Annotated in this window: 110 protein-coding genes, 1 pseudogene and 1 other annotated feature (2 of these 112 running past the window's edge); of the genes and pseudogenes, 90 read left to right on the plus strand and 21 right to left on the minus strand. The window is 51.7% G+C overall.

Annotated elements, in window-relative coordinates; translation table 11 throughout:
- From ytpR to KNP77_RS03055, 4 genes are all read left to right on the plus strand, one after another.
- Positions 1–332: the 3' portion of a YtpR family tRNA-binding protein gene (gene ytpR, locus KNP77_RS03040; RefSeq protein WP_070329430.1), read on the plus strand. The gene continues 289 nt to the left of window position 1, outside the view; the window shows 332 of its 621 coding nt (coding positions 290–621); the start codon falls outside the window, past its left edge; the stop codon is at positions 330–332.
- Positions 333–386: 54 nt separating this feature from the next.
- Positions 387–1,271, plus strand: a complete 885-nt coding sequence (locus KNP77_RS03045; RefSeq protein WP_214888421.1) for a hypothetical protein — start codon at positions 387–389, stop codon at positions 1,269–1,271.
- Positions 1,272–1,357: 86 nt separating this feature from the next.
- Positions 1,358–2,665 carry a UDP-N-acetylmuramate--L-alanine ligase gene (gene murC, locus KNP77_RS03050; protein ID WP_070329432.1) on the plus strand — a complete coding sequence of 436 codons (1,308 nt, stop codon included), beginning with the start codon at positions 1,358–1,360 and terminating at the stop codon, positions 2,663–2,665.
- A gap of 102 nt (positions 2,666–2,767) precedes the next feature.
- On the plus strand, positions 2,768–3,220 hold the full coding sequence (locus KNP77_RS03055) for a Dps family protein (protein ID WP_016508447.1): 453 nt from the start codon (positions 2,768–2,770) through the stop codon (positions 3,218–3,220).
- A gap of 38 nt (positions 3,221–3,258) precedes the next feature.
- Here the strand turns inward: KNP77_RS03055 and KNP77_RS03060 are convergent, their stop codons facing one another.
- Entirely contained in the window at positions 3,259–4,371 is a 1,113-nt protein-coding gene (locus KNP77_RS03060) for an aminopeptidase (RefSeq protein ID WP_071397843.1), read from the minus strand.
- Between the two features lie 172 nt (positions 4,372–4,543).
- On the opposite strand from KNP77_RS03060, the gene KNP77_RS03065 reads away from it, so the two are divergent.
- The 4 genes from KNP77_RS03065 (at position 4,544) to ccpA (ending at position 8,134) form a co-directional block, all read left to right on the plus strand.
- A complete protein-coding gene (locus KNP77_RS03065; protein ID WP_070329435.1) occupies positions 4,544–5,062 on the plus strand; it encodes a DUF948 domain-containing protein in 519 nt (172 codons plus the stop codon).
- A 21-nt stretch (positions 5,063–5,083) separates the two neighbouring features.
- Positions 5,084–5,767: a YtxH domain-containing protein gene (locus KNP77_RS03070; RefSeq protein WP_214888436.1), complete on the plus strand. Its 684-nt coding sequence runs from the start codon at positions 5,084–5,086 to the stop codon at positions 5,765–5,767.
- A gap of 135 nt (positions 5,768–5,902) precedes the next feature.
- On the plus strand, positions 5,903–6,994 hold the full coding sequence (locus KNP77_RS03075; RefSeq protein ID WP_070329437.1) for a bifunctional 3-deoxy-7-phosphoheptulonate synthase/chorismate mutase: 1,092 nt from the start codon (positions 5,903–5,905) through the stop codon (positions 6,992–6,994).
- 126 nt (positions 6,995–7,120) lie between these two features.
- A complete protein-coding gene (gene ccpA, locus KNP77_RS03080; RefSeq protein WP_070329438.1) occupies positions 7,121–8,134 on the plus strand; it encodes a catabolite control protein A in 1,014 nt (337 codons plus the stop codon).
- Positions 8,135–8,183: 49 nt separating this feature from the next.
- Here ccpA and KNP77_RS03085 read toward each other — a convergent pair whose 3' ends face one another.
- Genes KNP77_RS03085 through KNP77_RS03095 form a run of 3 tightly spaced genes read right to left on the minus strand, consistent with a single transcriptional unit; the run spans position 8,184 to position 10,623 of the window.
- Positions 8,184–9,353 (minus strand): acetoin utilization protein AcuC, encoded by a 1,170-nt coding sequence (locus tag KNP77_RS03085; protein WP_131463848.1) that lies wholly within the window; start codon positions 9,351–9,353, stop codon positions 8,184–8,186.
- Entirely contained in the window at positions 9,350–9,982 is a 633-nt protein-coding gene (locus KNP77_RS03090; protein ID WP_070329481.1) for an acetoin utilization AcuB family protein, read from the minus strand. The genes KNP77_RS03085 and KNP77_RS03090 overlap by 4 nt, the downstream gene beginning before the upstream one ends.
- A gap of 11 nt (positions 9,983–9,993) precedes the next feature.
- Positions 9,994–10,623: a GNAT family N-acetyltransferase gene (locus tag KNP77_RS03095; protein WP_070329482.1), complete on the minus strand. Its 630-nt coding sequence runs from the start codon at positions 10,621–10,623 to the stop codon at positions 9,994–9,996.
- Between the two features lie 156 nt (positions 10,624–10,779).
- On the opposite strand from KNP77_RS03095, the gene acsA reads away from it, so the two are divergent.
- Positions 10,780–12,486, plus strand: a complete 1,707-nt coding sequence (gene acsA / locus KNP77_RS03100; RefSeq protein WP_214888646.1) for an acetate--CoA ligase — start codon at positions 10,780–10,782, stop codon at positions 12,484–12,486.
- A gap of 49 nt (positions 12,487–12,535) precedes the next feature.
- Here acsA and KNP77_RS03105 read toward each other — a convergent pair whose 3' ends face one another.
- Positions 12,536–15,022 carry a transglycosylase domain-containing protein gene (locus KNP77_RS03105; RefSeq protein WP_214888439.1) on the minus strand — a complete coding sequence of 829 codons (2,487 nt, stop codon included), beginning with the start codon at positions 15,020–15,022 and terminating at the stop codon, positions 12,536–12,538.
- Positions 15,023–15,189: 167 nt separating this feature from the next.
- Positions 15,190–15,386 (plus strand) — a binding site (T-box leader).
- A 47-nt stretch (positions 15,387–15,433) separates the two neighbouring features.
- Here KNP77_RS03105 and tyrS point away from each other — a divergent pair.
- Together tyrS and KNP77_RS03115 are read left to right on the plus strand one after the other, a co-directional pair.
- Positions 15,434–16,681 carry a tyrosine--tRNA ligase gene (gene tyrS / locus KNP77_RS03110; protein ID WP_070329484.1) on the plus strand — a complete coding sequence of 416 codons (1,248 nt, stop codon included), beginning with the start codon at positions 15,434–15,436 and terminating at the stop codon, positions 16,679–16,681.
- Positions 16,682–16,788: 107 nt separating this feature from the next.
- Positions 16,789–17,415: a GTP pyrophosphokinase gene (locus KNP77_RS03115; protein ID WP_131490408.1), complete on the plus strand. Its 627-nt coding sequence runs from the start codon at positions 16,789–16,791 to the stop codon at positions 17,413–17,415.
- Positions 17,416–17,458: 43 nt separating this feature from the next.
- Here the strand turns inward: KNP77_RS03115 and rpsD are convergent, their stop codons facing one another.
- Positions 17,459–18,058 (minus strand): 30S ribosomal protein S4, encoded by a 600-nt coding sequence (rpsD, locus tag KNP77_RS03120; protein WP_016508465.1) that lies wholly within the window; start codon positions 18,056–18,058, stop codon positions 17,459–17,461.
- A gap of 222 nt (positions 18,059–18,280) precedes the next feature.
- A complete protein-coding gene (locus tag KNP77_RS03125; protein ID WP_070329486.1) occupies positions 18,281–18,763 on the minus strand; it encodes a GAF domain-containing protein in 483 nt (160 codons plus the stop codon).
- A gap of 237 nt (positions 18,764–19,000) precedes the next feature.
- On the opposite strand from KNP77_RS03125, the gene ezrA reads away from it, so the two are divergent.
- Both ezrA and KNP77_RS03135 read left to right on the plus strand, forming a co-directional pair.
- Positions 19,001–20,731: a septation ring formation regulator EzrA gene (ezrA, locus tag KNP77_RS03130; protein WP_131443037.1), complete on the plus strand. Its 1,731-nt coding sequence runs from the start codon at positions 19,001–19,003 to the stop codon at positions 20,729–20,731.
- A 75-nt stretch (positions 20,732–20,806) separates the two neighbouring features.
- Positions 20,807–22,378, plus strand: a complete 1,572-nt coding sequence (locus KNP77_RS03135) for an amidohydrolase (protein ID WP_214888442.1) — start codon at positions 20,807–20,809, stop codon at positions 22,376–22,378.
- Positions 22,379–22,421: 43 nt separating this feature from the next.
- On the opposite strand, the gene KNP77_RS03140 is transcribed toward KNP77_RS03135, so the two are convergent.
- Positions 22,422–23,231, minus strand: a complete 810-nt coding sequence (locus tag KNP77_RS03140) for an NAD kinase (protein ID WP_214888445.1) — start codon at positions 23,229–23,231, stop codon at positions 22,422–22,424.
- A gap of 163 nt (positions 23,232–23,394) precedes the next feature.
- On the opposite strand from KNP77_RS03140, the gene tpx reads away from it, so the two are divergent.
- From tpx to KNP77_RS16055, 4 genes are all read left to right on the plus strand, one after another.
- Entirely contained in the window at positions 23,395–23,883 is a 489-nt protein-coding gene (gene tpx / locus KNP77_RS03145; RefSeq protein WP_071397833.1) for a thiol peroxidase, read from the plus strand.
- A gap of 100 nt (positions 23,884–23,983) precedes the next feature.
- Positions 23,984–24,871: a class I SAM-dependent methyltransferase gene (locus tag KNP77_RS03150; protein ID WP_071397832.1), complete on the plus strand. Its 888-nt coding sequence runs from the start codon at positions 23,984–23,986 to the stop codon at positions 24,869–24,871.
- A 126-nt stretch (positions 24,872–24,997) separates the two neighbouring features.
- On the plus strand, positions 24,998–26,209 hold the full coding sequence (locus KNP77_RS03155) for an acetate kinase (RefSeq protein WP_070329492.1): 1,212 nt from the start codon (positions 24,998–25,000) through the stop codon (positions 26,207–26,209).
- Between the two features lie 450 nt (positions 26,210–26,659).
- Positions 26,660–27,250 (plus strand): 3D domain-containing protein, encoded by a 591-nt coding sequence (locus KNP77_RS16055; protein WP_131463844.1) that lies wholly within the window; start codon positions 26,660–26,662, stop codon positions 27,248–27,250.
- Between the two features lie 49 nt (positions 27,251–27,299).
- Here the strand turns inward: KNP77_RS16055 and KNP77_RS03165 are convergent, their stop codons facing one another.
- The gene (locus KNP77_RS03165; protein ID WP_016508455.1) at positions 27,300–27,737 is read right to left on the minus strand and encodes a universal stress protein; all 438 of its coding nucleotides are present in this window, start codon (positions 27,735–27,737) and stop codon (positions 27,300–27,302) included.
- A gap of 183 nt (positions 27,738–27,920) precedes the next feature.
- Here KNP77_RS03165 and KNP77_RS03170 point away from each other — a divergent pair, with 183 nt between their 5' ends.
- Both KNP77_RS03170 and KNP77_RS03175 read left to right on the plus strand, forming a co-directional pair.
- A complete protein-coding gene (locus KNP77_RS03170) occupies positions 27,921–28,646 on the plus strand; it encodes an SDR family oxidoreductase (protein WP_214888448.1) in 726 nt (241 codons plus the stop codon).
- 12 nt (positions 28,647–28,658) lie between these two features.
- A complete protein-coding gene (locus KNP77_RS03175) occupies positions 28,659–29,381 on the plus strand; it encodes a metallophosphoesterase family protein (RefSeq protein ID WP_070329495.1) in 723 nt (240 codons plus the stop codon).
- A gap of 290 nt (positions 29,382–29,671) precedes the next feature.
- Here KNP77_RS03175 and KNP77_RS03180 read toward each other — a convergent pair whose 3' ends face one another.
- Positions 29,672–30,766 carry a M24 family metallopeptidase gene (locus KNP77_RS03180; protein ID WP_071397827.1) on the minus strand — a complete coding sequence of 365 codons (1,095 nt, stop codon included), beginning with the start codon at positions 30,764–30,766 and terminating at the stop codon, positions 29,672–29,674.
- Positions 30,767–30,927: 161 nt separating this feature from the next.
- On the opposite strand from KNP77_RS03180, the gene KNP77_RS03185 reads away from it, so the two are divergent.
- Positions 30,928–32,238: a DRTGG domain-containing protein gene (locus KNP77_RS03185; RefSeq protein ID WP_070329497.1), complete on the plus strand. Its 1,311-nt coding sequence runs from the start codon at positions 30,928–30,930 to the stop codon at positions 32,236–32,238.
- 40 nt (positions 32,239–32,278) lie between these two features.
- On the opposite strand, the gene KNP77_RS03190 is transcribed toward KNP77_RS03185, so the two are convergent.
- Positions 32,279–32,593, minus strand: coding sequence for a YtpI family protein (locus KNP77_RS03190; RefSeq protein ID WP_236633359.1), 315 nt, complete (start codon positions 32,591–32,593; stop codon positions 32,279–32,281).
- Between the two features lie 76 nt (positions 32,594–32,669).
- Between KNP77_RS03190 and KNP77_RS03195 the strand changes: the two genes are divergently transcribed.
- A complete protein-coding gene (locus KNP77_RS03195) occupies positions 32,670–33,635 on the plus strand; it encodes a DHH family phosphoesterase (RefSeq protein ID WP_070326931.1) in 966 nt (321 codons plus the stop codon).
- A 16-nt stretch (positions 33,636–33,651) separates the two neighbouring features.
- Here the strand turns inward: KNP77_RS03195 and KNP77_RS03200 are convergent, their stop codons facing one another.
- The gene (locus KNP77_RS03200; protein ID WP_016508471.1) at positions 33,652–33,843 is read right to left on the minus strand and encodes a YtzJ family protein; all 192 of its coding nucleotides are present in this window, start codon (positions 33,841–33,843) and stop codon (positions 33,652–33,654) included.
- Positions 33,844–33,944: 101 nt separating this feature from the next.
- On the opposite strand from KNP77_RS03200, the gene dnaE reads away from it, so the two are divergent.
- The 15 genes from dnaE to coaE all read left to right on the plus strand — a co-directional run bounded on the left by dnaE (position 33,945) and on the right by coaE (position 53,590).
- The gene (gene dnaE / locus KNP77_RS03205) at positions 33,945–37,112 is read left to right on the plus strand and encodes a DNA polymerase III subunit alpha (protein ID WP_353048805.1); all 3,168 of its coding nucleotides are present in this window, start codon (positions 33,945–33,947) and stop codon (positions 37,110–37,112) included.
- Positions 37,113–37,240: 128 nt separating this feature from the next.
- Entirely contained in the window at positions 37,241–37,741 is a 501-nt protein-coding gene (locus tag KNP77_RS03210; RefSeq protein ID WP_233589565.1) for a FadR/GntR family transcriptional regulator, read from the plus strand.
- 14 nt (positions 37,742–37,755) lie between these two features.
- On the plus strand, positions 37,756–38,610 hold the full coding sequence (accD, locus tag KNP77_RS03215) for an acetyl-CoA carboxylase, carboxyltransferase subunit beta (protein WP_071397830.1): 855 nt from the start codon (positions 37,756–37,758) through the stop codon (positions 38,608–38,610).
- Positions 38,603–39,538, plus strand: a complete 936-nt coding sequence (locus tag KNP77_RS03220; protein ID WP_214888453.1) for an acetyl-CoA carboxylase carboxyl transferase subunit alpha — start codon at positions 38,603–38,605, stop codon at positions 39,536–39,538. Before accD ends, KNP77_RS03220 begins: the two co-directional genes overlap by 8 nt.
- Before the next feature lie 160 nt (positions 39,539–39,698).
- Entirely contained in the window at positions 39,699–40,667 is a 969-nt protein-coding gene (gene pfkA / locus KNP77_RS03225) for a 6-phosphofructokinase (protein WP_214888456.1), read from the plus strand.
- Positions 40,668–40,762: 95 nt separating this feature from the next.
- Complete coding sequence (pyk, locus tag KNP77_RS03230) at positions 40,763–42,505, plus strand: pyruvate kinase (protein WP_131456070.1); 1,743 nt, start codon at positions 40,763–40,765, stop codon at positions 42,503–42,505.
- Between the two features lie 68 nt (positions 42,506–42,573).
- On the plus strand, positions 42,574–43,038 hold the full coding sequence (locus KNP77_RS03235) for a DUF441 domain-containing protein (RefSeq protein WP_016508479.1): 465 nt from the start codon (positions 42,574–42,576) through the stop codon (positions 43,036–43,038).
- A 184-nt stretch (positions 43,039–43,222) separates the two neighbouring features.
- Positions 43,223–44,335: a citrate synthase gene (gene citZ / locus KNP77_RS03240; protein WP_214888458.1), complete on the plus strand. Its 1,113-nt coding sequence runs from the start codon at positions 43,223–43,225 to the stop codon at positions 44,333–44,335.
- Positions 44,336–44,449: 114 nt separating this feature from the next.
- On the plus strand, positions 44,450–45,721 hold the full coding sequence (icd, locus tag KNP77_RS03245; protein ID WP_070326938.1) for an NADP-dependent isocitrate dehydrogenase: 1,272 nt from the start codon (positions 44,450–44,452) through the stop codon (positions 45,719–45,721).
- Between the two features lie 40 nt (positions 45,722–45,761).
- Complete coding sequence (gene mdh / locus KNP77_RS03250) at positions 45,762–46,697, plus strand: malate dehydrogenase (protein WP_070326939.1); 936 nt, start codon at positions 45,762–45,764, stop codon at positions 46,695–46,697.
- Positions 46,698–46,893: 196 nt separating this feature from the next.
- Entirely contained in the window at positions 46,894–47,598 is a 705-nt protein-coding gene (locus tag KNP77_RS03255; protein ID WP_070326940.1) for a response regulator transcription factor, read from the plus strand.
- Positions 47,595–49,322 (plus strand): two-component system histidine kinase PnpS, encoded by a 1,728-nt coding sequence (gene pnpS, locus KNP77_RS03260; RefSeq protein WP_070326941.1) that lies wholly within the window; start codon positions 47,595–47,597, stop codon positions 49,320–49,322. The genes KNP77_RS03255 and pnpS overlap by 4 nt, the downstream gene beginning before the upstream one ends.
- A gap of 207 nt (positions 49,323–49,529) precedes the next feature.
- Complete coding sequence (gene polA / locus KNP77_RS03265; RefSeq protein WP_214888460.1) at positions 49,530–52,127, plus strand: DNA polymerase I; 2,598 nt, start codon at positions 49,530–49,532, stop codon at positions 52,125–52,127.
- Positions 52,128–52,147: 20 nt separating this feature from the next.
- Positions 52,148–52,972, plus strand: coding sequence for a DNA-formamidopyrimidine glycosylase (mutM, locus tag KNP77_RS03270; protein ID WP_214888463.1), 825 nt, complete (start codon positions 52,148–52,150; stop codon positions 52,970–52,972).
- 12 nt (positions 52,973–52,984) lie between these two features.
- Positions 52,985–53,590, plus strand: a complete 606-nt coding sequence (coaE, locus tag KNP77_RS03275) for a dephospho-CoA kinase (protein WP_070326944.1) — start codon at positions 52,985–52,987, stop codon at positions 53,588–53,590.
- Positions 53,591–53,606: 16 nt separating this feature from the next.
- Here the strand turns inward: coaE and KNP77_RS03280 are convergent, their stop codons facing one another.
- Positions 53,607–54,089 (minus strand): site-2 protease family protein, encoded by a 483-nt coding sequence (locus KNP77_RS03280; protein ID WP_131490400.1) that lies wholly within the window; start codon positions 54,087–54,089, stop codon positions 53,607–53,609.
- 154 nt (positions 54,090–54,243) lie between these two features.
- On the opposite strand from KNP77_RS03280, the gene KNP77_RS03285 reads away from it, so the two are divergent.
- The 8 genes from KNP77_RS03285 (at position 54,244) to KNP77_RS03320 (ending at position 62,390) form a co-directional block, all read left to right on the plus strand.
- Complete coding sequence (locus KNP77_RS03285) at positions 54,244–55,275, plus strand: glyceraldehyde-3-phosphate dehydrogenase (RefSeq protein ID WP_131463835.1); 1,032 nt, start codon at positions 54,244–54,246, stop codon at positions 55,273–55,275.
- Positions 55,276–55,505: 230 nt separating this feature from the next.
- Entirely contained in the window at positions 55,506–55,892 is a 387-nt protein-coding gene (gene speD, locus KNP77_RS03290; protein WP_029595188.1) for an adenosylmethionine decarboxylase, read from the plus strand.
- Positions 55,893–56,003: 111 nt separating this feature from the next.
- Complete coding sequence (locus KNP77_RS03295; RefSeq protein WP_070326947.1) at positions 56,004–56,375, plus strand: hypothetical protein; 372 nt, start codon at positions 56,004–56,006, stop codon at positions 56,373–56,375.
- A gap of 12 nt (positions 56,376–56,387) precedes the next feature.
- A complete protein-coding gene (gene nrdR / locus KNP77_RS03300; RefSeq protein ID WP_035385865.1) occupies positions 56,388–56,855 on the plus strand; it encodes a transcriptional regulator NrdR in 468 nt (155 codons plus the stop codon).
- A 42-nt stretch (positions 56,856–56,897) separates the two neighbouring features.
- On the plus strand, positions 56,898–58,247 hold the full coding sequence (locus KNP77_RS03305; RefSeq protein WP_131463833.1) for a DnaD domain protein: 1,350 nt from the start codon (positions 56,898–56,900) through the stop codon (positions 58,245–58,247).
- A 5-nt stretch (positions 58,248–58,252) separates the two neighbouring features.
- The gene (gene dnaI, locus KNP77_RS03310; protein ID WP_070326949.1) at positions 58,253–59,167 is read left to right on the plus strand and encodes a primosomal protein DnaI; all 915 of its coding nucleotides are present in this window, start codon (positions 58,253–58,255) and stop codon (positions 59,165–59,167) included.
- 309 nt (positions 59,168–59,476) lie between these two features.
- The gene (gene thrS, locus KNP77_RS03315) at positions 59,477–61,414 is read left to right on the plus strand and encodes a threonine--tRNA ligase (protein ID WP_214888479.1); all 1,938 of its coding nucleotides are present in this window, start codon (positions 59,477–59,479) and stop codon (positions 61,412–61,414) included.
- Between the two features lie 112 nt (positions 61,415–61,526).
- The gene (locus KNP77_RS03320; RefSeq protein ID WP_070327894.1) at positions 61,527–62,390 is read left to right on the plus strand and encodes a DUF1002 domain-containing protein; all 864 of its coding nucleotides are present in this window, start codon (positions 61,527–61,529) and stop codon (positions 62,388–62,390) included.
- A gap of 29 nt (positions 62,391–62,419) precedes the next feature.
- Here KNP77_RS03320 and KNP77_RS03325 read toward each other — a convergent pair whose 3' ends face one another.
- The gene (locus KNP77_RS03325; protein ID WP_070326951.1) at positions 62,420–62,629 is read right to left on the minus strand and encodes a hypothetical protein; all 210 of its coding nucleotides are present in this window, start codon (positions 62,627–62,629) and stop codon (positions 62,420–62,422) included.
- 348 nt (positions 62,630–62,977) lie between these two features.
- On the opposite strand from KNP77_RS03325, the gene infC reads away from it, so the two are divergent.
- The 9 genes from infC to pheT all read left to right on the plus strand — a co-directional run bounded on the left by infC (position 62,978) and on the right by pheT (position 70,527).
- On the plus strand, positions 62,978–63,508 hold the full coding sequence (gene infC / locus KNP77_RS03330) for a translation initiation factor IF-3 (RefSeq protein WP_070326952.1): 531 nt from the start codon (positions 62,978–62,980) through the stop codon (positions 63,506–63,508).
- Positions 63,509–63,538: 30 nt separating this feature from the next.
- Positions 63,539–63,733: a 50S ribosomal protein L35 gene (gene rpmI / locus KNP77_RS03335; protein ID WP_016508031.1), complete on the plus strand. Its 195-nt coding sequence runs from the start codon at positions 63,539–63,541 to the stop codon at positions 63,731–63,733.
- Positions 63,734–63,761: 28 nt separating this feature from the next.
- Positions 63,762–64,121, plus strand: a complete 360-nt coding sequence (rplT, locus tag KNP77_RS03340; RefSeq protein ID WP_016508086.1) for a 50S ribosomal protein L20 — start codon at positions 63,762–63,764, stop codon at positions 64,119–64,121.
- An 86-nt stretch (positions 64,122–64,207) separates the two neighbouring features.
- The gene (locus tag KNP77_RS03345) at positions 64,208–64,462 is read left to right on the plus strand and encodes a hypothetical protein (protein ID WP_070326953.1); all 255 of its coding nucleotides are present in this window, start codon (positions 64,208–64,210) and stop codon (positions 64,460–64,462) included.
- 23 nt (positions 64,463–64,485) lie between these two features.
- Positions 64,486–64,968, plus strand: a complete 483-nt coding sequence (locus KNP77_RS03350; RefSeq protein WP_070326954.1) for a dUTP diphosphatase — start codon at positions 64,486–64,488, stop codon at positions 64,966–64,968.
- A 25-nt stretch (positions 64,969–64,993) separates the two neighbouring features.
- Positions 64,994–66,070: a M42 family metallopeptidase gene (locus KNP77_RS03355; RefSeq protein ID WP_131463831.1), complete on the plus strand. Its 1,077-nt coding sequence runs from the start codon at positions 64,994–64,996 to the stop codon at positions 66,068–66,070.
- Position 66,071: 1 nt separating this feature from the next.
- On the plus strand, positions 66,072–66,818 hold the full coding sequence (locus KNP77_RS03360) for a TrmH family RNA methyltransferase (RefSeq protein ID WP_214888482.1): 747 nt from the start codon (positions 66,072–66,074) through the stop codon (positions 66,816–66,818).
- Positions 66,819–67,116: 298 nt separating this feature from the next.
- Positions 67,117–68,139, plus strand: a complete 1,023-nt coding sequence (gene pheS / locus KNP77_RS03365; RefSeq protein ID WP_070326957.1) for a phenylalanine--tRNA ligase subunit alpha — start codon at positions 67,117–67,119, stop codon at positions 68,137–68,139.
- Between the two features lie 12 nt (positions 68,140–68,151).
- Positions 68,152–70,527 (plus strand): phenylalanine--tRNA ligase subunit beta, encoded by a 2,376-nt coding sequence (gene pheT / locus KNP77_RS03370; RefSeq protein WP_214888485.1) that lies wholly within the window; start codon positions 68,152–68,154, stop codon positions 70,525–70,527.
- A gap of 47 nt (positions 70,528–70,574) precedes the next feature.
- Here the strand turns inward: pheT and KNP77_RS03375 are convergent, their stop codons facing one another.
- The 3 genes from KNP77_RS03375 to rnhC all read right to left on the minus strand — a co-directional run bounded on the left by KNP77_RS03375 (position 70,575) and on the right by rnhC (position 73,739).
- Positions 70,575–71,597, minus strand: a complete 1,023-nt coding sequence (locus KNP77_RS03375) for a PTS sugar transporter subunit IIC (protein WP_070326959.1) — start codon at positions 71,595–71,597, stop codon at positions 70,575–70,577.
- 345 nt (positions 71,598–71,942) lie between these two features.
- A complete protein-coding gene (locus KNP77_RS03380; RefSeq protein ID WP_071397801.1) occupies positions 71,943–72,755 on the minus strand; it encodes an alpha/beta fold hydrolase in 813 nt (270 codons plus the stop codon).
- 72 nt (positions 72,756–72,827) lie between these two features.
- Positions 72,828–73,739 carry a ribonuclease HIII gene (gene rnhC / locus KNP77_RS03385; protein WP_214888488.1) on the minus strand — a complete coding sequence of 304 codons (912 nt, stop codon included), beginning with the start codon at positions 73,737–73,739 and terminating at the stop codon, positions 72,828–72,830.
- A gap of 123 nt (positions 73,740–73,862) precedes the next feature.
- Here rnhC and KNP77_RS03390 point away from each other — a divergent pair, with 123 nt between their 5' ends.
- From KNP77_RS03390 to KNP77_RS03420, 7 genes are all read left to right on the plus strand, one after another.
- Entirely contained in the window at positions 73,863–74,264 is a 402-nt protein-coding gene (locus KNP77_RS03390; RefSeq protein ID WP_070326962.1) for a hypothetical protein, read from the plus strand.
- Positions 74,264–74,785 carry an NfeD family membrane protein gene (locus KNP77_RS03395; RefSeq protein WP_083273931.1) on the plus strand — a complete coding sequence of 174 codons (522 nt, stop codon included), beginning with the start codon at positions 74,264–74,266 and terminating at the stop codon, positions 74,783–74,785. Before KNP77_RS03390 ends, KNP77_RS03395 begins: the two co-directional genes overlap by 1 nt.
- A 3-nt stretch (positions 74,786–74,788) precedes the next feature.
- Positions 74,789–76,309 (plus strand): flotillin lipid rafts scaffold protein FloT, encoded by a 1,521-nt coding sequence (locus KNP77_RS03400; RefSeq protein WP_070326964.1) that lies wholly within the window; start codon positions 74,789–74,791, stop codon positions 76,307–76,309.
- A 156-nt stretch (positions 76,310–76,465) separates the two neighbouring features.
- Positions 76,466–77,437 (plus strand): BMP family lipoprotein, encoded by a 972-nt coding sequence (locus KNP77_RS03405; protein WP_214888502.1) that lies wholly within the window; start codon positions 76,466–76,468, stop codon positions 77,435–77,437.
- Entirely contained in the window at positions 77,434–79,074 is a 1,641-nt protein-coding gene (locus tag KNP77_RS03410; RefSeq protein WP_214888506.1) for a methyl-accepting chemotaxis protein, read from the plus strand. Before KNP77_RS03405 ends, KNP77_RS03410 begins: the two co-directional genes overlap by 4 nt.
- Positions 79,075–79,254: 180 nt before the next feature.
- Positions 79,255–79,806 carry a helix-hairpin-helix domain-containing protein gene (locus KNP77_RS03415; RefSeq protein WP_070326967.1) on the plus strand — a complete coding sequence of 184 codons (552 nt, stop codon included), beginning with the start codon at positions 79,255–79,257 and terminating at the stop codon, positions 79,804–79,806.
- 1 nt (position 79,807) lies between these two features.
- Complete coding sequence (locus KNP77_RS03420; protein ID WP_214888520.1) at positions 79,808–81,940, plus strand: DNA internalization-related competence protein ComEC/Rec2; 2,133 nt, start codon at positions 79,808–79,810, stop codon at positions 81,938–81,940.
- 53 nt (positions 81,941–81,993) lie between these two features.
- On the opposite strand, the gene KNP77_RS03425 is transcribed toward KNP77_RS03420, so the two are convergent.
- A complete protein-coding gene (locus KNP77_RS03425) occupies positions 81,994–82,158 on the minus strand; it encodes a YqzM family protein (RefSeq protein WP_016508105.1) in 165 nt (54 codons plus the stop codon).
- A gap of 90 nt (positions 82,159–82,248) precedes the next feature.
- Here KNP77_RS03425 and holA point away from each other — a divergent pair, with 90 nt between their 5' ends.
- Together holA and KNP77_RS03435 are read left to right on the plus strand one after the other, a co-directional pair.
- On the plus strand, positions 82,249–83,259 hold the full coding sequence (gene holA / locus KNP77_RS03430; RefSeq protein ID WP_233589589.1) for a DNA polymerase III subunit delta: 1,011 nt from the start codon (positions 82,249–82,251) through the stop codon (positions 83,257–83,259).
- Positions 83,260–83,268: 9 nt separating this feature from the next.
- Positions 83,269–83,700, plus strand: coding sequence for a GNAT family N-acetyltransferase (locus KNP77_RS03435; RefSeq protein WP_214888523.1), 432 nt, complete (start codon positions 83,269–83,271; stop codon positions 83,698–83,700).
- A 30-nt stretch (positions 83,701–83,730) separates the two neighbouring features.
- On the opposite strand, the gene rpsT is transcribed toward KNP77_RS03435, so the two are convergent.
- Positions 83,731–83,991 (minus strand): 30S ribosomal protein S20, encoded by a 261-nt coding sequence (rpsT, locus tag KNP77_RS03440; protein WP_034778152.1) that lies wholly within the window; start codon positions 83,989–83,991, stop codon positions 83,731–83,733.
- A gap of 219 nt (positions 83,992–84,210) precedes the next feature.
- Here rpsT and lepA point away from each other — a divergent pair, with 219 nt between their 5' ends.
- The 5 genes and pseudogenes from lepA to hemW all read left to right on the plus strand — a co-directional run bounded on the left by lepA (position 84,211) and on the right by hemW (position 90,776).
- Positions 84,211–86,034, plus strand: a complete 1,824-nt coding sequence (gene lepA, locus KNP77_RS03445) for a translation elongation factor 4 (RefSeq protein ID WP_214888534.1) — start codon at positions 84,211–84,213, stop codon at positions 86,032–86,034.
- Positions 86,035–86,141: 107 nt separating this feature from the next.
- Positions 86,142–87,218 carry a 3-phosphoserine/phosphohydroxythreonine transaminase gene (gene serC, locus KNP77_RS03450; protein WP_214888537.1) on the plus strand — a complete coding sequence of 359 codons (1,077 nt, stop codon included), beginning with the start codon at positions 86,142–86,144 and terminating at the stop codon, positions 87,216–87,218.
- A pseudogene (locus tag KNP77_RS16200) lies at positions 87,196–88,358 on the plus strand (phosphoglycerate dehydrogenase). The gene serC and the pseudogene KNP77_RS16200 overlap by 23 nt, the downstream one beginning before the upstream one ends.
- Positions 88,359–88,370: 12 nt before the next feature.
- Positions 88,371–89,555 (plus strand): DUF1015 domain-containing protein, encoded by a 1,185-nt coding sequence (locus tag KNP77_RS03460; RefSeq protein WP_214888540.1) that lies wholly within the window; start codon positions 88,371–88,373, stop codon positions 89,553–89,555.
- Between the two features lie 66 nt (positions 89,556–89,621).
- Positions 89,622–90,776 (plus strand): radical SAM family heme chaperone HemW, encoded by a 1,155-nt coding sequence (gene hemW, locus KNP77_RS03465; RefSeq protein ID WP_070326976.1) that lies wholly within the window; start codon positions 89,622–89,624, stop codon positions 90,774–90,776.
- Between the two features lie 37 nt (positions 90,777–90,813).
- Here hemW and KNP77_RS03470 read toward each other — a convergent pair whose 3' ends face one another.
- Entirely contained in the window at positions 90,814–91,419 is a 606-nt protein-coding gene (locus tag KNP77_RS03470; protein WP_214888542.1) for a DUF1054 domain-containing protein, read from the minus strand.
- A 192-nt stretch (positions 91,420–91,611) separates the two neighbouring features.
- On the opposite strand from KNP77_RS03470, the gene hrcA reads away from it, so the two are divergent.
- The 6 genes from hrcA (at position 91,612) to KNP77_RS03500 (ending at position 98,003) form a co-directional block, all read left to right on the plus strand.
- Complete coding sequence (gene hrcA / locus KNP77_RS03475) at positions 91,612–92,634, plus strand: heat-inducible transcriptional repressor HrcA (RefSeq protein ID WP_070326978.1); 1,023 nt, start codon at positions 91,612–91,614, stop codon at positions 92,632–92,634.
- 17 nt (positions 92,635–92,651) lie between these two features.
- The gene (gene grpE / locus KNP77_RS03480; protein WP_214888545.1) at positions 92,652–93,227 is read left to right on the plus strand and encodes a nucleotide exchange factor GrpE; all 576 of its coding nucleotides are present in this window, start codon (positions 92,652–92,654) and stop codon (positions 93,225–93,227) included.
- Between the two features lie 29 nt (positions 93,228–93,256).
- Positions 93,257–95,080: a molecular chaperone DnaK gene (gene dnaK / locus KNP77_RS03485; RefSeq protein WP_071397788.1), complete on the plus strand. Its 1,824-nt coding sequence runs from the start codon at positions 93,257–93,259 to the stop codon at positions 95,078–95,080.
- 109 nt (positions 95,081–95,189) lie between these two features.
- Positions 95,190–96,296 carry a molecular chaperone DnaJ gene (dnaJ, locus tag KNP77_RS03490; protein ID WP_131439963.1) on the plus strand — a complete coding sequence of 369 codons (1,107 nt, stop codon included), beginning with the start codon at positions 95,190–95,192 and terminating at the stop codon, positions 96,294–96,296.
- Between the two features lie 18 nt (positions 96,297–96,314).
- Complete coding sequence (gene prmA / locus KNP77_RS03495) at positions 96,315–97,253, plus strand: 50S ribosomal protein L11 methyltransferase (protein ID WP_070326982.1); 939 nt, start codon at positions 96,315–96,317, stop codon at positions 97,251–97,253.
- A gap of 3 nt (positions 97,254–97,256) precedes the next feature.
- On the plus strand, positions 97,257–98,003 hold the full coding sequence (locus KNP77_RS03500) for a 16S rRNA (uracil(1498)-N(3))-methyltransferase (protein WP_214888548.1): 747 nt from the start codon (positions 97,257–97,259) through the stop codon (positions 98,001–98,003).
- Between the two features lie 99 nt (positions 98,004–98,102).
- On the opposite strand, the gene KNP77_RS03505 is transcribed toward KNP77_RS03500, so the two are convergent.
- On the minus strand, positions 98,103–101,771 hold the full coding sequence (locus KNP77_RS03505; RefSeq protein ID WP_214888551.1) for a S8 family serine peptidase: 3,669 nt from the start codon (positions 101,769–101,771) through the stop codon (positions 98,103–98,105).
- A 338-nt stretch (positions 101,772–102,109) separates the two neighbouring features.
- Here KNP77_RS03505 and KNP77_RS03510 point away from each other — a divergent pair, with 338 nt between their 5' ends.
- The 17 genes from KNP77_RS03510 to recO form a co-directional block, all read left to right on the plus strand.
- Positions 102,110–102,754, plus strand: a complete 645-nt coding sequence (locus KNP77_RS03510; protein WP_214888553.1) for a class I SAM-dependent methyltransferase — start codon at positions 102,110–102,112, stop codon at positions 102,752–102,754.
- A complete protein-coding gene (locus KNP77_RS03515; protein ID WP_131439956.1) occupies positions 102,751–103,218 on the plus strand; it encodes an S-ribosylhomocysteine lyase in 468 nt (155 codons plus the stop codon). The genes KNP77_RS03510 and KNP77_RS03515 overlap by 4 nt, the downstream gene beginning before the upstream one ends.
- Position 103,219: 1 nt before the next feature.
- On the plus strand, positions 103,220–104,158 hold the full coding sequence (locus tag KNP77_RS03520) for a PLP-dependent cysteine synthase family protein (protein ID WP_214888556.1): 939 nt from the start codon (positions 103,220–103,222) through the stop codon (positions 104,156–104,158).
- Positions 104,124–105,281 carry a bifunctional cystathionine gamma-lyase/homocysteine desulfhydrase gene (locus tag KNP77_RS03525; protein ID WP_131467819.1) on the plus strand — a complete coding sequence of 386 codons (1,158 nt, stop codon included), beginning with the start codon at positions 104,124–104,126 and terminating at the stop codon, positions 105,279–105,281. Before KNP77_RS03520 ends, KNP77_RS03525 begins: the two co-directional genes overlap by 35 nt.
- Positions 105,282–105,428: 147 nt before the next feature.
- Positions 105,429–106,292 carry an EamA family transporter RarD gene (gene rarD / locus KNP77_RS03530; RefSeq protein ID WP_251138897.1) on the plus strand — a complete coding sequence of 288 codons (864 nt, stop codon included), beginning with the start codon at positions 105,429–105,431 and terminating at the stop codon, positions 106,290–106,292.
- Positions 106,293–106,369: 77 nt separating this feature from the next.
- Positions 106,370–107,035 (plus strand): deoxyribose-phosphate aldolase, encoded by a 666-nt coding sequence (gene deoC / locus KNP77_RS03535; RefSeq protein ID WP_214888559.1) that lies wholly within the window; start codon positions 106,370–106,372, stop codon positions 107,033–107,035.
- 79 nt (positions 107,036–107,114) lie between these two features.
- Positions 107,115–107,309 (plus strand): 30S ribosomal protein S21, encoded by a 195-nt coding sequence (gene rpsU, locus KNP77_RS03540; protein WP_286203271.1) that lies wholly within the window; start codon positions 107,115–107,117, stop codon positions 107,307–107,309.
- A 33-nt stretch (positions 107,310–107,342) separates the two neighbouring features.
- The gene (locus tag KNP77_RS03545; RefSeq protein ID WP_070326991.1) at positions 107,343–107,792 is read left to right on the plus strand and encodes a GatB/YqeY domain-containing protein; all 450 of its coding nucleotides are present in this window, start codon (positions 107,343–107,345) and stop codon (positions 107,790–107,792) included.
- A 136-nt stretch (positions 107,793–107,928) separates the two neighbouring features.
- Positions 107,929–108,441: an NfeD family protein gene (locus KNP77_RS03550; protein WP_070326992.1), complete on the plus strand. Its 513-nt coding sequence runs from the start codon at positions 107,929–107,931 to the stop codon at positions 108,439–108,441.
- Positions 108,438–109,418 (plus strand): flotillin-like protein FloA, encoded by a 981-nt coding sequence (gene floA / locus KNP77_RS03555; protein WP_131463796.1) that lies wholly within the window; start codon positions 108,438–108,440, stop codon positions 109,416–109,418. The genes KNP77_RS03550 and floA overlap by 4 nt, the downstream gene beginning before the upstream one ends.
- 5 nt (positions 109,419–109,423) lie before the next feature.
- Positions 109,424–109,888 carry a hypothetical protein gene (locus KNP77_RS03560; RefSeq protein WP_214888562.1) on the plus strand — a complete coding sequence of 155 codons (465 nt, stop codon included), beginning with the start codon at positions 109,424–109,426 and terminating at the stop codon, positions 109,886–109,888.
- A 128-nt stretch (positions 109,889–110,016) separates the two neighbouring features.
- Positions 110,017–110,979, plus strand: a complete 963-nt coding sequence (locus KNP77_RS03565; protein ID WP_370251801.1) for a PhoH family protein — start codon at positions 110,017–110,019, stop codon at positions 110,977–110,979.
- 17 nt (positions 110,980–110,996) lie between these two features.
- Entirely contained in the window at positions 110,997–113,078 is a 2,082-nt protein-coding gene (locus KNP77_RS03570; protein WP_251138898.1) for an HD family phosphohydrolase, read from the plus strand.
- Positions 113,056–113,532 (plus strand): rRNA maturation RNase YbeY, encoded by a 477-nt coding sequence (gene ybeY, locus KNP77_RS03575; protein WP_070326995.1) that lies wholly within the window; start codon positions 113,056–113,058, stop codon positions 113,530–113,532. Before KNP77_RS03570 ends, ybeY begins: the two co-directional genes overlap by 23 nt.
- Positions 113,529–113,870, plus strand: a complete 342-nt coding sequence (locus KNP77_RS03580; RefSeq protein WP_214888577.1) for a diacylglycerol kinase family protein — start codon at positions 113,529–113,531, stop codon at positions 113,868–113,870. The genes ybeY and KNP77_RS03580 overlap by 4 nt, the downstream gene beginning before the upstream one ends.
- Before the next feature lie 34 nt (positions 113,871–113,904).
- The gene (era, locus tag KNP77_RS03585) at positions 113,905–114,813 is read left to right on the plus strand and encodes a GTPase Era (RefSeq protein WP_070326997.1); all 909 of its coding nucleotides are present in this window, start codon (positions 113,905–113,907) and stop codon (positions 114,811–114,813) included.
- A gap of 3 nt (positions 114,814–114,816) precedes the next feature.
- Positions 114,817–115,343: the 5' portion of a DNA repair protein RecO gene (recO, locus tag KNP77_RS03590; protein ID WP_071397773.1), read on the plus strand. Its footprint extends 223 nt past the window's final position; the window shows 527 of its 750 coding nt (coding positions 1–527); its start codon is at positions 114,817–114,819; its stop codon lies beyond the right edge, outside the window.

Consider the following 115,343-nt stretch of genomic DNA (forward strand, 5'->3'; position numbering starts at 1 on the left):
CGACGTTCGTTGTCGGTTATGTCGAATCGGCTGAGAAACATCCCGATGCGGATAAATTATCGATCTGCCAAGTCGAGATCGATCAAGGTACGGTTCAAATCGTTTGTGGAGCACCGAACGTTGCGGCCGGGCAGAAGGTCGTCGTCGCGAAACCAGGAGCGGTCATGCCGTCTGGTCTCATTATCCGGCCGTCTAAACTCCGTGGCGAGAGCTCGCACGGGATGATTTGTTCAGCACGCGAGTTGAACCTTCCTGATGCGCCGCAAGAAAAAGGGATTTTAGTGTTAGATGACGAATATGAAGTAGGGAAAGCATTTGAAATCGGTCGCTAAACTCGACCGATTTTTTGCTAAATGAGGATTGAGCGAAAAAGCGAGGAATCAAGTATGGATGCATATGAACGTTCATTAAAACAGCAAGCAGAGCGAATTCGGCGCGAACTATCCCAAGAAGGGAAGAAGAGTGCGCCTGCACCAAAACCTGAACCAACGGGCGAGTTTATTCCGTCTGACGTCCCATCTCCGATTTATGGATATGCGCGACCGAAACCAAAGATCAACTTACCGACCGAGCATTCGCCCGAGACGAGAGACGATCTGTCCATCAATCAAAGCGAGCCTGATATTGATCCAGAACCATCGACTGTAGTGCCTGCTAACGAGGAAATAGTCGTCGACGAACCTGTGCAAGTTACAGAATCTTTCGTTCCAGACGAGGTTGTCGTGGAAGTGAACGAGTCGATGGAGTCACCATTCGTGGTAGAGGAAACGGTCTCGGCAGAACATCAGACTGTTGCCGAGCCTTCTGAGCCAGAAGAGACGACTATTTCCCCGGAAACGTCTGACGTGAGCGCTGATGAGTCTTCTGTGTCGGAGGCCGACAACGCATCCGACTCGTTGAGTGATCTGAAACCGTTACTCGGAGACGTATCTATTTTAGAAGACGGTTTTGCCTCTGTGTTCATGGGTTCGACCCATTTGAAAACGTCAAAGATCGTCGTCCGTGAAGAAAAAGAAGAGGCAGCTTCAGCGGACGTTTCAATCGGAGTGACATCGGTCGAAGAAGTAGCTCCTGTCGTCGAGGATGTTGCAAAAACATTACAGACCGATACCGACGAGCCCTTTCACGCTCTTGACGAAGCCGAGTTGACACCTGCTGTCAACGTGTCTTACAAAGCGGATAGCCCTCCATTGAACGTCATGATGACTCCGCAAGACCGGATGGCGATGTACCGCAGCCGACGCCTTGCTCAAAAAAACAATAATCTGTAATAGCACGACTCCATGAGTTTTGCTATAATGACAAAGGTTTGTCGCTTTTTCTGCAAACCGCAATGAATTAGGGGGGCTATTTACAGATGAACCGTTATCACTTCGTCGGAATTAAAGGAACGGGCATGAGTCCTTTAGCTCAAATTTTAAATGATATGAACAATGAAGTCCGAGGTTCGGACGTTGACAAAACATTTTTTACAGAAGAAGCATTGAAACGGAAAGGTATCGAAATTCTTCCGTTTGATCCTGAAAATATTACTGAAGGTCAAATCGTCGTTCAAGGAAATGCGTTCACTGACGATCATCCTGAAATCTTGCGCGCGCGTGAGCTCGGTTTGACGATTTATAAATATTACGAGTTCCTTGGTGAACTAGCGGATCATTATACAAGTGTCGCCATCACAGGATCGCATGGAAAGACGTCTACTACGGGTCTGCTCGCTCATGTCATGCGTGGGATTGAGCCGACATCATTCTTGATCGGAGACGGTACGGGCGAAGGCGTGGAAGACTCGAAAAACTTCGTGTTTGAAGCGTGTGAGTATAAGCGTCACTTCCTTTACTATCGCCCAGACTATGCGATTATGACGAATGTCGATTTTGATCATTCAGATTATTTCTCTGGCTTAGACGATGTCATTGATGCGTTCCAAGAAATGGCGAAACAAGTGGAAAAAGGTATTATCGCTTGTGGTGACGATGAGAATCTTCAACAGATTCAAGCGAACGTGCCGATCGTCTATTACGGGTTTGGTGCCCATAACGATTTCCGTGCCGAAAACGTGAACTCGACGGATAACGGGACGACGTTTGACGTCTATTTGCGTGACGATTTCTATGGGACGTTCCGCATTCCGGGATATGGTAACCACAGCGTCTTGAACGCCCTTGCCGTCATCGCGACGTGCGACTACGAGAACTTATCGAAAGATCTTGTGAAAGAGCGCCTCGAGACGTTCAACGGCGTTAAACGCCGTTTCAGTGAATCGACGCTCGATGGGCAAGTCCTGATCGATGATTACGCGCATCACCCGCGCGAAATCAGTGCCACCGTCGAAGCGGCACGTAAAAAGTATGCCGGACGGGAAGTCGTCGCGATTTTCCAACCGCATACGTACACGCGTCTCAAGTCGTTTATGGATGACTTCGCGTCATCACTCGCCGAAGCGGACGCCGTTTATTTGTGCGACATCTTTGGTTCGGCCCGAGAACAAGAAGGAACGGTCACGATCGAAGACCTTCAATCGCGGATCGACGGTGCGAACGTATTGAAACGTCCTGATGTCGGCGTTCTCCGTCAACATCGCGATGCGGTCTTGTTGTTCATGGGAGCAGGAGATATTCAGACGTATCAACGCGAGTATGAGAACTTCGTCAAACTCGAAGCGTAAGTTGTGAGCGGATGGCCCGGGCCATTCGCTTTTTTTGTGTTTAAACTCGATTAAAGAAGGAAATAGTATTATCGACTGAACACAGAAAAGGAGATGTTAAGGATGGCAAGCCAAGGCTCATTGAATACGTTGAACAAAGAGGTGGCCAACTACGGCCTATTATTCGTCAAACTTCATAACTACCACTGGTATATTAGCGGACCTCACTTCTTCACATACCATGAAAAATTAGAGGAGCTTTACAACTTGGTCGCTGAGCTGTATGACGATGTCGCCGAGCGTTTACTCATGAATGACGGGGAACCGTATGCGACGATGAAAGAGTACTTAGAGCACTCGACACTACAAGAAGGTGATCGTCACGCCGATACAGAACAGATGATCAAAGACGTGATCAATGATTTCAAACAAATCCGTCAAGAGATGCAAGATGCGATGGAAAACTTTGAAGACGGGGACGAAGCGATCGAAGATACGTTCGTTTCCCACATCGAGCGTCTCGAAAAAGAAATTTGGATGATGTCTGCTGCTCTCGGCAGAAAGACGAAACTATAATGAAAAGGTGCGCCAATTGTAGGCGCACCTTTTTTCGTTCATTTTAAGTTTTCTGGATTCAACGGTTGTAACGTGTCGACGACGAAACGGCCGTCTTTCCGGATCAAGACGTCGTCAAACCAAATCTCACCGCCGCCATAGTCAGGACGTTGGATATTGACGAGGTCCCAATGGATGGAAGAGTTGTTGCCGTTATAGGCATCGTCATACGCTTGTCCCGGGGTAAAATGGAAACTGCCATCGATTTTCTCATCGAATAAAATATCTTTCATCGGGTGTTGGATGTAAGGGTTCACGCCGATCGCAAATTCGCCGACGTAACGAGCTCCTTCGTCCGTATCGAACACTTCATTGATGCGCTCGGTATCGTTCGCTGTCGCTTCGACGATTTTTCCGTCTTTAAATGTCAGCGTCACGTTCTCGAACGTAAAACCGTGGTACGGCGATGGGGTGTTGTACGTGATGACGCCGTTGATTGAATCTTTGACCGGTGCGGTGAACACTTCTCCGTCCGGGATGTTCATTTGACCTGAGCACTTGATGGCTGGGATGTCTTTGATTGAGAACGTGAGCTCCGTGCCTGGTCCTTTAATCGTGACACGGTCGGTTTGGTCCATGAGCGTGACGAGTGCGTCCATAGCCCGGTCCATCTTGCCGTAATCGAGTGTGCAGACGTTGAAATAGAAGTCTTCGAACGCCTCCGTCGATTTTCCGGCGAGTTGGGCCATCGACGGTGATGGATAACGTAAGACGACCCATTTCGTCCCTTTGACGCGATCTTCCGTATGCATTTTACCGATTGTGGCGCCGACAAGCTTTTGTTGCTCGGCGGGAACGTCCGACAGCTCGTTAATGTTATCACCCGCACGGAGACCGATATAGGCGTCCATTGCTTGCATTTGCTTGCGTTCGATGTCGGCCATCAACTCGAGTTGTTCCTTGCTTGCTTGCGTGTATAACTTCCGCAAGATACGGCTTTCTTTCAACAAGACGAACGGATGCCCCCCGGCTTCGTACGCTTTTTCGACCAGTGCCTCGACGAGCGACTCCTCGACGCCGAAATTCTCGATGAGAACGCGTTCGCCTGGCTTTAATTCGGTTGAATAATTGATCAATCCGTCTGCCAATTGTGTGATTCTTGGATCTCTCATACAAACACCCCTTAAACTTTTTTTAATTTATTTCTATTTTAGTGTAATCGAAAACATAAAAACGGGTAAAGGAATAATCAGACCGGATGGCGAAAACGGTAGTGACAAATCTTTTCAGTCATAATGGTGCTATAATGAAACCACCAGATAATCGAACAGGAGGAATGGACGAATGGAAATCACCTTAGGAGGCATTGCAGGGCTCATCGCAGCACTTGCATTTGTCGTACTCGTATTTTTCTTGGCTCGTGTCTTGTCGAACGTCAATCGCACACTCGGCAGCGTCGCGAATACGACAGAAAATTTAGAACGTCAGTTGGATGGCATTACAATGGAAGTGACGGCGCTCTTACATAAGACGAACCGTCTCGTAGATAACGTGGAAGAGAAGACAGAGTTGCTCGCACCGGTGGCACATGCCCTGGATGAGCTCGGCACATCGCTAAATGAAGTGACCGAGTCGGTACGAACAGTTTCTTCATCTGTTCACGTGGCAGCAGACGAAAATAAAGACCAAATTGCCCAAGCCGTACGTTGGGGCTCGGTCGCAGTAGAATTATTTAAGAAAAACAAAACAGAAACTTCTTCAGAAGAGCGCCCGTCACGCCGTCGTGGCCGCCGGGAGCGTAAACAAGACACGCCATCGGTCTCACCAGGATTAATCGCGACAGACGATACAATCAAATCATAACAAGCCCAAGGAGGATATATTATGACATACGTTAAAAAAGACCAAACAAATCAAGATCAGCAATCAAGCGGCGGGTTCCTAGCCGGCGTCGTCCTCGGCGGTATCATCGGTGCAGCCGTTGCCTTGCTAACCTCGCCAAAAAGTGGACGCGAAGTACGTACTTATCTCGATGAGAAAACATCGACTTCACGTGAACGCTTGACCGTCAAATCAAAAGAAGTACGTGAAAAAGCTGAGCCGGTCGTCGGGGAATGGATCAAAGTAGCGAGCGACAAGGCTGCTCCGGTCCTCAATCTCGTCAAAGATAAGGCACGCGAGGCTGCTGAACTGAAACAGCAAGTCGACGAAGATGAACTCTCAATCGAAGAAGCGATGGAAAAAGCGGATCAGCTCGTCGCGGAAGCGGAAGCCGAAGTGAAAGAACAGCTCGATCAAGCAGCAGAAGAGACGTCAAGCGAAGCAACAAAACAAGCTGACACGGACGCTAAGCCAGAATCGGCCCAATCAAAAGGCGAATCAAACTCGAAAGCGAACAAATCGAACACGAATAAGTCGAATGCGAGCAAGCAAGAGCCGAAGAATAGTCGCGACGAGTCGACGAACTATGAGTCGGATTTCGAGGCACCTGTCAAAGACTTGCTCGACGATGAATCAAAACAAGAGCTGAAAGAATTGAAGAACGACTTGAAGAACGGCAATAAATAATGCGTCAAGTGTCCGGACAATCCGGACACTTTTTTTGTGGATTTTGTGTCACAGCCCATTTGTCTATGACAAAGCGAATAAAGTTCGCTATAATTAAGATTCTGGAAAGAACGGATTAGGAATGAGAGGGAAATTATGAGTCCACAAGATCAATTGAATCGATTACGTCGTGAAATGGATGAGTTGAACCGTGAGATGCTCGACTTGATTAGTCGTCGTGGAACGCTCGCGGTCGAAATTGGAAAAGTGAAACGTCTTCAAGGTGTGGAGCGGTATGACCCGGTTCGAGAACGAGAAATGTTAGATTTCATCGCCGCCTCGAATCCCGGTCCTTTCGAGACGTCACGCCTTCAGCATTTGTTCAAAGAAATGTTTAAAGCGTCTGCCGAGTTGCAAGGAGAAGACCGAGATAAAACGTTGCTCGTGTCGCGCAAGCGTCAAGCCGAAGATACGATCGTCACATTGAAAGATGTAGTCATCGGTAACGGTCGGCCGCAATTGATTGCCGGTCCATGTGCGGTCGAATCGTTCGAGCAAGTGAATGCAGTGGCTGAGAAGTTAGCGTTGTCCGGCGTGAAAATCATGCGCGGCGGCGCCTATAAGCCGCGGACTTCACCGTACGACTTCCAAGGTCTCGGATTTGAAGGGCTCAAACTGTTGAAACAAGCGGCCGATCGCCACGACTTGCGTGTCATCTCAGAGATTATGACACCGGGTGCGGTCGAGTCAGCGCTGCCTTACGTCGATATCATTCAAGTCGGGGCGCGCAACATGCAAAACTTCGATTTGTTGAAAGAAGTCGGAAAGACGTCAAAACCGGTTCTACTGAAGCGGGGTCTTGCGGCGACGATCGAAGAATTCATCTATGCGGCAGAATACATCATGGCGAGCGGCAATAGCCAAGTCATTTTGTGCGAACGCGGCATCCGGACGTATGAGCGGGCGACACGTAACACGCTCGACATCACGGCCGTGCCGATTTTAAAACAAGAAACACATTTACCGGTCATGGTCGATGTCACCCACTCAACGGGACGACGCGATTTGTTGCTTCCTGCAGCGAAAGCGGCGCTCGCGGTCGGGGCCGACGGCGTCATGGTCGAAGTGCACCCGAATCCGGCAATCGCCTTGTCTGATGCCCAGCAGCAGCTTGATTTCGATCAATTTGATCAGTTCATCGATGGGCTCACAGCTCAGTTCCCTCAACTTGATTTGGTTAAAAAATAAGCTTTCCAATTGGAAACGTTTTATATAGCGTGAAGACAGGGTAAAATGATGACAGATACCTGTCTTCCTTTTTTGATACGTTTTTTGAAAATCGTTTGAAAATCATTGCTTGTAGGAGGAGTTTTAATGAATAGTAACAATATCACAATCTATGACGTCGCACGCGAAGCAGGGGTGTCGATGGCGACCGTCTCACGTGTCGTCAATGGAAACCCGAACGTGAAGCCGACAACCCGTAAAAAAGTACAGGAAGCAATCGATCGACTCGGCTATCGTCCGAACGCCGTCGCACGTGGTCTCGCGAGTAAAAAGACGACAACAGTCGGCGTCATCGTGCCAGACATCTCAAACATCTTCTTTGCTGATTTAGCACGCGGAATCGAGGACGTGGCGACGATGTATAAATACAACATCATCCTCGGCAACTCGGACTCGAACCGCGACAAGGAAATTCATTTGTTGAACACGTTACTCGGTAAACAAGTCGATGGGATCATCTTCATGGGCGGCCGTCTTCACGAAGACCTCGTTGATGAGTTCAAAAAATCACCGGTCCCGATCGTTCTTGCAGCGACGTTGAACCAAGGGTATGACCTCCCAGCGGTCAATATCGACTATGAGCAGGCTGCTTATGACGCAACCAAAATGTTGATCGGCCACGGCCATAAACAAGTCGGCTTCATCACGGGGCCGCTCGAGCAACAAATCAATGGCGAGAAGAAGTTCTCTGGCTACCGCCGTGCCCTTGAGGATGCGGGACTTCCGTTCCGTGAGAACGATGTCATCCTTGGGAACTATACGTATGCGTCTGGCCTCGAAGCGATGCAAAAGATGCTCGGACGCGATGACTGCCCGAAAGCAATCTTCGCCGGTACGGACGAGATGGCACTCGGCGTCATCCATGCGATCCAAGACGCTGGGTATTCTGTGCCGAACGACTTTGAAGTCGTCGGTCACGATAACACACGTCTCGCCACGATGATTCGTCCGAAGTTGACGACGGTCGTTCAACCGATGTATGACATCGGAGCTGTCGCTATGCGATTATTGACGAAAATCTTGAATGCTGAAGAAATCGAAGAGAAGAACGTCGTCTTGCCGCACCGGATCGAGCGTCGTGACTCGTTACGAAAAGACTGAATCAAAAAACCCGATGTGAGTTGGCAATTGCCAACTTACATCGGGTTTTTCATAAGTAAAGTGACTTGCGGTCGTTTGAGATGAACGGCCAAAATGCGCGTTTCGTCACTTCCCAGTTCTTCTCTTCGATTTGTTGCCGTCGCGGAATATGGTCGAACGTGTACGAATGGTCATCCCATGTCGTCGGCAACGGCTGGTCTGACTCTTTTTGCCACCGTTCAATCCAAGCGGACGGGATGTCGCCTGCGTACGGAGCTTCGCGTGTCAATCCGGCCCACACTTGCGACCAGGCGCGCGGGACAGCTCGGAACCAGTCGTACCCGCCGCCGCCTAGGGCGACGAGTCGTCCTTCTGTGTACTCGTCGGCAAGGCGAGAGGCGATTTGAGGGATTTGTTCGAACGTATGAATCGTCGAGGCGAGATGCGTCAACGGGTCGAACGCGTGCGCATCAGCCCCGTTCTGCGTCAAGATGATATCTGGTTTGAACCACTCACACGCTTCCCGGAGCACGGTCTCGTAACAGCGCAGGAACGATTCGTCTTGGGTGAAAGCATCAATCGGGACGTTCCAACTATAGCCGTAGCCGTTTCCGTTGCCGCGCTCTGTGACCGCGCCTGTGCCTGGGAAGAGGTAGCGGCCGGTCTCGTGAATCGATAGCGTCATCACATCAGCGTCATCATAGAACAGCCATTGGACACCGTCTCCGTGGTGAGCGTCTGTATCGACGTAGAGGACCCGCGTCCCGTATTGCTTGCGGACGTGAGCGATGGCGACGGCGGCATCATTATAGACGCAAAAGCCGGACGCTTTTCGTCTCATCCCGTGATGGAGCCCGCCACCGACGTGAAAAGCGCGTTCGACTTGACCGCTCGCGACGAGTTCAAGCGCATGCATCGTTCCGCCGACGAGCCGGGCAGCTCCTTCGTGAATAGCTGGGAAGATGGGCGTATCTTCCGTCCCGAGTCCGAATTTATTTGCTTTCAGCCCTGACAGTTTACCCGCGGCAGCTGCTTGGACGGCCTCGATGTAGTCGACGTCATGGACAAGCGCGAGCGACTCGACTGAAGCGATCGGTGAGGCGATCCACTCAGAGGCTGACAGTTTTCCGGAATCGACCAGGAGAGATGTCGTCAGCTCCAAACGGATCGGATTGAACGGATGATCCGCGTGGAAGCGGTACGAGTTCTCATTCTCCCCGAATATGTAGGCGGGTCTCATTGGAACATCTCCGGACCCAGTACGTCAAAACCTTCTCGCTTTAATCGATCGATGATGCGCAACGGGTTCATCGTTTGAACACGGAATGAGATGATTCGCTTATATGGATCGGGTGTCGGATGGACGAAGACGTTGATAATATTCACGTTCGTTTTTGCTAAGAGCCGCGTCACTTTTTCAAGTGCCCCGGTCGTATTCTCGACAAGGATCTCGATTTGCGAGCTCGGTTCGAGTGCGCCCGTCAATTGGACGAAATAACGAAGTAAATCGGTTTCGGTCAACACACCGACAAGTTTTCCTTGTTCGACGATCGGCAGGCACGTTAAACGATATTCATAGAACAGGGCGGCCGCGTCTTCAAAAAAATCGTACGGGTGGGCTGTCGTCACGTCTTGACGCATAATGCTCGAGACCGGGTTTTTGAAGTCGGCACGCTCACTCTCTGGATGAAATACACTTGTGGCGCCGCTCATCTCGAACTGACCGACAATCCCGACGACTTGCCGGGCCGGATTGGTGACGATCAAGTGGCGTACTTTATGGTCGCGCATGAGTTTTGCCGCGTGCGCAATCGTATTGGTCGGTTGAATCGTCACGACGTGGCGATTCATCATTTGCTCAATCAGCATCGTAACCCTCCTCAGTCATACATGAACCGGCGGCGAAGCCGGAGTGAATCGAAGTGATCGATCGATTCTTGCCGCACGTTTTTTCCGATGCGGGCCATCAGACAGTTGGCCGGGTGGGACGCGATTTCCGGGTCGTCCGTCGGATAGAAGACAAGACCGCCGTGGTTCATCATTTTCTCCATCACTTTGCGGTAGTCCCAAATCGACAGACCGCTTCCTTTTAAATCCCAGTGCCAATAGTATTCCGTCGTCAAGATTAAAAAATCATCCATATGTGGATCCAGCATCGACACTTCGAGTAGCTGTTTACCGATCCGTTGTCCCCGGAAGCGCGGGCTCACCTCGATGGCGCCGAGCTCGAGAATATACGGATCATTGCCCTCGCTCCAACGTTCATACGGGTCCGGATATAAATACGTGACGTAACCGATGACGAGGTCGTCAACGCGCGCGACGATGATCCGTCCTTCTTTCAATCCGGCAATTTCAACGAGCGCCTTATGTTGGTCTTCTGGCTCTCGAAACGCGGTCAAGCCTTCATCAAGCCGATACGTTGCGAGCACGTCGCTCCCGATTGGTCCATCGATGATTACGGCTCCGAGTGAGGTTTCCCACACTTTTGAATGATATTGTTTTTCCATGGAGTCACCACCTTCTTCACGTTCTATTATAGCGCTTTCATTGCACAACGTTCACACTGTTTTGGAGTTTTTGGAAATTCATTGATTTGTCATAATATTAACACTATACTGAAAGTGGATACACCATTCACTATAGGGGGAGGCGAATCTTTGACGATGGAAAAATTGAAAGCGTTATCAGGGGAACATCAATTAGCGTCGTATGAAGAGGCTTGTCAGTCGTTCGAGTGGACACAAGCAGAAGCGTTATTGTCTTGGAACTTGACTGGAAATGTCAACATGGCGTACGAGGCGATTGATCGTCACGCTGAAGGGGAGCTGGCGGACAAACTGGCACTGCTCTATTTCGATGGGGATCGGGAAGAGCGGTATACTTACGCGCAGATGAAACAGGAAAGCAATCGCGCTGGAAATGTTCTGAAATCGGTTGGGGTGGAGAAAGGCGATCGTGTCTTTGTCTTCATGCCGCGGAGTCCAGAACTTTATTTTATTTTACTCGGTGCGTTAAAGCTCGGTGCGATTGTCGGACCGCTATTTGAGGCGTTCATGGAACAGGCGGTACACGACCGGTTGCTCGACGCGGAAGCGAAAGTCATCGTGACGACAGAGGCGCTGTTGCCGCGTGTACCCGTCGATCAATTGCCACATCTTGAGACGATTTTGCTTGTTGGCGACGACGTCGACGAGTCAGGGAAAATCATCGATTACCGGAAACTGGCGCATGACGCATCGACCGATCTTGATATTACGTGGGTCGACCGGGAAGACGGCATGATCTTGCATTATACGTCGGGCTCGACCGGGAAACCGAAAGGCGTCTTGCACGTCCATAACGCCATGGTCCAGCACTTGATGACCGGGAAATGGGTGCTCGATTTGAAACCGGACGATATTTACTGGTGCACCGCCGACCCGGGCTGGGTGACGGGTACGAGTTACGGGATTTTTGCGCCGTTCTTGAACGGGGCGACGAACGTGATCGTCGGCGGACGGTTCAACCCTGAGTTTTGGTACTCGGTCATCGAGCGGTTCGGCGTCACCGTCTGGTACAGCGCGCCGACAGCGTTCCGGATGTTGATGGGCGCGGGGGAGGAAGCGTTCGAGAAGTACGACTTGTCATCACTGCGCCACATTCTATCGGTCGGCGAACCGCTCAACCCGGAAGTCATTCGCTGGGGCAACGAATCGTTCGGGCTACGCATTCATGACACGTGGTGGATGACGGAGACAGGAGCGATGATGATCTGTAACTATCCGACGATGGACATTAAACCGGGGTCGATGGGGAAAGCGATTCCTGGCTGTGAGGCGGCGATCTTAGACGACCGTGGCCAACCGCTACCACCGCATCGGATGGGCAACTTGGCATTGAAGACGCCTTGGCCGTCGATGATGCGTAAAATTTGGAAAAATGATGCGAAGTACGAGAGCTACTTCTGGGGTGACTGGTACGTATCTGGTGATTCGGCCTATATGGACGAGGACGGTTATTTCTGGTTCCAAGGCCGAGTGGATGACGTCATCATGACGGCAGGAGAGCGGGTCGGACCGTTCGAAGTCGAGAGCCGCCTCGTCGAGCATCCGGCTGTCGCCGAAGCCGGAGTCATCGGGAAACCGGATCCGATCCGCGGTGAGATCATCAAAGCGTTCATCGCGCTTCGCAAAGGCTATGAGCCATCGGACGAATTGAAAGCCGAAATCCAAAAATTCGTCAAAGAAGGTTTGGCGGCCCATGCGGCACCGCGTGAAATCGAGTTCAAAGACAAGCTTCCGAAAACGCGGAGCGGGAAAATTATGCGTCGCGTCCTCAAAGCGTGGGAGTTGAACCTTGAGGCCGGAGACTTATCGACGATGGAAGATTGAGCATAAAAAAGGTCGACACGCGATGTGTCGACCTTTCGTTTGGCTTGCGTTATGAAGCATCCGCCTCTTTCTCGGCTTCTTCTTTTGCTTTCGCTTCATCTTCAGCTTTCTTCTTTGCTTCTTCTTCGGCTTTTTTAGCAGCATCAGCTTTTTTCTTTGCTTCTTCTTCGGCTTTCTTTGCGGCCTCAGCTTTTTGTTTTGCTTCAGCTTCAGCGTTTGCTTTTGCATCAGCATCACGCTTTGCATCGGCATCTTGTTCTGCCTGTTCAGCTTCTTCTTTGGCTTCTTCGGCTTTTTGTTTTGCTTCTTCAGCTTTCTTCTTCGCTTCCTCTTCTTTCTTCTTCTCTTCGAGTTTCTTCTTCTCAGAGAACGTTCCAGAGTCTTTGAAGTCGTCTGGTTTTACGCTAGACGGTTGAGAGAAGCGTGCCCCAGTGTTGAAGATTTCAGGATTGTCGGCGTACACGCGGTTGGCCGTCTGTGACCAGATACGTTGCGTCCGTTGATAATACTGACCTACTTCATAACTGTTTTGCATTTCACCGAATTGTGAGTCAAAACCAGACCACACGGCGAGCGTGACGTTCGGATTCGAGCCAACCAAATACGAGTCGCGGCGATCGTTCGTCGTACCAGATTTACCCATCCAATCGCCAGGGACGTTCAAGAGTGATCGAGCGTACGTCGCTGTTCCTGACGTATAGACATCACGGAGCATGTCGATGACAAGGTAAGACGTACGATCGGTATAGATGCGCGTCTTTTTCGGTTGTTTCTCAAAAATGGTTTCACCGTTATACTCGATGCGCTCGATAAAGTATGGTTCGACATGTTCCCCATAGTTCGCGAGCATCGCGTACGACGCTGCTAGGTTGACCGGACTGACTTCTCCGACACCTAATGCCATCGATGAAGCGTTTCGGTTCGCTTCCGATACTTCAATGCCCATATCGATGAGTTTTTGCGTATCGGCAGTCTTTTGGTTCCGTTCTTCGTAAATCTTAACAGCCGGAACGTTGAGGGAACGTTTCAGCGCTTCACGGGCAGTGACTGGACCGTTGTGTGTTCTACTCTCGTTCAATACTTCTTTTTTCGGTTGTCCTGGACCGGTGAATTTATAGAAATATTTTTCATCTAAAATGACGGTTTCAGGTGTGATCATCCCAGCTTCAATCGCATTCGCGTAAACCAAGATTGGTTTTGCTGTCGATCCGATTTGTCGCTCCATGCGCATAGCTCGGTTCACTTCGTCGGTTTTTCCGTTAATATAGCGGCCGCCGACGAAACCTAGGATGCGTCCTGTCTTATTTTCAATCATGATAGACGCTGTCTGTTCAGGTAACGTGCGGTCTTCTTCTTTGATGTATTGATTTTTATCAAAGTTATTGGCATTTTTAGCCGGTTGTTGCATCGCCTCGTGAACTTCTTTATCAAGCGTCATATGAATCTTGAATCCGCCCTGGCGCAACATATTGTGGGCTCGTTTGGCGTAAGTCGTTCTAATTTCATTTTGTTCTTTCGTTTTTAAATCTGCTAAGACGATGCCGTCTTGTTCGAGCAAGTAATTTGTGACGATCTGTCTAGCTTGAAGCTCTGCTTCTTGCACAACATACGGATAACGATCGCGCGGCTTCGATTGTGTCTTCATGAAGTCTTGCGTGATGTCGTAGTTGTACGCGGCGTCATAGTCTTCTTTTGTGATTTTGCCGGCGACGTACATCCGGTTGAGTACCGTCTTCATCCGATTGATGGCCGGTGACACGTCCTCTTTGATGACACCGCCTTGATAGTAAGGCGTGTAAAGGAACGGGTTTTTCGGAATCCCGGCGAGGAAAGCGGCTTGCGGCAACGTCAGCTTCTCGGCCGACGTGTTGAAGACGCCGCGCGAGGCGGCCTCGATGCCTGAGATGTTGCGTCCCATCGAGTTACGGCCGAACGAGACGACGTTCAAGTAGGCGTTTAAAATCTCATCTTTGTCCATCGCTTTCTCTAAACGGAGGGCAAGCAGGATTTCTTTTGCTTTCCGTTCGAATGAGACCTCGTTCGTCAGCATTTGGTTTTTAATGAGCTGTTGGGTTAGTGTTGAACCACCTGTCCGCTCTTCCGAACCGGTCGCTTCTTGCAGGATGGCCCGAAGCGTCGCTTTCGGGACGACGCCGTCGTGTTCATAAAACTCGACGTCTTCGGTGGCGAGTAAGGCATCGACGACGAAAGGTGAAACTTTATCGACCGTGATCGGTACCCGAACTTCATCGGTCGTATAGTTCCCAATCCGTTCACCGCTTCCGAAGTAAATCTCGGACGTCGATGAGTACGTATTGATTTGTGACGTCATCGTTTTATAGGCTGGAGTCGGCATATCTTTAACGAGTGATGCGAAATATCCGGCCCCGATCCCGGCACCTAAGAAACCGATGAGGACGACAGAGATGATGGTGAGGAGCAAAACGTTCCACGACACATCATAAAATACATTGGCATAACGGCGGGCTTTCAACGACTTTGGTGTGTTCCATATGTCTCGAATCTTCTGCAGCATGACAGCCTCCTTAATATGGTGTAAAACTATTTTAGACAGTATTATATACGATTATAGCACAAGTCCTTGCCCACCTTATCGTGAATGAGCAGACTAATGCAAGTTTCAATCTTGCAGTTGACAACGAGGAAACGTAACTTATAAAATGAATAGCATAGTCAATAATAGTAGACGCGATGAAAAAAACGAAGTAGTCGGTTGACCGCTTGTCCAGAAAGCTAGTGGGTGCTGTGAACTAGCCAATGTCAACGATGAATTACACTTTTGGAGCGTGCCATTCGGCCGGGTTGGGACCGTTATCTCTCGTTTTAAGTGGCCACGGCTGTGGCAATTAGGGTGGTACCGCGGAATCTCCGTCCCTTCTCATTTGAGAAGGGGCGTTTTTTTATGTCAATTGAAGGAGTGGAAAACATGGAACTATTAAAAGATTTAGAATTTCGAGGGCTCGTCAACCAAATGACGGATGAGGCAGGATTGAAAGAGCAACTGAGCAAACCGACGACACTATACACAGGGTTCGACCCGACGGCGGACTCGCTCCATATCGGACACTTGCTACCGATCTTGACGTTGAAGCGTTTCCAAGAGGCGGGACACCACGTCATCGCGCTCGTCGGTGGCGCGACCGGGATGATTGGCGACCCGTCAGGACGGTCGGACGAACGCTCGCTCAACACGCTCGATACGGTCAAAGAGTTTTCGGACCGGATCAAAGATCAGTTGAGCCGCTTCCTCCCGCTCGAAGGGGAGAACCCGATCACGATCCGCAACAACTATGAATGGACAGAAGAGCTGTCGATCATCGATTTCTTACGTGACATCGGCAAGCATTTTCCGATCAGCTACATGCTCGCGAAAGACTCGGTCGATTCGCGCATGGAAAACGGGATTTCATACACGGAGTTCTCATACATGTTGCTCCAATCGTTTGATTTCTTGAAGTTGTACGAGACAGAGAATTGCCGTCTCCAAGTCGGCGGCAGCGATCAGTGGGGCAACATCACGGCCGGGCTTGAATTGATCCGTCGCTTCGGCCATTCGGAGAAGGCGTTCGGTCTGACTGTGCCGCTCGTCACGAAGTCGGACGGACAGAAGTTTGGGAAGACGGCCGGTGGTGCGGTATGGCTCGACGCGGACAAGACGACACCGTACGAGTTTTACCAGTTTTGGATCAACGTCGACGATGCCGACGTCATCAAGTTCATCAAGTACTTCACGTTCATGACGCATGAAGAGATCGACGCGCTCGAAGCGGAAATGACGGCAGCACCTGAAAAACGTGCAGCACAGCGCCGTCTTGCCGAGGAAATGACGAAGCTCGTCCACGGTGAGGCGGGTCTTGACCAAGCGGAACGCATCACGACAGCGTTCTTCAGCGGCGATTTGAAGACACTCAAGCCCGAGGATATGGATGCCGCGTTCAAAGGGATGCCGCAGTTCGAACTCGACGGCGAACGCAATCTCGTCGATCTTCTCGTCGAGGCGAAAATCGCTCCATCGAAACGACAAGCGCGCGAAGACGTCCAAAACGGGGCGATCTACTTGAACGGCGAACGCGAGCAAGCGCTCGACAAGCTCGTCACGCGTGAAGACACGCTCGGGGACTTCACAATCATCCGCCGAGGCAAAAAGAAATATTTCGTGATCCGTCACGTCTAACCAATCCGTCCATGTCCGCAAAGTTTGCGGACATGGACTTTTTTTGTTGTGTCAAATCAAGTGTGGTCTGATACCATTTCAAATATAGAGAACGAGGAGGACGTCTAATGGATATCGAAGAGTTTTTTGGCGAACAGTTTCATCAGTGGCGGGAACGGTTCCGCTATTACGAGATGGCGATCACGGAGCTTGAGAGCGACCTTGGCATCATCGACCTCGATTGGCAGACCCGACTTGGCTATTCGCCGATCGAACACGTGAAGACGCGGATGAAGACGTTGCCGTCGATCATTCGGAAGATGAATCAAAAACAGCTCCCACTCGAAGTGGAAGCTTTATGGGACAATATTTATGACGTCGCCGGCGTACGGATCGTCACGAGTTTCCGCGATGACATCTACGCGATTCTCGATCACTTGAAAAAGCGGGACGACTTACAGATCGACGTCATCAAAGACTATATCGAACATCCAAAGCCGAGCGGTTACCGCAGTCTCCATCTGATTGTGCGGACGAAAGTGTACTTGGCGGAACGTGTCATCTGGGTGCCGGCTGAGATTCAAATTCGGACGCTCGCGATGGATTTTTGGGCGGCGACCGAACATAAGCTTCAATATAAATATCAGCAAAAAATCCCAGAGACGTCGCGACAAGAGCTTATGGAAGCGGCTCGTATGGCAGACGCGCTCGATACGCAGATGGGCCGGATTCGCGAACAGATTTTACAACAATAAAAAAATCCCCTTTCCTGCCGATGCAGGGAAGGGGATAAAAGCATTAACGTGAGTAGTACTCAACGATGAGTTGCTCTTTGATTTGGTCGTTCAATTCAGCGCGCTCAGGGATACGTACGTACGTACCTTCGAGTTTCTCAGCGTCGAACGTGATGAATTCTTTTGTAGCTGGTGCTACTTCAAGAGCTTCAGCAATCGCTTTGAAAGTTTTCGATTTTTCGCGAACCGAGATGACTTGACCTGGTTTTACACGGTAAGACGCGATGTCTACGCGTGAACCGTCAACTTGGATGTGACCGTGGTTGACGAGTTGGCGTGCTCCACGACGTGTGCGAGCGAGGCCCATACGGTAAACGAGGTTGTCAAGGCGTGACTCGAGCAAGAACATGAAGTTCTCACCGTGGATACCTTGCATTTTCCCAGCATCGTTGAAGATGCGACGGAATTGCTTCTCGTTGATTCCGTACATGTGACGGAGTGCTTGCTTCGCTTGAAGCTGAAGACCGTATTCAGAGATTTTACGACGACCATTGCCGTGTTGGCCTGGTGCGTAAGGACGTTTTGCTAATTCTTTACCCGTTTCGCTAAGCGAGATGCCTAAGCGACGCGAGAGTTTCCAAGCTGGACCTGTGTAACGAGCCATGATTGGACTCCTCCTTGTTGTTCATGTATTTTGCACAAAAGAACAACGGTGTCAAAGACGGGTGACGCCCCTTTCTAGGTTCAAGCACCTTCACTTGATAGCGAAGCTACAAGATGCTCCTCCGACTCAGTCGAGGCCCGAAAGGTGGATACGTCTGTCTAGGACTGCTATCGTCATTTCATGCACAAAAATCAGTATACGATGGATCGGGCAGCTTGTCAATCAGATGAAGCGAAGTAATGTCTGGCAAAATTGCTCTAAGCCTTGGCGATCGACTTCTGAGAAGCGATCGAACTCGGGACTGTCGATATCGAGGACGCCGATCGTTTTGCCGTCACGGATGAGCGGGACGACGATTTCAGAGTTCGAGGCCGCATCGCAGGCGATATGGCCTGGGAATTGGTGGACGTCGGCGATCAACTGTGTCTCTTGTGTCGATGCGGCCGTGCCGCAGACGCCTTTGCCGAAGGCGATATGGACGCAAGCAGGAAGACCTTGGAACGGTCCGAGGATGAGGCTGTCGTCACCGTCAGTCAAATAGAAGCCGACCCAGTTGATGCGGTCAAGAAACTGGTTGAGCAGAGCGCTCGCGTTCGAAAGGTTAGCGACTTGGTTCGTCTCTCCTTCGAGCAGGGCAGCGAGTTGTTTGTTAAGTAAGTCATAGCCGGCGGCCAGGTCGCCAGAGTAAGTAGTAGTTTGGAACATTTGTTTCCCTCCTATATCAAGATGTATTTCAGATTAGCATCATGGTACACGCATTTTTTTATTTTGTCTCCCAAAAAGAATTTCGCGGAAAATAACATTCTCTCCCTAAACCGTTGGAAAACCTATGCAAAACATTGTTTCTATAATATGATTATTAATATCTATACTTATAAAATACTTCATTTTCTTCTTAAAGATACATAAGTCCACGAAAGCGGCTTGGAGGTTGTTACAGAGATGGATTACGGAATATACGGAATTTTAATTGGAATTATTGTCATCGCTCTAGGAGCAATGTTAGGTAGTATGCTAGCTAGACGAAGTTTTTACCAGAAAATTGATGATTTGGATATGCGAAAACAAGGCATCCTGAGTGCGAGTGTCCCGGCCGAGCTTCAAAAGTTCAAACAGTGGCCGATGGAAGGCGAAACGAAAGAAAAATTCGAACGCTGGCACCAGTCGTGGGATGAACTCGTCAGCGTCCACACGGGTCAAATCGATGAGGCGCTATATCGTTCAGAGGAAGACCTCGACAAATATCGTTTCCTTAAAGTCAAATCAGACTTGGCTGCGACCGAACAGTTGATCGAAGAACTCGAATCGATGGTTCACGCGATGCTCGATGAGATGGCAGAGTTTAACGACTATCATGCCTCCCTGCTAGATATCGTCAAAAAAGACGAGAAAGAACTGTATCAGTTCCGCAAGACGCTCATTTCTCAAAATAGCGCTTTTGGCCCGACATACGATCTCGTCGAAACCGAAATCGCTGTTGCGGAAGCGAAACGGACCGAGATGATGACGCTCAAGCAAGAAGGGCAAGTCTCAGAGGCGTTCATGGCCGGCCAAGTCCTGTCTGAAAAGGTGACGAAGATCCGTGAACTCGTTCAAGTGATTCCCCAGTTTGTCCGGACGGTTCAATTTGACTTAAAGCACCAACTGAATCAACTGCGTGCGGGTCATAAAGAAATGCAGATGGATGGCTACGCCCTCGAGACGCTCGGGTTAGTCGAAGAGATCGAGCAGGCAGAAGACCGCCGTCTTGCGCTCATGACTCGGATCGAACAGCTTGATTTTGAACACTTTGAAACGGACATGCAGCAACTCAGTTCGGATATCGATCAATTGTTCGAGGCGTTCAGCTCCGAGGTCGATGCAAGGCAGTACGTAAAAAAAGAGTTTGCTGGGGTCAAAGAACGCGAACGTCAGACGAACGAATTGATGACGCGCCTTCACCAAGAGATGTCGCGTCTTGTCAGCAACTATGAGATCAACGCCCGGGTCGGTGAGGAGTTCGAACAATTGGACCGGGAACGTGCGGTGCTCGCTGCGAACGTCCTCGATATCGAACAAGCACTCGTCGCTCAGGTGATTCCGTTCAGTCTGATCAAATCAAAAGTGCAAGATGCGAAACGGTCACTCGACCAGTTCGGTGCGATGCATGAACGGTTTATCGAAAATACGAACTCGCTTCGTAAAGAAGAGCTCGAAGTTCGAAATAAACTCGAGTCATGGAAGAAGGAATTGTCCGCTCATCGTCGCCTCTTGGCGAAGAGCGCGATGCCGGTCGTTCCGACTGATTTGACGAGTGACATGCGACAACTTCAAAAAGGGGTGCAGTCGCTAGATGAACAGTTCGAGAAGGCACCGTTCAACATGACGTATATCGTCGGCCTCAGTCACGATGTCGAGGAAACGATGGATAACTTCCGTGACCGCGTCAAAGCACTGCTCCGGCAAGTGACGTATGCGGAACAGTTGCTCCAGTATGCGAATCGGTACCGTCGTCGTGATAACGAGGTGCATGTCGCCTTGACGCTCGCTGAGAACAAGTTTTTACACGGCGAGTACGGTACGGCCGTCGAAATCGGTGAACGTGTGCTCGGACGCTTCGACGAAGGAGCGGCTCGCGAGATCCGTCAACGTGTTGAAAAAGGTCTGGAACAACAAGATATGCTTCGAAAATAATCTATGCATGAAGATTGACGTAAACGGGAATTAACGTAGACGTCAATCTTTTTTGAATCGAGGAGGAATTTTGTGATGGGAACGCTTTGGGTAAACGGAAAGATCTATACGCTGAACAAGGAACATGAAATGGCACGGGCGATGTATGTCGAGCACGGACGCGTGTTGAAACTCGGGGAGGAAGGTCATCTTCGCCGTACATACGCGGGCCGGATCAAACAGATTGTGAACCTCGAAGGGAAGAGCGTGTATCCGGCGTTTACGGACTCGCACATTCACTTGATCGGATATGGCGAGGCGCTCGACCGCATCGACGCGACCGAGACGACGGATTTAAACGCCTTGCTCGAAGCGATGAAAGCGAAGTCGGGAGGGGACGACTGGATCGTCGCTGAAGGCTTTAACGATCGTCTGCTTGGACAGATGCCGACACGTGAGATGATCGATGCCGTCATTCCGGATCGCCCGGTCGTCTTGAAGCGCGTCTGTCGCCACGTCGCCGTCGTCAACTCGAAAGGCCTCGAGCGCTTAGGCCTCATTCATCACACCGTCATTGAAGGCGGGAAGCTCGGACGTGATGACGACGGGAAATTGAACGGCGTGTTGTACGATGCGGCGCTCGATCTGCTCCATAAAGAGCTCGGCGGAAATCGTGAGAAGAACGTCGCCTCGATCCGTCGGGCCGTCGACTCGTTGTTCGCCCATGGGATCGTCGGAGCCCACACGGAAGACTTGTTCTACCACGGAGACCCGCTCGAGACGATTCAAGCATATGAAGATGTGCTTCAAGAACTTCCGTTCCATGCCCATCTGCTCGTCCATGAACAAGTCGTTGATCAATTGCTGCAAAAAGATGCGCTTGCGAAGCGCCTGCGCTTCGACTTCGGGGCGATGAAGATTTTTGTCGACGGTTCGTTCGGCGGCCGGACGGCGCTCTTGTCCGAGCCGTATGCAGATGAAGTCGGGCAACGCGGGATCGAAGTCCATCGCCCGGACCACCTCGAGGCGCTCGTCAAAAAGGCGCGCTCATACGGGATGAACGTTGCGGCTCATGTCATCGGAGATGCGGCGGCTGAGCAGTTCATCACGCTGCTCGAGAAGTATCCGGCGAAACGAGGGACGCGCGACCGCATCATCCACGCTTCGCTATTGAACGATTCGCTGTTGAAGCGGATCAGTGCGTTGCCGGTCCTCATCGACGCGCAACCGGTCTTTTTGTCGGATGATATGGACTTGTTGTTCGACCGCCTAGGCAACGAGCGGGTCGACGACGCGTATCGGTTCAAATCGATGCTCGATACGGGTGCGCTCGTACTCGGGGGTAGTGATGCCCCGATCTCTTCTGTCGACGTCAGAAAGGGGCTCTATGCCGCTGTGACACGACAATCGTTTGAAGCGTCGGGTGCACTGAATCCAACGGAACGTCTGTCGATGTACGAAGCGCTACGGAGTTTCGCCTACTCACCGCGTGTCGCGACTGGGACGCATGGCCGTGATGGCCTGTTGATTCAAAGCTATAATGCGACGTTCACCGTATGGGAAGAGGATTTCTTCGACTTGAACGGACAAGATATTTTGAGCAACCGACTTGTCATGACCGTCGTCGAAGGTTCGCCCGTCTACGAGGCAGACGTCATCAAAGCATGAGAAAAGGCTAGTCGTCCGCGATGGACGACTAGCCTTTGTCAGTTTAGAAGAAAGAGCGTTGCACTTTGTGCCAGAACGAGTTGGTTTTCAACTTGACCGTTTTGACGACCTTGTCCGACAATTCGATGTCGATCCGGTCTGTATATTTCAGACTAAGCGCTTCGTTATCCATGCCGATAATCGGATAATCGTTTCCGTCTTCAATGATGCGGAGCGACAGCTTGCGTGATGCGTGGACGATGAACGCTGAGCCGAGCGTGCGGTAACGGTTGTTGTTCACCGAAGCAATTTCACTCACTTGCATGCATGGGATGAGCGGGTCGACGACCGCGCCATTCAACGATTTATTGTAGGCGGTCGATCCCGTCGGTGTCGATACGACCATTCCATCCCCGCGGAACGTCTCGAAGTGGAGGTCGTCGATGTAGACTTCGATCGCGAGCGATTTGATGATACTCGATTTGATCGATGCCTCGTTCAGGCAGAGGAGTGGCGACGATTCGTTGATCGAAGCGGATAAGAGCGGATATTTCCGTACTTCGAGACCGGCTTCGATCCGGGCAGAGTTATCCGAGAATAAACGGTCGACTTCGTCGAGTTTATGTATATCGAAGTCACAGTAAAATTCGTTGAGGCCGCGGCCGAAACCGACATAGATGGCGTCTTGACGGAACCCGGTGTAACGAACGGCCTGTAAAAACGCGCCATCTCCCCCGATGGCGACGATGATGTTGGCATCTTCCGGGCGGTCCATGATGTTGAAACCATGTTTCTCCCCGATCTCTCTTAATTTTTTTACCTCTTTCGTGAACTCGTTGACGTTACGATGGTGCAGATACACGTTGTTTCTCATCTAAATCATCCCCTTTGTCAATTGTGTCTTTCTCATTATAACTTGTTTTAGGCGTCCGATATAGGGAAAATGACAATCAGGCCGTCTGAAGCAGGATGCTTGTCTTCGTGACGGCACCATCGATATGATGAAGAAGTAAAATTCAGAACAAGGGGATGATTTGATGCCAACATTTAAAGGGAATACAGTCACATTGCAAGGGAATCCAGTGAAAGTGGGAGATGCTGCACCCGATTTCACCGCCCTCACGACTGCACTCGAAGAAGTGTCGCTCGCGTCTTACCCAGGGAAGAAATTGATTAGTGTCGTCCCATCGATCGATACAGGACTATGCGACACGCAAACTCGTGCGTTCAATGAAAACGCGGCATCGCTCGGTGGAACGGTATTGACCGTCTCGAACGATTTACCGTTCGCCCAGCGACGCTGGTGTGCGGCGTCAGGTCTCGATAACGTCATCATGTTGTCAGATCACCGCGACCAGTCGTTTGCGCATTCGTACGGCGTGCTCATGGAAGAGCTTCGTTTGCTAGCCCGGTCAGTCTTCGTGATCGACTCGGAAGGAACTATCCAATACGTTCAGTATATGGATGAGATGACAGACGAAGTCGATTTTGACGCGGCGCTTGAAGCGTTCGACGCGGCAAACTGATTCACTTGGCGAAACGTGGACGAATAGCTTACACTATATTGTAGTTAACCAACCGGCTCTCGAAACGAGAGCCGGTTTTGTATGGAGGAGATGAACGACTATGGAACGATTTGAACAGTTGTACCGAGATTGGAAGAAAGAAACGAAAAAATTGGTGGCCGACCTCGATTTATTGCCGCTCGAAGCTTTGATCGAAGTGTTTGAACGAGTCGACGTTGAATCGGAGAAACCGGATGACGTGCGCAAGGCAGTGAGTCTGCTTGTGCTTGAAGAGACGACAACGCTTCCGCCGAACCATCAACCGACACCGGACGCAGTCAGCTTATTCATCGGATATTTGGCGACGAAGCTCGTCAAAGACGGAGCGAACGTGCTTGAACTCGGAAGCGGCACCGGGACTCTCGTCCACGCCATTTTATCGCAAGTGAAAGACGCGACCGCACAAGCCGTCGAAGTCGATGAACTGATGCTTCGTTTGTCATATGCGATCAGTAATTTGCTTAAAAAGCCGGTTTCTTACTTCCATCAAGACGCACTTGCACCGCTGTTCGTCGAGCCGAGTGACCTCACACTCGTCGATTTGCCGATCGGTTATTATCCGAACGACGAAGTGGCGAGCGGTTATGAGTTGAAGCGAGAAGAAGGTCATTCCTATTCTCACTTCTTGATGATCGAGCAGGCGATGCGGCATACGTTGCCGGGAGGCCATGGTGTCTTCGTCATCCCGAACAATTTGTTTGAACAGGATGATGAAGGGAAATTAAAACAGTGGATGGACCGAGAAGCGGTCGTGAAAGGTGTCCTCCAACTGCCGACGACGATGTTCAAAGATGAACGGTATGCGAAGAGTATCCTCATCTTACAGAAGCAAGGCGAGGGCGTCACACGCCCGAAACAAGCGCTCCTCGTCGAGTTGCCATCGTTCACTGATGTGCGCGCTGTTGCCAATATTGTGAAACAGATTGATGAATGGTTTAAAACAACATAATATTTATTGGGCAAAAGACTTGAAAAACATATGCCATATCAAGTATCTTCATTATGATACAGTTATCGGTTTTAAAGAGAACAGATAAAGAAACGTGTTTAAATCGAAAGGTAAGAGGTGTATGACATGACAAAAATTATGGCAGTCAACGCAGGTAGTTCGTCACTGAAGTTCCAACTTCTCGAGATGCCATCTGAGAACATGCTCGCGCTTGGTCTCGTCGAGCGCGTTGGGAAAGACGATGCGATCTTTACTATTAAATACGGCGAAGGGCAAAAGTTCAACGTCGTCACACCGCTTCACACACATAAAGAAGCGGTCGAGCTTGCGCTCGAAAAATTGATTGACCTTGGAATCATGGCTTCGTTCGATGAAATTTCGGGTGTCGGGCACCGTGTTCTTCACGGGAAAGAACTTTACGCGGATTCAGTCGTGATCGATGAGGAAGTGATGAAGAACATCGAATCGTTCGTCGAACTCGGACCGCTTCACATCCCACCTAACTTGACTGGGATTCGTGCGTTCCAAACGATTTTGCCGAACGTGCCGCAAGTCGCCGTGTTTGATACGGCTTTCCACCAATCGATGCCGGAAGAAAACTTCCTGTACAGCCTCCCGTACGAGTACTACACGGAACACGGTGTACGGAAATATGGTTTCCACGGGACGAGCCACAAATATGTCACGCAACGTGCTTCTGAGTTACTCGGTCGTCCGCTCGAAGATTTGCGCTTGATCTCATGCCATCTCGGCAGTGGGGCGTCAATCGCGGCGGTTGCCGGCGGTCGTTCAATCGATACGACGATGGGCTTCACGCCACTTGAAGGAATCACGATGGGAACGCGCTCAGGATCACTCGATCCGGCCCTCATCCCGTTCCTTATGCAAAAAACGGGCAAGTCGGCTGAAGACGTATTGAACGTCATGAACAAAGAATCAGGCGTTTACGGTCTCTCGGGTATTTCAAGTGACTTACGTGACATCGAACAAGCTGCAGCAGAAGGTAACCACCGGGCTGAAGTGTCACTTAAAATCTTCTCGAACCGGATTCACGGTTACATCGGTCAGTACGCTGCTGAGATGAACGGCGTCGATGCCATCATCTTCACGGCGGGTGTCGGTGAAAACTCTGACGTCATTCGTGAGCGTATCCTGCGTGGGCTTGAATTCATGGGCGTCTACTGGGATCCATCACTCAACAACGGAGCGCGCGGCAAAGAGTTGTTCATCAACTATCCGCATTCGCCGGTCAAAGTCATCATCATTCCGACGAATGAAGAATTGGTCATCGCCCGCGATACAGTTCGGATCGCAAACCTTTTAGAAACACACGCTTAATCCACACAATTTAACCTCTCTAGTCGCGCTGTTCATCCGAACAGCGCGACTTTTTTTAGTTCTTTTGTCATAGTTCATCCGGGAAAATTGTGTCTAAAGGATTATCCGGGAGACGCGCGCTGTAATAAAAAGAGTCGGAAAACGATACGTTTGTAACGTTTGAGTCATATTGAAACCAATAATTGGAATTTAATATGACACAAAAGGTCGTATATCTGTAAAGTTGTCATCCGTCGTTAAAATAGTCCGTTTTTGTAACACTCCTGTAATTTTAGTGTCATTCAAATGAATTTTAGTTGTAAACGCACGTCCGGTTGTTTCGTCATATAGTTATCTGGACGAAACATTACTCGTCTTGACGCATCGTGTTTATGTTTGAACGTAACAATCACCAAGAACTGACAACTATGAAAAACGACAAAACAAACCGACTAGGAAAGGACGAACCTCATGTTTAAAAAAATTGGAACGGTCTTATTACTGACGGTCATGACATTCGCCATGCTTTTACCGCAACAACCAGTAGAGGCGTCTTCTAAAATTTATGTAAAAAGCCAAGTGAACGGATTGAACGTTCGCTCAGCGGCTACGATTAATGGTAAGGTACTTGGAAAAATCAATAAAGGACAACAACTCCAGCGCACTGGTACAAAAGGGGCTTGGATTCGCGTCAACTATAAAGGCAAGGCCGGTTGGATCGCAACCAAATACTTACGCACCGTTAAACCGGTTGCGAAAGCGAGCGTGAAATCGTATACGATGAACGCTTCTGCCTACACACCATACTGCAAAGGGTGTTCAGGTAAGACGGCACTCGGATGGAACGTTCGTACACAAAAACATAACGTCGTCGCTGTCGACCCGCGCGTCATCCCGCTCGGTTCTAAAGTACAAGTGTATGTCGGTGGTAAGTTGATGGGTACGTACACGGCGGCTGATACAGGCGGCTCTATCAAAGGACATAAGATCGACATTCTCATGTACTCGCAAAGTGCGGCCATCAACTTCGGTCGCAAGACGGTCACGGTCAAAGTCTTGTAAGCCAATAAAAAAGAGTCATCGCAAACGCGATGACTCTTTTTTAATGAAATTATTGACGAACGATCAAGACGTCGCACTTCGAGTACCGGACGATGCTCTCGGATACGCTACCGATAAAGAAGCGTTCGACCGCATTCAAGCCGGTCGCTCCACAGATGATAAGGTCAATTTCGTGATTTGGTGCGATTTTTTTCGCAATCGTCACTTTAGGCGAACCGTATTCGATGACCGTTTCGACTTCTTTGACACCACGTTCTTTGGCCCGATTGACATAGTCGTCGAGCAGTTCTTTCGCATAAGTTTCTGCACGTTCAGTAATCGTCCGATCGTATGCTTCGACCGTTGCGAACGTCCGTGTATCGATCACGTGACCGATATACAGTTTTCCGTCGTTTCGAAGTGCGACGTCGATTGCTGTTTCGAATGCGCGTTCCGCCTCTTTCGAGCCGTCGACGGCAGAAAGGATATGTTTGTAGACAATTGCCATGTAAATCCCAACCTTTCGCTTGAAATGTACGTGCGGCTTACATATATAGTATACCACTTCACTCGAAATTCACGCCCGCTTCTTTTGAGAATGTGTGAAATTTTCACAACTTTCTTACGGAACAGGTTGAAGTTTGGAAATCAATAGATGGAACGGGTAAGATGATACAGAGGAGGGATGACGATGAAACACGTAGTCATCACGGCTGGTGCGAAAGGGATCGGCCGGGTTGTAACGGAACGACTGTTGGAGGAAGGCTGGTATGTCAGCGTGCTTCAACGAAAACCGATTGATTGGGAGCACGAACGGCTACATATGATCGAGACACCGTTGACGGACCGAGAAGCGGTGACGGCCGGTTATGACGAGGCGGTGAGCAAGTTCGGTGAGCCGGACGCTTTGATTTTGAACGCGGGTCCATATATTTTCGAACGAAAATGTCTCGTTGATTTGACGGACGAGGAGTGGGAGGAAGTGATCACCGGGAACTTGTCCGCCTCGTTTTGGCTGATGCGTCGGGCGATTCCGGATATGCGGGCGAAGCGGTTCGGTCGTATCATCACGTACGGCTTCCCTGAGAGTGTGACGGCACCGGGCTGGTTGCACCGGTCCGCCTTTGCTGCCGCGAAGACCGGTCTCGTCAGTTTGACGAAGACGGTCGCGCTCGAGGAAGCGGTGCACGGTATCACGGCGAACATGATCAATCCGGGTAACATCGTCGGTGCGCAGAAAGAGATGCGGATCGAATCCGCTGAACCGGATAATCAAACACCGGTCGGTCGGCATGGGACCGGCGAAGACATCGCGCGAATGATCATGTTCTTGCTCGCGCGGGACTCGGACATGGTCACCGGGGCGGTCATCGATGTGACCGGAGGCGTCAACGTCGTCCACCAATATCGAAAGTAAGGAGTGCTTCATATGAAGTTGGCCATTTTGACGGACATTCACGGGAACGTCCAAGCGTTAGACGCGGTATTGAACGAGTTGGACGGTCAAGGGATCGATGACATCTGGAGTCTCGGCGATATGATCGCGATGGGACCAGATTCGAACGAAGTGATGGCGCGACTTCTCGACCGAGGTGTCAAGATGATCACAGGAAACCACGATGAAGCCGTCCTCTCACTGCTCGCGGGAACGGGACATCCCGAAAGTTATGCCCATACGCGGCCTCATCACGAATGGGTCGCGCGAACGTTGCGCCCTGACTACGCCGATGCGCTTATGAAATTGCCTCGTACGATCGAGCAAACGATAGGCAGGGAGCATATATACGGCATTCATTACCACATCCCGACTGAAAAGCGTGAGGCATCGATCGTCGACGAGCCGTTTCATGACATCGTCGAAGCGACGCTTCCGAACATGCAACGCTTATTTGGTGATTACGCGGCGGACGTCGTTTGTTTCGGTCACCATCACCCGGTCCACGCGTTTCAAGATGAGCGCAAACGGTATTTCAATCCAGGGGCGCTCGGCGTCGCCAAAGACGATTTGGCCCGCTACGGGGTGCTGCAGTGGGATGAGGCGGGACTGCGTGTCAGTGCTAAGACGATCCCGTACGATAAACCGTCTTTCATGAACAAGATGGAGCGTGACGAAGTGCCACAGCGCGAAGTGATGTGGCGCCTGTTCTATTGAAAAAGAGGTTGAAGACATATGCCTTCAACCTCAAGTTGTTGACGAACGAGGTCGCTAAAAGCAATCTCGTTCGTCTTTTATTATGTCCGAAGACCTTGAGGCGCTCTGCCCGACATGAAATTGAAGAAATGCTATGTAACGGTCGTTCTCGTCCGCGGTAGAACGTGAAACGGCCGCCCGAGGGCGACCGTTTGCTTTGCTCGTCCGATGGTACTAAGGCTCAGGGATTGCCTGCGGAAAGCGTGGGCACCGGAAGGACGAGCGAATTTGATTGTGTTAGTCAACCTCTTTTAAATTTCTTGTAACGTCTTCGGGAAGCTCGTCAACAAGATTGGTCCGCTTTCGGTCATGACGATGTCATCCTCGATGCGGACGCCGCCGACACCAGGGAGATAAATGCCTGGCTCGACCGTGAACGTCATGCCGACCTGGGCCGTCATATCGTTGTTGGCTGCCATCGATGGGAACTCGTGGACCTCGATGCCGATACCGTGACCGACGCGATGGGTGAAGTATTCCCCGTATCCGGCCGTCGTGATGACTTGGCGGGCGGCGATATCGATCGAGCCGAGCGTCGTCCCGACGTTCGCCATCTCGATGGCGGCTTCTTCGGCCCGGAGCACGGTCTCGTAGATTTCCCGTTGTTTTGTGCTCGCCTCACCGTAGACGACGGTGCGGGTGATGTCTGAACAGTAGCCTTGCCAGACGACACCGAGATCGAATAAGGCGAAGTCACCTTTTTTGAGTCGGTTGTTGCCAGGAACACCATGCGGATCGGCGCTATTTTCACCGAACAAGACGAGTGTGTCAAATGACATTTCACGGACACCTTGCCGTTTCATGGCGTATTCGATCTCGGCGATGACTTCAAGTTCGGTCACCCCTTCACGCAACGCGCGGATGCCGGCTTCGATTGCCATGTCGGCAAGTTCGGCCGCGCGTTTCATGACCCGGATCTCATCTGTCGACTTGATCATTCGGAGCGCTTGTAATTCTTCCGTCAAATCAATGATCGACAGTCCGGCAAATCCGGCACGCAGTTGTTCGACGCGGTTATATGGTAAATGCTCGCCTTCAATCCCGATTCGTTCCGGAATGATTTGTTGGTCGAGAAACAGTTTGACGACTTTGTCCCACGGATTTTCGTGGTCCATGTACGTCACGATCTCACCGTTCCAGTCGCTCGCTTCGACGATTCCTTTTTCAAGGGCCGGACAGACGAGCGCCGTTGTCCCGTTCTTCAGTACTAGGATAGCGATCAAACGTTCATGGGCCTCGGCGTATACTCCTGAAAAATAGAAGACGGACGCTTTTGACGTGACAAACGCGGCGTCTAGCCCTTTCGTGGCCAAAGATTGTGCAATGTGGTTGGTTCGTTGATTCAACTCGATTCCCTTCCTTCTTGTTCAGTGGCTTTCTCGTTCATTATAGCGTTTTCCAAAATGGAAAGGAAATGTTGCATTTTCAGTAGTACAGTTTGAACAAGGTTCACTGATACAGTATACTGAGGATGACAGAAAATGTATTGAGGAAAGGGACTCGTGACATGACAACAAAACATGAACAGATCATAGCACATATCGAGTCGCTCGATGTCGGGTCTAAAATCTCCGTTCGCCAAATCGCAAAAGAACTTGCGGTATCAGAGGGGACGGCTTATCGGGCCATTAAAGAAGCGGAGAACTTGGGGTTCGTGTCAACGATCGAACGGGTCGGCACGATCCGCATCAAGCGCAAACATAAAGAGAACATTGAAAAACTGACATTTGCCGAAGTCGTCAACATCGTTGATGGTCAAGTGCTCGGCGGACGCGACGGCCTGCATAAAACGCTATCTAAGTTCGTCATCGGGGCGATGAAGCTCGAAGCGATGATGCGATATATCGACGTCGACTCGCTCGTCATCATCGGGAACCGGGAGAAAGCGCATGAACTCGTCTTGCAATCAGGCGGGGCCGTACTGATCACCGGTGGATTCGATACGACCGACGAAGTGAAACGGATGGCGGATAAGTACAACATGCCCGTCATCTCGACTTCCTATGACAGCTTTACCGTGGCGACGATGATTAACCGCGCCATCTATGACCGTTTGATCAAAAAGGAAATTCTGCTCGTCTCGGATATCGTCATTCCGTTACACGATACGTTTTATTTAAAAGTGGACGATACGGTCAAACGTTGGCACGAACTCAATGAACGGACGAAGCACAACCGTTACCCGGTCATCGACGACCAGATGAAAGTCGTCGGCGTCATCACCGCCAAAGATCTCATCGATCGGCCACACGATACAGAAATCGAAAAAGTGATGACGAAAAGCCCGATCACGGCCGGCGTTCAGACAAGTGTCACGAATGCGGCCCACCAGATGGTATGGGAAGGGATCGAGATGTTGCCGGTCGTCGACAACTACGGTCGCCTGCTCGGCATCATCAGCCGTCAAGACGTCCTAAAGGCGCTTCAGCTCGCGAACCGGCAACCACAAGTCGGTGAGACGTTTGATAATATGATCACCAATCAGTTGAAAGAGGATCCGACTTCGAATGGGACGGCGTTCACGGTCGAAGTGGCACCTCAAATGACGAGCCACATGGGGACGGCGTCGTCCGGAGTCTTGACGACGCTTCTAGTCGAAGGGGCGACCCGGAGTTTGCGGCATATGAAAAAAGGCGACCTTGTCGTCGAGAATATCACGGTCTACTTCATGAAACCGATTCAAATCGAGAGTCAAATCCGCGTCTCGGCGAACGTGTTCGACCTCGGACGAAAGTTCGGGAAAGTCGACGTCGAGATGACACAAGGGACACAACTCGTCGCCAAAGCGCTCGTCACGGCGCAACTGATCGACCGGTAAAGAAAAACGAGCTGATGATGTCATCAGCTCGTTTTACATATTAAGATTGGTTGATTGGTTCTTCAGACGCCTTCGGGAAAATCTTGCGATAGCGAATGATCCCGACGATTGCGTTGCCAAGCCCGAGGACGAGCATGACGATGCTGACGATCCAGCCGATGGTCGAATTGAGGCCGAGGCCGCCGAGCATCTGGTTGATGGCGAACAGCGCCAAAAACAAGCTGAGCCAGATGAGCGCTTGCGTGTTGAACAACGCTTTCCGGTACGGCGTCTTCGTCAAGAAGGCCCGACGTTTATAGACCAAATACGCACCGAGTGAGAACAAGATGAGTCCGATCATGATTAATTGACTCAAGTGAGAAACCCCTTTCAAACGTATAATCTGTTATCATCATACCATAGAATGGACATCAAGAAAGCGAGGAACGACCATGGCACATTGGCCTGAAGCAACAACGATATTGAAGTTAATCGAGGCGGCGGACACGATTATGATCCATCGACACGTCCGTCCCGATCCGGATGCGCTCGGAAGTCAACTCGGCTTAAAGCGGATCATCGAGCGGGCTTACCCGGATAAACACGTTTACGTCGTCGGCGGGATTGCCCGCGACCTCGAATTTTTAGGGAAGATGCAACACGTGGAGCCGGAGATGTATGACGAGGCGCTCGTCCTCGTGCTTGATACAGCGAACCACGAACGAATCGATGGACCATACGCCTTGAAAGGGAAGACTGTCGTCAAGATCGACCACCATCCTGACGAAGACGAGTATGCGACACATCAGATCGTCGATACGACGGTCAGTTCGACGTCGGAGATTGTGGCCGAGCTCGCTCGGATATGGGGCTTGGCTATCGATGAGCAGTCGGCGTTCTTACTTTTCGCGGGTATCGTCGGTGATACGGGACGCTTCCAGTTCCGGAACGCGACGCCGCACACGTTTGAGATCGCTGCTGACTTGATCAGTTACGGCATCGACACGAACCGCTTGTACCGCCAAATGTATAAGACGAACTTGGCGACACTCCAACTGCAAGGTTACGTCCTGCAAAACGTTCAAGTGACAGAGGCGGGCGTCGGATATGTCAAAATCGACGCCGACGTGCTCCGGACGTTTCATGCGACGCCAGAAGCGGCGTCGTTGCTCGTCAACAGCTTCTCTGGACTGGAGGGGTTGAAATGTTGGGTCATGTTCGTCGAGAACAAAGACGAGATTCGTGTCCGTATCCGCTCGAAAGGCCCGGTCATCAATGAAGTCGCCAAACGTTACCGTGGCGGCGGGCATCCGATGGCAGCCGGTGCGACAATTGACACGTGGGAAGAAATGGACGATGTGATTGCCGCACTAGAAGAAGTGGCCGCACCGTTCGAATTTGAAAATGAAGAGAGCTGACCGCGGTCAGCTCTCTTCATTTTGTATCGTCGTCTTGTGGAATGAACCACGTGCCGCGATCGGTGACGTCTTCGACGACGTCAAGTTGGTACTCGGTAATGTATTTGCGCAGCCGTTCGATAATTTCAGGACTGTCGGCAAATACGGTCTGTCCGTTCTGTAAAAGTTCTAACTTGTCGCGCGCGATTTTACCCCGATTAATAATCATACGCTTTTACCCCCTTTTATCATTCGTTTTGTCTATAATTATTGTATCAGAGAAGCATCGAGATGAGTTTGACAATTAAGAAAAAAGAGAGGGGGGCGCTTGTGCTCCATTTAAATGTAAGATCAGCGTTTAGCTTGATGCATAGCACGATTCGCTTAGAGCAATATGTCGCCTCGATGGCGGAGCGGGGGAGTAAGTCGGTCGCGGTCGCAGATGACGCGTTTTATGGCGTTCCTCAATTTGTGAGACTATGCGAACGCTATGCTGTCAAGCCGGTCATCGGTCTACGGACGAGCCTTCATGTCGATGGGCTCGAGTTGGCCGTGCTCGTGTATGCGATGACCGACCTAGATATTCCAAAGCTGTATCGCATCGTCGAGGCAGGCGGATTGACCGAACCGACGGATTTATCGGTCGTCATCTTACCTGAGAATTGGAAAACGAGTGACCCGGTCCACCGACGTCGTTTGTTTAACCGTATACTCGGCTTTGTGGCAGAAGAACGGTTATGGCTCGGGTTGCCTGCTCCGCAGACGACCGAACAGACGCTCATCGTCAAACAGCTTCGGGGGATGCGCGAAGAACTCGGTGTTCGTTTAGTGCCGACGCCAGAGACATGCTATATGCGACCAGAAGATTTTGAAGCGTATCGTGCCATCGTCGCAATCGGGGAAGGCGAGGTCATCTCCCAAGAGGACGTTCATCAAAAAGGCAAGTATGTGCGGCTGCCGAGCGAGATGAACGACTGGTTCGAACCCTTGGAGCTCGAGGAACTCGCGCGATTCGAACAACTTGCGTCGGTAACGCAGATTCCGGCCGCGACTGCCGCGATCCCGGAACTGCCTGATGCCGTCGATCGACTCAAACGTCTCGTCGCGGAGCGATTGAAAGCACTTGATTTGCTCACCGAGACGTATATCGATCGGGCCCGGTACGAGCTTGACGTCATCGCCGGTACGGGGTTCGCCTCATACTTTTTGATTGTCGAGGACATCGTTCGCTTCGCCAGGGAGCAGGGCATCGAAGTCGGTCCAGGTCGTGGTTCAGCGGCCGGGTCGCTCGTCAGTTTCGCGCTTCATATTACAGAAGTCGATCCTGTTCGCTTCGATTTGCTGTTTGAACGTTTCTTGAACCCGGAACGGATCAGTATGCCAGATATTGATTTAGACTTCGAAGACGAACGGAGAGACGAGGTCGTCCAGTACGTGCTTGACAAGTATGGGCTGCATCACGCCGCTCAAATCGGTACGTTAGCGACGTTCGGTGCGAAGGCGGCGCTGCGTGACGTGGCCCGCGCTCTCGGGATGACGCTTGAAGAAGGCCAGGCTGCCAGTAAACAAGTCAAGGACGACGGGATTGCGGGCATTACGAACAATCCGACTAAAACGAAGTGGTTTGCTGGAAGTCAAAAACGGTCGCACCTGTTGACGATCGCGTCTCAATTGGAAGGGTTGCCGAGACAAGCATCGATCCATGCGGCTGGGATCGTCTTGAGCCGAGATCCGCTTGACACGGTAACGCCGCTGCAACCGACGGACGGGGGCCAAGTGACACAATATAATATGAAGGATCTCGAGGCGCTAGGACTGCTAAAAATCGATTTGCTCGGTCTCCGGAACTTGACACGATTGCGCGAGATGGAGATGTTGATTCGTGACACCGATTCACTATTCTCGCTGAAATCGATCCCGCTCGATGACAATCGGACGTTACGTGTTCTCGCACGAGGCGATACAGACGGCGTCTTTCAGTTTGAGTCGGACGGGATGAAGCAGGCGCTGCGGCAAGTGAAGCCGACCGAGTTTGAAGATATCGTCGTCACGATGTCGCTTTATCGCCCTGGACCGATGCAGTTCATCGAGACGTATGCCAAACGCAAGCACGGGATGCCGTACAAGCCGGTCCATCCGATCGTTGGCGAAGTGATGGAGACGACTAAAGGCGTGCTCGTCTACCAAGAACAAGTCATGAAGTTATTGCGCGAACTCGCCGGATATTCATACGCCGAGGCCGATTTGATTCGTCGAGCCATCGCTAAAAAGGATATGGCCGCCATCGAGGTCGAGAAAACCCGTTTTTTGGAGAAGACGGCGGAGTACGACACGGATTCGATGCGACAAGTGTTCTCGTGGATTGAAAAATTCGCAGGCTACGGGTTCAACCGGTCGCACGCCGTCGCCTATAGTTTGATCAGTTATCGATTGGCGTATGTGAAAGCACACTTTGAACGCATTTTTTATCTCGTGACGTACGATAAGACGAATCAACTCGTGCGTATGCTAAGGAAAGGGAAAATCCCCGTCTATCCTCCTGACGTCTTGCACGGGAAAGCGGGAGCGTCTCTAGAAGGTCCTGGAGTCCGTCTCGGCCTCAAGGCGATTCAAGGATTGACGAAGCGGGACGTGGAACGATTGATTGAGCATCACGATCAGTTCACCGATGTGAAACAACTCGTGGAACTGATGGACTGGGGAACGAAAGATCAGTTGAAATTGCGCCGTCTGCTCGGTTCCGGGGCGTTAGACCGCATGTACCACGGCGATCGGAGCCGGGCTTTCCGGGCTGTGGAACGCTTGCGGGAAGAGGCGGGGACACATCTGCTCCCGGATGAACTGTCGGCCCTCGGCTTGAAACGGACCGAGGCGCCGGAACCGAATTGGTCGGAAGAAGAACGCGAGGCGCTCGGGACGTGGATCGTCCACTCACCTTTGACGACGGTGGCACCCCTTCAAGTGGACACGTCCACAATCGAGGAAGTGTTGCGCGGCGACAGAGGATTCATCGTCGTCTACGTCGATGCGATCCGGACGTTCAAGACGAAGAAAAACGAGGAGATGGGTGTCGCCATGGTCGATGACGGGGTCTCGCAAGATGAGGTCGTCATCTTCCCACGCGTGTTCGCAAACTACGCCCGCTCGCTCTATGTCGGGAACGTCCTGTTGCTCGAGGTTCATCCAAACGAGCGGGACGGGCGGATTCAACTCGTCGTGGAGCGGGTGCGGCCGTTAAATGGTCAAGCGTTGTTCGTCCGGCTTCGCCGTGAATCGTTCGCCGAGCTCGAAGAACTCCTTCATACAGCAAGTGGGGACGTCCCGGTGATTTGTCGCTTCTCCGACTCAAAAGAGGTGAAGCAATTGGCGTCTGCTTACTCGGTCAATCCAACGGAATCCTTCATGACCGCTTTGAAGAGCCGGTTCGGGGAAGCGGACGTCGTCTTAAAGCGGGTCGATTCAAAAACGTCCGGCGCGGGAACTAGTACCAAGTCATAAAAAGTGGTATAATCTGTTTGATTGGTCTGACCACTTTAAAGAGAATGCCATCCGAAAAGGAGTTGAACGGTCAGATGCATGGAAAATACGCATCCTCATTTCACGAAAACATTTCTAAAATTAGATCGTTGATCGTTCAGGCATCGCTCGCGCCGGGCGACCGTCTTCCATCCGAACGTGAACTGGCCGAGACGCTTTCAATCAGCCGCGCTTCGGTCCGAGAGGCGCTTCGGGCCCTCAGCTTTCTTGGGATCGTGGAGACGCGTCACGGGGGCGGGACGTTTTTGTGCGAGCAAGATCGGCACCGCTACATCGAGATCTTGTCTGAGTTTATCGTCACGAAACAGACGAAAGCGTCCGACATCGTCGACATGTTGCGGTTGCTTGAGCGCCTTGCGTTCTCTGAAGTCGAGCCGACACCGGAGCGGGTCAAGCTGCTCGAAGCGAACTTAGCGAATGATCGCGAGTTCCGTCAACAGCTGATTCTAGGCCTAGACAACGAGCTCTTCATTCGAATTTGGAGTGAAGTGAACCGATTTTATGACGGGACGGACGCAGGTGAACTGTATACGATCGAAGAACGAACACAATTATTGGAGATGTGGCGCAAGGTGAGGATGCCGGAATGAACGAGGGGGAAGCGATGACTGCTTTTTTCAAGAAACCAAAACGATACATGCCGTTGCGTCAACGAGAACCGAAAATTGACGCACCACAAGGATTGATGACGAAATGTCCATCCTGTAAATATATGCATTACACGAAACAATTGAACGAACACCATAAAGTGTGCGATTGTGGCTACCATTTCCCGCTCAGTGCAGATGAGCGGATTCGATTGCTCACTGATGAGAACTCATTCGTGAAATTTGCTGGACCGCGCGTGAAAGAAAATCCGCTCGATTTTCCAGATTATGAAGAAAAATTAAAAAAAGACAGGGAACGAACTGGGATTGAAGAGGCGATTGTCTGCGGCCGCGGAATGATCTCTGGCCGTCACGCCGTCATCTGTGTCATGGACGCGCGCTTCCGGATGGGATCAATGGGAGCTTACGTCGGGGAAGCGATCGCTTCAGCCGTCCGGACTGCGACTGCGGAACGATTACCTGTCGTGTTGTTCACCGCTTCAGGCGGTGCGCGCATGCAAGAAGGGATGGTCAGCCTCATGCAGATGGCGAATACGTCCATCGCGCTCAAGCAACATGACGAGGCCGGATTGCTGTATATCGCCTACTTGACCCATCCGACGACAGGTGGCGTCTCGGCTAGTTTTGCCATGCTCGGTGACTTGAACGTCGCCGAACCGGGTGCGTTGATCGGCTTCGCCGGACGGCGGATCATTGAACAGACGATTCGTGAAAAATTACCAGACAACTTCCAAACTGCTGAGTTCTTGCTAGAGGCTGGTCAACTCGATGCCGTCGTTCATCGTGAACAGATGCGTTCGTTCTTGAAGAACATCATCGATTTACATGACGGGGGGGCACATCATGTTTGACTCAACGAAAGAATTGAACGAACAACTCGTGAAGTTGCGCGAGATGGCGGAAACGAAAGGGATCGACCTATCCCGGGAGATCCGCCATCTCGAGACGAAGCTCCACCGATTAGAAAAAGACAATTATGGGAATATGAAACCGTGGGATCGCGTGCAATTGGCACGGAACCCGAAACGGCCGACGACGCTCGACTATATCGATCAGCTGTTCCCGGATTTTATTGAACTGCATGGCGACCGACATGGATATGACGATGCGGCGATCGTCGCGGGGATTGCCACGCTCGACGGTGTCCCGGTGACAATCATCGGCCATCAACGCGGCCGCAATACGAAAGAGAACATGTTGCGAAACTTTGGCATGCCTCATCCGGAAGGGTATCGCAAAGCGTTACGGTTCATGAAGCAGGCCGAGAAGTTCAACCGGCCGGTCATCACGTTCATTGACACGAAAGGTGCTTACCCGGGTAAGGCGGCCGAAGAACGTGGACAAAGCGAGGCGATCGCACGCAACTTGTTTGAGATGGCGACGTTGAAAGTCCCGATCGTTTCTGTCGTCATCGGCGAGGGCGGTTCTGGTGGAGCGCTCGGCATCGGTGTCTGCGACCGGCTACTCATGCTCGAGAACAGCACGTACTCGGTCATCTCGCCAGAAGGTGCGGCAGCACTGCTTTGGAAAGACGCTAAGCTGGCGGAACGGGCCGCTGAAACGATGAAGATTACAGCACAAGATTTGCTCGATTTAGGGATTGTCGATGAGATTGTGACGGAAGTGTTTGGCGGAGCCCACATCGATGTGTCACTACAGTCTTCGCTCTTGAATCCTGTATTAACACAGCATGTCAGTGAGTTGGTGAAACGCTCGCGCGATGAGTTGCTGCAAGGGCGCGCTGCCAAATATCATCAAATTGGCACATTTGGTTCGTGAAAACGGTAACAACCGCTTGAGGTTAACGTTAAACCACTCACGAAATGACTGCTTTTGACGGCACCCCATGCATTTTTTTCACATACTTGTGTTGTAAAACAAAGGTCAGACATGGTATTTTTATTTCAGATTTCGTTAAAACACATAAGAGGTGAGCGACGTGAATTTAAGACGAATTGCGGTATTGACAAGTGGGGGAGACGCCCCCGGAATGAACGCTGCAGTCCGTGCAGTGACCCGAAAAGCAATTTTTGAAGGTCTAGAAGTGTACGGCGTGTATAACGGTTATCAAGGTTTGATTGAGGGAAATCTCGTTGAATTGAACCTCGGATCCGTCGGCGATATCATTCAACGCGGAGGAACGTTCTTACGTTCTGCCCGTTGCCCAGAGTTTAGAACTGAAGAAGGCCGGGCTAAAGCGGTCGAACAGTTGAAGAAATTCAACATCGATGCGCTCGTCGTCGTAGGCGGAGACGGTTCGTACCGTGGAGCTCAGAAGTTGACGGAACTTGGTTTCCCGACAATCGGGCTGCCTGGTACGATCGATAACGATATCCCGGGAACGGACGCGACGATCGGATTTGACACAGCGCTCAACACAGCGCTCGATGCGATCGATAAGATTCGTGACACGGCTTCTTCACATGAACGTACGTATGTCATTGAAGTGATGGGTCGCGACGCGGGTGACATCGCTCTTTACGCCGGTCTTGCCGGTGGAGCGGAGTCGATCCTCGTCCCAGAACGTCCTGAAGACTTGAGTGCGATTGTTGAGCGGATCAACCATGGTGTTGCCCGCGGCAAGAAACACTCGATCGTCGTCGTTGCTGAAGGAGCTGGCAGTGCCGAAGAGATTGGTAAACTCATTGCTGAGCAGACAAACTCGGAAACACGTGTCACGATCCTTGGACATATCCAACGTGGCGGTTCTCCAACTGCCGCCGACCGTGTGCTTGCTAGCCGGATGGGCGCTTACGCCGTTGAAATCCTGTTAGAAGGCAAAGCTGGCCGGGTCGTTGGAATCCGTGGCGGTAACATGATGGACCTTGATATCGACGAGGCGCTCGACCATAACAAGCACACGCTTGACATGAAGTTGATCGATCTGTCGAACCAACTTTCGATTTAACGAATGACAGTGAACTCCACAGAGACGGGATCAGGTCAATCGACCCCCCGTTTTCTGTGTGTAAATGTAATACATCCCCTAGGAGGTTTTTATTTATGCGTAGAACGAAAATTGTATGTACGATCGGACCAGCTTCAGAGAAGCTTCTCCCAGAAATGATTGAAGCTGGAATGAACGTGGCTCGCCTTAACTTCTCACACGGTGACTACGAAGAGCACGGAGCACGTATCCGCGACATCCGTGAAGCATCACGCGTCGCAGGCAAAATCGTGACAGTCCTTCTCGATACGAAAGGTCCTGAAATTCGGACGCATACGTTCGCAGACGGAAAGGCACTCCTTGAAAAAGGGAAAGAAGTGACAATCGTCTCAACAGAAGAAATCGTCGGAACGAAAGACCGTTTCTCGGTCACGTACGAAGGATTGTTCGATGACGTCGAAGTCGGTTCTAGCATCATGCTCGATGACGGACTCATCGGTCTCCGTGTCGTCGAAAAACTTCCGAACCGCGATCTTCGTTGCATCATTGAAAACGAAGGCGTCATCAAGACGAAGAAAGGTGTCAACTTGCCTAACGTCAAGGTTAACCTTCCTGCCTTAACAGACAAAGATATCGCGGACATCGAGTTCGGTATCTCGCAAGATATCGACGTGATCGCGGCTTCATTCGTACGTCGTGCGTCTGACGTCGTCGCCATTCGTCAACTTCTCGAGAAACACGATGCGTCGCACATCAAGATTTACCCGAAAATCGAAAACCAAGAAGGTGTCGATAACATCGACGAGATCTTGTCTATCTCTGACGGTTTGATGGTTGCGCGTGGTGACCTCGGTATCGAGATCCCGACTGAAGAAGTCACACCGGTACAAAAAGAATTGATCAAGAAGTGTAACGACCTCGGTAAGCCGGTCATCACAGCGACACAAATGCTTGACTCGATGCAACGCAACCCGCGCCCGACACGTGCGGAAGCGTCTGACGTTGCCAACGCCATCCTCGATGGTACGGATGCGGTCATGCTCTCAGGTGAGACGGCTGCAGGGGACTACCCAATCGAGTCAGTTCAAATGCAAGCAGCGATCGCTGTTCGTACAGAGCGTATGCTTGACTACAAAAACTTGCTCAAAGATCGTCAGAAACGCAGTGAGCATACGGTGACGGATGCGATCTCACAAGCGGTTGCCCATACGGCAATCAACTTGAACGCGAAAGCGATCTTGACGCCAACACAATCAGGTTACACGGCTGCCCGTACAGCGAAATATCGTCCGGAAGCAAACATTATCGCGGTGACTGAATCAGAGCGCGTCGCTCGTCAGTTGAACCTCGTTTGGGGCGTATACCCGATTGTTGCTGCTACAATGCCGAACAACACGGATGAAATGTTGGTTCAAGCATCTGAAGCAGCTCGTCACGCTGGACTCGTCACAGACGGCGACCTCGTCGTCATCTCAGCAGGTATTCCGGCAGCGACTTCTGGTACGACGAACATGATGAAAATTCACATCGTCGGACACGCTCTTGCAAACGGACGCGGCATCGGTGAGCGCGGCCTCGTCGGAGAAGTCGTCGTTGCGAACAACGCGGACGAAGCGAACGCTAAAGCAAAAGACGGCATGATCCTCGTCGCACCGTTCACTGATAAAGAAATGATGCCAGCGATCGAAAAAGCAGCCGGCATCATCACAGAAGACGGTGGATTGACGAGCCATGCCGGCATCGTCGGACCATCGCTCCGTAAACCGGTCATCGTCGGTGTTGAATCTGCAACGTCTACGTTCCGTGACGGACAGATGATCTCGATCGACCCGCTTACTGGAAAAATTTATAACGCGTAATCGAATGACAATCGAACCGACCTTCTCATGAGGTCGGTTCTTTTTCCATTCAGAAAGAGGGATGAATCATGGGTGCTTATTTATTTCTGCTATTACTCGTCTTGATCGGCGTGATTTCCCATAATCAATCGGTCATAATCGCGAGCAGTGTACTCTTAATCATTAAAGCAATCGGCTTCGGTGACCAGCTGTTCCCGACGCTCGCCGCAAAAGGGATCCATTGGGGTGTGACGATCATCACGATCGCCGTCCTCGTCCCGATCGCGACCGGAGACATAGGTTTTAGAGAATTGTGGAATAGTATTAAAGGACCGGTCGGCATCATTGCCTTTTCGTCCGGTATCTTCGTCGCTCTCGCCGCCGCCCAGGGCGTGCAACTGATGCGTGTCGATCCGGTCGTGACGACGGCCTTGCTCGCCGGCACCATTCTTGCGGTCGGATTCATGAAAGGCGTTCCGGTCGGTCCGCTCGTTGGTGCCGGGATTGCCGCGCTCATTTTAGGGGGATATAACCTTATTGAGAAGTGGGTTTGACATTTTTTTACGACTGGATACGCTTACATTTCTTTTTTTCAGTAAATTGTTTATACTAGACGGAGGACAGGGTGGCGCGAACTCGATACGTGCTGGGGAGATTTATCGAACCCCCACCCTTATTCCCTGCAAACAGACTGTATGATGCGGTCGACTACTTTCAAAGACTGAGGGGGAGTTATTAATGTCAACAACTAAAGGGTTAGAAGGAATTGTGGCGGCAGCCTCAAAAGTCAGTTCGATCATTGATGGACAATTGACTTATGGAGGATACACAATCGATGACTTGGCAGACCATGCCACGTTCGAAGAAGTCGTCTTTCTATTATGGAACGACCGCCTTCCGAAGGCAGATGAATTAACGAAACTCTCAGAAGCGCTCGTTCAAGAAGCGAAGTTGCCAGAAGACGTCCTCGCGACACTCGAGCGGGCACCAAAGTCTGCGAACGCGATGGCCACGATTCGTACGGCACTCTCTCAACTCGCGTTGTACGATGAAGAGGCTGAAGACATGAGCGAAGAGGCAAACATGCGTAAAGCGATTCGTCTTCAAGCACAAATCGCGACGATCGTGACTGCTTTCGCGCGGTTACGGAAAGGTAAGCGACCGATTGCGCCGAAGCAAGGCTTGTCGTATGCAGCCAATTTCTTATATATGTTGAACGGGGAAGAGCCGAATGAAGTCGCCGAGACGACGATCGACAAGGCGTTCATTCTTCACGCCGACCATGAGTTGAACGCTTCGACGTTCACAGCCCGTGTCTGCGTAGCGACGCTCTCAGATATGTATTCTGGTGTGACGGCAGCGATGGGCGCACTCAAAGGTCCACTTCACGGTGGCGCCAACGAGGCGGTCATGAAGATGCTTCACGAAATCGGTTCGGTCGACAAAGTTGAAGACTACGTGCGCGGCAAGTTCGAACGCCGTGAGAAGATCATGGGCTTCGGTCACCGTGTTTATAAGGACGGCGATCCGCGTGCGAAACACTTGAAAGAGATGAGTCGCCAACTGACGGCTCAAATCAATGAGCCACATTGGTACGAGATGTCTGAGAAGATCGATCACCTCGTCGAGACTGAAAAAGGGCTCAAACCGAACGTCGACTTCTACTCGGCTTCGACGTACTATGCGCTCGGCCTTGACGAAGAGCTGTTCACGCCGATCTTCGCGGTCTCGCGGATGTCAGGCTGGATCGCACACATCCTCGAGCAATACGCCGACAACCGTCTCATTCGTCCGCGTGCCGAGTACGTAGGCGAAACGAATCGTTCATACGTACCGGTAAACGAGCGTTAATTGACGCATCGTTCGAAGATTGCGTCACAATTTAGACATAAACTTTGGTAAACTAACAGATGACGTAGGTCGGCGCTCGCGTCGGCCTACATAAATGTACTTAGGGGGATTCATATGTCAACACAAGGTCAAAAGATTACAGTAGAAAACGGTGCACTCAACGTACCAAACGTACCAACGATTCCATTCATCATCGGAGATGGAACAGGCCCAGACATCTGGAACGCTGCAGTCCGCGTCTTTGATGCAGCTGTCGAGAAAGCATACGGCGGCGAGAAGAAGATCGAATGGAAAGAAGTGTTCGCTGGCGAGAAGGCGTTCAACCAAACGGGTGAGTGGCTTCCTAACGAGACGCTCGACGAGATCCGTGAATATTTGATTGCCATCAAAGGACCGCTCACGACACCGGTCGGCGGCGGAATCCGTTCACTCAACGTTGCGCTCCGTCAAGAACTTGACTTGTACACGTGCTTGCGTCCTGTCCGTTACTTCACTGGCGTCCCGTCACCGGTCAAACGTCCTGAAGACACAGACATGGTCATCTTCCGTGAGAACACAGAAGATATTTATGCAGGGATCGAATACGCTTCAGGCAGCGACGAAGTGAAGAAGTTGATCACGTTCTTGAAAGAAGAGATGAACGTCAACAAGATCCGTTTCCCAGAAACATCGGGTATCGGCATCAAGCCGATCTCGTCAGAAGGAACAAAACGTCTCGTTCGGGCATCTCTCGAATACGCGATCGCGAACAACCGTAAATCGCTCACGCTCGTCCATAAAGGTAACATCATGAAGTTCACAGAAGGCGCCTTCAAAAACTGGGGGTATGAACTCGCAGAAGAAGAGTACGGCGACAAAGTGTTCACTTGGGCCCAGTATGACCGCATCAAAGAAGAGTCAGGCGAAGCTGCTGCGAACGAAGCGCAATCGAAAGCGGAAGCGGAAGGCAAGATCATCGTGAAAGATTCAATCGCTGATATCTTCCTCCAACAAATCTTGACTCGTCCGCGTGAGTTCGACGTCGTCGCGACAATGAACTTGAACGGTGACTACATCTCGGACGCGCTCGCTGCTCAAGTCGGCGGAATCGGAATCGCACCAGGTGCGAACATCAACTACGTGACAGGACATGCCATCTTCGAAGCGACACACGGTACGGCACCGAAGTATGCCGGTCTTGACAAAGTCAACCCGTCATCTGTCATCTTGTCAGGTGAGATGATGCTCCGTCACATGAACTGGAACGAAGCGGCTGACCTCATCGTTCGTTCGATGGAGAATACAATCGCATCGAAAGTCGTCACATACGACTTTGCCCGTCTCATGGACGGCGCGACAGAAGTGAAATGTTCAGAGTTTGCGGATGAACTGATCAAAAACATGTAAGTAGCACTCAAGTTTGGACTAAACCAAGGGGGAGAGCACAATGATTCGTCGCAACAAGATTTCTGTTATCGGTAGCGGATTCACGGGGGCCACGACGGCACTATACTTGGCTCAAAAAGAGTTAGGAGACGTCGTCCTTCTCGACATGCCAGAGTTTGAGAACCCGACGAAAGGAAAAGCGCTCGATATGCAAGAAACGGCGCCGATTCAAGGATTTGATTCATTGATCACCGGGACGTCGGATTACGCCGACACGGCTGATTCGGACATCGTCGTCATCACGGCTGGTATCGCCCGCAAGCCGGGCATGAGCCGGGACGACCTCGTCACGACGAACGCTAGCGTCATGCGGTCGGTCACGAAAGAGATTGTCAAGTATTCACCTGACGCGATCTTGATCGTCTTGACGAACCCGGTCGATGCGATGACGTATACGGTGTTCAAAGAGTCGGGTTTCCCGAAAGAGCGCGTCATCGGCCAGTCCGGTGTGCTCGACACGGCGCGGTTCCGGACGTTCGTCGCTTCGGAGTTGAACGTCTCTGTGAAAGACGTGTCCGGGTTCGTCCTCGGCGGTCACGGCGACGACATGGTGCCGCTCATCCGCTATTCGTATGCAGGAGGCATCCCGCTCGAGAAGTTGTTGCCGAGTGAACGCATCGACGCGATCGTCGCGAGAACGCGTAAAGGTGGCGGTGAGATCGTCCAACTCCTTGGCAACGGTTCGGCGTACTACGCGCCGGCCGCGGCCATCGTCGAGATGGTGGAAGCGATTTTAAAAGATCAACGCCGCATTTTACCGGCCATCACGTATCTTGATGGAGAGTATGGCTTCCGTGACCTCTATCTTGGGGTGCCGACGGTTCTCGGTGCGAACGGGATCGAGCGTGTGCTCGAACTTGACCTGACGGACGAAGAACAAGCCGCGCTCAAGCGCTCGGCTGACTCGGTCCGTTCCGTCTTGAACGTCCTAACTTGAAAGCAAGTCTAGTCTGCGTCGCAGGCTAGACTTTTTTTGTTGGATTCGTTTTTCTTCCAAGCGTGCTAAACTGGAGATAGACAGTGGATTTGTTTTGTTTTTGTAAAGAATTGCTTTGAAGTTGGTCGCGAGTGGGATTGATTTGTAAAATAGGTAGTGTAAACGACTGAACAGATAGATTCGAGGAGGAACTAGTGTGGCCGATAAAGTAATTGTTGTTGATGACGAAGTATCGATTGCGACGTTATTAAAATTTAATTTAGAACAAGCCGGATTTGAGGTCGAGACGGCCCATGATGGAAAAGCAGGGCTTGAATTAGCCGAGAAACAAGACGCGGTGTTGATCATCCTCGACTTGATGTTGCCGGAGATGGACGGGCTTGAAGTATGTAAACGGCTGCGCCAACAAAAAGTGAACACGCCGATCTTAATGTTGACGGCGAAAGACGACGAGTTCGATAAAGTGCTCGGTCTCGAACTTGGCGCTGACGACTATTTGACGAAACCGTTCAGCCCGCGCGAAGTCGTGGCCCGGGTCAAAGCGATTTTGCGCCGGTCAGGTCCACAGGAAACGACGACGGTCGACGCCGACGTCATCGAGATCGGAGACGTCAAAATCATCGCATCGAACTATGAGGTTTTCAAAAAAGGCGAACGTCTCGAATTGACGCCGAAAGAGTTTGAACTGCTGGCTTATCTCGCCAAAAACAAAGGCCGTGTGTTGACGCGTGATCAACTGCTGTCAGCCATTTGGAACTATGATTTTGTCGGTGATACGCGTATCGTCGACGTTCATATTAGTCATTTGCGTGAAAAAATTGAGCCGGTGACGAAGAAACCGACGTACATCAAGACGATCCGAGGTCTCGGTTATAAGATGGAAGAACCGATGCCCGAATGAAGACGTATCGCTCGCGTTTTTTGACGACACTCATCCTGCTTGTGACGGGCGTGTTGCTGACACTCGGGATCGTGCTCGGTCAACTGTTCAAAGATTTCTATTTGGACTCGGAGCGCGACCGGTTGAAAGAAGACGCCCAACTCGCCGCCTTGTATTTGGACGGGGGCGAACTTGAGCAGATTCGTGACTACGTTCGACAAATCGACGATGAGAGCAGTTTCGACATCTTGCTGTTGAACCGCCGGATGGAAGTGATTGCCGGCACGCCGTTCCGCGTCGGAGCGTTCGAATACCGGATTGACGCCGACACGATTCCGGCTAACGGTGCGTTCGGCAACGCGACACGCGACGATTTGATCCAGTTCACGAAACCGATCGAACTGTCGACCGGTGAAACGGTCTACCTTAGCTTCATCCGCTATATTTCTGATTTGGAAGGTGTCTACAACCGGATTTGGCTGACGGTCGCGCTCGCATTGTTCTTTTCATTCTTCCTCATTCTATTCGTCCTCCACAATCTGACGAACCAGTTCATCCGGCCGATCGATGAGGCGACGATCGTGTTACGCGAACTCGCCGACGGGAATTACCGGGCCCGTGTGTATGAACTACGCAACGATGAAGAGACGGGAAGTCTGGCCGGGTCGATCAACGTCCTCGCCCGTAACTTAGAGACGATCTCGCTCGGGGAGTCGGTGCAGCGGGCAAGGCTCGAGTCACTGATCGAGTATATGGGAGCCGGTCTGTTGCTCGTCGATGAACGCGGTATCGTCACGCTCGTCAACCGGTCGTACCGGGATATGTTCCAATACGACGATTTGATGATCGGCCAGTTTTACCATGGCATTTTACCGAGTCCGGACGTCGAGACGTTGATCGAGGACGTCTATTTGACAGAAGAGCCGCACCGTCGCCAGCTATCGATTCGAATCGGGTTCAACCAAAAGACGTATATGGTGTCAGCTGCCCCGATCTTTAGCGATACCGGCATGCTGCGCGGGACGACACTATTGTTTAACGACATCTCCGAACTGAAACGGCTTGAGAAAATGCGGAAAGATTTCGTCGCGAACGTGAGCCATGAGTTGAAGACGCCGCTCACTTCGATCAGAGGCTTCAGTGAGACGTTACTCGACGGGGCGAAAGAAGTGCCCGAGTTGCGCGATCAATTTTTGGATATCATCCAAAAAGAAGCGACTCGTATGCAAATGCTCGTCGAGGACTTGCTCGAACTGTCACGGCTCGAGCAGGAAAATTTCCATTTGGAGTTCACGCCTGTCCAGCTCAATCAGCTCGTCGAAGAGGTGTGTCTCGTCTTAAGCCAGAAGGCTGAGCAAAAAGCAATCCATCTTGAAGCGCATCACGACGGCGACGTCGTCTTGCAAGCGGACTTGAATCGGATCAAGCAAGTCATCTTGAACCTTGTCGCGAACGCGATTAACTATTCGCCAGAAGGCAGCCAGGTCGAGATTACGGTCGAGAAGCGGGAGACGACGGCGCGCTTGATCGTCAAAGACGACGGGATCGGCATCGCTCCAAAAGAAGTGAGCCGTATATTCGAACGGTTTTACCGGGTCGACAAGGCCCGGAGTCGAAATTCTGGAGGGACCGGCCTTGGCCTCGCCATCGTCAAGCACATCGTCGATCTTCATCATGCGACAATCCATGTCGACAGCGACGAAGGCGTTGGGACGACGTTCACAATCGAATTCCCGCTCGCTTAACAAGGAATTTATATCGCGTTCACACGAACTTTACAAACAGATGCTACTCTATTGATGAGACCTCTTCATCATCTCGTATCCCGGCCGGTGCTCATCTCCACTCGGTCGAGAAGATTGACCCTTTTCTAGTACTTAGAAAAGGGTCTTTTTTTCGAACGCATGTACCCGTATGATATGATGGATACAGAAGAGAATGGAGGTTGGACGATGAATAAATTACTGCTCCTCGATGGAAACTCACTGACGTATCGTGCGTTTTTCGCGTTGCCTCCGATGACGGATGCATCGGGACGAAACACGAACGCGGTATATGGCTTCACGATGATGCTTTTAAAATTGATGGAAGACGAGCAACCGACGCATTTCGCGGTCGCGTTCGATGCGTCGAAGAAGACGTTCCGCCACGATACATATGCGGACTATAAAGGTGGGCGACAGAAAACACCAGGTGAGCTCCGCGAACAGTTCCCGATCGTTCGTGAACTGTGTGAGGCGTTCGGGATCAAAGTGCTCGAACTCGATCAATATGAGGCTGATGACATAATCGGGACACTTTCGAAAAACGAGGCGTTCGAACAAGTCACGGTCGTCACGGGTGATAAAGATTTACTTCAACTGATCAATCAGCGAGTCACCGTCTACTTAACGAAACGTGGCATAACTGACGTCGAGACGATGGACGAGGCGGCGTTCCACGAACGTTACGAGGGCTTGGCACCTCGCCAAATGATTGATCTCAAAGGGCTGATGGGCGATAAATCCGATAACATACCGGGAATTCCTGGTGTCGGCGAGAAGACGGCGCTCAAGTTGCTGTCAAATTACGGCTCGGTCGAAGGGCTGTATGAACATACACATGAGTTAAAAGGGAAGCAAAAAGAAAAAGTCGAGGCGAACGAGCAGGAAGCTCGAATGTCAAAACAACTCGCGACGATCCATACGGACGTCCCGATCGACGTCAGTGTGGATGACTTACAGTTCCATCCGTATGACGCGGCAAAAGTCAAACCGTTGTTCATGAGCCTTCAGTTCAAATCACTGGTCAGTAAGCTGAACACCGATGCGACGACGGAAGAGGCGGCAGAAGCGCGAGACGTGACGCACGTCGGCATCGAACAGCAAGATTTGTCGGAAGCCGTCCTGTTTATCGAACAGCTGCGGGACGACTATTTCGAAGACGACATCATCGGTGTGGCGATCGCATCGAAAGTCGGTGTGACCGTCGGTGATATGTCGTTGTTAGACGTACCGGACGTGAAGGCTTGGCTAGCGGACGAGACCCGGAAAACAATCTGTTTGGATGCCAAACAGACGATCATTCAATTGAAACGGAACGAATTGACACTTCGCGGCTACGAAGACTTGCTCGTCGCCGGCTATTTGCTCAACTTGTCGGGCGGAACGACGCTCGATTCGATCGCCGCGCACTTCGATTACGCGTTGCCTGAAGACGAGGCCGTCTACGGGAAAGGGGCGAAACTGCACGTGCCGGAACAAGCGGTGCTCGACCAACATCTTGGCGAGAAGGCGATGGCTATCTTCACGTTGTTCGCAAAAGTCATTCCGGAAATCGATGAAAACGAGCAGACGTCACTTTATCAAGATTTAGAACGTCCGCTCGCCTCGGTGCTCGCGGAAATGGAATGGGCCGGAATTCACGTCGACGTGGCGACGCTTCAAGCGATGGAAACCGATCTCAGGGACCGCCTTGATCAGCTCGAGACAGAAATTCACGGATTGGCCGGCGAGTCGTTCAATATCAATTCGCCGAAACAGCTTGGCGTCATCTTGTTTGAGAAGTTGGCACTCCCACCCGTGAAGAAGACGAAAACCGGATACTCGACGGCAGCCGACGTGTTAGAGAAGCTGGCGCCGCTCCATCCGATCGTCGAACATATCATGCATTACCGTGAGCTCGGAAAACTGCAGTCGACGTACGTCGAGGGCTTACAAAAAGTCATCAAAGCGGACGGGAAGATTCATACACGCTACACGCAGACGCTCACACAGACAGGGCGACTGTCATCGGTCAATCCGAACTTGCAAAACATCCCGATTCGGCTCGAGGAAGGACGCCGAATCCGTAAGGCGTTTACGGCAAGTGAGCCGGGCTGGGTGCTGTATGCGGTCGACTACTCGCAGATCGAGCTGCGGATCATGGCGCATATGTCGCAAGACGCGAAGATGCTCGAGGCGTTTTTAAATGACGAAGATATTCATACGTCGACGGCGGCGAACGTGTTCCGCGTCGCCAAAGAAGAAGTGACGTCGCTCATGCGGCGTCAAGCGAAGGCGGTCAACTTCGGGATCATTTATGGCATCAGTGATTATGGATTGTCGCAAAACCTCGGCATCAGCCGTAAAGAAGCGCAGACGTTCATCGACACGTACTTCGAGCAGTTCCCTGGTGTGAAGCGCTTCATGGATGCCGCTATCGAGCGGGCGCGGGAACATGGGTATGTCGAGACGATGCTCAAACGTCGCCGTAACATCCCGGACATCCATTCACGTAACTTCAACTTGCGGGGCTTTGCCGAACGGACGGCTATCAACACGCCGATTCAAGGAACAGCGGCGGACATCATTAAAAAAGCGATGATCGACGTCGATACGGCGCTTCAAGCATCGGGTCTGCAATCGAAACTATTGCTTCAAGTCCACGATGAACTCATCTTTGAAGGACCGCTTGCTGAGACGTCCGCGCTTGAAAAACTTGTGAAACAAGCGATGGAACATACGATCACACTCGATGTCCCGCTTCGGGCGGACGGCTCGTTCGGTGAGACGTGGTTCGACACGAAATAAAGTAAAGGAAGGAAATCGATATGCCAGAATTACCAGAAGTAGAGACGGTCTGTCGCCGACTGCGACCGTTCGTCTCCGGAAAAACGATTCAAGACGTCAATGTACGCGACGCGAAAATCATTCGCGGACATGAGGCCGACGTGTGGGTACAACAGCTGATCGGCGAGACGATGGTCGACGTCGAGCGGCGCGGCAAGTTCATTTTATTTAAATTGACGAACGGCTACCTCGTCTCTCATTTACGGATGGAAGGGAAATTCTTTCCGCACAGCGAAGCCGTCGATCCGGTCAAGCATACGCACGTCGTCTTCACGTTCACCGACGGTACGAGCCTGCACTATAACGACGTCAGGAAGTTCGGCACGATGGAACTTCGGACGAACGACGAGTTGTTCGTGACGCCGCCGCTGTCGCTGCTCGCGCTCGAGCCGTTCGACCCTGAAGTGACGGCCGAAACGTTGCACGCCCGTCTGAATCGCATGAACGTGAGAGCGATCAAGACGGCGTTACTCGATCAATCGATTTTTGTCGGTCTCGGCAATATTTATGTCGACGAGACGTTGTTCCGGGCACGGATTCATCCGACCCGGCCAGCAGCCTCGCTTTCACTCACTGAAGTTGAGACCGTCCGTCAAGAAGCGGTCGCTGTGTTATTAGAAGCGATCGAGCGGGGTGGAAGTACGATCCGCAGCTATACGAATCCGGACGGGGCGGCTGGAACGTTTCAAGAGACGCTTTACGTCTACGGGCAGACCGGTGAACCGTGTCACAATTGCGGTCGGCCGATTGAAAAGATGAAACTAGGCGGACGGGGGACGCATTACTGTCCGCACTGCCAACAGTAAGAGGTGGACACAATGTTGAAAATTGGTTTGACAGGCGGCATCGCGACAGGGAAGTCGACGGTGTCCCGCCTATTCCGACAACAAGGGATTCCGATTATCGATGCCGACAAGATTGCCCGTACCGTCGTCGACCCTGAAGGTAAAGCTTACTCTGCTGTCCGAGAAGCGTTTCCGCGCTGTTTTGAAGGTGAGCAGTTGAACCGGCCGGCGCTCGGGCGAGAGATCTTCCATGACGAAGCAAAAAGGAAATTGTTGAATCAGCTCATGCATCCGGCGATCCGGGAAGAAATGCAGGAGCAGATGCATTCCTTTGCAGCAGCAGGGGAATCTGTCGTCATCTTCGACATCCCGCTCTTGTTCGAAGGGACGATGCGTGACCTCGTCGATTATACGGTCGTCGTCTACTGCCGGGAAGAGATGCAGTTGATGCGTCTCATGGAGCGTAACGGCTTGACGAAAGAAGAAGCGCTCGCAAGGATCCACTCGCAAATGCCGATCGAAGAAAAGAAGCATCACGCTGACTTTTTAATCAACAACAACGGGGCACTCGGAGACTTGTTGCCTCAAGTGACGCGTCTCGTCGAACAATTTCAAGACATGAAAAAAGAAGGCGACTGACGCCTTCTTTTTTTGTTCAGTTGAGCGGATCTGCGTCCGGTCGCCCTTTTTTCCATGTGTCGAAAATAGCGCGCCCGTCACTTGGGTGTCCGTTCGAGTAATAAATCGGATAGAGCGAGAAGAACACATAATAAAACGAGAAATAGGCGAACTGATACGTATAGAGGGTCGGTTCAATCTCCCGTGTCAGGATAAACCAGTTCACAATCAAGATACTCGATAGATTGAAGATCGACCCGCCCGCGTAGACGATACTCCTCGTCAAGCGATTACTGTATTTCAAGTCCGAGAATTGGCACCAGGCGTCATAGAAGTAGACGCGGTTAAACTGCATGCGCCCGACCTTGAATAGCTTCTTCCCGGTCCCGATCTCCATATCGAGTGATCCCCCGAATAATTTCGCGAAAAAGAAATGCCCGAATTGATGGATAATTGTCACAATCGGTAAGATGACAAAAAACGAGATGACAAATTTGTCTAAGTCTGTCCAATCAAACATATAACGTAGCTCCTTTCCAAGCTCTACACCAAATTTCCCTCTTTTTCAAAAACGAAACTGTAAAAAAGTGATAAAAATGTGACGATACATAGTGAAAACGCTTCCATTTTTCCGTTATAATGGTGTCGTAACGCAGAAAAAAGGGGGAACTGGAATGGGGACGAAAGTTGCAATCAACGGGTTTGGACGAATCGGGAGAATGGTGTTTCGTAAATTGATGCTTGAAGGGCGTCACGACGTCGTGGCGATCAATGCGAGTTATCCGGCGGAGACGCTTGCTCACTTGATCAAGCACGATACGGTCCATGGGCCGTTTGAGCTCACTGTTCGAGCGCATGGGGATACGCTCGTTGTCGACGGGAAACAGATTCGGTTAATCGCAGAGCGTGACCCGGAACGATTACCATGGAAAGAACTTGATGTCGAGATCGTCGTCGAGGCGACGGGGAAATTCAATTCGGACGTCGGGGCGCGCAAGCATTTGATGGCCGGGGCGCAGAAAGTCATTTTGACGGCGCCGGGAAAAGGCGACTTACGGACGATCGTGATGGGGGTCAATGATCGCGAGTATATGCCGGAGCAAGACCATATCATCTCAAACGCCTCTTGTACGACGAACTGCCTCGCACCTGTCGTCAAAGTGCTCGATTCGACGTTCGGCATCGAGACAGGACTCGTCACGACGGTACACGCCTACACGAACGACCAGAACAATATCGACAATCCGCATAAAGATTTGCGCCGGGCCCGGGCTTGTGGTAGCTCCATTATACCGACTTCGACCGGGGCAGCCAAGGCGATCGGTCTTGTGCTTCCCGAGCTGCAAGGCAAGTTGAACGGGATGGCGCTCCGTGTCCCGACGCCGAACGTCTCGCTCGTCGATCTCGTCGTCGAGCTGCGTCGTGATGTCACGGCCGCCGAAGTGAACGATGCGTTCGAACGGGCCGCTTACGGAGAAATGACCGGGATTCTCGGTGTCTCGAACGAACCGCTCGTCTCAATCGACTTTAATGGAGACGAGCGCTCCTCGATTATCGATGCGGATTCGACGATGGTGCTCGGCGGCAACCACGTCAAAGTGCTCGCTTGGTATGACAACGAATGGGGCTATTCGTGCCGCGTCGTCGATCTTTTGGATATGGTGGCGAGCTACCTTCAAATCGGCCAACAAGAAACGCACGCTTGAGAAAATATATTTCGTCAAAAATATTTTAACGAATTCAAACAAATAGCTTGTATCGACGTCCTAAACAGGATACACTCAATCTCGTGAACTTCAATTGGTCTGACAAACGCAACTTAAAGGGTTAGGACCTCTCTGGACTAACTTGCCCCCGTGGTTGTGGGCGATTCAGGCACAAAGTGAGTGATCATCAACTACTTTGAGACCATTGATGTAAAGGGGGATCCACTTATATGGATACTATGGGACGTCACATTATTACAGAACTTTGGGAGTGCAATCCCGACAAATTGAACGATATCGACTACATCGAGCGCTTGTTCGTCGATGCAGCACTTCGCTCGGGCGCTGAAGTCCGCGAAGTCGCTTTCCACAAATTCGCGCCGCACGGTGTGAGTGGTGTCGTTATCATTTCAGAATCACATTTAACGATTCACAGTTTCCCAGAGCATGGTTACGCATCAGTCGATGTGTTCACATGTGGGGACCGGATCGATCCAGCGACAGCTTCACAATACATTGCTGAAGGCTTAGAAGCGAAAGTTCGCGAAGACGTCAAACTTGATCGCGGTATGGGACCGATTCGTGTTCCAGAAGCACAAGTGGCGATCAGCAAATAATCCGATTGACCTTTTGAGGCTGGCCGATTTTCGGTCAGCCCTTTTAATTGTTTTGTTAAGTCGTTAATTTTGATATGCTTAACGTATATAAATTAGGTGCCGAGGTGGACAATGGGATTACTAGACAAGTTTCAAACACATATCCAAACGGATGATACGCATAAAAATGAGGCGTTGCGCACGCGTTATTTCGCGACGTCGCCGAACGCAGTCCTGACATGGTTAGATGAACGAATTAAAACGGAGGGGCAGACGGTGCGCCGAATCGACGCCGAGCGAGGCGAGCTCGCCTTTTACGGTGACGGCTGGGACGCATTGGCCACAGTCGTTCAAGTGGACGGAGGGCGGACCGCCGTCGATTTCACGATGAATCGTGAACAAATGCTCGGTCCTGACCTGAAACAAGTTGTCGCTGCGTATTATGATGCTTTACAAAATAAGTTCCCACTCCGTGCCATCGGGAATCAATCTGTCGAACGATAAGGAGGGCTGAGCATGCGTTGTCCTAAATGTGATCATAACGGAACGAGGGTGCTCGACTCCCGACCAGTCCAAGATTATTATTCGATTCGACGCCGTCGCGAATGTGAAAAGTGCGGCTATCGCTTCACGACGTTTGAAACGGTTGAACAGACGCCGCTCATCATCGTCAAAAAGGACGGGAACCGCGAAGAGTTCAGTCGAGAGAAAGTTCTGCGCGGGATCATTCGAGCCTGTGAGAAACGACCGGTCACACTCGAGCAACTCGAGGGTGTGGTCACGAAAGTCGAACAACAGTTACGGGCGCTCGGCCAGTCCGAGATCCCGAGTGAACAAGTCGGCGAACTCGTCATGAACGAACTCGCCCGCGTCGATGAAGTGGCGTACGTCCGCTTCGCATCGGTCTATCGACAGTTTAAGGACATCTCTGTGTTCTTTAAAGAGTTAGAGGATTTAATGAAGCAAGAAAAATCGACCAACTAAAGGGGCGGCCTTCTGGTCGTCTTTTTTCAGGGGAGAAACGTTATGGAAAAAGAACGGATTCTTTACGGGACTGATGAGCTATTGATCATGAGCACTGGGCTCATTGATCGCGAGTCTTATCAGTCACTTTATCATTTATATCAACCCGTCATCGGCGTGAAGGCGCTCGCGTTGTATCAAACGCTTTGGAGTGAATTGAAGCCGGGTAAAATGAAGTCGAACTATATATCACATAGCGCCTTGTGTGAAATGCTTGATTATTCGATTAACGAACTGGCGGACAGTCTATTCCGGCTCGAAGCGATCGGCCTCGTCCGGACGTACAAGACGAAAGACGCACGGCTGACGCAATACGTCTATCAACTGAGAGTTCCGCTCGCGCCCCACACGTTCCTAAACGATGGGCTGTTATCGAGTTTTCTCTTCTATAAAGTAGGGGAGGTCCGATTCAAGCAGTTGCAAGGACGGTTCACGATCGATCCGTTACCGGCAGGCATCGTCGAAGTGACGAAAGACTTCAATGAAGTGTTCGACGTCAAAGGGGTCAACCAGATGGCGTTCACTCAAAAAAATTATGAGAAGCCGGACCGCGCCAAGATCGAGATCAACTATACGTTCGATATGGATATCGTCAAAAAACTGACAAACTTCCCAATCGGCTTCTTCACGAAGAAGTTAGACGAGACGATCACAAAACTCGCGTACGTGTCGCAAATCGATGAAGAGACGATGGCCGAGATGCTAAAAGAGTATTTCGTTCACGAAGCGTACTTACCGCTCAGCGAACAAGAGAAGCGTGATGGTTGCCGGCAGATGGTATTACAATTGAAGAAAAAACAGACGAGACATCGAAAAGTGAAGTCAGACGAGACGGAGCAGGCGGAGGTCGGCGATTTGCATGACACAACGGTCATGGAGGAAGCACACCCGCATCAGTACGTATCGACGCTTCGGAAGACGCCACAACTTTCGAAAAGTGACGAACAGCTCATCATCGAGATGGTCGATACACTCGGTCTCGCACCAGGTGTGATCAACGCGCTGTTCTATTATTGTATCGAAGTGAAGAAACAGACGCGGCTCAGCGAGAATTACGTGATGCGCATCGCCACGAGTTGGAAGACGGCGGGCTATTTGCACGCAGGTGACGCATTAGAGCGTGAAGCGACGCAAGACGCGTTGATCGAGAAGAAGCAACAAAAACGTGAGAACGTCCAGCGTACGACGGTCGGCTCGCGTCGGAAAGACAAGACCGAGTTGCCGAAATGGCTTGAAGACGATGCGAAAGAGCAACGGTCTTACGATCAGAAGCGCAAAGAGGCGCTCGAATCATCGGTGCCAGATGACGCGGAACTCGTCAAATTGTTGAATGAACTGAAAGAGAAAGGATGAGCGACATGGAACGGATCAATCAGACGCTCGCCCAGATGATGAACCGTAAAGAAGTGCGGGAAGCGTACGAGTCGATTCGCAGACGAACTCTCGAGCACCCTGGTGTCATTACATTTTTAAAGGCGCATCCAGAACTCGACGAGACGGCGATCGAAGTCGGATTTACGAAATTGAGCGAATATGCCGAGCAGATGGACGGGAAGAAGCTTGTCGATGAACAAGCCGTTATCCCCGGGCATCAGCCGGTCCTTTATGTCGATCTCGGTCAAATTGCGATCCGCTATGAAGAGACGGTCGCTCACCGCCAAGCGAGACGTCAAAAAGAGATGGATCGAAAGTTCAAGAGCTTATTTTTACCGGAAGAAGTGCGGGAAGCGAGCTTTCAATCGTTTGATTATTCGGACGATGCCCGAAAGATCGCGCTCCGTGAGGCGATGCGATTCGTCTCGGGGATGAAGACGCGTCAAAAAGTGAACGGCCTTTACTTGTACGGCAGTTTCGGGGTCGGGAAGACGTACTTGCTCGCCGCGATCGCCAACGAACTCAAAGTCGCCGATATCGAGACGATTTTAGTTCACGCTCCGGGATTCGTCTCGGAAGCGAAGCGGAAAATTCGTACCGATTCGTTCGATTCATTTTTGACCTCGTTCCAGCACGTGCCGATTTTGTTGATTGATGATATCGGCGCTGAGGCGATCAGCCCGTGGGTACGAGACGAACTGTTCGGGATTATTTTACAGTACCGCATGATGCATCGTCTGCCGACGCTCTACAGCTCAAACTTCAGCAGCGAAGAGCTCGAGACGCACTTCTCGATTGACGGCTCGCCGCAAAACAAGATGAAAGCACAGCGGCTCATGCAACGGATCTCGACGACGACGACACAGATCGAGCTGAAAGGCGAAAATCGTCGTCGGTAAAGGATTGTATTTCTCGAACGAGTTGACTATACTAATAACCATATAACTGATGCATAGAAGAGGATACGAGACATCGCCACGGGTTTCAAAGCGAAGGAAGAATGGTGAGAGCTTCCTAAACACGCCGATCGACTTACTCCCTCGGAGCACCGCACGGGTCAATCGTGCGGCGATTCACACTCGTTATCGTGTGTTCGAGCCAAGCTTACAGCTTGGGAACGAGGGTGGTACCACGAGAATCAAAGCTCGTCCCTTTCATAGGGATGGGCTTTTTTTATTTTTTTTCAAATAGAGAGGGGAAGTTGACACATGATTCAATTGACATTTCCAGATGGGGCAGTCAAAGCGTTTGAAGCTGGTATCACAGCAGAAGAAGTTGCCGGTTCGATTAGCCCGGGACTTCGTAAGAAAGCCATCGCCGCAAAAATTGATGGTGAACTGATCGATTATCGTCGTCCGATCGAGCACGACGGTAAAATCGAGCTCGTCATGCCGGACTCGGAGGCAGGCCTCGACTTGATGCGCCATTCATCCGCTCACTTGATGGCTCAAGCGATCAAACGGTTGTACGGCGAAGAAGGGACGATTCATTTCGGTATCGGACCGACGATTGAGAACGGGTTCTATTACGATATCGAGATGGACCGCCGCATCAATGAGGAGGATTTGCCGGAAATCGAGAAGATGATGAAACGGATCGTCGATGAAAACCTCGACATCACACGTGAAGTCGTCACGCGTGACGAAGCGCTCGAGCGTTACAAACAGCTCGGCGACCCGCTCAAAGTCGAGTTGATCGAAGATATCCCGGCAAGTGAGACACTTACAATTTACCATCAAGGTGACTTTTTTGACCTTTGCCGTGGACCGCACGTCCCGTCGACGTCGAAATTGAAAGTCTTTAAATTGATGAGTGTCGCCGGTGCTTACTGGCGCGGAGATTCTGACAACAAGATGTTGCAACGGATCTACGGTACGGCGTGGGCGACGAAAGAACAGCTCGCCGAGCATTTGCGTCTACTTGAAGAAGCGAAAGAACGCGACCACCGTAAACTCGGGAAAGAACTTGATTTGTTCTTCGTCTCGCAAGAAGTCGGCCAAGGATTGCCGATGTGGCTCCCGAAAGGTGCCTCGATTCGTCGTACGGTCGAGCGTTATATCGTCGACAAAGAGCTCGAACTCGGTTATCAGCACGTTTATACACCGGTGCTCGGTTCGGTTGATTTGTATAAGACGTCAGGTCACTGGGATCACTATCAAGACGACATGTTCCCGAAAATGGAGATGGATAACGAAGAGCTCGTCTTGCGCCCGATGAACTGTCCGCACCATATGACGATCTATAAGCATGAGCCACGCTCATACCGTGAGTTGCCGCTCCGTATCGCCGAACTTGGCGGCATGCACCGCTATGAGATGTCAGGTGCTTTGACAGGTCTTCAACGTGTCCGTTACATGGTATTGAACGATGGACACACGTTCGTGACACCAGAGCAGATGAAGCAAGAGTTTAAAGATATCGTTCACTTGATTCAAGAAGTGTATGCCGACTTCGGGATTAAAGATTACCGGTTCCGCCTGTCTTATCGCGACCCGGCCGATAAAGAGAAATACTTCGACAACGATGCGATCTGGGAATCGGCACAGCGTCAATTGAAAGAAACGATGGATGAACTCGGCCTGCCGTACTTCGAAGCGGATGGCGAAGCGGCGTTTTACGGACCGAAACTCGATGTCCAAGTCCGGACAGCGCTCGGGAAAGAAGAGACGTTGTCGACAGTCCAACTCGACTTCTTGCTTCCAGAACGTTTCGATTTGACGTATACAGGTCCTGACGGCAAAGATCATCGTCCAATCGTCCTCCACCGCGGTGTCGTGTCGACGATGGAACGGTTCGTCGCCTACTTGATCGAAGAGTACAAAGGTGCCTTCCCGACATGGCTCGCGCCGGTCCAAGTCAAATTGATCCCGGTGTCTCACGTCCATGATGCTTATGTGGCCGAAGTGAAAGCAGAACTGTTATCACGTGGTGTCCGTGTCGAGACAGACCTTCGGGATGAGAAGTTAGGCTATAAGATCCGTGAAGCACAGATGAAGAAGATCCCGATGACGCTCGTACTCGGTGATAAAGAACGTGATGAGCGTTCGGTCAACATCCGTCGCTACGGTCAACAAGAACAAGTATCGGCAACGCTTGATGAGTTCTTGACGTCCCTCACTGAAGAAATCGCGAATCGTTCACGGTAAAGGTAGGCCATCCTTCAACGGAAGGGTGGTCTTCTTTTCGGTCCAGAGACGGATGCGCAACCTATGAAAGAACACGTATGGTAGAAGAAAGGAGTGATTCAGTTTGAATTATATGAAACCAATTATCGCGCTGACGATCGGGACGATTGTCTCGACTAGCATGATTCCTAAAGTAAACGCCGAAGCAATCGTCGACGATACAATCGTCACCCTCGGGGAGACATTATCAGCAGAGCAGCGAGACTGGGTGCTCGAGCGTGTCGAAGCGCCGGCAGGAATCGAACCGATTATCACGACTGCAGCTGACGAAGAGAAGTATTTAGGTGACGCCGTACCCCAGGCACAACGTGGCGGCGGCATGTACTCATCGGCCCGCATCAAGCTGACTGACGGGACGGGTCTTGATATTCAAACCGAGAACGTCACGTGGGTGACGGAAGATATGTATGCGAACGCGCTCGTCACGGCCGGGGTCACTGACGCCGATATTTACATCACGTCTCCGATCCGTGTGACCGGGACGTCTGCGTTGACAGGTATTATGAAGGCGTACGACCAGACGGCTGACGAGACCGGGATCCAACTGACCGAGGAACGAAAAAATCTCGCGCAAGAAGAACTTGCGGTCACGTCAGAGATCGGGAAGACGGTCGGTCAAGAAGATGTGGCCGGGCTGATGAATGAGATCAAAGCGGAAATCGCGAATCAAATGCCCGAGACGAATATTGAAATTCGTGATATCGTCATTCAAGTATTGAATCAAAACAACGTTCAATTGTCCGATACGCAATTGAACCAGCTGACGACGTTGTTCGAGAACATGCAGCAAGCCAACTTGGATTGGACAGCGATCAGTGATGGATTAAAAGGAGCGGGCCAAGACGTGCAGGCGTTTCTAGAGACGAAAGAAGTGCAAGGTTTCTTTGCGCGGCTGTTTGAGTCGCTCAGTAATTTCTTCAAGTCGTTGACGAACTAAACGAAAAAGCAGAGCGAAGGCTCTGCTTTTTAATACCAACGTTTATGGATATAGTCCCGAGCGGATTCATGATCATCGACGATCTTCAACGTGATGCGGTTCATCTCTTCAAGCAGGTCGGTCAATACAGCTTCAAGTTTAGCGTCGTTCATTTCATGGTGACGCATCGTTTCTTGAACGATATGTTTGATTTGATCATGATAATCGTGATCTTGTTTCACGTCTTTTCTCCAGTTCATCCTCGCCGCCTCCTTTTTTATTTTATTCCCTTTGAAAAGGTATTGCGAAACGATGGAATGACTGTTATTATCATAAAAGTGCGAGCTATCAATTATTCATGCGCGAATTCTTGACATCTTTTTCTGCTAGTGTTAAGATGACTTAGTGAGTAAATACAACAAAGCAGAAGCGCCCGCTTCTCACCTCGTCCGAATCGGTTCGGTCAGGTCCATCATGTACGTAATTCAGTTTCGGTGTCTTGCCGTTCTGAGTACGCAATGATGTGTGGGCGGGAAACTGCCGACGCTTTTTTTGTTACTATTACTATGTTGTCTTATTTTAAAATCTAAAACTCGTGCAATCGCACGATGGAGGTGCTAACCATTAGCAAAGAGCTATTTATCAACGAAAACATTCGTGCCCGTGAACTTCGTCTTATTGGAGCGGACGGTGCACAACTCGGTGTACAATCGCGTAGTGAAGCATTACGCTTGGCGGAAGAAGCTGACCTTGACCTCGTCTTGGTCGCTGACAAAGCAAACCCACCGGTCGCTAAAATTATGGACTACGGTAAATACCGTTTCGAACTCCAGAAAAAGGAGAAAGAAGCGCGTAAAAACCAAAAAGTCATCCAATTGAAAGAAGTACGTCTCAGTCCTACAATCGAGGACAACGATTTCCAAACCAAATTGCGTAACGCTCGCAAGTTTCTTGAAAGTGGAAACAAAGTGAAGGCGTCGATCCGTTTCCGCGGACGTGCCATCACACACTCGGAAATCGGTAGACGTGTTATGGAAAAATTGGCGGCGGAATGTGCCGACTTGGCAACAGTTGAACAAAAGCCGAAGATGGAAGGACGCAGCATGTTCTTAGTGCTGGCTCCGAAGAAAGAAGATTAATCATCGAGTCATAGTGGGGAGGAAATACTCATGCCGAAAATGAAATCGCACCGCGGTGCTTCTAAACGTTTTAAACGTACAGGATCAGGTAAACTCAAACGTTCACACGCTTTCACAAGTCACTTGTTCGGTAACAAATCGACGAAAGCTAAACGTAAGCTCCGTAAAGGTGCTATCGTATCAGCTGGAGACTACAAACGTATTCGCAACATGATTGCGAAGTAATACAGAAGGAATTTAGGAGGGAAACTATATGCCACGCGTAAAAGGCGGTTATACGACTCGTCAACGTCGTAAAAAGCAAATCAAACTTGCCAAAGGTTATTATGGCTCGAAACATATTCTATTTAAAGTAGCAAAACAACAGGTCATGAAGTCACTCATGTACGCATACCGTGACCGTCGTCAAAAGAAACGTGATTTCCGTCGTATTTGGATCACACGTATCAACGCGGCAGCACGTATCAACGGTCTTTCATACAGCCGTATGATGCACGGACTCAAGCTTGCAGGGATCGACATCAACCGTAAGATGCTTGCTGAGCTTGCAGTATCGGATGCACAAGCGTTCGCTTCACTCGCTAACACAGCTAAATCAAAATTGAACGCGTAATCGTTCAATCGAAAGCGCCGAGACTCTATCTCGGCGCTTTCTTTTTTCTCGTAAATTTCTTAAGATGAAGATAAGGAGGACACGCTATGGATCAATCTATCTTGGCCATCGTCGCGTTGGCGCTCATCGCTTTAAACGTCTATACGTATTTCCAGGCGAAGCAGTATACGCACGGCGAAGGGAAGTTCAACGTGTTGTACGCCTATGCCGGAGGAGCCATTGGAGCGTTGTTTGGACTTCATTTGACACGCCAAAAGACGGTTCATGCCCCAAAAAGCATGCAAATACAAGTATTGATTTTAGCAGTGGGCTGGTCTTTAATGATTTTAGTACTGCTTTAAGTGGAGAATAGGAGGAGCAACCGGTGAACTGGACAACATTATTTGATCGGCAACGTGAATTAGATGAGCGGATCAAACAAGAACATCAACTATCCGGCAACCAATTCGATGAACGGCTACTCGCTTTACTCGTCGAACTCGGTGAACTCGCCAATGAGACCCGAAGTTTTAAATTTTGGTCAACGAAAGGCCCGTCGCCTCAAGACGTGATCTTAGAAGAGTACGTTGACGGTATCCATTTCTTACTGTCGCTCGGACTCGCCCTCGGATACGAACGGGAGACGTTCCCGGCAGGCAGCTCGTATCTTGACGCGACTGATGCTTTTTTAGATATCTTTCGAAAAGTGACGAATTTTGGTTTGTCGAAGACAGAAGCGATGTACGAGACGCTGATGGCGGCATATCTCGAACTAGGCTATACGCTAGGTTTCAATGAAGAGTTGATTCTGATGGCGTATCTATCGAAGAATGAAGTCAACCATGAGCGACAAAATCAAGGCTACTAATGGAGTCGAAAGGGAGCGATACGAGATGAATGAAACTTTACATATGCTAAAACGACTGACGGATGCGACTGGCGTCCCGGGAAACGAAGGGGAAGTCCGTTCACTCATGCGCGAGTATCTCGAGCCCCACGTCGAATCGTTCGAACAGGATGGTCTCGGTAGTCTGTTCGGCCGTGTGACGGGGAACGGTGAAGGACCGCGTGTCATGATTGCCGGTCATATGGACGAAGTCGGCTTTATGGTCACACGCATCGAAGATAGTGGTTTCCTGCGCTTCCAAGCACTCGGTGGCTGGTGGAACCAAGTATTGCTCGCTCAACGCATGGACGTCGTCACACGCTCTGGAGAGAAAATCCCAGGCGTGATCGGTGCGAAGCCACCGCATGTCCTTCCAGTCGAAGCTCGTAAAAAACCGGTCGAGATCAAAGACATGTTCTTAGATATCGGAGCGACGTCAAAAGAACAAGTCGCCGAGTGGGGAATCCGTCCAGGTGACACGGTCGTGCCGCATTGCGAGTTCACGGTCATGAAAAATGAAGACTTCTTGATGGCGAAGGCATGGGATAACCGAATCGGATGTGCGATCGCGATTGAAGCGGCCAAACGTCTGAAAAATGATGCGCCAGGAACCGTCTTCTCGGGAGCCACGGTTCAAGAGGAAGTCGGATTGCGTGGAGCCGTCACAGCGGCAAACTTGATTAAACCGGACGTCGCGATTGCCGTGGATACGGGTATCCCAGGTGATACGCCAGGTATGACACCGGCAGAAGGTTTGTCAAAACTTGGTGAAGGCGTTCAAGTCATCTTCTTTGATGCGACGACTGTCACGAACCCGCGCCTCATCGACTTGATCGTCGAAGTCGCGAAAGCAGAAGACATTAAGTATCAGTTAGATTTGACACCAGGCGGCGGCACCGACGCCGGACGGTTCCATTTATCAGGAGTCGGGATGCCGGCTGTCGCGCTCACGGTTCCAGTCCGTTATTTGCATACGAACGTGTCAATCATCCATAAAGCCGATTATGAAGCGGCCATCGATTTAGTCGTGGCGCTCACCAAGCGGTTGGATAACGAAACGGTTCAATGGTTGAAAGAGGGATAATATGACGAAAATCACGTCTACGAAAAGCGAGACGATTAAGCGTTTGAAACGCTTGATGACGAAAAAAGGCAGACAAGAGTCTGGACAATTTTTAGTTGAAGGTGAACACTTGGTCGACGAAGCGATCCGGGCCGGACGACTCGTCCAATTGATTATGGGCGAATCTTATCGTCCGAAAAGTTCATGGCGTCTAGAGGAGATGCCGGTGCTCGAACTGTCCGACCATGTCGCCGATCTGTTATCAGAAACAGAGAAGACGCAAGGGGTGTTCGCTGTCGTCAAGATGACGCCAGTCGAACGCAAGATGAAGCATGTGCTCGTCCTTGACCGCATTCAAGATCCGGGTAACCTCGGGACAATGATTCGGACAGCAGACGCGGCCGGCTTTGATACCGTGTTTCTCGGTAAAGGTACGGTCGACCCGTTCAATGCCAAAGTCGTACGGGCGACGCAAGGATCGTTGTTCCATGTGAACATTCAATCGGTCGACTTGCTCGACACGTTGCCGGAACTGAAAAATTTAGGGTTTCACGTCTATGGGACGGCACTCTCGAAAGCGAAGTCATACGACCAAGTCGCGTTCAACGATCAAGTCGCGCTTGTCATCGGGAATGAAGCGCAAGGCGTCCATGACGACGTGCTCGCCCTTTGTGACACACGTGTCCACATTCCTGTAATCGGAGAAGCCGAATCATTGAACGCGGCAGTCGCCGCCGGCATTCTCATGTATCGCATCGCGCTACAATAATCTTGTCACCGCTTGAGAATCGTGATAGTTTAGAAACATCGAACAATATAGGTAAGACGTTGAAAGAGCATAGTACGCGAACCCCCGAACGAGCACAGGGAGCATCGGCCTAGATTGAGAGCCGATGCCGAGGTCGGCGCTGAATTCACTCTGGAGTCGTGTTGGAGACAACACCGAACTGGCATCCCGATACCGATGCTCTCAAGTGGGCCTGATCGGCCAAGTAGGGTGGTACCGCGTTTATTCGTCCCTTCAGTCATCGACTGAAGGGACTTTTTTTGTAGAGGAGGAAACATTGATGAAAGAACAGTTAGAACAATTACAACGTGAGGCCCTTCAAGAAATTGAAACGGCGTCATCACAAAAAACGTTGAACGACGTCCGGATTAAGTATTTAGGTAAAAAAGGCCCGATGACCGAAGTATTGCGCGGGATGGGCAAGTTGTCCGCCGAAGAGCGCCCGGTCGTCGGTGAACTCGCCAACACGGTGCGAACGACGATTCAAGAGGTGTTAGAGGCACGGATCGAGGACGTGAAGGCGGTCGAGCTCGAAGCGAAACTCGCTGCCGAGACGATCGATGTCACGCTCCCTGGTCGAACGGCACTTCCAGGACATAGCCACTTGCTGCAGCAAATCGTCGACGAGATGGAAGACTTGTTCGTCGGTCTCGGGTATACGATTGCCGAAGGCCCAGAAGTCGAAACCGATCTGTACAACTTTGAAATGTTGAACTTGCCGAAAGATCATCCGGCACGTGACATGCAGGACTCGTTCTACATCACGGACGAGACGCTGCTGCGGACGCATACGTCGCCGGTGCAAGCACGGACGATGCTCGAAGCGGACGGGAAACCGATTCGCATCATTTGTCCGGGCAAAGTGTACCGTCGTGACGAAGATGATGCGACCCATTCACACCAGTTCATGCAAATCGAGGGACTCGTCGTCGATGAGCATATCTCGATGGCCGACTTGAAAGGCACGCTTGAAGTGTTCGTCAAGCAACTGTTCGGCGAGACACGAGAAATCCGGCTTCGTCCAAGCTTCTTCCCGTTCACAGAGCCGTCCGTTGAAGTCGATATCTCATGCTTTAAGTGTGGCGGTAAAGGCTGTAACGTCTGTAAAGGGACAGGGTGGATTGAAATTCTTGGAGGCGGGATGGTCCATCCGCGCGTCCTCGAGATGGCAGGCTATGACGCGACGAAAATGTCTGGCTTTGCTTTCGGGATCGGTGTCGAACGGATGGCGATGCTCAAACACGGTGTCGATGATATTCGTCACTTCTATACAAACGACTTACGTTTCATCGAGCAATTCTAAGGAGGATCATACATGTTATTATCGAAAAAATGGTTGAACCAATATATCGACGTCTCAGACTTGAGCGGGCAAGCGTTAGGCGATTTGATCACGAAAAACGGGATTGAAGTCGAGAGCGTGACAGACCGCTCTGAAGGATTGAAAGGTCTTGTCGTCGGACACGTCCTTTCATGCGCGAAACATCCAGAGGCTGACAAGTTGAACGTGACAACGGTCGACGTCGGTGACGACAGCCCTGTCCAAATCGTCTGTGGGGCACCGAACGTCGCGGCCGGACAACATGTCATCGTCGCAAAAGTCGGCGCAAGACTACCTGGCCTTAAAATCAAAAAAGCAAAACTTCGTGGCGTCGAGTCGCAAGGCATGATCTGTTCGCTCGAAGAACTCGGTTTCGAGAAAAAACAGATTCGCGAAGACGAACAGGACGGCATCCATACGTTCCGGGAAGAAGTTGAAGTCGGAGCGGATGTCATCAGCTTGCTCGATCTCGATGACGAAGTGATTGAACTCGGATTGACGCCGAACCGTTCGGACTGCCTTAGCCTATACGGCATCATTCATGAAGTCGCGGCGATTTTAGAACGCCCGTATACGTTACCAGCAGCCGATGTCGAAACGGATACGCCGAACGACGTGTCTGTGCGACTCGAGACAGACAACTGCACGTACTACGCGACGCGTCGCGTCGACGGGGTAACGATTGGCGAGTCGCCACAGTGGTTGAAAAACGTCTTGATCGCGGAAGGTGTGCGCCCGATCAATAACGTGGTCGATGTGACGAACTACGTCATGCTCGAACTCGGTCAACCGCTCCATGCGTTTGACACGTCTAAGCTCGGCCGTACCATTTTGGTTCGCCAAGCCCAGGACGGAGAAGAAATCGTCACACTTGACGATGCGACGCGCACACTCGATTCGTCGATGATGGTCATTACCGATGGACAACATCCGGTCGCGATCGCTGGAGTGATGGGCGGAGCGAATACCGAAGTCGACGCGACGACGACGAGCATCATCCTGGAGTCGGCTTACTTCACGCCGGCCTCGGTCCGGAAGACGAGCCGCACGCTCGGTCTTCGTTCTGATTCAAGCGCCCGTTTCGAAAAAGGAGTCGATCCGGAACGTTTACTCCTCGCGCTTGACCGTGCCGCTGCATTGATCGTCAACGTGAGCGGCGGGACAATCAGTGAGCCGGTCATCGCCGGAAGCAAAGCGTCCGACGCCCGCACAATTGACGTGTCGATCGATTATATTAACCATCGACTCGGGATGGACCTCGACCAAACGACGATCAAACATATTCTAAAGCGGCTCGGGTTAGACGTGACAGGAGACGAAACGTTGACGGTTCACGTCCCGTCGCGGCGACCGGACCTAGAAGTGCCGGCTGATATTACGGAAGAAGTGGCGCGACTATACGGATACGACAGCCTTCCATCGACGCTCCCGGCGTCGCAGTCGAAAGGCTACCTGCCAAAAGACAACGTACTCCGTCGTCAAGTGCGCCGCGTCCTTCAAGGAACGGGCTTGTCACAAGCGATCACGTACTCGCTCACGAGCGAGCTTCATGCATCACGGTTCGACGGTGAGGGAGCGACGACAGTCCGACTCGCCATGCCAATGAGTGAAGAGCGTGCGGTGTTACGGACGTCACTCGTTCCGGGATTGCTTGAAGCGGCCCGTTATAACACGGCGCGTCAACAAGCGAACGTCCGTCTATTTGAGACAGGACGGGTGTACGTAGAGCACGGAGAGACGTTGCCACGCGAAACGGAACGCGTCGCGGGCGTAGTGACAGGACTTTGGTACGATCACCGTTCGCAAGGAACACGCATCCCGGTCGATTACTTCGTCGCGAAAGGCATCGTCGATACACTGATGAATTCGCAACGCATCGACGTGACGTACGAAGCGGCCGTCATTTCAGACATGCACCCTGGCCGCACGGCGAACGTTCTCGTCGCGGGGAACGTCATCGGATACGTCGGGCAAGTCCATCCGGCCGTATCGAAAGACGTATACGGCTTGAAAGAAGTGTACGTCTTCGAACTCGACCTTGGCGCATTGAAGTCTGAAGCGATGCTCGTCTATCAAGACGTACCACGTTACCCATCAATTTCGCGAGATCTTGCGCTCGTATTGAAGCGTGACATTCCGGCCGGTCAAGTCGAGGCGACGATCAGACAAGCGGCGGGTCCGCTCTTGATCGAGCTTGCTCTGTTCGACGTCTACACGGGCGATAACGTCGGTGAAGCTGAGAAGTCGATTGCCTTCTCGCTCAAATATCAAGATCCGACGCGGACACTTCTTGATGAAGAAGTGACAGCGTCGTATGATGCAATCATCGAAGCAGTCAAAACCGAATATGGCGCCGAAGTACGCGCTTAACAGACAACAGCGATTCCCTTTATTGTGGGAATCGCTGTTTTTAGAATTCATTGAACTTCAAGCGCCAAGTCACCGAACTTCGTCCAACCGACGAGGCAAGTCACTTTGTAAAGAAGGAACGTGATGACAGCCGGTAGGATAACGCCGGTGCCGACGAAGACGAGAAACGCTTCCATACCCTGTGCGGCAAGGATATTGAGCGGGGCGATCATTGAGTTCAAGCCGAGCCCGGCAATCTCATACGGCACCTCGAGTGAGAACCAAAGCGTCGCGATCGGAGCGCTGATCATGGCGGCGATGAACGGTGGCATGACGACCCGTGGGTTTTTAACGACGTTCGGGAACTGGACTTTCGGTGTGACGAAAAATGATGCGACCAAGCCGCCTGGATCGGTTTGGCGGTAAGCCATGAGCGTGAAGCCTACGAATTGGGCGGTGCAGCCGATCAAGGCGGCGGCACTTGCGACCGGGTCGAGCTGAAGTGCGATCGCCAGCGCGGCCGATGAGGCAGGTGACATGAGCATGACGCTGAAGACGAGGGCGATGACGAGTGACGTTGCGATCGGTGATGTGTTGACCGACGAAGTGATGCTCGCGCTGATCGAGTTGATGAGCGGTGTCGTGACGGCAGCTGCGCCGACACCGACGATGCCTCCGCCGAGCACGGCCGTGACCGGGACGACCATCATATCGAACTTCGTCTTACCGAGGACACGTTTGCCTAACCAGACGGCCGCCGCTGCGGCAATCAAAGCGCTGATCGGTTGACCGGGGACGAGGACAAGCCCGCTCTCCGTCGCTTGAAGGGCCGCGCCCCCGACGGTCGCCGCAATCATCGAACTGAACAAGATGAGCGTGTTGCCGCCGAGCTGATAGGCGACTCCGGCACCGAGCGCCGGGGCGAGCAGTGACTTCGCAACTTGTCCGATCAAGACGAGCGTCTCGATTCCGGCCATCTTACCGATCGTTTCAATCAAGAGTCCGACCCCGAGTGTGACGAGGACGGCGCTAGCCATCCCTGCTGATATTTTGATCATCCGATCCATTGCGTACTGTTTCACTTCCATCATCTCCTCTATATGTGTTACTCCAATAAAAAAACCTATCCTGATTGGATAGGCGCGTCGGTCATACCATGAGCGCCTCGTCCGAAACCATCGAAACAAGGGCCCAAAAATTCGTCTCGGTCAGCGAGTCGATTTTTCAGTCCCTCAGTCGAATAATAATCAGTAGGCCGTTATGTAATGGTGTACGCATCGTCGCCAGCTCCTCTGTTCAAGATTTTTCTAAGAGTAACACGATATTTTTCAATAATCAATATTTTCTGAAAACTTTCTGAAAAATATTTTTTCCACAGACAAAAACAGAGACCCGCTTCCGTTTAAGGAAGTGAGTCTCTGTTTAACGGTATAGACTTAAGACGTACTGGCTGCCAGTAAACCGACTTGTTGATCGATGAAGTCCATTGAAATGGAATTGAACGTATCGGGTTGATCGACGTTGACGACATGCCCCGAATCGTGGACGACTTGGACGTGTGCCGTCGGTTGATGCTTCGCCGTTCGTTCGACGGCCTCAAGGAACATGTAATCCTCGTCGCCCATAATGTAGAGGATGGGGACGGATGTTTGGATTGAAGTGAAGTGACGCAGCAGCGGATTCATGTTTTCCGTCATCTTGAACCAACGGATGAACTCGCGTTGGCACAAATTGGCCGCGTCGCGCACGAACATCATCCGCGATTTTTTATGCCGTTTCTTCGGCAACAAGATCCAAGCGAATAGTTGATACAGCCACATGTAAGGCACGAAACTTTGCATGAGGCTGCCGAGCCGGATGAGCAAGGTCGAGCGGACATTGAACTTGACGATCGCACCACCTAAGACGACAGAAGCGATGCGGTCGGGGTGATGCTCGAACATCGCTTGGATGACGATCGTCCCGAGCGATAGCCCGACCATATGACCTTTTTCAATATTTAAATGGTTCATCACTTCGACGACGTCTTCGACGACGACATCGAGTGTGTAGGCGTTGAGTGGTTGATTCAAAGATTGTTCTTCGTTATATGAGCCGCCATGACCGCGGAGGTCGAGCAGCAAGACGTTATATTTCTTTCGAAATGGACGAATTTGACGATACCAGTGAGATAGACTCCCGCCTGCGCCATGTATGAAGATGACCCAAGGATGGTCGTCGCTTAATGTGTACGTTTTATAATGCAACATGAACGCTATCCCCCAAAAGTTTTTAAGTTCATTGAACCATAAAACAAATATAACATATCTTTGAAGTGAGAACTATCGTTTCTGCTCGCATAAACGCATTGCTTTTTTCGTGTTCGCGAAGTGAACTTTAGCGATATCGTTCAAACGTTCCTGACCGTAGCGAAGGATCAAGGTAGCGGCCACTTGATCGACTTTCGCTCCGGCCCCTTTCGGTAACGTGGCACCGAGCGTCGCGCTCAATTTGTCCATCTCTTTCAAGAAAAAAGCGCGGGCGAGGATCGAGGCGGCGGCGACGGCGACGTGGAGGCCTTCCGCTTTCGTCGAGAAGTAGACATCGTCTTTGACGATATCGGTCTCAGAACTCAAATGTCTGTAGTAGACGGCTTTTTCGGCGAACTGGTCGATTAGAATCGCTTCTGGCGTCTCGTCTAACTTTTTCAAGAGCGCCGACAACGCCGCGTTGTGGGCGATCGCGGTCATCTTCCCTTGCGTCATCGTCCGTTGCATTTTGTTGTACGTCGGGTTGTGCAGCGTCGCTTTCTGGTAGGGAATCGTGACGTGCAAATCTTTAGCGATGCGTAAAATATCTTTATCGGTAAGCAATTTAGAATCTTTGACGCCGAGTTCTTTGACGAGGGCAATCTTTTCCTTCGGGACGTAGGCGGCGGCGACGACGAGCGGACCGAAATAATCGCCTTTCCCGACTTCATCGCTCCCGATGACGGACCAATCGGAAAAACCGGCCGGTAACGTATGTTTTGGAACGGACGTTTCCTTTTTGATGGAATCTCCCCATTTGGCCGCCTCTTCATTCGCAGCCCGACCTTGAAACATGACTTTTCCCGAATTGTACACGGTGATCACACAGTGGGGCATCTTGGCACTGAAGCGAGCGTGTGGTGGCGGATTGACCGCGTGAGCGCGATAGCTCTGGATTAATTGTTCTTGAGCCGCGGTCGATAGTTTGATGACTTGATTGCCCAAAGTGAGCACTTCCTTTCTTAACGTTCGCAAATTTATCTTACATTTTTTTCGCGCATTTTGAAACCAATGATTCAATTGATACGTATGAATGAGTGAGTAGAAAAGAAGTGAGGTGAGACGGAGATGTGGTGGCGCGATGACACGGACCAAGATGAGGCAGAGTTCCTCTATAAACATATTCTCGAGCTCGAGGCCAGGATCGCCAAACTGGTTGCCCATCAAGTCAGGGTGCGTCGCCTGCTGATGCAAGAGTCGTCGGAGGCGGCGACAGAGCAGATTATTACGTTACAGGGCGAAGTCGATCACTATTTAAAACTACTGCGTCAGGAACGGCTCGAAGAGGTTGACCGGTATGATCGGTTAAACCTTGAACGAACGCTTGGTCGCGTGCGGAAGGCGGTACAGTATCCGACCCGGCCGTTATCGGAATGGGATACGATTGAACAGGCGCTCGCACTTGAAGTCGAACATTTGCGACGTGTGCTCGCATATGAACAACAGCGCCGCACCGAGGAGGGATGGTAATGGAATCGTTAGATCAACTGTACTGGTGGGTACTCATCATTGCCGGTCTCGGTACATTTTTATACATGCTGTTCTCGGACGCGTTCGATTTCTTCGAAGGCTGGTTCAATCCGGCCGTCATCCTCTCTTTCCTGGCGCTCGGGGCAGGGATCGGGTTAATCTTGAACGCGCTCGCCCATGTGTCGCCGATGATCGGTCTCGCGGTGGCGCTCGCCGGCTCATTCGCGCTCACGACGTTACTATACTTGTTCGTCCTCCTACCGCTGTCAAATGCGGAAGAGTCGATTGGTATGACTGATGAGTCGCTCGTCGGATTGGTCGGGCGATTGACCGTCCCCGTCCCGGAAGGCGGTTACGGTGAAGTGCTCGTCGAGTCGGTCGTCGGTTCGATTTTGAAGACGGCACAAAGTATTGACGGGAAAGCGATTCCGAGTGATCGTCGAGTCGTCATCATCGAAGTACAACGAAATATCGCGGTCGTCATGGAATATGACGAACCCACTATTCGAAAGGAGCAATAATGTATGGACACAACCATTTTAGTCAGTATTATCGTCGGGGTGATTTTGCTCGCCTTGATCTTCGTGTTTGTCTTGAAATATCGTACAGTCGGACCGGATGAGGCGCTCATCGTCACCGGGAGCTACTTAGGTAAAAAGAACGTCCACAGTGACGCTTCCGGTAACCGCGTCAAAATCATTCGCGGCGGCGGGGCGTTCGTCTTGCCAGTATTCCAACAAGCGGAACCGCTCAGTTTGCTCTCGAGCAAGCTCGAAGTAACGACGCCTGAAGTATATACCGAGCAAGGAGTCCCGGTCATGGCTGACGGGACGGCCATCATTAAAATCGGTGGCTCGATCAGTGAGATTGCGACAGCGGCCGAACAATTCCTCGGCAAACCGAAAATCGAGCGTGAGAACGAGGCGAAAGAAGTGCTCGAGGGTCACCTTCGTTCAATCCTCGGTTCGATGACAGTCGAAGAGATTTATAAAAACCGCGACAAGTTCTCGCAAGAAGTGCAACGTGTCGCCTCGCAAGATTTAGCGAAGATGGGCCTCGTCATCGTCTCGTTCACGATTAAAGACGTACGGGATAAGAACGGATACCTCGAGTCGCTCGGGAAGCCACGGATCGCCCAAGTAAAACGTGACGCCGACATCGCCACGGCTGAAGCGGATAAAGAAACGCGCATCAAACAAGCGGAAGCGATGAAGGACGCGAGGAAAGCGGAGCTTGAACGAAACTCTGAAATCGCAGAAGCGGAAAAAGAGAACCAACTCCGCATCGCCGACTACCGCCGCGAGCAAGATGTCGCTAAAGCACGGGCTGACCAATCGTACGAGCTTGAAGAAGCCAAGGCCAAACAAGAAGTCACAGAGCAACAGATGCAAGTTCAAATCATCGAGCGTCAAAAGCAAATCGAGCTCGAAGAGAAAGAAATCATGCGTCGTGAAAAGCAATATGATTCAGAAGTGAAGAAAAAAGCCGACGCCGACCGCTATGCGATTGAACAGGCTGCGGAAGCTGATAAAGCGCGTCAAATCGCCGCAGCAGATGCCGGGAAGTACCGCATCGAGGCCGAGGCGAAAGCCGATGCCGAACGCGTCCGTCTCGCTGGTGTCGCCGAAGCCGATGCTGAACGGGCGAAAGGGGAAGCAGAGGCTGATATTATTCGTCTTACTGGTCTCGCCGAAGCCGAAGCGAAACAAAAGATCGCCGAGGCGTTCGAACAGTACGGTCAAGCCGCCATTCTCGACATGGTCGTCAAGATGCTTCCTGACTACGCGAAGCAAATTGCGGCACCGCTCGGTAACATCGACCAAATCACGGTCGTCGATACGGGTAGTGGTAAAGACGGGGGAGCCGGGAAAGTCACGGGTTACGCGACTGATTTGATGGCTTCACTGCAGCAGACGCTCAAAGCGTCGTCTGGCATCGATATGAAAGACTTGCTTGATAATTTTGCCGGAAAAGGCAATGTGCCGACCTCACCGACTGCTGAACGGAAGTTGACGGAAACGACCGTCGCGGCGTCAGAAGAATAAGTTGAATCAACAAGGCTGCAGGCAATCGTCTGCAGCCTTGTTTGTCGTGACGTCGTTCAAATTATTGCCCTAAGTTTTAAAAGGTTTGACTTCAAACCCGGTGTAAATCAGACGATACATGAGATGTCAGACCATTAGAGAGAGGAAGTACATGTTATGAACAAAACAATTATAATCGGCGCATTGACGACTTGTATCGTTTGGCTATCCGGGTGTCAGTCTGTCATCGATCAGCCCGAACAGACGGTCGAACCTCGCCAATCGATGGGTGTCGTCCTGTCTGACGTTGGTCTCGGGGACCAATCGTTCAGTGACGCTGCGATGCGTGGCATGGGGCAGTTACGAGAGACGGGAGATTGGTTCGTCGATTATCGAGAATTGGACGAGACTGAAACATACAAAGCAGGATTTGAGCAATTGGTCGAAGGTGGACACGATGTGGTCGTCGGTCTCGGTTTCGCGAGTCAAACCGATCTAGAAACGGTGGCTTCAAAGCACCCAGATCAACAATTTGCCTTAGTCGACGCGGTATCGACGTTACCAAACGTCATCTCGGTCACGTTCGAAGAGACAGAAGGCAGCGCGTTGGCCGGTGCGGTCGCGGGACTTGAAACCGAGTCCGATAAAATCGGATTCATCGGAGGAGTCGACAACGAGTTGATCCAGAAATTTGGAACCGGGTTCGAGTTAGGGGCGAAAAGCGTGAACAAGGACGTTGAAATGATCGTCGACTACGCGAATGATTTCGCCTCGCCTGAGATTGGACGGAAATTGGCGGAAAAACAGATTGCCGCAGGGGCCGACGTGCTTTACGCTGCGGCCGGTCTGACCGGTGTCGGTGTACTCGAGACGGCTGAAAGAAACGGGATCAAGGCGATCGGCGTCGACAGCGATCAATCGATGATCGCACCCGATGCGGTCATCACGTCGATGTTAAAGCAAGTCGACTTGGCCATCGTCAAGATCGCGGACAGTCTTCAAACAGAAGCAATCAACGACCATATCGAACTCGGAATCGAAGAGGGCGGTATCGGGCTAGCAGCGCTGCGCCGTGTGCAATGGACCGATGAAGAGACAGAGCAGTTTGAAGCGGTTCAGAAACGGTTGCTGGAGGGGACGTTACAATGACTTTACGCAAACGCTTTATCTTCTCGACCGTATTCACGGTCTTACTCATCGTCTTGATGATGAGTTATGTATTGACGACGTTGAACCGGTTGCAGACGTACAATGAGCAATACGGAACCCAGATGATCGAGTTATCTCAACTCGAGACGTCACTTTTGCAAGAACAATCCCTTTGGACGTCGCTCGGTGAACAGATGAGTCAATCGACAACGCAGCTCGAGCGGATTCGTGCCACGAACACGGAGACGTTCCAAGAGATGAATCAAACCTATTTGATCGATGAGTTTTCAACTCACCTTGACCGAGCCACAGCCAAATATGAGCGCATTGGAGCAAATATTGAAACGGCTCAAGCAGGCGGCATTGCTGCCCGGATTCAAGCGGCGAAACTAGAAGGGGTCTTGAACGACGTGAACACGTTGTTGTTAAAAAACGGAACGTTTTACGAGGCGTTGCAAAAAGAAGCGGCCGACGAGACGAAGCGCCTGTTCCTCGTCTCAATTTTGTTGACGGTGTTCGTCGTCACGGTGTTAAGCCTGTACAACTTCTTCTTCGCCCGCTCGATCACACTTCCGCTCGAACGGAACGTGAAAGCAGCCGAGGCGATCGCGGCCGGGCACTTGATCACGTTGCCGGATTCAACGCGACGCGATGAGATCGGCCGACTAGAACGCGCCATGCGAGATATGACGGCGTCGCTTCAAACCGTGATCGGCTCGATCCGGGTCACGTCGGTCAAAGTGAATGAGATGACAGAGACGGCCGCCGCTGAAAATGAAGCAGTCGCGAGTACGACGTCAAACATCACGAACGCGGTCGATGAGATGGCGAACGGGGCCCAATCGATCGCGACTGAACTTCAAGAGACGCTCGAGTCGGTCGGGATCATGGCGACATCGTTCGAGACGAGCTTGAACCAGACGAAACAAACGACCGAAGAGACGACCGAGATGACGCGCGAAGTGGCGGCCGGAATCGAGACGTTGACGGATCAAGAACATATTCTACGGCGCTCGAGCGAGCGGAATCAATCGCTCGTCGAACGGATGGACCAGTTCGCGAGAAAAACAGAAGAAATCGAGAAGATGGCAAAACTTGTCGAAGACGTTGCCGCCCAGACGAATTTACTTGCCTTGAACGCCGCGATTGAAGCCGCACGAGCCGGTGAGGCCGGGCGAGGTTTTGCTGTCGTCGCAAGTGAAGTGAAGAAATTGGCTGAGGAGAGTAATGTGGCGACGCGTTCGATCTTCGGGGTCGTCCAAACGATTCGAGACGAGGTCGGCAATTTGACAGACATGGTCGAAGAGTCGAGCCACGAGCAAACGGCGCAACTTCAAGCATTCGGACTGACGAAGCAAGCGTTCACACGCATCCATGATCGGACCGATCACGTGGCCTCGTTCGTGGGCACGATCGAACAAGAAATGGTCGCTTCGAGCCGTGAAGTCACGAACGTGTTGAAACGCGTCGAAGAAGTGAGTGGTGTGACCGAAGAATTAGCAGCCGGTAACGAAGAAGTCGCCGCCTCGATGAAAGAGCAACAGGCAAGCTTTGATCAAATCTTTGCCTTGATGCAAGAGCTAGAAGGACAAGCCGCCTCACTGGCGAGCCAAGTTCAACATTTTGAAGAGCAATGAGACAAGTTGAAGAGCAAAGAGACAAGTTTCGGCTTGTCTCTTTTTTGCGTTCCGATACGCCATCGATCCGTGGGTGAACGGTCAAGCATTGCGACCGCATCTAGCAACTAGGACTTGAGCGTGAGCCGGCTATTTCTCGCATACTAATGAAGAGACATTCGTTTATGTGGGGGGAACGATATGGAGAAGTGGAAACGGTATGTCGTCGCGTTGCTCGTCATCTTGTTCGTCGGTGTCGGCTATATGTTTTATTCGAAAGAGCCGGAAACGACGATGGTCGAGGAGTTTACGACGGTGGAGGAAGCAGAGGCGGGCCCGGTGACAGAAGTTGTCGTCTACGTCACGGGAGCGGTCGAAGCGCCCGACACGTATACGATGCCGCAAGGGGCTAGAGTCGGGGACGTCTTGTCTCTCGCCGTGTTGACGGACGAAGCTGACCCTGAACAGCTGAATTTAGCCCAATTGCTCGTAGACGGCACGAAAATCACGGTACCGAAACAAGGAGAGGCCGTTGCAGTCCCGGAAACCGATACGACGAACGGCATTCACGTCAACAGTGCGACGAAAGAAGAGTTGATGACCGTCCCCGGGATCGGTCCGGCCAAAGCGGACGCTATTTTGAACTATTTGAAAGAAAACGGTCCATTTAAATCGTACGACGAGCTCGGGAACGTCAAAGGGTTCGGTGAGAAAACGCTCGAGAGCATGGAAGGCTATTTGTTGGTCCCGTGATATGCCGATCTATCCATTGATCCCGATTGGTCTATTCATTGCTTGGAAGTCCGGGGCTTTTGGTGTCGTGCTCTTGTTCGGGCTAGCCTTGTTCCTGACGTGGCGTCGGCAAACGATCTACACACATGTCGGTGCGATCTCACTCGTTTTCCTAGTCCTGTTACAAAGTTCTGACCCGGCGGTACATGAAGCCGGGGACTCAGTCTTTGCGATCGAGAGCCGACGCGACAACGGTCAATCGGTTCGACTCTATGGTGAATCGAACGGGATGTCTGGGGTCTTGATCGGGCGCGACGTCGAGCTCGGGCGGCCGGGTGAGACGTGTCTCGTCACGTTCGAACCAGTCCCTTTTTCACCGCTTCGAAATACAGGAGGTTTTGACGAGGCGAAATGGGCGCACGGGGCTGGATTGTCTTTTAAAGGGAAGGATGTCCATGTCGAGCGGTGTCGACCGAGTGACGGATTAAATGGGCGCATGCTGCGCTGGAAAGAACGTCAGCTCGAACGGATCGAAGCGTCGCACCGTCCGGACGTGGCGCTTTACATGGAGGCGTTACTGTTTGGCGAGAGCCGTCTGCTCGACGAGGAGACATCGTTCTCCTATCGCGTGACGGGTCTGCTTCATTTGCTCGTCATTTCCGGGTCCCACATCGCCTTGCTCGTGTTTGCGCTCAGATGGGTGTTTCGTCCGTTGCCGCTTCATCGGGAGACGAAACTTGGTCTCGTCATCGTCTGCGTGACCGCATTCGGTTGGCTGACCGGTTTTTCGCCGCCGGTGGCACGAGCCGTGCTTGTCGCTGATGTCGTGCTCGTCTTGTCGCTATTCGGTCAGACGATTCGCGACCCGGTTCGTATGCTCAGTTGGTGTGCGGCAGCCTTGTTAGCCGTTCAACCGTACTTGCTATGGAATCTCGGGTTTCAATTGACAGTCGGTATGACCTTGTTTTTGCTTTTGACACGGTCGATGTGGACAAATCTGTTCAGCGTAGCGCTTTATGCCCAATGGTTCGGTTTAATTTTTTTATGGCAAATCCAGCCGATCATCTCAATCTTTGCTCCGGTGTACAACGTGATTGCCGGATTGTTGATTTCCTGGGCGATCCTTCCGCTTGCACTCGTCACTTATGTGATGCCGCAGTTCGAACCGACGCTCTATCCGATTCTCGACGGTTTGAACGGGATGTTTCAGATGCATCATACGTATCGTCCGTGGGTCCCGTTGCACGACATCACATTTTGGCATGCGGTCTATTTGTTCATGTTGCTCGGGATTGGATTGATTCTATTAGATAAGAGACGAGCGGTCGGATGGGTCATTGCTTCAGCTTCGCTGCTTGCGCTGCACGTCTGGTTAGAATGGTCGGAGGAGCCGCGGGTGACGTTTTTAGACGTCGGGCAAGGGGACGCCATCGTCGTCGAGCAAGCCGGCATCACCGGTGTCATCGATGTCGGCGGCGTGTTTCAACATCCGGACGAGCAGAAACGGTCGACGTTCGACCCGGGTGCCGATGTCGTCGTCCCTTACATATGGAAACGAGGCGAGACCCGACTTGATTTCATTTTGCTGACGCATGCCGACCATGACCATATCGGTGGGCTGACGGGCGTGCTTGATCTGATTCCGGTCGAGGAAGTATGGATCGCGGCGGAAGTGGTCGATGAAACGAAGCGGCGGGCGTTAGTCGACGAGCTCGAACCGTATGACGTGAACGTGCGGTTGTTAGAAGCAGGAGAGCGGCCTTATCCATGGATGTGGGTCGTCACACCGGTTGATGCGGGTGAGGACGAGAATGCGAATTCAGTGTCGGTTTTTATGAAAGTCGGAGACTTGTCCTATTTATTGACGGGTGACTTACCGGAGGCGAACGAGCGGTTGATCCCGACTGTCGACGTCGATGTGTTCAAACTAGGCCATCACGGGGCCGAAACGTCTTCCGGTGCTGACTTGATCGCTCGCATCGATCCAGAGTTTGTGGTCGTCAGCGTCGGCGCCAACAATCGATACGGTCATCCTCATCCAGACACGCTCGCCCGTATTCAGGGAAGGCGGTTGCTGCGGACGGATGAGGACGGGATGGTCGTCTGTGAGCGGGGACGGTGTCAGGGGAGCGTGAGAGGGGCAGTCAGGCCATGAAAACTATGATAAACTAAAAAGCGATTCCTCCCCCGGGGCAATCGCTTTACGACTTAAAGACTTAAAAATTTGATAAGAACACCGATTGCGAAAATCGTGAAGAAAAAGCCGAACGGGACGATGAAGCCGATTGCTGAATCGATGGCATCGTTACGTTTGCACTGCACGTCGTTCTCAAACGGGTTTTCGCTTTGCGGGCGAACCGAGTTAATATGCATAGTGAGTCCCTCCTTAAAATGGTTCCGTTCTAAGTATAGCGAATCAAAGAAGGATAATCTATGTTTAGATAAGAATAAATTGTGAAAGTGGTGTGTGGTTTGAATGAACCGTGGTTGCACAACGGCAAGTTGTCGAACGTATACGTCCTGTACGGGACAGAGAAGTACTTACTCGAGACGTGGGAACGAGAAATCGTCAAGGCGGCCAGTCCGTCTGGCGACAAATTTGACGTCATGCAGCTCGATTTACATGAAACGTCACTCGATACGGCGTTAGACGAAGCTGAAACGGTACCGTTCTTTAGCGACTACCGCACCGTCATCGTCAAACAGGCCCAATTTTTAACCGGCGCCAAAGAAAAACAAAAGCAAAATCTCGAGCGGTTGACCGAGTACGTGTTGCAGCCGGCGCCTTACTCGGTGCTCGTCTTCATCGTTGAAGCGGAAAAACTCGATGAGCGGAAGAAAGTCGTCAAGCGCTTGAAAGAGCGAGCCATCGTCCTCGAGGCGAAGAAGCCGAGCCAAAGCGAGCTCATGCGCTACGTCAATGACGAGCTGAACCGGCGCAGGCAGTCGATGGAGCGTACGACGGTCGAACGCTTGCTATTCCTTTGTCAAGACGACTGGGGCAAGCTCGTCCGGGAACTGGAGAAGCTCCAGCTCTATGCCGGCGACGGAGCCAACATCCCGCTTGAAATCGTCAACGATCTCGTGCCTCGGACGCTAGAGGACAACGTATTCCAACTGTCCGAGTATTTGGTGGGCCGACGGGCCGATTTGGCGTTGCGCCTCGTCCGTGATTTAGAAAAACAAGGCCAAGAACTGATCGGTCTCTTGGCGTTGCTCGCTCGTCAATATCGAAATATGTACCTCGCCAAGCAGTTGACCGAGAAAGGGTACGGCGAGAAGCAAATCGCCTCAAAAATTGGCGCCCACCCTTATACGGTGAAACTGGCGACGCAAGCGAGCCGTAACTTTTCAGAGGCGCAGCTCGCCAAGGCGCTCACGCTCATCGCCGATGCGGACGAAGCGATGAAGACAGGACGGGGCGACAAACAGATCGTGTTTGACACGCTCGTCTGTCAATTAACATTACTGTGAGGTGGTTGTATGTTGCAACAAGTGTTGCTTGAAGAAGTGATCCCGCTCCGGCATGAAGTACTGCGTCCAGGTTTAGCCGTTTCGACGTGTTATTTTGACGGGGATGACGCCGAGTCGACCCGTCACTACGCCTGGGCTGAAAACGGGCGCATCTTATCGATTGCGACGGTGATGCGACAAGACCGGGAGCTGTCTGGCGAACGAGTTTCGTTTCAACTGCGCGGCATGGCCACCGATCCGGCCGTCGCCGGGACAGGTATCGGATCTCGTTTCTTACAGGCGGTCCATCGTGAATTGAACGCTTCTTGGTGGTGTAACGCCCGCGAGGTCGCGGTCCGGTTTTACGAACGCAACGGCCTCGTCATCGTCGGGGATCCGTTCGAAATTGAAGGCATCGGGACACATTACGTCATGCTATACAAAAAAACAGCCGGCTCCTGAACGGAGGCGGCTGTTTCGTTTGTTCTCTAATTAGAGAGCTGCGATACGAGCTGCGAGACGTGATTTGTCACGACCTGCTTTGTTTTGGTGGATGAGACCTTTTGCTGCAGCTTTGTCGATTTTCTTCGTAGCGAGGACGAAAGCTTCTTGAGCTGCTTCTTTGTTTCCTTCGACGACGAGAGTATCGACACGTTTTACTGCTGTACGCATTGCTGCTTTCTCTTGCGAGTTAGCGACGCGACGTTTTTCAGAAGTTTTTGCACGTTTGATTGCTGATTTGATATTTGCCATGTTATTTCACCTCCTGAAACAAGAAAGTGTATGTTCTCATTACTTCAAGTAATCATTCAACAGAACAAGCACAATTGTAGCAAACGGTTATTCGAAAAGCAACCACTTGATGATTATTCTGAAAACTATATGTGGTATTGTTGTAGTAGGTCGTACACATTAACTTAGGATTTTGATATAATGACACGGTATGCATGAGAAGGATAGGTGAACCCATATATGAATAAACAAGAATTAGAGAACCGTCAGAAGAAGATTCGCAACTTTTCCATCATCGCCCACATCGATCATGGCAAGTCGACGCTAGCTGACCGGATTCTCGAGAGAACTGGTGCGCTTACGGCGCGTGAAATGAAAGAACAGACACTTGACGCGATGGATCTCGAACGGGAACGTGGCATCACGATCAAATTGAACGCTGTTAAATTGAACTATACCGCAAAAGATGGAGTTGAGTACATCCTTCATTTGATCGACACGCCTGGACACGTCGACTTCACGTATGAAGTCTCGCGCTCACTCGCAGCGTGTGAAGGTGCGGTCCTCGTCGTTGATGCCGCCCAAGGGATCGAGGCACAGACGCTCGCAAACGTCTACCTCGCACTCGACAACGACCTCGAGATCATCCCGGTCATCAACAAGATCGACTTACCGTCGGCTGACGTCGAACGCGTCCGTCAAGAGATTGAGGACGTGATCGGACTGGACGCCAGTGATGCGGTGCCGGCTTCTGCCAAGGCAGGAATCGGGATTGAAGAAATTCTTGAACAAATCGTAGAGCTTGTGCCGCCGCCGACGGGAGATCCGTCAGCACCGCTTCAGGCTTTGATCTTCGACTCGTATTACGATGCGTATCGTGGCGTCGTCGCCTCGATCCGAGTCGTCAACGGTTCGGTCAAAGTCGGGGATAAAGTTCAAATGATGTCGACCGGTAAATCGTTCGAAGTGACGGATCTTGGTGTCTCGACACCTAAACCGTTATCTGTGAAAGAGTTGAATGTCGGAGACGTTGGTACGCTCTCGGCATCGATTAAAACGGTTGGCGACGTTCGTGTCGGTGATACGATCACGCTCGCTAAAAACCCATCGACCGAGCAACTTCCTGGTTACCGTAAGATGAACCCGATGGTATACTGCGGTCTTTATCCGATTGATGCGGCCAAGTATAACGATTTGCGTGAAGCGCTTGAGCGGCTCCAGTTATCTGATGCGGCACTCGAGTTCGAGCCCGAGACGTCACAAGCGCTCGGATTTGGTTTCCGTAGCGGATTCCTCGGCATGCTTCATATGGAAATCATTCAAGAGCGGATCGAGCGCGAGTTTGGAATTGACTTGATCACGACGGCACCGTCGGTTATCTATCACGTTACGACGACGTCAGGAGACGTCATCCACGTCGATAACCCGTCGAAGATGCCTGAGCAACAAAAAATTGAATTGATCGAAGAGCCATACGTCAAAGCGGCGATCATGACACCGAACGATTACGTCGGCTCGATCATGGAACTTTGTCAGAAGAAACGTGGCAGTTTTATCGATATGGAGTACATCGATACGACCCGTGTTAAAATCACGTACGATATTCCGCTCAGTGAAATCGTCTACGACTTCTTTGATCAATTGAAATCAAGTACGAAAGGCTATGCCTCGCTGGACTATGATTTGATCGGGTATCGTCCGTCACGCCTCGTCAAGATGGATATTCTCCTCAACAACGAGCTCGTCGATGCGCTCAGCTTTATCGTTCACCGCGACTTCGCCTACGAACGTGGGAAAGTCATCGTTGAAAAGTTAAAGGCGCTCATCCCACGGATGCAGTTCGAAGTGCCGATCCAAGCAGCGGTCAGCACGAAAATTGTCGCCCGGTCGACGATCAAGGCGTTACGTAAAAACGTCCTTGCCAAATGTTACGGCGGCGACATCTCGCGGAAACGTAAACTTCTCGAGAAACAAAAAGAAGGTAAAAAACGCATGAAGATGGTTGGATCCGTCGAAGTGCCGCAAGAAGCGTTCATGTCCGTCTTGTCGATGGACGAAGAATGAGTGGTCGCCCTTATCCATGGATAAGGGCGATTTTTTTCATTTGGCAGGATTCGTGACGTCCGGTACGGAATAGTACCCACTTACAGAAAAATAGAGGAGGAGTAGCGGTGACCGTCTATAATTTTTCAGCAGGGCCGAGCGCTTTGCCAAAATCGGTACTACAAGAAGTGCAAGACGAGTTTCTGTCTTATCAAAAAACGGGTGTCTCGATCGTCGAGATGAGCCACCGTTCGGAGCGCTTCATTGCGATTACCGAAGCGCTCGAAGCGAGGCTGCGGAGATTGATGGACATCTCAGACGATTACGCCGTCCTTTGGCTGCAAGGCGGGGCGACGCTCCAGTTCTCGATGATTCCGATGAACTTGCGTACGACAGGGCGTTTCGCTTATCTCGACAGCGGCACGTGGTCGAAAAAAGCGATCGCTGATGCCCGCCACTATGGGGACGTCGCCGTCGTCGGCAGTTCGGCGAGTTCGAACTATCGGGAACTGCCTGACTATGAAGGGGATGGCGAGACCGCCGATTATCTCCATTTGACGCTGAACAATACAATCGAAGGGACACGTTATACGATGCTTCCGGATACAGGCATCCCGCTCGTCGCGGACGTGTCCTCCAATATTTTGGCAGAATCGATCGACGTGAGCCGCTACGGTCTGCTGTACGCAGGCGCCCAAAAAAATATCGGACCGGCCGGGTTAAGCGTCGTCATCATTCGTCGCGACTTGATTGTCGACCGAGATTTGCCGAGTTATTTGAACTACGCCCGTCACACCGACACCGTTTTGAACACACCGGCGACGTTTAGCATGTATGTCGCCGAACGGGTTCTCGCCTGGGTCGAACGGACGGGTGGCGTCGCCGAGATGGAACGGCGAAACCGTGAGAAGAGCGCGCGATTGTATGCTTATTTAGACGGCTCAACGTTGTTCCGGTCGCTCGTCACGGGAGATATCCGTTCATTGACGAATATTCCGTTCACGACGGGACGGGACGAGACGGATCGAGCGTTTCAACAGTTTGCCGAGGAACGTGGATTGATCGAACTTGGTGGCCACCGCTCGGTCGGAGGGCTGCGAGCCAGTCTTTACAACGCGATGCCGCTCGAAGGAGTCGTTCGTCTAGTCGAAGTGATGCAAGCATTTGAACAGGAGGGATACGATGTTTCACATCAAAACATATAATCAAATCGCATCAGCCGGGCTAGAGCGTTTTGAGCCGAGAGAATACGCCGTCAACGCAGTGGAGCAGGCCGATGCCTGGGTCATTCGGAGCCACGACGTTCACGACGCCGAGATTCCCCCGTACTTGCTCGCGATCGCCCGGGCCGGGGCTGGGGTGAACAACATCCCGCTTGAGCGCTTGGCGCGTCAAGGCGTCGTCGTGTTCCATACACCAGGGGCGAACGCGAACGCGGTCAAAGAACTCGTACTCGCGAGCATGCTTTTATCGGTCCGGCCGATCCTTGAAGGCGCGCGTTGGGTGAACGAGCAAACGTTCCCGAGCCAAGCGTTACTTGAGCGGGCGATGGAAGACGAGAAGCGTCGTTTCGTCGGCTCTGAATTACGAGGCAAGAAGGTCGGCATCGTCGGCCTCGGCGCGATCGGGGCGTCGCTCGCGAACGACCTGCTTCAGCTCGGTGTCGACGTCGTCGGGTACGACCCGCATTTATCGGTCGATGAGCGTGGAACGTATCAAAGCAAGTAAAACGAGCCAAGCACTTGGACGATTTGCTCAGAGACGTCGATTTGCTCTCGATCCATATGCCGCTGACGGACGACACACGCAACTTGATCGACGCTAGTTGGTTCAAACGGATGAAGCCTGGGGTGACGTTATTGAACTTCGCCCGTGGCGAGCTCGTGAACGATGCTGATTTGATTGAGGCGTTACAAGATAAAGTGGCGACGTACATTACAGACTTCCCGCAACAGGCGTTACTCGGCCATCCTCAAGTCGTCGCTTTTCCGCATCTTGGGGCTTCGACACGAGAATCCGAAGTGAATTGCGCGATTCAAGCCGTCGATACGCTGAAACTGTATTTAGAGACCGGAAACATCCGGAATTCCGCTAACTTCCCGGACACTGAACTCCCTTACGTCGGCAAGCGACGCTTGGCGGTGCTGCACTTGAACGTCCCGAACATGGTCGGTCAAATTGCGAGCCGGCTCGCCGAGAACGGGATCAACATCGATAACATGGTGAATCGCAGCCGGAACGATGTAGCCTACACGATGATCGACATCGATAACCATAAACAAGAAGAACTGTCCGTGCATGCTTTGTACGACATCGAGGGCGTCATGCGCGTCCGTGAATTTTAAGGAGGGATCAATATGGTCATATTTAAACCGTTTAAACCGTATATGCCGGCCCATCCTGAAGCTGTGGCGGCCGACCCGTACGACGTCGTGAACGTCGAACAGGCACGAGGAGACGTCGAGCGACGTCCGAACTCATTTCTCTCGGTCGATAAGCCGGAACTGTTTGCCGCTGACCTGTCACTCGAAGCGTGGGGACGACGTGCGAGGACCGAGTTGGAACGGTTGTACGCGACTGAACTGACGGAACAGGCAAACGGCTTTTACGTGTATCGGCTGACGAATCAAGGGCGGCGCCAAACCGGTCTCGTGGCGACGTTTTCGGTCGCGGATTATGAGGCGGGCCGCATCAAGATCCATGAACATACACGAGAAGTGAAAGAGCGGGAACGGGTCGAACATGTGGCGGCGACGAAAGCGCACACCGGACCGATTTTACTGAGCCATGAGCCGGACGAGGCGTTACGGCGTATCCTTGAAGCCGCCACGAACGAACGACCTCTATTTTCCTTCACGGACAGTCAAGGTGTCTTGCACGAAGGCTATGCGGTGCCACCGAAAGACCAGGCGCGTATCATTATGATCGGGGCGACGATCCCGTCCATCTATATCGCCGACGGGCATCATCGGGCCAAAGCGGCGGCTGTCGTCGCGGCGCTAGAACTGCCTGAAGGTGAATCGAAACTAGAGCGCGATCACTTTTTAGGTGTGCTCTTTCCGAGCGACGAGTTGACGATCTTGCCGTACCATCGCCTGTTGACCGATGTTACGCCTGAAGAAGTCGCGGCTTTATTGGACGGGATTTCGTTCTCGTACGAAGTGGTGTCGACTGACGGCCTCGTTGTTCCGCAAGCGCGCGGTTCGTTCGGATTGTCTTACCGCGGCAAACAGTATGAGTTGACGAAACGACAGTCGACCGCGGCTCTCGACGTTGCCACGCTACAACGGGATATTCTCGAACCGTACTTCGGAGTGGACGATGTCCGGACCGATAAACGGATTGACTTCGTCGGCGGCTCAGACGCCGCCTTACAACTGGAACGGTTGGCCGAGCGACCGGATGTCGTCGTGTTGACATGTCACGCCACGGCGATGGGAGAGTTGATGCAGGTCGCCGATGAATCCGGACAGATGCCACCGAAATCGACTTGGTTCGACCCGAAACTGAAGAGCGGATTGTTCATCCATCGTTTCGATTGAATGCAGACAGTGGCGTGAAGACGTAAAAAGCGTTATAAATGGAAGGAGAAGAAAGGGGTGGCCGCCATGGCTAAAGCCGTATATCTTCACATTCCATTTTGTGAACATATTTGTTATTACTGCGATTTCAACAAGGTGTTCTTAAAGAACCAACCGGTTGATGACTATTTAGATGCGTTAGAACGAGAGATCGTCCTATCGCTTGAACAATATCCTACAGATGAGATCGAGACGATCTTTATCGGCGGAGGAACGCCGACCGCGCTCGATGAGGTGCAGATGAAACGTCTCATGGACATGGTCGAGCGGCACTTGCTCCCGCTCGCTACAAAGAATATAGAATACTCGGTCGAGGCGAATCCGAACTTTGTGAGCGCCGAAAAGCTCGATACGATGAAACGAGGCGGTGTCAACCGCGTCAGTTTCGGCGTCCAGACGTTCGACGACGGCGGGCTTGAACGGATCGGGCGGACGCATCGGGCGGATGACGTGTTCGCGACGGTAACGGAGGCGGCGAAACGGTTCGACAACATCTCGATCGACCTCATGTTCGGACTACCGGAGCAGACGCTCGAACAGATCGAACGGGATCTCGACTTGGCGTTCAAACTGCCGATCCAACACGTCTCGTCCTATTCCTTGATCCTCGAACCGCACACCGTCTTCGCGATCCAAGACCGCAAAGGCAAGCTTCGTCTGCCGGGTGAGGACATCGAAGTCGCCATGTACTTGAAAGTCATGGAGACGCTCGAACGCCGTGGGCTCAAGCAGTACGAGATCTCGAACTACAGTGTCGAGGGACGGGAGAGCCGTCACAACCAAGTGTATTGGCGGAACGAGGAGTATTACGGCTTCGGAGCCGGGGCTCACAGTTACTTGAACGGCGAGCGCCGGGCGAACGTCGCGCCGATCCCGCACTATATCAAGGCGGAAGGTTTACCGGTTCGAAGTACGACGACACTCGAGACGTTCGAGCGGATGGAAGAAGAGTTGTTTCTCGGACTCCGGATGCGCAGCGGTGTGTCGTTTGAGACGTTCGAAACGAAGTACGGTGTCTCGATGGAGTCGGTGTTCGGGCACGTCTTGTCCGAACTGAAAGCGAAACAGTTGATTGAAACGACGGACACGCACGTCCGGTTGACCGAGTCGGGACTCCCGCTCGCCAACGAGGCGTTCGCGGCATTCATTGGTGAGGCACGATTAAATGATGTGACAACGTAAAAACAGGCGAATCCGATGTCGGATTCGCCTGTTTTAGTTAGAGAACGAGCTCGCGGTAGATCGGCATGAGCCGTCCGAACGTGTCCTCGACAAGGGCGAGGAACGCCGCTTCGTTTTGGAGGATCGAGGCATCGGCCGAAAGTTGACGACCGATCAAGAAGTCGGCTTTTTTGACGGTCGCGAAGCGCTCGACGATAGCATCGATTGACGCAGAGTACGTCTCTTCGATCAAGAACGCCTCTTTTTTCATATGATCGCCGGCAAGATGGAAGTCGGGAAATTTATGTTTAAAGTCGATTGTCATGAGTCGTTTGCCGATTGCTTCTTTGTTCGGCATCTCATAGATGAAGGCAAGCCAGACGAAGACACGGTCGTCGAACAGACCGACTTGGAAATGCGGATGTTTCTTATAGCCACGTTTATCGTGACAGATCGCCATCCACGTATCTTTCGGCGGATTGACCGTCCGGCGGGCGTGCTTGGCGACGTGGAGATAGAGCGGGATGCCGACGTCGGCTTCAAGCTGCGGACCGACCTCGTCATAGATGCGATGGAACAGCGGTTGAATGTCCGCGCGAATACCTGACATGCGGGCGTCGAGCCCGTCTTGCGTAAACACGTTAAATTGTTTAGTTGTAAACATATGATCACCTCAATTCGTATCATACCGAAAGTGCGCGGAAGATGCATTTCGAATGACTTTCAATCGATGGAAAAAATGATGCATTTGAATTGACAAATAAGGAGAACATGATAATATTTGAAGTGTGATTAGCACTCAGTAAATATGAGTGCTAATAAAAGTGAGGCCAATCCTTCAGAGAGGAGTGATGTTGTGCTGACAGAGAGACAATTGCTCATTTTACGAGCAATCATTGATGATTACATTCAGACAGCCCAGCCCGTCGGTTCACGGACGCTTTCGAAACGGGATGACTTGTCGTTCAGTTCGGCGACGATCCGAAACGACATGGCGGATTTAGAAGACATGGGCTTGATCGAAAAACCGCACACTTCAGCAGGACGAATCCCGTCTGAAGTCGGGTATCGTTATTACGTCGATCACCTTGTCGAGACGAAACTCATCGACGAGCGGGAAACATATCGGCTCGGGGAACGCTTGCGAGCGTCCGCCCAAGAGTCAGAAGTCCTCATTCGTCAAGCCGCTGACCTACTCTCTGATTTGACCAATTATACGACGGTAGCGCTCGGTCCGAGCAGTCAGATGAACCGGCTGGCACGAATCGATTTGATGCCGCTCGATGAACGGCGCGGTGTCGTCTTGATCGTAACGGATCAAGGGCACGTCGAACATCGAACGGTCGTGTTCGAATCGCCGATGGCGCCGGATATGGTCGAACAAACAATCCGATTTTTAAACGATCGTCTAAAAGGAACTCCGCTCGGTCAACTGAAGTTCCGTATCGGAGAAGAAGTGTCAAACCTTCGCCTCGCTCATCAACAACAATATGAGTCGATGATGCAACTCATTCAAGCGACCGTCGGGGTACATCATCCGACCTCGCTGTATCTTGGTGGGAAGAAAAACATCTTCAACCAACCCGAGTTTCAAACGCTCGATACGTTACGTCCGTTCCTAGAGTGGATCGACGAGCAAGAACGGTTGACCGACTGGCTCGAATCGTTGCCAAATCGCGAGATTTATGTGAGCATTGGGAGCGAGAATGGGATCCTTGCGCTTCAAAATTGTAGCGTCATCACCTCGGACTATACGCTCGACGGCAAGACGTTCGGGACGATTGCGATGATCGGTCCGACCCGGATGGATTATCGGCACGGGGTGCGGATGATGGGACAAATCATTGAAGCGTTAAGGCGAACGAAACTAGAAGAGTGAACGAAAGGAGCCTCAATATGACTACTGAAAATCAAAACGGGCCAGACCAAGAAGAAGAAGTGCTCGAAGAGAAAGATTTCGACGCGTTGCAGTCAGAGACTGCGGACGCTGACGAGGTTTCAAATGCTGGAATAGTGGAAGAAAGTTCTGAGGGACCAGATTTGCAACAAGAAATCGAAGCGCTCAAAGCGAGCGAGCTTCGGATTCGTGCTGATTTTGACAACTTCCGTCGCCGAACGAACGAAGAGAACGCGAAACGCGTCAAGTTCGCTTCGCAAGCCGTCATCGAGAAACTGATTCCGCTCATCGATAACTTTGAGCGTGCGCTTCAAGTCGAAGCGTCATCGGATGACGCTAAACAGATTCAAGCGGGTGTCGACATGATCCACCGTCAATTGCTCGACGTGTTAAACGCCGAGAACGTTGAAGTGATCGAAGCAGTCGGTCAGCCGTTCGACCCGAATTATCATCAAGCGGTCATGCAAGAACCGAGTGATGAGTTCGAGTCTGGGATTGTAACGATGGAGCTTCAAAAAGGGTACACGTTGCACGGACGCGTCATTCGTCCAAGCATGGTAAAAGTTTCGGAATAAAATTACTTAACTAGATGGAGGAATAGACAATGGCTAAAATTATCGGAATTGACTTAGGAACAACGAACTCTTGTGTAGCAGTTATGGAAGGTGGCGAAGCGGTCGTCATCTCAAACGCAGAAGGGAACCGTACGACACCGTCTGTCGTCGCATTCAAAGGGGAAGAGCGTCAAGTCGGTGAAGTCGCGAAGCGTCAAGCGATCACGAACCCGAACACGATCCAATCGATCAAGCGTCATATGGGAACGTCACATACGGTCGAAGTCGACGGTAAGAAATTCACGCCACAAGAAATTTCGGCCATCATTTTGCAAAAACTTAAAAAAGATGCAGAAGACTACCTTGGTGAGTCCGTAACTGAAGCGGTCATCACAGTTCCTGCCTACTTTAACGACGCTGAGCGTCAAGCGACGAAAGACGCCGGGAAAATTGCCGGTCTCGATGTCAAACGGATCATCAACGAGCCGACAGCAGCGGCGCTCGCTTACGGCCTCGACAAAGGTGAAGATCACACGATCTTGATCTATGACCTCGGTGGCGGTACGTTCGACGTCTCGATTCTCGAGCTCGGAGACGGCGTGTTTGAAGTTGTCGCGACAGCAGGGGACAACCGACTCGGTGGAGACGACTTTGACCAAAAAGTCATCGATTACCTCGTGTCTGAATTCAAAAAAGAGAACGGTATCGACCTCGCGCAAGACAAGATGGCGCTCCAACGCTTGAAAGATGCGGCCGAGAAAGCGAAGAAAGACCTTTCAGGCGTGACAAGCGCGCACATCAGCCTCCCGTTCATCACAGCAGGAGCAGCTGGCCCGCTTCACCTTGAAACAACACTCACACGTGCGAAATTCGATGAATTGACAGCAGACCTCGTCGAGCGCACGATGGAACCAACTCGCCGCGCGTTGAAAGACTCAGGCCTCACGCCGTCTGATCTCGACAAGATCATTCTCGTCGGTGGTTCGACACGTATCCCTGCGGTCCAAAAAGCGATTCACGATTTCACGAAGAAAGAGCCGTTCAAAGGCGTTAACCCGGACGAAGTCGTTGCCCTCGGCGCAGCGATCCAAGGCGGTGTCCTTGCCGGTGACGTGAAAGACGTCGTCCTTCTCGACGTGACTCCGCTTTCGCTCGGTATCGAGACGATGGGTGGCGTGATGACGAAGTTGATCGATCGCAACACGACGATTCCGACATCGAAATCACAAGTCTTCTCGACAGCGGCAGACAACCAGCCAGCCGTTGACATCCACGTCTTGCAAGGTGAACGCCCGATGGCGCCTGACAACAAGACGCTCGGTCGTTTCCAGTTGACGGACATCCCGCCGGCACCACGCGGTGTCCCGCAAGTCGAAGTCAAGTTTGACATCGATGCGAACGGAATCGTTCACGTATCGGCGAAAGACCTCGGTACGAACAAAGAGCAGTCGATCACGATCCAGTCGTCTTCAGGTATCGACGAGGCTGAAATCGAGCGCATGGTGAAAGAAGCGGAAGCAAACGCGGAAGCAGACAAACAGCGTAAAGAAGAAGCAGAGCTCCGTAACGAAACGGACCAACTCGTCTTCGCGACGGACAAGGCGATCAAAGACCTTGGAGATAAAGTCGACGCAACGGATAAAGACAAAGCCGAAGCAGCGAAAGAAAAAGCAAAATCAGCACTTGAAGGTACAGACCTCGAAGCAATCCGTACGGCGAAAGATGAGCTATCTGAAGTCGTACAAGAATTGACGCAAAAAGTATATGCGAACATGGCTGAACAGCAAGGTGCTGAAGGCGCTGAGACACAAACAGAAGCGAAAGACGATAACGTCGTCGACGCGGAGTTTGAAGATCTCGACGATCGTAAATAAGGCAACCGATAGATTGGATGGCGCCAAAGCAGGTTTCTGCTTTGGCTCTTTCCATGTTAAGGTAGAATCGGTAAAATCGAACTTGAAACAGTAAAGAGGAGAGAGTAACGTGGCGAAACGAGATTATTATGAAGTGCTTGGCCTAGACAAATCGGCCTCGGCGCAAGACATCAAACGGGCCTATCGCAAATTGGCACGGGAATATCATCCAGACATCAACCAAGAGCCGGATGCGGCCGATAAATTTAAAGAGCTCGGTGAGGCGTATGAAGTGCTGTCAGACGAGCAGAAACGGGCTCAATATGACCGCTTCGGATTTGAAGGAGCGAGCCAGTTCGGAGGCGGCGGTGACTTCCAAGGCGGATTCGGCGACATCTTCGACATGTTCTTCGGCGGCGGCGGACGTCGTCAAGACCCGAACGCACCGCGACGCGGAGAAGATTATCAATACGTCGTCGACCTCGACTTCATGGAGAGCGTGACCGGTAAGACGGAAACGATCGACCTTGAGATCGAAGTCGAATGTGACACGTGTATGGGTAGCGGTGCCAAGCCGGGGACGAAACCAGAGACGTGCGGCCGTTGTGGCGGTAGCGGTGTCGAAACGGTCGAACAGAACACGGTGCTCGGTCGCATGGTCAATCAGCGGACGTGTAGCCAATGTCATGGAACAGGCAAGACGATCAAAGAGAAATGTACGACGTGCCATGGCTCTGGTCACGTCAAGAAGACACAGCAAGTCGAAGTCAAAATTCCTGCCGGTATCGATAACGGCCAACAGATCCGCATGTCCGGCAAAGGTGGTCCTGGCGCTAACGGTGGCCCGGCCGGCGATCTTTACATCGTCGTCCGCGTTCGGGCGCACGAAATCTTCGAGCGTGTCGACCAGCACATCTCGATGGAGATGCCGGTCACGTTCGCGCAAGCAGCACTCGGCGCCGAACTCGAAGTCCCGACCGTGCACGGCAAGGTCAGCTTGAAAGTGCCAGCCGGAACACAGACCGGATCGAAATTCCGTTTGCGTGGAAAAGGGATGCCGAGCGTTCGCGGCGGCGGCAACGGCGACCAGTACGTCAATATCGTCATCATGACACCGACGAACATGACAGATCGTCAAAAAGAATTGCTCCGCGAGTTTGAAGAGATCAGCGGAGAAGCGGGCGTGGAAGAACAGCACGGCCTCTTCCAAAAGATGAAAAAGTTTTTTAGCCAGTAAAAGGAGCGTGTACAAGCGATGAAATGGTCTGAAATTTGTGTCCACACGACACAGCAGGCAGTCGAAGCCGTATCAAATTTACTACATGAAGTGGGGGCACAAGGTGTCGTCATCGAGGACGTCGAAGACTACGACCGGATGATGGCAGAAGATCATTTCGGAGAGATTTGGGACGAATCCGGCCGCGATACGTATCCAACGTCGGGTGTTCACGTGAAAGCGTACGTTCCTGTCTCAGGCGACTTACCGGACACGCTCTCGACACTGAAAAAAGAAATTGAACGGCTACGCAATATCTTTGAAGTCGGCGCCGGTACCGTGACGGCGCTCGAGATGGATGAGGAGGACTGGGCCCACTCGTGGAAGCAGTACTATAAACCGGTCAAGATCTCGCAACACCTCACGATCGTTCCGCTGTGGGAAGAATACGTGCCACAACCGGAAGAGAACGTGATCTTGCTCGACCCGGGTATGGCGTTCGGGACCGGGACGCACCCGACGACGATGCTGTGCATTCAAGCGATCGAGAACTATATCCAACCGGGTGACCGCTTGATCGATGTCGGGACGGGCTCAGGCGTACTTGCCATCGCGGCGGCGAAGCTTGGCGCGGAACGAGTCGAGGCGCTCGATTTGGATGCGGTCGCGGTCGAATCGGCCCGCCAAAACGTCGAGACGAACGGCGTTCTAGACGTCGTCGACGTCAAGACGGGTGATTTGTTGAAAGGAATGAGCGGTGAGTATGACTTGATCGTCGCCAACATTTTAGCCGACGTCATCATGCTGTTCGTTGACGATGCTTACGTGCGCGTCAAACCAGGCGGCTATTTCATCACGTCGGGTATCATCGGCCAAAAACGAGATGAAGTGACGGCAGCGCTCAAGGCGGCTGGATTCTCGATCGAAGAGACGCGAGTCATGGAAGACTGGGTCGCCATCATCGCGAAGAAGGGGTAAGCCATGCAACGCTATTTCTTACAACGTGATGCGTTTAAAACAGACACGGTCGCATTGCCGCAAGACGTCGTCCATCATATCGGGACGGTGTTGCGGGCGGGACCGGGTTATCAGATGGTGTTATTAGACGGTACAGGTGTCGAGTACGTCTGTGAGGTGATTGCGCTCGAAAAAAAATCGGGGACGGCAAAAGTACTCGAAGCGCGGCAGGCGACGACTGAACTGCCCGTTGATGTGACGCTCGCCTACGCACTGCCGAAAGGTGATAAAGTCGAGCTCGTCGCTCAAAAAGCGACTGAGCTCGGGTTGCATCACTTGAAGTTATTTGAGTCGAAACGATCGGTCGCGAAATGGGATGCTAAAAAAGCCCCGAAGAAAGTCGATCGCTTGCAGAAGATCATGCAAGAAGCGGCCGAACAGTCGTACCGGGCCGTCGTCCCGACGTGCGCGTACGTCTCGTCGCGTGACCTGTTAGACGACTTTTCTAATTACGATGTGGTCGTCATCGCTTATGAAGAGTCGGCGAAGCAAGGGGAACAAGCGGCGCTCGCGGCTGTCTTCAAAGCGCTTGAACGCGGACAGCGTCTCCTGCTGATCGTCGGTCCTGAAGGCGGATTTGACGAGCAGGAGATTGACGCCTGGACGAATCAAGGCGCGCGTCCGTGTGCGTTCGGTCCCCGGATTTTGCGCACCGAGACGGCTCCGCTCTACGCGTTAGCGGCGTTGTCGTATGCGCTTGAATTGAAGTGAACACGAAATCAGCTCCCGCAAACTGCGGGAGCTGATTTTATGTTTAATGACCACATGACAAGAGCCCTCGTCTAGGCGAGGGCTCTTCTTCATGACCGATTATTTTTTGAACAACGTGATCGTCTTCGTCGTCACGTTGCCGGCGAGGTCGACCGCTTCGAACGTGAACGTATTCTCTCCTGACGTCACAGGAAGCGTGACTTTTTCAGTTCTTGAGAAAGCGCGCATCTCGTAAGGTGCTTTTAGTGCCTGGCTGAATTTCAAATCACCGTTCACGAGGAGCTTCACTTCATCAAAATTATCTTTGACAGTCACGTTGACGTTGACCGTAGTTTGTTTTTTCCCGATTTGTTTCGGTAGTTTCCCGATCTCGATGACGGCTGGTGTCGCATCGACGAAAATCGTCCGTTGGAAGTTAGCGACGTTTCCAGCCGCATCCTCAGCGACGAAGCGGAGTTTATGCACGCCGTCTATAAATGTCCGATTCGTACTGAAGTCATATCGTTTCGTTGTTTCATTCCATGTGAGCGGGACATCAATCCCATCGACTTGGAATGAGTTGATGTTTGATGCGTCTTGAATCGATCCTTTGATGGGGACGATTGACGTCGCGTAAGGTGACAAAGCGAGCGGCGCGTCCAAGAAGACGCCAGGTTTTTCTGAATCCGTCGAATAGGCGACTGTTTTGGTCGTGCTATTTCCGGCATGGTCGGTGACGCGGACGCTGACTTCATCGGTCTCATTAAGTGGCGACGTGAAGGCATGACTGGCCGACCCGTTTGCAAGTTTGGCGACAGACTTACCGTTCAAGAAGTATTCGACAGAATGGATACCAGAGAAGTCGTCGTTCGCTTTTACGGACAAACTGTCATCTTGCCACTTCGCCGAGAACGTCGGATCTGTATAGTCGACTTTAACCGGGAAGCGGAGCGTCTGTGCCTCTTTTTTCATGTAATCGATGCTCGCTTCGATCTCATAGAAGTACTTGCCGGCCGGGGCCGGGTTACCGTTCAATTGTCCGTCCCATTTGTAGTCGGCTGAGTAGTAGTAAGGTGTATTGCGTCCGCCATCGAAGTAGTTTTTACGCAACTCGTCATCTTGCCGGAGCGTGCGGACGACATCGCCTGACTCGTCGACGATGCGATATTTGACGTCTTTGGCGTTACGAAGGAGCGAGAAGACCGGTGTCGCCACATCTTTTGCGTTGTCCCCGTCAGGAGAGAACGCGATTGTATCGGACGTGAACGACTCATCTAGGTTCATGCCCAAATAATTCCCTGTCTGATCGACCATTCCAGCCGTCTGATAGAACGATCCTGATTCATAGATGGAAGCGTCAAAGATCGGTGCTTTGCCCCAGTCGCCTTCGAAACCGACGAACGGTACGACGAGTCCTGGATTGCCTTCTGCCCCGTTCACATCGGTCAAGCGCACGAAACCGTCGACGAAATAGCCGTTTTCAAATACGTCTTTGGCCGAGACGAGACCGTTCAGCGTCTTTGGATTGAGAACCTGCGCTTTCGAGACGTCGAGCGCGATTTTGAGTTCGACTGTTTGCTTCGCTTTCAGTTTGACCGTATTTGCTTTCTTCCCGTTGATCGTCACGCTGGCGTTTTGGAGTGGTTGGGCCTCCATCGCATTTTGAATCGTCCCGGCCGTCCGTTCGATGGCGAGGTCGGTCTGAAGTGAAGACGAAACATCGTATGACACGGCTTTGTCGGATAAGTTCTCGACAACAAGCGTGAACGTCGCCTTGCTTCGGTTGAGTTCTTTTAAGGCAACTTTTGCTTCTTTTGTTGTCTTTTCATAGGCGACGGCTGGCGTTGAGACGGCCGCGTGCAATTGCATCAAACCGGCTCCTCCCCGACGCGGCGTGTATGGGAGGTTCTGATTCAACTGTTGGTTGTATGGACCGATATCAGTCACGGCTTTCGATGTGTTGATCAACAAATTCTTCGCCATCGTTACCCGAGCCGTACCGCTTAAAGCGAACTCGCGGTCGACACGTTCGAGCACGAGGGCGGCGCCTCCTGCGACGTGTGGTGCAGCCATCGACGTTCCGCTCATCAATCCGTATTGATCGTCATTCAACGTCGAGAAGATTTGTCCGCCTGGCGCCGAGATTTCAGGTTTGAAATCGAGGTTTGGTGTCACGCCCCACGAAGTGAAGTTAGACAGTGAACCGGCTGCACGGTTAGCGACGCTAATGCGGTCACCTGCGAATTTAATGTTCATTTGTTCACCGGCAACGAGTCGCTGTTGAAGTTCATTTCCGTCTTTAATGCTGAGTGACGCCATCGGGAGTTGTGGGTTCGCTAGCGCCATACTGACGTAATCACCATGACCGACGGCACCGCGGACGATGACACCGGCAGCCCCGTTCGCTTCGGCTGTCTTTTGAATGTTCGAGTAGAAATAGGCGCCGTCACGCACCGCGAAGACAATCTTCCCTTTCACGTCTTTCCCGACGTATTGATCAGGCTGTCCGTCACCGACATGGACGAGTTCATAGTCCCCGTTCGTGAAAGCTGGGCCATCTTGTTTCTTCCATCCGATTTTATCGGTCTTGTCACCGGATTGAATCGAGAAAGCGTCCAATTGAATTTGGTCGTTCTCGAGTGAGGCGACTGAAGTCGAGGCCGAGCTCACGCTCGGAGCGCCGACGACGCCGGTATCCGGATTGTTCGCATAAGGGAGATCGTATCCGTTTCCGAAGTACGCCGAGTTACCAGCTGAGATCGACATGAAGACACCGTTATCGACAGCACGCTGTACCGCTTGTTGCTCGGGTGAGTCGGCATCGACGAAACCGGCCGTCGATCCGAGACTCATATTGATGACGTCGGCGCCGAGTTTGATGGCATCGTCGATCGCTTTAATATAAATATCGCCGTACGTCGAGGCGTAGTTCGGGTCGTTGCTGAATACTTTGAGACCGAGTACTTGCGATTCAGGAGCGACGCCTTTCAAACCGCCAGTCGCCTCATCCCCGTTGGCCGCGACCGTACCCGATACGTGCATCCCGTGCATCGAGGCGCCAGGGGAATCATCGCGAATATCATCGTTCTCGTCGTAATAGTTATAAGCATAAGGAACTTTCTCGTTTATGTAGGCTCCCGGCAAACCGAACTCACTGACTGCCGACTCGACCTCACCTTGCGTGAGCTCCGCTTTTGTATCGTCGGTTAAGCGGAAGTCGCGATGGTCTGCATCGACACCCGTATCGATGACGGCGACGATCGTTCCTTCGCCGGTATACCCATAGTCGCCCCATGTTTGTTGCGATTGGACCATGCCGTTACTCGTTACCATATCCGGTTTGACCTCGGGACGCTCATATTCATTGACGACATGGACGTGAGCGACTTCAGGCAACGCTTCAACTTTCTGGACGTCTGTAGCCGAGAGCAACGTACTGAATCCGTTGAAGACGGTCGTGAACTCTTCAATCGTTTCTGCTTTCACACCTTTTTTTGAGATGGCGGCTTTCGCTTTTTTCTGTTCGGCTTTGACGAGTCCGTGAGCATTGTCTTTCTCGACCTTCGTCAATTCATTGAATTTTTTCCCTTTCTTTTTTGCTTGTTCGATGGCAGGTGCACCGACGAGTTCGACGACGACACGCAATTTTTCTTGCTTGTCGGCGATCTCAGCGTTCGGCGTAACGGATCGTTTGGCAAGTACCGGATCTGTTCCGAGTCCGAGCAGCCCAGGTGTCAACGCCAGGCATGTAGCGAGGGAGACGTTTACATAAAATTTAAAGTTTGGCAATTTGAAAATCCTCCAATCGTTTAATTGAGAAGTATATGTATTTGTGGAAAATGATAGCTGAATGCAGGGCGATAATCGCTCGTTTTTTTTGAAAACAAGGTAATGAATTTGAACAAATTTAAAAATTCTGATAATTACTTTCGGCCTATCTTTTACTAAAATAGCTAGGTCTAAATTCATGCGTTCAACTCAAGTTTCAAAATTTGGGCGTGATATGCCCTCGAATAAAATGATTCGAACAATTCGCTTGAGATTTTTTTTGAAAATTGGTATGGTCTGAATAGGTAAAACATATAAAACTTATCGACATAGTCGGAATAAAGTGATGGGGTGGAGCAATGGGATTACAGTTCATGGACATTTTTAAGGAATGGGCAACGCAATACGACACGACCGTGGCCGGACATGACGAGCAATATAAAGAAGTGTTCGCAGGTTATGAGGAGATGTTGAGTGAGGTCGTGGATCATCTCGAAGGGAAGGTCATGGAGTTCGGAGTCGGGACCGGGAACTTAAGTATGAAGATTTTAGAACGTCACGAGCTGGTTGCGGTCGAACCGTCACCGGAGATGCGGGCTGTCGCCGCCGAAAAACTTGAGATTGATATTATCGACGGTGACTTTTTAAACTATCCGACGACAGAGCAGATCGATACGATCGTGTCGTCATACGCGTTTCACCATCTGACGGATGAAGAGAAACGGACAGCGATTCAAGGTTACGTCGAGCAGCTCGATTCACCGCGATTCGTCTTACTCGACACGATGTTCGCCTCGCAAAAGGCGAAGCGAGACATTCTCGACTGGGCGAGCGGTAACGGGTACGACGACTTGGTAGAAGATTTGAACCGCGAATTTTATCCGTATACGCAAACGATTCAAGCGATGCTCGAAGCGAACGGTTATACGGTCTCGCTGACACAAAAAAATAAATTCGTCTGGCTCGTCGTGGCCACGAAACAATCAGGAGGAACTCAATCATGAAAAGTTATAAAGTCGAAAGTTTTAATTTGGACCATACAAAAGTACAAGCGCCTTACGTCCGTTTAGCAGGAGTGAAAAAAGGGACGGCCGATACGATCTATAAATACGACATTCGCTTCATCCAACCGAACGAGGGTCTCATGCCGATGCGGGCCGTCCATTCGCTCGAACACTTGATCGCTGAGAACAGCCGCAGTCACTCGGACCAAATCATCGACGTCTCGCCGATGGGTTGCCAGACTGGTTTTTATTGGACGATGTTGAACGACGGCGATTACGAATCGATGCTCGACCTCGTCGAGGCGACACTCCGTGATGCAGCAAATGCGACGGAGTTGCCGGCGCAAAACCCGATCCAATGCGGAAGTGCCAACCACCACGACTTTGAGGGCGCAAAAAAATTAGCGGCCGACATGCTCGCGAAACGTGACGAGTGGCACATCATCTTTAAGGACGAGGCGTAATATGCTCGTCAATAACGTCTATGAACTGATCGGGGACACGCCGCTGCTCGAGTTACGGACGTTGCCTGTCCCGAAAGGCGTTAAAATATACGGCAAGCTCGAGATGATGAATCCAGGCGGGAGTGTGAAAGACCGGCTCGGGCTTCATTTGATCGAACAAGCGCTTGAACGCGGCCAACTCGAACGGGGTGGTACGGTCGTTGAGCCGACGGCCGGAAATACTGGTATCGGACTCGCCCTTGCCTGTCAGCGGTACGGGGTGAACTTGATGACGGTCACGCCTGAAAAGTTTAGTCAAGAGAAGCAAGCGCTCATGTCATTGCTCGGCGCGACTGTCATTAACACGGAAACCGAGCTCGGGATGAAGGGTGCGATCGAGCGAGCCAAAGAGTTGGCGGTTGAACATAACGCCTATTTACCTGAACAGTTCTCGAATCCGGATAACCCGGATACGTACGTGGACTCACTCGCCGAAGAGCTATTGCAAGATATACCGAATATCGACGTCTTCATCGCCGGCGCGGGCTCGGGTGGCACGTTCACTGGGGTCGCCGCAGTTCTAAAAAATCACGGCACACGCAACGTCGTTGTCGAGCCTGAAGGATCGATCTTAAACGGTGGGCAACCAGGGCCCCATAAAACAGAAGGAATCGGTGTCGAGAAGTGGCCTCCATTTTTAGATCGTGAACTCGTCGATGGGATTTATACGATTTCTGATGATGACGCGTTTTATTACGTCGCCCATTTGGCGAAGCAAGAAGGACTGCTCGTCGGAAGTTCTTCCGGTGCGGCCATCGCCGCTTGTGTGAAGGAAGCAAACCGGATGACCGAAGGTGTGATCGTCACGATTTTACCAGACAGTGTCGAACGATATTTAAGTCAAGGAATAGTCAAGGAGGCAGAACATGCGTACAAAAACAGCGCTTATTCACGGCGGTAAGACGACGGACCCGTTGACGGGTGCCGTGACACCAGCCATCTATCAAACGAGTACTTATAAACAAGACGGAATCGGCAATTTGCGGGACGGGTATGAATATTCGCGGACGGCTAACCCGACGCGGACGGCGCTTGAGACGCTGATCGCCGACATCGAAGGCGGGGCGCGTGGTTTTGCGTTCGCTTCAGGGATGGCCGCCATCTCAACGATTCTCATGTTAATGAAATCAGGGGACCACGTCATCGTCGGTTCTGACGTATATGGGGGAACGTACCGTGTATTCAATCGAGTATTTCAATCACTTGGCTTGGAAGCATCTTTTGTCGATACGTCTGACGCGGCGGCAGTCCGCGAAGCCGTTCAACCGAACACGAAAATGATTTATGTCGAGACGCCGACGAATCCGCTCTTGAACGTCACGGACATGCGGAGTGTGCGTGACATTGCGACCGAGGCCGACGTCTTGTTCGTCGTCGACAATACGTTCATGACACCGTATTTCCAAAATCCGATTGAGTTCGGTGCGGACTACGTCTTGCACAGTGCCACGAAATATTTAGGTGGACATAGTGACGTCGTCGCCGGACTCGTCGTCGCCCGGACAGAAGATTTAGGGGAACGTTTGGCGTTCCTACAAAACTCGGTCGGAGCCGTGCTCGGACCGCAAGACAGCTTCCTCGTCGTGCGCGGCATCAAGACGCTCGCGGTCCGGATGGAAGAGATCGAGACGAACGCGCTCGCACTCGTCGAGTTCTTGACGTCTCACGAGGCGATCAGCCGGGTGTTGCACCCGAGCATTGCCGGCGAGACGGCGAAACAAGTCCATCTGTCACAAGCCCGAGGCTTTGGCGGCATGATCGCTTTTGACGTCGGCTCGGCCGAAGCGGCAGAGACGGTCGTTGCGAAAACGAACTACTTCACGCTCGCTGAAAGTCTCGGTGCGGTCGAGAGCTTGATCAGCGTGCCGGCACGGATGACACATGCCTCGATTCCGGCCGAACGTCGGGCAGAACTCGGCATCACGGACGGGCTCGTCCGTATCTCTGTCGGACTTGAAGATGTGAACGATTTGATTGAAGACTTGGAGCAAGCACTTGCGGCCTTGACGACAATTACGAGCTGAATGAACGTGTGACACGAGGTGCGCTCTCAGAGCGCGCCTCTTTTGTCGTGGGAAGGGTGGAAGAAATCGCTTGAATGTCCGAAACGCATCGACTAAACTGACGATAATTGATTAGGAGAGCGGGTGAACGGATTGAATAAAGGAGTCATGCCCACAATCGGTGCGTACGTCATGTGGGGCATCCTGCCGATCTATTGGAAGTTTCTACAGGAAATACCGAGCAGTCAAATCCTCGCCCACCGTATCGTCTGGTCGTTTCTATTCATTTTACTCGTCTTGAAATGGACGAAACAGTGGACTGAATTCAATTATGCGCTCAGACATCGGGCGACGCGGAACGCCTTTATGTTGAACGGCTTTATCGTCAGTGCGAACTGGTTTGTCTACATATGGGCGGTCAATCACGGCTATATCATCGAGGCATCGCTCGGATATTACATCAATCCGCTCGTCAGCATGGTGTTAGGTGTCCTCGTTTTTCGGGAATCATTAAACCGAGTCCAATGGCTCGCGGTCGGTGTCGCGACGGTCGGGGTGCTCGTCTTGACGTTCGGTTATGGGTCGTTCCCGTGGATTGCTTTCATATTGGCGAGTACGTTCGGGTTTTACGGAATGGTCAAAAAACGGCGGCCGCTTGCGTCGACGGTCAGTCTAGGTATCGAGACGCTCGCGGTCGTTCCGGTCGCGGTCATCTTCCTCGCCTTCGAAACGTCGCGCGGCGGGCTCACGATGACGGGCGAACCGATTGTCTGGGCCGCGCTCTTAGGCACGGGCGTCATGACGGCGTTGCCGCTCCTGTTGTTCGGTTACGGGGCGCAACATATCCCGTTCACGCTCGTCGGTTTTTTACAGTTCATCGCCCCGACGCTCAGTCTGGCGATCGGTGTCATCTTGTACAACGAACCGTTCACGACGTATCATATTTTCGCGTTCACATGCATCTGGATCGCCATCTTTTTCTTCAGTTGGAACAGCTGGGTCCAAACGCGAAAACGCCGTCAACTTGCATGAAGTGAAAGCTGTTACATTTCTCAAAAACATGATAATATGTTAGATGTCAGACCTATATGTCAGAGGAGGAATTTATTATGGAATTAGCACGTTATATCGACCACACGGCCTTGAAGGCAGAAACAACGAAAGATCAAGTCACAAAACTATGTGCAGAGGCACTTGAGTACAAATTCGCGAGCGTTTGTGTCAACCCGACATGGGTCGCTTACGCTGCCGAGCAACTTAAATTAGATGAGGACGTCAAAGTTTGTACGGTCATCGGATTCCCGCTCGGTGCGAACACACCTGAAGTGAAAGCGTTCGAAACGAAAAATGCGATTGCTAACGGCGCAGACGAAGTCGACATGGTCATCAACATCAGTGCGATGAAAGACGGCGATTTCGATCTCGTCGAACGCGACATCCGTGCCGTCGTCGAAGCAGCAAACGGTACGCTCGTCAAAGTCATCTTTGAAACGTGCCTGCTTACTAAAGAAGAAATCAAAAAAGCGGCTGAGCTGTCAGTCAAAGCGGGTGCAGACTTCGTGAAAACGTCGACTGGATTCTCAACTGGCGGCGCTACCGTCGAAGACATCCGACTCATGCGTGAGACGGTCGGACCGGATCTTGGCGTCAAAGCATCAGGCGGCGTCCGTGATTTCGCAGGCGCACAAGCGATGATCGATGCTGGTGCAACGCGCATTGGCGCTTCTGCCGGAATTGCCATCGTCACAGGCGGGCGTTCGGACAGCGATTATTAATTGAAGTAGTAGTTGACCACACGACTTAATTTCACTATAATGTGGTATGACGTGTGAAACACGTTTCCTTAGTCGTGTAATTCGGAGGGAGGGAAAACTAGTGGAAACTCGTGTCCGTAAAAACGAATCGCTTGAAGACGCTCTTCGTCGTTTCAAACGCGGTGTTGCGAAAGATGGCACTCTTGCCGAAGTTCGCAAACGTCGTCACTACGAAAAGCCAAGCGTAAAACGTAAATTGAAATCAGAAGCTGCTCGCAAGAACAAGAAATTCTGATTGAAGTTTCTTTTGTAGAGAGGGTGTTGGCTCATGAGTCTGCAAGAACGCTTGACGGACGACATGAAGCAAGCCATGCGCGCTAAACAGAAAGATCGTCTCACGACGATCCGGATGGTCAAAGCGTCGCTCCAGAACGAGGCCATCAAACTTGGTCGACAAGATCTTACTGAGGAAGAGGAGCTCACGGTGCTCAACCGAGAGATGAAACAGCGCAGAGACTCCCTCCGAGAATTCGAAAGCGCTGGTCGTGAAGACCTTGCTTCTAAAGTAGCTGATGAAATTGTCGTACTAGAGGTCTACATGCCTAAGCAACTCTCTGAAGACGAAGTCACAGCAATCGTCAAGGCGGCAATTGCCGAGACGAACGCTGCGGGTCCGTCCGATATGGGTAAGGTGATGGGCGTCGTCATGCCACAAGTTAAAGGCAAGGCTGACGGTGGTCTTGTGAACCGAATTGTCAAACAACAATTGACGAATTAATGATAAAAGGCAGGGAACTTTGGAGAAATCCAAAAGTTTCTGCCTTTTTTTGCGTATTATGAAACCACATTCAATCTTGTTTCGTATACACTAGAGATAAGAGGTAGCTTTGGATTTGGAAGGGGGTAGCAATACGATGACATTTGGTCTCGGAGTGATTCTGACGGTGTTTTTCGTCGGGATTGTCCTTCTTGGAATTGAAGTGTTCGTTGCCGGTTTTGGATTGTTCGGGGTCCTCGGGATAGGCGCCGTCGTGGCGAGTTTGATTATGGCAGGTGCCACGATCGGGCAGCTTTGGCTGTCGCTTGGTTTAGCGACGGCGCTTGTTGCGGGACTCGGGTTTTGGGCGTACCGTCGACTGCAGTCGAATCGCTCACTCATGTATAAAGGCTTGATTTTGACCGATTCGACGTCGACTGATAAGGGGTATTTGTCTCATGACGACCGGAAGCGGTTGCTTGGGAAAGTCGGTGTCACATTGACGCCACTTCGTCCAGCAGGTACTGCTGAGATTGAAGGCGAACGAATCGACGTCGTGGCAGAAGGTAGCTATCTCGATGAACAAACAAAAATTGAGGTGTATAAAGTCGACTCAGGACGCGTTGTCGTCCGACGCTTTGTAGAACCGAAGGAGGATGTAACAGAATGACACCAGAACTATTAAGCACGTTACTCATCACAGGTGGGGGATTGATCGCGCTCGCCGTGTTCTTCACGTTTGTACCGGTCGGCCTGTGGATCAGCTCGTTTGCTTCAGGCGTCCACGTCTCCATCTTCACATTGATCGGGATGCGACTTCGTCGTGTCATCCCGTCTAAAATTATCAACCCACTCATCAAAGCCGTCAAAGCAGGCATTGGCTTGAACACGAACCAGCTCGAGAGTCACTTTTTAGCCGGTGGTAACGTCGACCGTGTCGTCAACGCTTTGATCGCGGCGCACCGTGCCGATATCGAGTTATCGTTCGAACGTGCCGCCGCCATCGACCTTGCTGGCCGGAACGTGTTAGAAGCCGTTCAGATGTCGGTTAACCCGAAAGTCATCGAGACACCGTTCATCGCCGGTGTGGCGATGGATGGGATCGAAGTGAAAGCGAAAGCGCGGATCACGGTTCGTGCCAACATCGACCGCCTCGTCGGGGGTGCCGGTGAAGAAACGATCATCGCCCGTGTCGGTGAAGGGGTCGTCTCGACGATTGGTTCGCAACATAACCATAAACACGTGCTTGAGAACCCGGACATGATTTCACGTACCGTATTGACGAAAGGTCTCGATTCAGGGACGGCGTTTGAAATCTTGTCGATCGATATCGCCGACATTGATATCGGTAAAAACATCGGCGCGGTGCTCCAAACCGACCAAGCCGAGGCAGATAAGAAAATTGCGCAGGCGAAAGCCGAGGAACGTCGCGCGATGGCGATCGCCCGCGAGCAAGAGATGAAGTCGTCGGTCGAAGAAATGCGCGCCAAAGTTGTCGCGGCCGAGGCGGAAGTACCGCTCGCGATGGCGGATGCGCTCCGTAACGGCAAGCTTGGGGTCATGGATTACGTCAACTACTTGAACGTCCAAGCGGATACGCAAATGCGTAATGCGATCGGTCATCCAGTCGAATCTGATAGAGAGTAATCGATATGGATGGATTATGGATCTTACTATTAGCCGCCTTCGGGATCGCTTCTGCGGTCATGAAGCGACTTGAGAAATCGTCATCTACCGGAGAAAAGCCGCCGAGCACGGATTTGAAGCGGTATCTTGATACGGTCGGTGACATGATGAAAGAAGTCGATGGGCAACTGAACGATCCGCGAGATGAGCGACAGAACAAAGTACCGCAAAAAGTTCGTCGTCGTGTCGCGATTCCGGTCGAAAATTCAGACCGGCACGAGTTTGACCCAAATCGACACGCACCAAAGTCACGTGAGCCGCTCCCGAAAGTGAGCGCTGCGTTCGAACAGGCAGTCAAAATCCCTCCGATAACGGAAGTGACCGATTCACGACAGACAGCGCAAACGCGCATTTCGATGAAGCAAGCGCGTCAAGCCATCGTCTGGAGTGAGATTCTTCAGCCGCCGGTCTCGAAACGCCGCCGTCGGTAATTTTTTTAGCAGTGACTCGATGTCACTGCTTTTTTTGTGGCTTGAGATAACGGTCTTTCTTTCACGAACGGCATGATAGTGCTAAAGTAAAGAAGGAACAATCTATAGATGAGGGGGAGAAACATCCATTGATTACGACAGATAAGATACCGTTCGTCATGGAACATGCGAGCGAAGCGCAGGCACTCCTCGGACCGAAAGACGAGGTGTTCCATGCGATCGAGGCCGAGCTTGCCGTCGCGCTTACGCCTCGTGGCGAAGAGCTGATCATCCAAGCCGATAGCGTGGAGACGCTCGAATTGACGAAAAGTGTGATCAAGACGTTGCAACAACTCGTTAAACAAGGTGCACGGTTGAACGAGGGCGATGCGATCAGTGTCATCCAACATATTAAGATCGGCAAAGGGGAAGAACTGCTCGAACATTATGGCCGCGTCGTCTTCACGACGAACAAAGGGAAACCGATCCGGGCGAAGACGGTCGGACAGAGCCGTTACGTCCGGGCCATCGAGAAACGCGACCTCGTATTCGGGATCGGGCCGGCCGGGACCGGGAAGACGTATTTGGCGGTCGTCCTGGCTGCGCGGGCGCTGAAAGAAGGTCAAGTGAAACGGATCATTTTGACGCGTCCTGCCGTCGAGGCGGGTGAGAACCTCGGTTTCTTGCCGGGCGACTTAAAAGAGAAAGTCGACCCTTACTTACGACCGCTCTATGACGCCTTGTTTGACGTCTATGGTGTCGAACACACGAACCGTCTGCTCGAGCGAGGCACGATCGAAGTCGCCCCGCTCGCTTACATGCGCGGACGGACGCTTGAAGATGCGTTCGTCATTTTGGATGAGGCGCAGAATACGACGAAAGAACAGATGAAAATGTTTTTGACACGGCTCGGGTTCGGGTCGAAGATGGTCGTCACCGGTGATTTGACGCAAGTCGACTTACCGAGAGGGAAAGCGTCGGGACTTCAAGAAGCGCTCCACCTCCTCGAAGGGGTCGACGGGATTCACTTCGAACACTTTAGCGCCTCAGACGTCGTGCGGCATCCACTCGTCAAAAAAATCATCAACGCCTACAGTACAGATATTACATGACGAAAGGGGCGGCACTGATGCAGCAAGCACGTCATTGGACGGTCGCCACAATCTCCGTCCTCTTTTTTCTCATCCTTGGCGCGATCCTCTACTTTACGGTGCGCCCATCAATCATCAGCGTAGAGCCGCTTGGCATCGCCGCACAAGATATCCGCTCCCCGATCACGATCGAGGACAGGGTCGCGTCGGACCGTCTGAGACAAGACGCGACGAACGCCGTCGGAAGTCAGTTCTCATTACGCCGTGAATTCGCCGATCAACAGATTGCCAAAATCGAGCAATTGTTCGCGGCGTTCGAAGACACGGATGAGGACACTGAACTGTCTGATATCAAAAATCGATTGAACTCTACAGAAGTGAACGGGCTCCTTGCAGACGATGAGTTGAACTCACTCCTGGAGGCGACCGTGAACACGCGTCGTACCGTCGAAGACGTCGCCGTGACGGCGCTTCAAGAAGTCATGGCCAATCGGATCGAAACGAGTTCCGAGTCGATTGCCGAGGCGAGAGACCGGGCGTCGACGGTCATCGACCAATCACCGTTGTCGTTAGAATTCCGAGCGGTCGCGACGAGTTTAAGTGACCAACTGATCGTCCCGAACTATGTCTTCGATTCGGAAGCGACTCGTCAGAAAGAACAAGAAGCGATCGACGCCGTTGAACCGGTCATCATTCAAGAAGGGCAGCTCCTCGTCAACCAAGGGGAAGTCGTGACCCGTGAAATCTATCGGAAGCTCGAATTGACCGGTGCGATTGACCCGAACCGTTCGTTCGCGCCTTTGTTCGGTGCCTATTTGCTCAGCGGACTCTTGACGGTCGGATTTTTATTCATGCTGATTCGTTCAAAAATTCAAGAACTTTTGCTCCGACCTAAAATTTTGATTACCGTCTATGGTTTACTATTGCTGCAACTAGGTATTTTCTTCGGCGTCGGTTATATCGGGATCGAGTTCACGACGTATGCGTACGTCATCGCCCCGACGGCGTTCGTCGTCTTATTGCTCCGTATCTTAGTCGATGAACGGGTCGCGTTGGCTTCGGCGCTCATCACGATGATCGCTGGTTCAATTGTTGCGAGCTTTGGCCAAAATACGAGCTTTATGACGGTCGTTTACTTTGCGACCGGGAGTTTCCTGGCTGTCTTTTTAGTCGAACCGAAGATTCAACGGAAACGCTTGTTCCTTTCAGGCGTCTTGCTCGGAATCATCAACATCATCATGGTGCTCGCGCTCCTGTTCTTGCGGAACACGCAAGTGACGTGGGAGATGGTCGCCTATTTATCCGGTTTCGCGATTACGAGCGCCTTGCTGTCGATCGTTCTCACGTTCGGCTTCCTACCGTTTCTAGAGCCTTGGTTCGGCGTATTGTCGTCCGGACGCCTAGTCGAATTGATGAGCCCGACGCATCCGCTGCTGCGAAAACTGTTGATGGAGGCGCCGGGAACGTATCACCATAGCATGATGGTCGCCAATCTCGCCGAGTCGGCGTGTGAGGCGATCGGGGCCGATGGTCTGCTCGCCCGGGTCGCGAGTTATTATCACGACCTCGGCAAGACGGAACGGCCGCTCCACTTTATCGAGAACCAACAAAGCGGCGTGAACCCGCACGACCGGCTCACACCGGAAGAGTCGGCCGACATCATTATGGCGCATCCTTACGACGGCTCTGATTTGTTGCGGCGCTATAAACTGCCGAAAGAGATTATCGACATCGCCGAGCAACATCACGGGACGTCGCTGCTCAAGTTCTTTTATGTGAAAGCGAAAGAGTCACGAGACGTGACAGAGTCACGTTTCCGTTACCCGGGACCGAAACCGCAGTCGCGTGAGGCGGCGGTCGTCATGATCGTCGATTCGATCGAAGCAGCGGTTCGGTCGCAAAAACAGCCGACACCGGAGCGGATACGTCAGCTCGTCAGCTCGATCATTCGCGACAAGCTTCAAGACGGTCAGTTCGAAGAGTGTGACTTGACGACGAAAGAAGTGTGGCGTGTCGGCGAGAGTGCATGCGAGACGTTGACCGGCTTGTTCCATGAACGGATCGAATACCCAGAACTAAAGAAAGAAGGCGAATTACATGCAAATCATCTCGAACGATGAACAAGGGTTGTTGACCGAGTCTCAGCTCGAGTTAGTCGAATCGATTTTAGTTCACGCGGCCTTGGCTGAACAAGTCGAAGAACCGAGTGAACTGTCAGTCACATTTTTAACGAATGACGAGATTCAAGTGATCAACCAGGAGTGGCGCGGCAAAGACGCGCCGACGGACGTCATCAGCTTTGCTTTTGACGAGATGGGAGAAGAAGAGATGGACTTCATGCTCGATGAGGATGAACCCCGTCTATTGGGCGACATCGTCATCTCGGTGGAACGGTGCCGCGAGCAAGCGGCGGACTACGGTCATTCGTTCGAACGCGAACTCGGCTTCTTGGCGATCCACGGCTTTCTCCATTTGCTCGGCTACGACCATATGACGCCAGAAGAAGAAGCCGAGATGACGGCGCGTCAGGAGCAAGTGCTCGCTCATTTTGAGTTGAAGCGAGGCGAGGTGTGAATCCGTTCTGGTTTGCGGTGCACGGGATCGTGCACGCGGTGCGAACCGAACGGAACATGTTGATTCACCTCATTGCAAGCCTGCTCGTCGGATTGTTCTGTTGGTGGCTCCCGACGACAACGCTTGAAAACCTCATCTTGTTCGGGTGGGTCGTGCTTGTCATCGCTCTCGAATTGATGAACACGGCCGTCGAACGGACGGTCGATCTCGTGACGAAAGACATCGAGCCGATCGCCAAACAAGCGAAAGACGTCGCGGCGGGATCGGTTCTCGTCGCTTCGGGCGGAGCAGCCGTGACAGCGCTCGTCATTTTCGGGCCGTATTTATTCGCTTTATAATCAATGTATTGGAAATTTAGAAAGCAGGTGCACTATGTATCAAGAAGGTTTTAAATCAGGTTTTGTTTCAATTATCGGACGTCCGAACGTCGGGAAATCGACGTTCTTGAACCGGGTCATCGGTCAAAAGATCGCCATCATGTCAGACAAGCCCCAGACGACACGTAACAAGGTCCAAGGTGTCTATACGACAGACGACACGCAAATCATCTTCATCGACACGCCAGGGATCCATAAACCGAAGCACCGTCTCGGCGACTTCATGATGAAAGTGGCGACGAACGCGTTGCGTGAAGTCGACGCGATTTTGTTCATGGTCAACGTCACAGAGCCGCGCGGTGCCGGTGACGAGTTCATCATCGAGAAGTTGAAAGGACTCGACACACCGATCATCCTTGTGATGAACAAAATCGATTTGATTCACCCGGACGAGATCCCCGCTGTCATCGAACAGTATACGAATCAACTTGATTTCGCGGCGTACGTTCCGATTTCAGCCTTGCAAGGCAATAACGTGGAACCGCTCATCGGTGAGATCAAGAAGCTGCTGCCTGAAGGGCCGATGTACTATCCGGCCGATCAAGTGACGGATCACCCGGAGCGCTTCATCATCTCGGAACTGATTCGCGAGAAAGTGCTCCATAACACGCGCGATGAGATCCCGCATTCGATCGCGGTCAACATCGAATCGATCAAGAAACGAGACAACTCGGACATGGTCGACGTCGAAGCCGTCATCATGGTCGAGCGTGACTCGCAAAAAGGAATCGTCATCGGCAAGAAAGGTGCGATGCTCCGTCAGGTCGGGACGGAAGCGCGTCATGACATCGAGCTCTTGCTCGGTACGAAAGTGTATTTAAACTTATGGGTGAAAGTCCAAAAAGATTGGCGCAATAAGATGGGCCAACTCCGTGACCTCGGTTTCCGCGACGACGAGTATTGAGCCATGTTACAAAAAGTCACGGGCATCGTCATTCGGACCGTCAATTATGGTGAATCCAACAAAGTCGTGACAATCTTCACAGAAGAGCTCGGGAAAGTCGCCGTCATGGCACGTGGTGCGAAAAAGCCGGGAAGCCGGCTACACGCATCGAGCCAACCGTTCGTCGAAGCCGTCTATATCTTCCCGTCGAGCCGCGGTCTCGGTCAACTCAAGTCGTCTGACGTGATCACGTCATACCCGGAAGTGCGAAAAGATGTCGAGCGGATGGCGTATGCCGTGTACTTGCTCGAACTCGTCGATAAAACTGTCGAAGATCGAGTCCCGAACCGGCCGTTATACCGAATTTTGAATGACGCGCTCCAAGCGCTGAACGCCGGAATGGACCCAGAGATCATCACCCATCATTTCGAGCTCAGAATTATGTATCTGCTCGGTGTCGCCCCGGTCTTGACCGGTTGTGTCCGGTGCAACGATGTGACCGACCCGATGTTCTTTTCCGTGACGTCGGGCGGGTTTCTCTGTTCGCGCCA

Source organism: Exiguobacterium sp. s142 (assembly GCF_018618455.1).
Lineage (GTDB): Bacteria > Bacillota > Bacilli > Exiguobacteriales > Exiguobacteriaceae > Exiguobacterium > Exiguobacterium aurantiacum_A.

Coding starts and splice junctions, on each gene's coding strand:
- KNP77_RS03045 (WP_214888421.1), top strand. CDS start 387: ATGGATGCATATGAACGTTCATTAAAACAGCAAGCAGAGCGAATTCGG.
- murC (WP_070329432.1), top strand. CDS start 1,358: ATGAACCGTTATCACTTCGTCGGAATTAAAGGAACGGGCATGAGTCCT.
- KNP77_RS03055 (WP_016508447.1), top strand. CDS start 2,768: ATGGCAAGCCAAGGCTCATTGAATACGTTGAACAAAGAGGTGGCCAAC.
- KNP77_RS03060 (WP_071397843.1), bottom strand. CDS start 4,371: ATGAGAGATCCAAGAATCACACAATTGGCAGACGGATTGATCAATTAT.
- KNP77_RS03065 (WP_070329435.1), top strand. CDS start 4,544: ATGGAAATCACCTTAGGAGGCATTGCAGGGCTCATCGCAGCACTTGCA.
- KNP77_RS03070 (WP_214888436.1), top strand. CDS start 5,084: ATGACATACGTTAAAAAAGACCAAACAAATCAAGATCAGCAATCAAGC.
- KNP77_RS03075 (WP_070329437.1), top strand. CDS start 5,903: ATGAGTCCACAAGATCAATTGAATCGATTACGTCGTGAAATGGATGAG.
- ccpA (WP_070329438.1), top strand. CDS start 7,121: ATGAATAGTAACAATATCACAATCTATGACGTCGCACGCGAAGCAGGG.
- KNP77_RS03085 (WP_131463848.1), bottom strand. CDS start 9,353: ATGAGACCCGCCTACATATTCGGGGAGAATGAGAACTCGTACCGCTTC.
- KNP77_RS03090 (WP_070329481.1), bottom strand. CDS start 9,982: ATGCTGATTGAGCAAATGATGAATCGCCACGTCGTGACGATTCAACCG.
- KNP77_RS03095 (WP_070329482.1), bottom strand. CDS start 10,623: ATGGAAAAACAATATCATTCAAAAGTGTGGGAAACCTCACTCGGAGCC.
- acsA (WP_214888646.1), top strand. CDS start 10,780: ATGGAAAAATTGAAAGCGTTATCAGGGGAACATCAATTAGCGTCGTAT.
- KNP77_RS03105 (WP_214888439.1), bottom strand. CDS start 15,022: ATGCTGCAGAAGATTCGAGACATATGGAACACACCAAAGTCGTTGAAA.
- tyrS (WP_070329484.1), top strand. CDS start 15,434: ATGGAACTATTAAAAGATTTAGAATTTCGAGGGCTCGTCAACCAAATG.
- KNP77_RS03115 (WP_131490408.1), top strand. CDS start 16,789: ATGGATATCGAAGAGTTTTTTGGCGAACAGTTTCATCAGTGGCGGGAA.
- rpsD (WP_016508465.1), bottom strand. CDS start 18,058: ATGGCTCGTTACACAGGTCCAGCTTGGAAACTCTCGCGTCGCTTAGGC.
- KNP77_RS03125 (WP_070329486.1), bottom strand. CDS start 18,763: ATGTTCCAAACTACTACTTACTCTGGCGACCTGGCCGCCGGCTATGAC.
- ezrA (WP_131443037.1), top strand. CDS start 19,001: ATGGATTACGGAATATACGGAATTTTAATTGGAATTATTGTCATCGCT.
- KNP77_RS03135 (WP_214888442.1), top strand. CDS start 20,807: ATGGGAACGCTTTGGGTAAACGGAAAGATCTATACGCTGAACAAGGAA.
- KNP77_RS03140 (WP_214888445.1), bottom strand. CDS start 23,231: ATGAGAAACAACGTGTATCTGCACCATCGTAACGTCAACGAGTTCACG.
- tpx (WP_071397833.1), top strand. CDS start 23,395: ATGCCAACATTTAAAGGGAATACAGTCACATTGCAAGGGAATCCAGTG.
- KNP77_RS03150 (WP_071397832.1), top strand. CDS start 23,984: ATGGAACGATTTGAACAGTTGTACCGAGATTGGAAGAAAGAAACGAAA.
- KNP77_RS03155 (WP_070329492.1), top strand. CDS start 24,998: ATGACAAAAATTATGGCAGTCAACGCAGGTAGTTCGTCACTGAAGTTC.
- KNP77_RS16055 (WP_131463844.1), top strand. CDS start 26,660: ATGTTTAAAAAAATTGGAACGGTCTTATTACTGACGGTCATGACATTC.
- KNP77_RS03165 (WP_016508455.1), bottom strand. CDS start 27,737: ATGGCAATTGTCTACAAACATATCCTTTCTGCCGTCGACGGCTCGAAA.
- KNP77_RS03170 (WP_214888448.1), top strand. CDS start 27,921: ATGAAACACGTAGTCATCACGGCTGGTGCGAAAGGGATCGGCCGGGTT.
- KNP77_RS03175 (WP_070329495.1), top strand. CDS start 28,659: ATGAAGTTGGCCATTTTGACGGACATTCACGGGAACGTCCAAGCGTTA.
- KNP77_RS03185 (WP_070329497.1), top strand. CDS start 30,928: ATGACAACAAAACATGAACAGATCATAGCACATATCGAGTCGCTCGAT.
- KNP77_RS03195 (WP_070326931.1), top strand. CDS start 32,670: ATGGCACATTGGCCTGAAGCAACAACGATATTGAAGTTAATCGAGGCG.
- KNP77_RS03200 (WP_016508471.1), bottom strand. CDS start 33,843: ATGATTATTAATCGGGGTAAAATCGCGCGCGACAAGTTAGAACTTTTA.
- accD (WP_071397830.1), top strand. CDS start 37,756: ATGACTGCTTTTTTCAAGAAACCAAAACGATACATGCCGTTGCGTCAA.
- KNP77_RS03220 (WP_214888453.1), top strand. CDS start 38,603: ATGTTTGACTCAACGAAAGAATTGAACGAACAACTCGTGAAGTTGCGC.
- pyk (WP_131456070.1), top strand. CDS start 40,763: ATGCGTAGAACGAAAATTGTATGTACGATCGGACCAGCTTCAGAGAAG.
- KNP77_RS03235 (WP_016508479.1), top strand. CDS start 42,574: ATGGGTGCTTATTTATTTCTGCTATTACTCGTCTTGATCGGCGTGATT.
- citZ (WP_214888458.1), top strand. CDS start 43,223: ATGTCAACAACTAAAGGGTTAGAAGGAATTGTGGCGGCAGCCTCAAAA.
- icd (WP_070326938.1), top strand. CDS start 44,450: ATGTCAACACAAGGTCAAAAGATTACAGTAGAAAACGGTGCACTCAAC.
- mdh (WP_070326939.1), top strand. CDS start 45,762: ATGATTCGTCGCAACAAGATTTCTGTTATCGGTAGCGGATTCACGGGG.
- pnpS (WP_070326941.1), top strand. CDS start 47,595: ATGAAGACGTATCGCTCGCGTTTTTTGACGACACTCATCCTGCTTGTG.
- polA (WP_214888460.1), top strand. CDS start 49,530: ATGAATAAATTACTGCTCCTCGATGGAAACTCACTGACGTATCGTGCG.
- mutM (WP_214888463.1), top strand. CDS start 52,148: ATGCCAGAATTACCAGAAGTAGAGACGGTCTGTCGCCGACTGCGACCG.
- coaE (WP_070326944.1), top strand. CDS start 52,985: ATGTTGAAAATTGGTTTGACAGGCGGCATCGCGACAGGGAAGTCGACG.
- KNP77_RS03280 (WP_131490400.1), bottom strand. CDS start 54,089: ATGTTTGATTGGACAGACTTAGACAAATTTGTCATCTCGTTTTTTGTC.
- KNP77_RS03285 (WP_131463835.1), top strand. CDS start 54,244: ATGGGGACGAAAGTTGCAATCAACGGGTTTGGACGAATCGGGAGAATG.
- speD (WP_029595188.1), top strand. CDS start 55,506: ATGGATACTATGGGACGTCACATTATTACAGAACTTTGGGAGTGCAAT.
- KNP77_RS03295 (WP_070326947.1), top strand. CDS start 56,004: ATGGGATTACTAGACAAGTTTCAAACACATATCCAAACGGATGATACG.
- nrdR (WP_035385865.1), top strand. CDS start 56,388: ATGCGTTGTCCTAAATGTGATCATAACGGAACGAGGGTGCTCGACTCC.
- KNP77_RS03305 (WP_131463833.1), top strand. CDS start 56,898: ATGGAAAAAGAACGGATTCTTTACGGGACTGATGAGCTATTGATCATG.
- dnaI (WP_070326949.1), top strand. CDS start 58,253: ATGGAACGGATCAATCAGACGCTCGCCCAGATGATGAACCGTAAAGAA.
- thrS (WP_214888479.1), top strand. CDS start 59,477: ATGATTCAATTGACATTTCCAGATGGGGCAGTCAAAGCGTTTGAAGCT.
- KNP77_RS03320 (WP_070327894.1), top strand. CDS start 61,527: ATGAAACCAATTATCGCGCTGACGATCGGGACGATTGTCTCGACTAGC.
- KNP77_RS03325 (WP_070326951.1), bottom strand. CDS start 62,629: ATGAACTGGAGAAAAGACGTGAAACAAGATCACGATTATCATGATCAA.
- infC (WP_070326952.1), top strand. CDS start 62,978: ATGGAGGTGCTAACCATTAGCAAAGAGCTATTTATCAACGAAAACATT.
- rpmI (WP_016508031.1), top strand. CDS start 63,539: ATGCCGAAAATGAAATCGCACCGCGGTGCTTCTAAACGTTTTAAACGT.
- rplT (WP_016508086.1), top strand. CDS start 63,762: ATGCCACGCGTAAAAGGCGGTTATACGACTCGTCAACGTCGTAAAAAG.
- KNP77_RS03345 (WP_070326953.1), top strand. CDS start 64,208: ATGGATCAATCTATCTTGGCCATCGTCGCGTTGGCGCTCATCGCTTTA.
- KNP77_RS03355 (WP_131463831.1), top strand. CDS start 64,994: ATGAATGAAACTTTACATATGCTAAAACGACTGACGGATGCGACTGGC.
- KNP77_RS03360 (WP_214888482.1), top strand. CDS start 66,072: ATGACGAAAATCACGTCTACGAAAAGCGAGACGATTAAGCGTTTGAAA.
- pheS (WP_070326957.1), top strand. CDS start 67,117: ATGAAAGAACAGTTAGAACAATTACAACGTGAGGCCCTTCAAGAAATT.
- pheT (WP_214888485.1), top strand. CDS start 68,152: ATGTTATTATCGAAAAAATGGTTGAACCAATATATCGACGTCTCAGAC.
- KNP77_RS03375 (WP_070326959.1), bottom strand. CDS start 71,597: ATGATGGAAGTGAAACAGTACGCAATGGATCGGATGATCAAAATATCA.
- KNP77_RS03380 (WP_071397801.1), bottom strand. CDS start 72,755: ATGTTGCATTATAAAACGTACACATTAAGCGACGACCATCCTTGGGTC.
- KNP77_RS03390 (WP_070326962.1), top strand. CDS start 73,863: ATGTGGTGGCGCGATGACACGGACCAAGATGAGGCAGAGTTCCTCTAT.
- KNP77_RS03395 (WP_083273931.1), top strand. CDS start 74,264: ATGGAATCGTTAGATCAACTGTACTGGTGGGTACTCATCATTGCCGGT.
- KNP77_RS03400 (WP_070326964.1), top strand. CDS start 74,789: ATGGACACAACCATTTTAGTCAGTATTATCGTCGGGGTGATTTTGCTC.
- KNP77_RS03405 (WP_214888502.1), top strand. CDS start 76,466: ATGAACAAAACAATTATAATCGGCGCATTGACGACTTGTATCGTTTGG.
- KNP77_RS03410 (WP_214888506.1), top strand. CDS start 77,434: ATGACTTTACGCAAACGCTTTATCTTCTCGACCGTATTCACGGTCTTA.
- KNP77_RS03415 (WP_070326967.1), top strand. CDS start 79,255: ATGGAGAAGTGGAAACGGTATGTCGTCGCGTTGCTCGTCATCTTGTTC.
- KNP77_RS03420 (WP_214888520.1), top strand. CDS start 79,808: ATGCCGATCTATCCATTGATCCCGATTGGTCTATTCATTGCTTGGAAG.
- KNP77_RS03425 (WP_016508105.1), bottom strand. CDS start 82,158: ATGCATATTAACTCGGTTCGCCCGCAAAGCGAAAACCCGTTTGAGAAC.
- KNP77_RS03435 (WP_214888523.1), top strand. CDS start 83,269: ATGTTGCAACAAGTGTTGCTTGAAGAAGTGATCCCGCTCCGGCATGAA.
- rpsT (WP_034778152.1), bottom strand. CDS start 83,991: ATGGCAAATATCAAATCAGCAATCAAACGTGCAAAAACTTCTGAAAAA.
- lepA (WP_214888534.1), top strand. CDS start 84,211: ATGAATAAACAAGAATTAGAGAACCGTCAGAAGAAGATTCGCAACTTT.
- KNP77_RS03460 (WP_214888540.1), top strand. CDS start 88,371: ATGGTCATATTTAAACCGTTTAAACCGTATATGCCGGCCCATCCTGAA.
- hemW (WP_070326976.1), top strand. CDS start 89,622: ATGGCTAAAGCCGTATATCTTCACATTCCATTTTGTGAACATATTTGT.
- KNP77_RS03470 (WP_214888542.1), bottom strand. CDS start 91,419: ATGTTTACAACTAAACAATTTAACGTGTTTACGCAAGACGGGCTCGAC.
- grpE (WP_214888545.1), top strand. CDS start 92,652: ATGACTACTGAAAATCAAAACGGGCCAGACCAAGAAGAAGAAGTGCTC.
- dnaK (WP_071397788.1), top strand. CDS start 93,257: ATGGCTAAAATTATCGGAATTGACTTAGGAACAACGAACTCTTGTGTA.
- prmA (WP_070326982.1), top strand. CDS start 96,315: ATGAAATGGTCTGAAATTTGTGTCCACACGACACAGCAGGCAGTCGAA.
- KNP77_RS03500 (WP_214888548.1), top strand. CDS start 97,257: ATGCAACGCTATTTCTTACAACGTGATGCGTTTAAAACAGACACGGTC.
- KNP77_RS03510 (WP_214888553.1), top strand. CDS start 102,110: ATGGGATTACAGTTCATGGACATTTTTAAGGAATGGGCAACGCAATAC.
- KNP77_RS03515 (WP_131439956.1), top strand. CDS start 102,751: ATGAAAAGTTATAAAGTCGAAAGTTTTAATTTGGACCATACAAAAGTA.
- KNP77_RS03520 (WP_214888556.1), top strand. CDS start 103,220: ATGCTCGTCAATAACGTCTATGAACTGATCGGGGACACGCCGCTGCTC.
- KNP77_RS03525 (WP_131467819.1), top strand. CDS start 104,124: ATGCGTACAAAAACAGCGCTTATTCACGGCGGTAAGACGACGGACCCG.
- rarD (WP_251138897.1), top strand. CDS start 105,429: ATGCCCACAATCGGTGCGTACGTCATGTGGGGCATCCTGCCGATCTAT.
- deoC (WP_214888559.1), top strand. CDS start 106,370: ATGGAATTAGCACGTTATATCGACCACACGGCCTTGAAGGCAGAAACA.
- KNP77_RS03545 (WP_070326991.1), top strand. CDS start 107,343: ATGAGTCTGCAAGAACGCTTGACGGACGACATGAAGCAAGCCATGCGC.
- KNP77_RS03550 (WP_070326992.1), top strand. CDS start 107,929: ATGACATTTGGTCTCGGAGTGATTCTGACGGTGTTTTTCGTCGGGATT.
- floA (WP_131463796.1), top strand. CDS start 108,438: ATGACACCAGAACTATTAAGCACGTTACTCATCACAGGTGGGGGATTG.
- KNP77_RS03560 (WP_214888562.1), top strand. CDS start 109,424: ATGGATGGATTATGGATCTTACTATTAGCCGCCTTCGGGATCGCTTCT.
- KNP77_RS03570 (WP_251138898.1), top strand. CDS start 110,997: ATGCAGCAAGCACGTCATTGGACGGTCGCCACAATCTCCGTCCTCTTT.
- ybeY (WP_070326995.1), top strand. CDS start 113,056: ATGCAAATCATCTCGAACGATGAACAAGGGTTGTTGACCGAGTCTCAG.
- era (WP_070326997.1), top strand. CDS start 113,905: ATGTATCAAGAAGGTTTTAAATCAGGTTTTGTTTCAATTATCGGACGT.